Raw genomic sequence first — 115343 nt, 5'->3', positions numbered from 1 at the left:
GGTGTAAGTTGCCAATTTCAATTTGCCTCTTAGCTTGCTGAACGATCTTTGTGTATTGTTCATTTTTATCAGAGAAGTCAGCGATTATGTCATCCAAGCGCTCGATGATAGGTTGGAACTTTAGAAGATGTTCATCCATATTCAGACTACTAGCGCGGCTGTGCAAAGGTAGCCATTCCTTAATAGATAACAGCATAAGAACATCTTCTTCTGTTGCTCTAAGCGCATATGACTTGCAGAAAAAGCAGCTAAGCATTGCTGAGCAACGAGGGTTTGGGGCTTCATCTGAAAAGCCTTCGTCTTTTGTACTGCCCTGAAATGTGCAAGTGCCTGTAAGACCCTGCTCCCCCTTATCTTTACTAATAATCTTTACAGCGACCGGCTTCCCTTTGTACAGACTTACAACACTAGCTAGACCGCTGAAGAAGTCGCTTAGCTCTTTAACAGCAACTTGGTTTTCAACTGCTATGTAGTGCTTTCTCGATGTCTCAACTGTGTGCTGATGCTGATTTGCAGAGTAGCGAATATCGTTAGTTACGGTGAGAGATAAATTTACCGAGTAATCTCGCCATTCTTTTGTATTAATCCATGGGTTACCTGCATTCCAGAACTTGGTAGGGTTAGTGAGGTTCTTATTACTAATTGTGCATATGTGAGTCTGCGATTTTTTGAAGTACTGCGGCCCTGTAAGGGGAGAACCTGAAATGCCGAACTTTTGGCACAGTGCGAGGTAACGACTCCAGTATTTCTTGGCTAGGGGGCTCAGGCGAAGTGAAAACTGTTTATCCCCTTTTCTCTTGAAGGATAGAATTCTGAACTTGCCTTCTCGTTCGAGATTGGTGGGCTCTACCAGTGGAGCAGAACACAGTACTGCTAGGTTAGCACCGCTGTCTGCAAGTATCAGATGAGAGAAGTGAATGCTTGCAATATTAAAAAGATCGCGACCGTAATTAGTTTCCATTATGCTTTCATCTTGCTGCCCAATCGCAACTGCAGCACGATAATATTCATGTATTCTTGAGCGAATCTTTTTGTCATTAAATGGACCATTTTTCTCAATCTCAGCGTCTAACGCCACCATCAGTTTGTCAACGCTAATTAGATTTCCATTGCGATCATAAAGTAACTCGTATAGGCGTTTGCGCCCGAGGCTTCCAGATCTCTCATAGTATGATGAGGGAGTCTTGTTTAATCCATGTAGGTTCCAGTTGGCTGGGCTGAGGTATATTTGACCTGTGATACCAAGTTTCAGCTCTGGTTTAAGAACGAATGGCTTTGCATGATTGTCCCCAAGTAAGTACTCAGAGATTTGATTGAACAAATAGCGATGTGCATCTCTGCTGATAGCTGCGCATCGTGTACTATCCAACACTTTGAATCCACTTTCGCCTCGCCTGTATTGAATTCTCAGAGACCAGCTCTTAACTGTATCTTCATCTATGTTATTAAATGCCAGCAGGATTGTTTGGGTAGCGCCTTCTTGATACCCGCGTGCAGTGGCTCGTTTGAGTGACTTTGAAAGGTTACTCTGAGATACTCGATTCCACAGTAATAGCGAGTAGTCACAATATGCCTGTTTCATAAGATCTTTGTCGATGAAGAGTTTCTTACGGTCGAAATTGTTATCGGCATAGTCTATAAAGATTAGCTGATTGACAACTGAGCCTCGCTTTATTTTTCCATCGAGGAATGCGTCTATAAGCCTTGTTAAGTAGGCTTTCCGATGAGTGATTTGGCTTGTAAAATTTATACCCCAGCTGTCTATAAAGGCTGGAGAACACTTGTTTCTGCTTTTGACTGAGCTTATATCGCGAGAGTCAAACAGCACTCTCCCAACATAAACATGCTGGTAATTTTGGCCGCTGCGTTTGAAGTTGAGGCGAATTCTGCCTAGTTCAGATAATGTGAGTGCTGAGGACTCAAAGCAAGAATATGTTTCAGGTCTGTCGTCATACAGATCGTAGAATTCAGTCATTGAAGTTGTCCCAAGGGAAAGTTTCACCGTACATGGCTTCGTGAACTATTTCGTTTTTTTCTTTCTGCAATTGAACTAACTCGTCGTACTTCAGATACATCATCGTAGTCGCCTCTTGCTTGTGACCGAGTAGACCTTTAACATGAGTAATGATCTCCGTGTCCGACATACCTAATCTCTTCGCTTTCCGAACGAATCGCATGCCTCGTGTTGCTCTGAGGTCATGGAACCGAAAACCTTTGTACTGTTTGTCTTTGTGTTGTCTTATCCATGGAATCAGTTTCTGATTCACGAAGTCATTAATCGATCCTCCTAGTTGGAGCCCCGCTTGACCCCTTTCACTTTTTTTCAGGGTCAGTGAATAACTAGGATCGGCAGCGTCATACACGTGTCGGTTTGCGGTATAAAATGGTCGGCCAAACTTCGTCAGAAAAACATAGTTACGAGGGGAATCACCGTAGAAGCTTTTCTCACTTCGTTCTTTATATATTTTCGAATATTTTACCCAATCATATACCTGTGCAACCAAGGCGCTTGGCACCTTGAGTACGTACCTAACGTTACCCTTAGTATCAACGTCAGTCATTGGTCCAACAGCTATTCTCGCCTCTTTGGTTGTTCGTGACGACTCGTAAGCTCTTTGTATCGCTTCAATACTTAATGTGCAAATGGTCTGTTTTCTTGCCCCTGTGTATAGCGCCAACCAAACCATCAGTTGCAGCTGACGGTTACCTAGAGCTTCCAAGCCTTCAAGAATCCACTCGACCTCTTTTTCTGAAAGTGGACGTACTCCACCTTCTTCGCCCTGTATTAAATCGAAGCGCGGCTCTTCAACCGTGGCCTTTGTAATATGGATGTCTGTGGTGGTCACATGGAACTTCCTACCCCCTTTCACTACTACCTTATTCTGTTTAAGAGAGTAAAAGCGGTCCTCTATCTCTTCACCACTAGGACTGAGCTTGTGGGTGTTCAGAAACATATAGAAGGCCGCGACCTCCGCGGCTTTTTGCTTCACGGTCTTAAGCGTATTCTGCCTCTGCTCGAACAGCCTCGTGAGGTATGACTTGTAGAGATAAGTGACACGCTGGTTCTTTCGGCTGCGAGGTGGGGCGTAAAAAATATCAAGTGGTAGATCGTCGGTCTTCTGTTCTTCGATGAAGTGCAAGTACGAGAGTAGGTTCTTTGCTTTTCGATCTATCGTTACGATTGAGCGAGGGCTGGATTCAGCGAAATTTAACCACCAGCGGTAGAGGTAAAGGTTTCCAAGATTCCATGGCTCATTATTCCGATAGATGATTGGGAACCGTCCTATCATTAAGTCGCTAGTTTCTTCGAATTTATGCTTATCAGTGTTCCAGTGAAGAGTTCGGTTTGTCCACTCAACAACAGGAGTCCCATCGGCGTTGACAACTAGTCCTACTTCGAGCCTGTAAAGGCGTTGAATATATATGATCTTTGATCGAATCATAACAACGAGCACCACATCTTCATCACATTGATGTCAACATTGTTTTGTACATTGGTGTGTATGTCAATATTTCTTACATTAGTGTGTGCGCAAAAAACCAAACGCCCAAAACAGGAAGCTAAAGATACTACCGCCAATCGCCACGGCTCCAAGAGGCGTTGCGGTCCCTAGATGACCCACCACCGCAGTATCCACCAAACCGAGAAGTGGCGTAGTGATATTCGACACCATGGGCGGCCAAGCCATTCGCCAGATTTTTTTATGAAGAAGCGCATCAACTTGATAGGAATGACGCAGCTGTTGAAAAGATTTTTTGAGCACTGGGAACGGATCCTTGTGGATAATCGCTATATTGTGGATAACGGCAATACTATACACATCGTACTTTTTCAATCGCCAATGTGGAAAATAGTCCTAGTTATACATAATTAACGCACTTTTTTGCAGTAAAAAGCGCAATTTGGCGTGAAACACACTATGAAATGTTTATTTTATGAACTGATACTGTATTTATCCACAGTGTTGAGAGGAAATATCGATCAGGCCAAGTTTAGCATAGAGGGATAACCGGTTCTTTTTTCCACAATTATCTCTCAAATCAATGGAAAATTTGCTAAAATCACTGCTCATTTTTATACACAGTGAGACCTTTGCACGATGTCACGAGCGACGCTAAGACGCGGCAAAAACAGATGAGCAAGCGGAGTTTATAGCGATAAATGAGCATTTTGAGTCTGTTTTTAACAAAGTATTGGCAAGCGCAGTAGTCGAGCAAAAGTCTCATAGTGATTTCATGGAAAAGATACCGACGACAATGACAACGACTAATATACCCGTTTATGGCGAAGGCGATGGAACTTTACAAGCGGTTGGTGGTTTAACTGGGCTACAAACCCTAGTCGAAACCTTCTACCGCATCATGGGAAACACCCCTGAATTTCGCCCCTTGTTTGATATGCACCCTAGCAATCTTGAGCTAACCATCGACAAATTGGTGTCTTTTTTATCTGGTTGGATGGGCGGCGAAAAGTTATTTTCGAAAAAATATGGGCCAATCAGTTTACCCCAAGTCCATGCACATTTAATCGTCACGGATAAAGAAAAAGCCATGTGGCTCAATTGTATGGCAGCCGCATTAGATGAACTCGGCTACCCAAATGACTTAAAAGCTTACCTACTGCCTAAACTCGAATTTCCTGCTGAACGCATTCGACAAGTAAGCGCGGCGAGACATAATTAACAACCCCTCTCTAACCCTCCCCTTGAAAGACAAAAGGGGAGGGAACAAACAGCCTAAGCTTCCCCCTGTTAAAGGGGAGACAGGGAGAAGGTTTCAGGCCTTCACTTCCTTACTGACAGATACGCCCAAACGCTTCGCTAAACGAACCAAATTGGCTCTGTCCATCGATAAAAATCGTGCCGCTTGCGCCCAATTACCATCAGCATCCTGCAAAGCACGATGTATTAAATCTCGCTGATAAGCGTCTGTTTTTTCACGTAAATTTATGGGCTCTTCAAATGCGTTTGAAACGCTTTCAACTGTATCAGAAATAGCCTGTTGCTGTTTTTTAAAAGTGTTATCTATCTGTAACCCTGTTAGGTGTGCGGGTGTAATGGTGGTAATCCCTGTTGGCACCGCCGCTTTAGCATAGAGCGCGGCTCGCGAGATCACATGCTCAAGTTCACGCACATTACCAGGCCAATGATAACTCTCCAGCAATCTCATGGCTGATGCCGATAAGGTAAGCTGCTGCAAGCCCAGCTTGCGACGAAAGCGCTCAGTAAAAAAGCCAGCTAATAAAGGCACATCGCCTTGCCGTTCTCTTAAGGGCGGCACTTGAATCGGAAAAACACTTAGGCGATGGAAAAGATCGGCTCGAAAACGATGCTCCGCGACTTCCGTTTCTAAATGACGATTGGTCGCCGCAATGACACGTACATCGATTTTGCGAGTTTGATCTTTGCCCACGGCTTGAATTTCTTGGTTTTGAATCGCACGAAGTAGAGTTCCTTGCACCTCCAAAGGTAGCTCGCCAATTTCATCCAGAAATAAGGTGCCGCCATCGGCCAAAAGAAATTTGCCTTCACGATCTCGATCCGCCCCCGTAAATGCTCCTTTCACATGGCCGAATAATTCGCTTTCGATCAGATGTTGCGGAATCGCCGCACAATTCACATACACCATGGGGGCCGATGCACGACTTGAGGCTTGATGAAGAGTCCGTGCCACCAGCTCTTTGCCCACCCCAGTTTCACCTTCAATTAAGATAGCAAAGTCGGAAGGGGCAACCAGTTTGATTGCTTGGATCAAGGCTTTCATACCATCGCTTTGCCCGATCATTTCCATGTGACCATCTTTTTCATTGACCTGCTTGTTCATGGCTTGTAATACATGTTCAGCACGTTGGGATTTGTTCTCTAACTGTTCCATTAGTATTGCCGTATTAAGCGTCATCGACGCCATGCTGCCGATGATTTCTAAGGCACGAGAGTCGATGGAATCAAACACATAGGGCTCGATACTGTCCAACGTCACAACCCCGATCAGTTTGCCTTCCACATACAAAGGCACCCCCATGCAGGAATGCACAGGAAGGTTTTCATCATGGCCAAGTACCATGCCATCGTAAGGATCAGGAAGGGCAGAGTCTGCAGGAAAGCGTACCGGATAATGCCCAGCACAGATTTCATTAAGTCGCGGGTGCTCTGCAATAATAAAGCGCCGACCCATTAAATCATCCGACAAGCCCCGCTGGGCAATCGGGGTTAACACTCCATGTTGATGAACCAAGAGCACCACCGCATCGCAATTGATGGTGGCTTTTACCGCGTACACTAATTGCTCAAATCGATTGGCTTGGGTCACCGCACTGGCTAAATCCAACGCAAAACTCAATAAGGCATTATTCGACACTTGCTTCATAGCGTTCTCATTTTCTAGTCAAATCTAGGTGAATTTCAATATAGGTCATAATGACATATTTAAAGCGTTATGACTTGATATAAATCAGGTCATTATGACTCTTTTGAAAAACCAAAAAACAGTAATGATCTGAAAAATAAGGAATTAATTTATTGGCACAGCTTTCGCTATAACAAGAGTAAATCAAACCGTAACTGTCCAATAACGAGGGCTATCTGATGTTATCTCAACAGCACATCGACACAGTAAAAGCGACCATTCCACTTCTTGCATCTGCGGGTACTGCCATCACAGAGCATTTTTATAACCGTATGTTTACCCACAACCCTGAGCTGAAAAACGTCTTCAATATGACCCATCAGAAGACTGGCCGTCAGCCTGCGGCCTTATTCAATGCGATTGCCGCTTATGCCACTTACATCGACAATTTAGAAGCATTAACCAGCGCGGTAATGCGCATTGCCCACAAACACACCAGCTTCAATATTCAACCTGAACAGTACGATATTGTCGGTCATCATTTGATTGAAACTCTGCGTGAACTGGCACCCGATGCCTTCACCAAAGAGGTCGAAGAAGCATGGACTGCTGCTTACGTTCAGCTTGCGGAAATTTTTATCAAGGTGGAAGGGGATTTATACAAAGAACACGCAGCACAAACGGGTGGCTGGGAAGGCTTCCGTCGTTTCCGTGTGGCATCCAAAACACCAGAATCTGAATTGGTCACCAGTTTTGTCTTAGAGCCAGTAGATGGCCAAGCGGTGATCGACTTTCAGCCAGGCCAATACTTGGGCGTGAAGCTACATCCTAAGGGCGCAGAATTTGATGAAATTCGCCAATACTCTTTATCGACAATGTCCAACGGCAAAAGCTACCGCATCAGTGTCAAACGTGAAGGCCAAGGCGATACAGCGGGCGTCATGTCCAACTACTTACACAACCATGTTGAAGTGGGCGATGAAATCGGCGTCATGCCACCAGCAGGGGACTTCTACTTCCAAGACAAAGGCACGCCTGTGGTCTTGATCTCAGGCGGCGTGGGCTTAACACCAATGCAAGCAATGCTAGACACTCTTGCCAAACAGAACTATGGCCAGCCTGTGAGTTACTTGCACGCCTGTGCACATGAAGGACTACATTCTTTCAAAGACCATGTTAACGGCTTAAAAGGTGCTCTAGATTTGTCTGTATATACTTGGTACGAACGTGCCCATGAGTTGGCTGACAGTGAGTTTGAAGGCAATATGCAGTTAGACGATATCAAAGCGAACTTGCCTCTGAGTAATGGCGAATTCTACTTGTGTGGTCCAGTAGGCTTTATGATGTTTGTGAAGCAGCAATTGCTGACATTAGGCGTGGAAGCAGATCGTATTCATTACGAACTATTTGGCCCACATCAAGAGGTTTGATAACCCCTCCCTAACCCTCCGAACAGAAAGCCTATACACCTACCCCTAGTAAGAGAGAGGTGTATATGGTTTACAACTCATCGCTTATCTACCAACGACTCTTGGCCGAGTTTCAGTGCTTGATCTTGTTGTTCAACGCTAATGAAGGCTGGACGTGAGGTGATGCGTTCAATATAAGCGTCAACGACTGGGTTCGTCGTAATCAATCCAAACATACGACACCATTTCAAGCTTATACCCCAAAGGATATCGACAGCGTAAAGCTGTTCTCCCAGTAAATAAGGGCCTTTAGCTATTTGATCGAACACAGTTTTTAGCATTTTGCCAAAACTACCGTAGGACGAGTGGAGAGCATCAACGGGAGAACGATTAAAAGCTTGATCGATCATGGCGGGTTCAAAACTGCTGCCTTGGTAGGCCATCCAGCGTAAATAGGCACCGCGTTTAGGATCACTGAAGCCAGGAGCCAATCCTTTTTCAGGAAACAGGTCAGCCAAGTATAGGTAACAAGCCACTTGTTCGGTCACAACGGTCCCCTTATGGACAAGCGTAGGGAATTTACCCAAGGGGTTTATAGCCAAAAACTCCGGTTGCTGATTTTCTCCTGCTGTTAAATTCAGAACTTCCATCTCATAGGGTATGCCTAATTCTTCCAGCAGAACCCAAACGCCACTGCTTCGAGTTTGTGGGGCGTGATATAGAGTAATAGTGTCGTTGTTGCGAAGAATGTTGCTCATGTCAGTTGCCTCAAAATTTGTTGTAAGTAATGGTGACTACATGAGCTATGTTAGAGACTAAAGCTGCCACCTTATGTCAGGTATTTCCTTTATACTGGCAAAATAAAATTCGCTTGGCACTATAAAGGAGAATCTCATGCGAGCCAGCCGAATACTGAAACTTCTGATGATGTTACAGTCCCATGAAAAGGTTACCGCTCGCGCCTTAGCTGACGCCTGTGAAACGTCGATCCGTACTGTATATCGGGATATCGATGCACTTAGCGCAATTGGGGTTCCAGTTTACAGTGAACAAGGAGTACAAGGTGGCTATCGGCTGCTACACGGTTACCGTACTCGTTTAAACGGGCTTTCTGCCAATGAAGCCGAAATATTGTTTCTAGCAGGTTTATCTGGCCCAGCTCAAAAGATGGGGTTAGACACGACGCTTGCCGATGCGCAATTAAAACTAAAAGCCGCGCTGCCGGAAGACTTAAGACACGAGGCGGATCGCTTACAAAGCCGATTTTTATTGGATGCTCCGAACTGGTTTTCTGACGATGAAAAGGTTGCCTACTTGCCAAAGTTGATGACAGCCGTGTTGGAGCAACGGCTTATTGCCATGCAATATCAGAGTTGGAAAGGAGAAATAAAGCGTCAGCTCCAACCTCTGGGGATCGTTTTAAAGGGCGGACAGTGGTATTTGATCGCGAAAGTAGACCGTGATATTCGGACATATCGCGTATCCCGTATTGAATTGCTGACGTTACTAGATGAAAACTTTGAACGCCCCAAAGACTTCAACTTAGTCGCGTTTTGGCAAGATAGTTTACGTCGTATGGAAACACTCCAATTTCCAATTATCGCCGAGGTGCGCTTAACGGTGTTGGGTGTGAAGATCATGCAACACGTGTGCTCTTCTTATGCTGTGAATCAGGCAAAGATTGAACCTGTGGATGATTCGGGGTGGCATCGTGCTAGGTTTCCAGTGGGAGACACACCGTATGGTTGTACTGAGCTGTTGCGTTTTGGGGCGGAACTAGAAGTCCTCGGCCCACCCGAACTACGCTTGGCGATGGAGGAATTGGTATCGTCTTTGGCTACGCTTTATCGCTGACATGCATCTCTGGGCTAAGCCGCGCTCTGATAAACTAATTCCTAAATCATTAAGAATAATCAATTGGGTTAAAAAACTGCATGCTATTTTGAGTACATAAATAACTCGCTGCGATAAGCTATTTCTAATAGTCCTTCTTTTTCATATCGTGTGATCAGATCAGTAAGCTGATTAATAAAGGCTTCACCATGGGCAGTAATTGCTCGTTGCGCTTGTGTGGAGGAACGGCTCATACCAATAAATGCATCGGATGGAATCGTCATAACCCAATCATGTGTATGTAAAGTCACATTGCTTTTTGACCCAAACTTTCTTTCATCTCTTGTAAAAAGTCGAATTTCCTATAGTAACGAGAGTACCCTGGACTCATGTGCTCCAAAAGGGACTCATACTCATCCAGAAAGTCACTTCCTTCAAAATACCGATTATTTTGGATAACACCAAAAATACCTCCCACCTTCAGTCGACGGTCAATGGCAGACAGTAAGCTTGGTCGGTCCATCCACTGAAAAGATTGCGCAGCAATAATCAGGTCAATACTCTCCAGCCCAAGAAGAACGTCTTCAGCTTTACCTTTATGCCAGTTAGCATCAGGAAACTTTCTTTTCCCATGATCAATCATGTCGGAGGAGATATCGATAGCATGGTAATGATGTGCTCTCCCTAACACCTCAATCATCGACTCCAAAGCAATCCCAGTCCCCGTACCAACATCAACCAGCGTTAGATCTTTACGATGCTTCAATGACGCCAGCAACGTCTCAAATAAAACACGAGGATAGCGAGGCCGATAGCTGTCATAGTCATCGGCCAACCCATCAAATTTTTCCTTTTGTTCATGTTTTATAGCCATACTAAGAAATCTCTCTTGAAACACTAGTTGTAAATGATCGAGTTTTATATCATCAAGCAGGAACTGTTAAGCAAATAGACATTTCTCGTCTTGCATATCGTAACTTGTTACTCGTTCGAATAAGCGTTTTACAATAAGGAAAGATAACCGAATGATTCAACTAAATCAGTTACCCTTAAAAATGTGGGTATGGCTTGGCGCAAAACAGCTTTCGGATATCAGTGCATTTATAAATACAATTGTGATTAGTGTTTATGCCCTTTCATTATATGATGACCCAATAATACTCGGATTTATCCTCGCCTTAAAAATGTCAGGCTCCGTGATGGGAGCATTTTTGACACCCGTTTTATCTCGTTTTTGGTCTCATCGAATCATTCAAACAGCATCTGACTATGCAAATGGAATAATAATGCTTGCTCTAGCTTTTAGTCCAGAATCAACTCATCCAGCCCTTATTGTTGTGCTGCCTTTTTTTATGGGCCTATTTCAAGGCACATTCCATGTTTCACTCTATACACAAGTTCCTCAGTTTCTAGGTGCTAACTTTCGTCATCAGATGAATAGCCTTTTGGCCTCGATACATGGTATTGCAGTTGTGATAGGTGGTATTTTAGCAGGTATTTTATATGATTTTTTGCCTGTCCAAATGATATTTCTGATAGATGGTGGAACCTTTTTGTTATCAGGTGTTATATTTTTTGCTTTACGAATAAATAGCAATCAGCTCAAAATATCAGCTTCTGATAGACCCTCTTCTAAACCAGAAAAATTTGACATGGTTATGCTGAAGAACATCTGGATGATAGTTGGCGTTATCTTTATAGCACGTTTTATTGAGGCATTTGGCTCATCAACTCATAATGTCGGCTTTCCAATCCTATCAAGAGAATTCAGTCTAGAAAACCCAGCCTTTCTTGTCGGATGGATTATGGCTTTATGGGGCGCAGGTAAAATTTTTGCATCAGTTATTACACCAATGGCTGTAAATAAACTAAAACTATATTATTTAGACGAATCAAGCATTTTCATCTGTTTTTTAGCAATCACATTTCTTCTTTTCCTTGGCGTATTTTGGTCTAATAGTCTATGGATAATTTTGTTATTTTCATTTCTTGCTGGTATATTTGATGCCGCAACGGAAACCGTTTATTACGCCATTCTACAGCACTCTCCCGAAGGGTTAGCGACAGATCGTTTGATCAGCATATCTTATTTTATTGAACGTGCTGGTATGGGTCTCGGTATATTATTAGTTGGTTATGCATTCTCTATTGCATCTACCAGTACAGTAAGCGGTATATTCTATTTAGTCTCAATCATCTCTAGCTTATTTTGCCTGGGGATCACTATAACTAAGGCTAAAGAGAAAAACTAAATAGGCCAGTTTTGCTAGGGAAGGTAGGTGATGTTTTTAACCCATTATCGGTTCGCAGCACTTGATGAAGATGAGTCATCTTAAATGTTTCTGTCTCTCAATTCCCTTACTACACGAAGCCGATAATTATGTGGCTTGCTTAAACGGCAGCATTTCATGGGTATCTTGATGGTATTCCCGCACAGCTTGGGCTTCTTCTTCACAAAAGTTACCAATGGCTTCGCGAAAGCCTTCGTGGGCGATGTAGTGGACGCTGTAACTGAATACTGGCTCGAAACCACGGGCAATTTTGTGTTCCCCTTGAGTGCCTGGATCAAAATGCTGTAACCCTTTTTCCAAGCAAAACTCGATGCCTTGGTAGTAGCACGCTTCAAAATGCAGGCAATCCACTTCTTCCACACAGCCCCAATAGCGGCCATATAAAGAATGGTCATCGAAGAAACACCAAGAAGCGGCGATTGGCTCGTCGTTTTTATAGGCTTGTACTAAGAGAATCTGCTCGCCCATGGTTTCAGCTAACTGTGCGAAAAATTCGCGAGTCAAATAACCTTGCTGTCCACGTTTGGCGTAGGTAGATTGATAGCACAGGTAGAAAAAGTCGATTTCCGCTGGCGTTAGTTCACTGCCCAAGGTTCGCGTCAGTGTGACCCCTTGTTTAGCCACTTTATCACGCTCTTTACGAGCCGCTTTACGCTTGCGACTGGCAAAGTGCGAAAAGTAATCTTCCATGTCTTGATAGCCCCGATTGAACCAATGGAACTGGCAAGAGATACGCTGCAGCAGGTCTTCGTTATGACGAAATAAATCCGCATGTTCTGGCTTGGTAAACAACAGGTGCCAGCTGGAAAAGCCGCGTTCTTGGTTCGCTTGGGTCATAACATTCGCAAGAGCAGGGTACAGATGGGCAAACTCAGCATCATCCCCCTTTGGGTCCATATGGGAGAATAATCGAACGCCCGTCACTGGCGAAAACGGCACCGCCCAAATACGTTTCGGAAAGTAGTGCATACCATAACGCTGGTAGGCATCCGCCCACGACCAATCAAAGACAAATTCTCCTTGGGAGTGCGTTTTTAAATAGGTCGGGGCAATGGCAAGAGGCGAGTCATCCTCGTTCATCACCAGAAGATATTCAGGATACCACCCCGTACCGTCGCCAATGCTGTGACTTTGCTCCAAGGCTTTATGAAAAGCAAACTGCGCAAAAGGATAACGGGTCTCACCAATGGCCGCTTGCCATCTTGCTTCACCTATTTGATCGACCGAATTAAACCATTGCGCTTTCATACCGCTTTCCTTTTTTGCCTATGTCGCTTAACCACTTCACAGATTAACCAACTTATGTCACCGATTAGTCAGCGGCTTTCATTTGCTGACGCATTTCGTCCACCAAGCTGGCGGTTTCTGGACGTACCTGACGCCACAGGTAGAAAGACTCAGCGGCCTGTCCGACTAACATGCCAAGGCCATCGGCTCCCGTCGCGCCACGCTCATAAGCCCATTGCAAAAAGATGGTTCGCTCTTTGCCGTACATCATGTCGTAACACCAAGTCTGCTTGCCAATCAGCTCGTCTTTTAGTGGCGGTAAGTGACCCGATAGACTCGCCGATGTGCCGTTGATGATGACATCAAAGTCGCCTTGAAGCGCCTCAAAAGACGATGCCAAGCAATCGAAATGCTCCGCTAAAGTCTGGGCTTTTTCTACGGTACGATTGGCGATGGTGACAGATTCTGGCTGCTCGTTTAGCAAGGGTTCTAAAACGCCACGTACCGCGCCACCCGCACCAATCAGCAAGATGCGTTTGTCTTTTAACGACTGGCCGTGGTTTTCGGTAATATCTCGCACCATGCCCACACCATCGGTATTATCGCCAAACAAATCGCCATTTTTGCCCATTAATAACGTATTCACTGCACCAGCTTGCTTCGCGCGTTTGCTAAGAATATCGCACATGGCAAAAGCACGTTCTTTAAAGGGCACCGTAACATTAAGACCTTTTCCCCCTTTGGAAAAAAAGTCACGTACCTGCACTTCAAAATCAACCTCGTCACCAAGTAACGTCGAATAGACCATTTGTTGGCCTGTTTGCTGAGCAAAATGCGCGTGAATACTGGGTGATTTGCTGTGCGCAATGGGGTTCCCGACAACGGCGTATTGATCCAAAATAAGTTTACTCCTTTTCACAAGATGATTCAGATAGCGTCAGCCAATCCCTTGAAGTGAGATAATAATCCGTTAACTTCGCTTCTTCGCTATTCGGCTCTACCTCATAACAGTAAGTCCAACGCACTTCGGGTGGTAGTGACATCAAGATGGATTCAGTTCGCCCCACACCGCTTTGCAAACCAAAATGTGTACCACGGTCAAATACCAAGTTGAATTCCACATAACGACCACGACGGTGCAGCTGGAAATCACGCTGTTGCTCGTTGAAATCATGGTCCTTGCGACGTTTTAAAATCGGCATATAAGCCTGAGAATAGGCATCACCCACCGCACGCATCATGCCAAAGCAATGCTCAAAACTGCCTTCATTAAAATCATCATAGAAAAGACCACCGATACCACGCGGTTCTTGGCGATGCTTCAGATAGAAATACTCATCACACCATTTTTTGAGCCGTGGATATAAATCCTCACCAAAGGGAGCCAGCGCATCGTAAGCGGTTTGATGCCAATGGATACAGTCTTCGTCAAACCCATAATAAGGGGTCAGATCAAATCCACCGCCAAACCACCATACTGGTTCCATACCGTCTTTTTTTACTACAAACAAACGCACATTGGCGTGGGAGGTGGGTGCAAAAGGATTATTAGGATGGATGACCAACGAGACACCCATGGCTTCAAAACTGCCACCAGCAAGTTCCGGACGACCTGCTGTGGCGGATGGCGGCAGGTTTTCTCCCATCACGTGAGAGAAGTTCACTCCGCCTTTTTCGATCACAGTGCCACCGGCAATCGCACGGGAGCGTCCACCACCCCCTTTGGGGCGATCCCAGGTGTCTTCACGAAAACGCGCCTCGGGCTCAAACGCTTCTAACTCCTCACAAATACGATCTTGAAGGGCTAATAAGTACGCTTTTACCGCAGTGATGTCATCATGACTGATTGGGGGGTGTAACGCGTCTGACATTGAGAGCTCCATATACAACTAATACCTACTAAGCCAATTATCTGACAGGCGAACAATCGGCTGCCGAGTAAATAAGCTTAAACTTGTGAATGGAGTTTACCATTGAAAGAAGAGGAAAAAAGAGTGAAGGAGGAGAAGAGTGTGAAAAGAAACACATAGAGACCTTTACTCGACATTACGAGCAAAGGTCTCACACTGATTAATACAGCTTAGACCCATCCGGACGGCTGCGAAGCAGGTTCAAAATCCACATATATTGTTCGGGGTGTTCGGCGATCAAGGTTTCCATGGCTTGATTCATGGCGATAGCGTCTTGCTCTTCATTCCCCGTGGGAAAGTTTTCCAACGCAGGTAATATGAACAACTCATACTGGCCATTTTCCGCGTTATAAGTTGGTAACATCGGAACCACCACTGCTTTTGTTAATTTGGCAAACTTGCCAAGCCCTTTCATGGTGGCTTTTTGAGCACCGAAAAAAGGCACAAACACAGAATGCTGGGGGCCTAAATCTTCATCGGGTAAGTAATAGCCCAAATAGCCTTCCTTCACCGATTTCAAAAACGGCTTAATGCCCACTTCACGAGGGTAAATTTTACCGCCATATTGCATACGCTGTTTATGGATCAGCCAATCGAGAATCTTTTGTTTCTGCGGCTTCATCATGGTAGAAACTTGATAGCCTTTCGCCGCAATCATCACCGCAGCGTAATCAATGGCCCAGCAGTGCGGTACCAACGCGATGATTTTTTCCCCACGATCTAACAAGGGTAGCAAATGCTCCGCCCCAATCATCGATCCTTTAGACTGATTATGGCGCTTACTCCGTACTAATAAGCCAGCGTAGCTAAGGTAAAATTGCAGCGCCGTCTCACAGCAACGATTAAGAATATCCTCCCGTTCTGCAAGGGATTTTTCGGGAAAGCATTGCTCTAAATTGATTCTAGCCCGCTTGATGGTCGAGCTGCTTTTACGCGTGACAAGAAGGTGTGCCATTTTGGATGCCAGCTTATCCCGTATACGAAACGGCACAAACGCTAATGAAACGGCGAACAGCAAACCAATCCATGTCAGCCAATATTGTGGAAGTAGAAAACGCCACTCAAAAGTGGGATTGTGAACATACTTATCTTGAATACTCATATATAACCGAAGTAATTGTCTTCAAATAGTCGGCCATATTACCCTAATTCAACTGGCCCTCAAAACACTAACAGAGCAAACCAATTTTTTCGTGTAATACCGTGTAATACCCACAACGCCCCAACTATTGTAACGTTTGGTGAATCTAGACCATTTGGACAAGCGTTATGTCTATCTTCCACGAACATCAAGCACCAAGCCCACAAGAGCTGGACATTATGGTGTTTATTAACCTTAAAAAAACCCTCAAAAACAATTCGCTACAAGGCTCCGCTTTTATGATGGATAACAACCCAAACAGCGAAGGAGAGGGTTCGACGGCGTTATGCTCATTTGCAACCCTAGGACAAACCATTAATTGGTCGGTTCATCCCTTGAATATGAATGGCTCGGATCAAGCTTGGAATCAAAGCGGTGACTGTTCGGTATCCATTCACCGCATTCTCTTTGAAGACGCCCAAGTTGTGAACTTGGACGAATACGTCTCAGACCGTGACCAGCCAACTAAGACCGTTCAGGCAATCTCTAACTTATCTGGAAACATCTCGAATAAAAAACAGTTAGTAGGAAAATACCGATATCGGTTACAGTTAAAAATACAATCGAAGAGCAAACGATTTACTCCCAAATATTTTGTGATCACCTCTGCAACTTTAGCCATTGCCGAACAAAAACAACAGGCTGCCTAAGGAAGGCGCAGCCAATTATCCTAATACCCACCTTGTTTCTCCTTTCGTGTAATACCGTGTAATACCATTTTTGACAATCACGACTAGCCTTTCTTAGGTGATGTTCAACATCACAGATTTACTCTCAACTATCAGAAACTATCCCATTGCAATAAAAAAAATAAAAAAAGAAAAATGGATAATTTTCTTAATACTTAGCGAAGGAAAGGAAAGATGCAATCCATTATTGAACTCGTAAAAGGTCACACCGACATTAGGAGACAAGCAATCAATATGATTGTCAGCGAGAACCGCTTATCAGACGCTGCATCCGAGGTACTGGCCAGCGATCTTGCTTCACGCTATGCCGCCCCCTTTTATGCTGGCACCTCGATTTCTCAAGAAATCATGTCGCAAACCACGGCAAAAGCCCAACGCTTATTCAAAGTCAAACATGTGAACCTATCGCCCATTTCAGGCAGTAACAGCTTGATGGCGGTGGTCTTCGCACTCACCAATCCTGATGATAAAGTTGGCCGTGTGCCACCTTTTTTCCCTGGTGGCGGCTATCCGTTTAACTATGAAGTCTTCCATCGAGTGTCTTTACCCTTGCCTTTTTCAGACGAGAACTGGCAACTCGATGTGCCCGCAACGTTGGAATTACTCAGTAAAGAACAGCCCAAACTGGTCATTCTAGGCGCCTCAATCTACACACGTCCCATGCCCGTCAAAGAAGTCGCCGAAGTGGTTCATTCCTACGGTGGCATCTTAGCGTACGACAGCTCCCATAGCTTGGGGCTAACGGCTGGCGGACAGTATCAGGACCCATTGGGTGAGGGCGCAGACCTTATCTTTGGCTCTACGCATAAAACCTTTCCAGGCCCTCAAGGGGGCATCATTCTTACCAATAGTGATGAGCTAAACGATAGAATCGATGTGGTCTCGAACTTTACCCCATTAAATGGCCCCACCATGATCTGTAACCCACATCTGGCACGTATTGCCAGTATGGGCATCGTGATAGATGAAGTGCCTTGGGAGCAATACGCGGCACAAATCGTTGAAAACTCGCGCGCGTTTTCTGATGCCCTAATCGATAATGGCTTTGAAATGCGTGGGCAGAGCAACACAAACTTCAAACACCTCACTTATTGCCATCAAGTGCTTCCCAAACTAGAGAGAGAGCAGGGCATAGCACATCGAGATAAGCTCGCCAAACACGGTATCCATGTGGATGGCTTTATGCGCATCGGTACCGCTGAAATCACTCGCCTGGGTTACACCGCCGAAGACTGTACTCACCTTGGCAACTTGATGAGTCAAATCGTTCTTTCAGATAAAGCGATACTACCGGAGCTAAAAGAAGAAATAGGCAAAATCAATGCCGCGCACCAAACCATCATCATGTAGAGCACGGACAACTCAACCACAAACTTAATATGGAGATAAAGTAACATGACTAACCCAAACAACACCTATGACACTGTGATTATCGGCTCAGGCTTTGGCGGTAGTGTGTCAGCACTGCGCATTAGTGAGGCTTATAAGAAGAAAAACGCCTCTAAAACCAATGATAATAACAAGCCCATTCTACTGATAGAACGAGGCCAGGACTGGTGGGGAGATTTAACCGGAACCCCTGTTTCAGAACCCCCTTTTTGTACATATCGTCAGCCCGATGGACGATCTACTTGGATGAGCAAAGTAGAAGCCTTTGGCACCCCACCAGAAAACCCAAGCCTTAACGATTTGCCACTCAACTTCAACGATGGGACAACATCGAAACGCCCTGTGAGTGTATTTCCAGGATTGGTTGAAACCATTGAAACCAAAAACATGACGGTCTGGGTCGGAGCAGGTTTGGGTGGTACATCACAGGTATACAACACCTTCTTTGAAAAACCCTCACCCAATGCCTTTAACTTAGCATTTCGCGACCCAGAAAAACCTGATGCTGCAGACTCTTTGCTCACTTTTGATAAGGTGGCCCGTTTTTACGATACCGTAGAAACCGTCATGACTCCGACAGAGATGACAAAGGACATCCTCAACTCGGAGGCCTATACATCGACAAGAGTGTTTCGCGCCCAAGCAGGCAATCTGAAAACGCAAATGGATGACCCAGCGTTAATCGAAAAAACAAAGTCGCTCCCGCCTAAAATCAATAAAAACATTTTTCCTCTTAAACAAATGGATGCCCACTTAAGCACCTTATCCCTCGATTGGGGCGTTGTTGAGCACGAGATCAAAGGCGACATGCTGCCTTCGGCCATCATTGGTGAAATGTGGTACGGCATGAACAGCTTCTCTAAGTCAGACGGTAGCATGAAAGGCATTAAAAAAAGCTTGGATCAAAACTACCTCAAACAAGCGCAGGATTTAGGTTACCTTGATATCCAATGCTTAACAGAAGTGACCCAAGTCGTTTACAACGGAGACAAAAAGCACTATCGAATTTATGTCAAACAATTCCACATCGATAAAAAAACCAGTCAACTGACGGGGACAACAGAAACCTCTTACGTAGCGAAGAACGTCATCTTCTCGGCTGGCGCCATGCATACCCCTCGATTGTTGCTGGAGTCTGCCAATAAAGCCAATCCTATTAATCTTAATCAAAAGGGTTTACCCACCTTGCATAAAGATGTCGGTAAATTCTGGGGGCAAAATGGTGACCTATTTGTCACACAAAGCACCACAGAATTCACCCGACCCGCCAACGGTGGGCCGGGATCTGCCGATGCCACCTTTAGCTACCTGGATAATAATGCCACAGTAGACAAAGGCATTGATTTTATTAAAACCCATCATGCCTCTCCTTATTCCAGAATAGCGGTGTACCCTGTTTGGTATGAGGAATCCGTTAACTTACAAAATACTCTGATGATGGGCGTTTGTATGGATACCGCCCCGGGGCAGTTTACACAACAAGCAGACGGTAGCTATCAACTAGACTACCCGAGTACCCAACTTCATAATGATGGAACCAGTGAGGGCTTATATTATGAAGGCGGTATGGCGGATTCCATCAATACCGCTTGGAATACCCTGCGCCTTTGGAGTGCAGCAAATAGCGATACAAGTAATCCCCAGAAAAAGCCTCTGATCCCATTCAAAGGCTACCGTGGGGCCTTCCACTCCAATACCACAACACAGCATCATGTTAATCAGTTAAAAGAGGTAAATGCGATTACAGAACAGGATGATTACCTAGAAAACTGCCTGTTTGATATCGCCTTTGGCATGACCCCCCATCCTCTGGGAGGCTGTGTACTTGGTAAAGCCTGTGATGAGTACGGAAGAGTAAGAGACGCGGATGGAAAGAAGATACCAGGGCTTTACGTGGTTGATGGCTCATTAATTCCAGGCTCGGCCGGTGCCTGTACACCCGCATGGACCATCGCCGCCGTCGCAGAGTACTGCATGGCAAAGGTAGCCGATGAAATAGCCGCAAAAGGAGATTGATCATGAAAGCACAACCACCTAAAGATAAAGACCAACAAACAGCGAAAAAAATGGCACCGCGAGAGCCAGAAGCGAAAGTCTCTGAGCAGACACTTACGGCAAAGCCTCCAGCATCTCAACGACACAGACATGGCGTTCGCTTTGATGTCGTCTAGCGTTTGACCTGGTCAAATTAACAAACAGCAAGCCGTCTATCGCCAAATAGGCGGCTTTTTTTAAAAGCAAATTTCCTTTCGGTTACAAAACTTAGACAAGAAATAGACTATCCTTAAATTTGATTACTTTATCAGCAATAAAATTTATCAGAAAATAGGCTGATACAAGTTAATAAGACATCTGGCCCGCAGCTGTAAGCGCCCCAGTTCTGTCCTTTAGAGAACATTAGATGAAATTAATCAATCAGCGGCTTCAACAACTTCATCTTACTCAGATAGAAGAGCTTTTAGAGCATGCCCCCATCGCCATTGGTCGCTATAATATCTTGTCTGGCCGCATTAATTTTCTGAACCGAGCCTTTACGACACTATTTGGTTACACCCTCCATGACCTTCCTAATCTAGCTGTTTGGTCTCAAAAAGCCAATCCCACGAAACGGCTTATTAGTCAACTGGATCAATCAATTGATGATGTAGAAAATAAAATAACCTGTAAAGATGGCACCATACGCTATGTCTGTTTTTCTTTTACCGATTTTGGAGATGAACGCTTTTGGTATTTCTACGATCTTTCAGAACATTACATCAAAGAGCAGCGCCTTCAAGCCCGTAGTGACATGCTCGAAATGGTCGCTAAAAGCTCCGCCCTTAACAAAACACTCTCCGTCATTATCAAACAAATTGAAAAAGAAATGCCGGATGCGTTATGCAGTATCTTATTGTTTGATGCAACCAATCAAACCTTAAATTTAGGGGCTGCACCCAACCTACCAGACGATTACAACATAGCCATTAACGGTATCAAAATTGGCCCTAATATTGGCTCTTGTGGTACCACCGCCTACCTAAATGAAAGAGTGATCGTGTCTGATATCGCAACCCATCCGTACTGGGAAAACTTTACCGAACTGGCGCAACAAGTCGGCTTACGCTCTTGCTGGTCCGACCCAATCAGATCTGCTAATGGGGATTTATTAGGCACGTTTGCAATCTACAACAGTCTCAACCCCACTCCCAGTCAACATGATTTAGAACTGATTAATTTTGCCAGCAACTTAGCCAGTATCGCCATTGAGAATCATAGTGCTCATAAGGAATTGGAACGCCGTGCTTACAATGATTATTTAACCGACCTCGCCAACCGACGTTCTTTTTTCGAGTTAAGCACCCGCGCATTACAACAAGCGAAACAAGCAAAAGAAAGCTACGCTTTGCTAATGATGGATGTCGACCATTTTAAAAGAATCAACGATATCTATGGACACGATTCAGGCGACCAGGTTCTGCAGATACTCGCGAAAACAAGTCAAGTAGCCATTCCAAAGAACGCAATCTTAGGACGAATTGGTGGAGAAGAGTTCGCCATTTTCCTACCCAACAGCCACCACAAACAAGCTATTCAAGTTGCTGAGCAATTACGAACGACATTGTCACACATGGCGATAAAGAGCCAAAAGGGCGAACGAATCCACTATACCGTTTCCCTTGGCGTCTCCTCTTGCCAAAATAAATGTAACACCATAGGTGAACTGCTCAGCGAAGCAGACAAAGCCCTTTATAAAGCCAAACAAACAGGCCGTAATAAAGTCTGTGTGTTTAGTGAGGACTAGCAGCAAAAACACGTCAGCGCCAAGTGTTGTGTATCTTCAAAAGCACTTTATCTCCACAGGGATAACGCCCTCTCAAACCAATCCACCTCGCCCGTCGCTTGCACCAATACAGACGCACCATGCAAGGATGCCAACAGCTGACCAGCTTTCACTCGAGCTTGATCATCGGCAAGATGATTAAGACGAACAAAGACTTGCGTCAGCCAACTGAGCTTCACTTCATAAAACTCGGCCAACGCTACCCCAACGGATTCTGGTAACAGATGTTTGTCTGCTGTCAACATAGTACACAGACTCATATTATGCTGTTCGACAATCTTCTTTTTAAAACCATCGATAAAACCGTTGAGCATGGCTCGTGGATCAATGGACGCCAATTTAGGATCCGGCAACAGGGTACGGAACTCATCAGTAAAGCGCGTCATGACTGCGACGGCTAAATCCCCTTTGGTTGGGTAGTGATAATGCACGCTAGCACTTTTAATACCAATCTCTTCGGCAATATCGCGAAAGCTAAATGCACCATAGCCGCTTTGCACAATGGCTCGCTCGGCGCTGTCCATGATACGGGTTTTGGTGTCTTTCGCGGGTTGTTTGCTGGACGTCGTCATGATGTTACTTCTCACAATGTTTATCTATCTACTGATAGGTATTTTATTGACGAACAATGAGACTACAAGCTATATTTCACCTATCTAGTGATAGATAGATAAAATTAGCCAACTGAAAAGGAGAAAATAATGAAATACGATGTATTGGTACTGGGAAGTGGTCCTGGCGGCTACGCCGCCGCATTTCGTGCGGCAGATCTGGGGTTGTCTGTGGCATTGGTCGAACGACATAACACCTTGGGCGGTGTTTGCTTAAACGTCGGCTGCATTCCTTCCAAAGCCTTATTACACATTGCAGGCAAGATACGTATGGCCGACGAACCCAGCCATGGTGTGAGCTTCGTTAAGCCGACTATTGATTTGGATGCCATTCGTCAGCATAGACAGTCCACTGTCGATGCCCTAACAAACAACCTCGCCATTATGGCCAAAGGCCGCAATGTGGCAGTTTTTCATGGGGAAGGGCAGTTTGCTTCCCACCACAGTCTAACGCTTAGCAAAGTCGATCAAGAGACAGAAACGATTGAGTTCGAGTCGGCTATTATTGCCATTGGCTCCCATGCCATTCGCTTGCCATTTATTCCCTATGATGATCCGAGAATCCTCGATGCCACCAGCGCTTTACAACTAAAACGCATTCCCAAACACATGCTTGTCATGGGTGGCGGCATTATCGGCTTGGAAATGGCAACCGTGTATCAAGCCCTAGGTAGCCAAATTACCATAGCGGAATTGGGTGATCAGATCATGACAGGCGCGGATAAAGACTTGGTACGTGTATTTGAAAACGCCAATAAAGATCGCATGACCTTCTTAACGCAAACCCAAGTCACTAAAGTCGATGCTCACCCAGAGGCCTTGACCATCACTTTACAAGACAAAGACGGTGAACGACATCTTGATGTGGATGCCGTGTTGGTCGCTGTTGGTCGCACCCCCAATGGCCGAAACGCAGGTATTCCTGAGATGGGTGCCGACATTGATCCGCGAGGTTTTATTATGACTAATGAACAATGCCAAACATCTGTACCCAATATTTATGCCATCGGGGATGTGACACACGGCCCCATGTTGGCCCACAAAGCCTCCCATCAAGGACACACTGCAGCAGAAGTGATCGCAGGCCATAAGGTCGATTTTCAGCCGATGGCGATTCCATCCATTGCCTACACTTTTCCAGAAGTCGCTTGGGTGGGTCTAACCGAAAACCAAGCCAAACGAGATAGCATCAAAGTAAAAAGCGCCGTGTTTCCTTGGAGTGCCAGTGGTCGTGCCATCGCGTCTGGCGTGACTCAGGGTAAAACCAAACTGATTTACGATGCAGAAAGCGAACGAGTATTGGGCGCGGGCATTGTCGGCTCCCACGCAGGGGAATTGCTAGGGGAACTCACCCTCGCTATCGAATTTGGCGCCACCTTAGAAGACATCGCCCTCACCATTCATGCTCACCCAAGCTTGCATGAAAGCGTTGGCCTCGCAGCAGAGGTAGGTGCTGGAACCATTACCGATTTGCCCAATAAGAAAAAGCGTTTGGCTTAGCACGGTCATCGTAACGAACTCCCATTGAAAGGCTATAGAATTAACCGTGGAGATGTATAGAATCTAACATCGAATGAATGTACTTTGTCATATAAAAAGGAGTGGGTATGTCCCCATCTAACTCGTTCGCTAAAAAATTAACGAGATTGCTTGTCGATTTAGCCATTGAGATAGTCTTAGTAGTCGCTATCTTTTACCTCTTAAGCCTATTTGTCAGCACGCTTAGCTCAAATACTCTTTTGATGATTTCGGTTTTTGCTTCGGTGCTTCTATACAGGGTCGTCATACTGCCCTATGCAATAAAAATGAGAGCGATGAAGGACAAATAATTTTATGCTTGCATGAAGCCGTTGGTCTGGCGGAAAAGATGGCAGCTAGAACCATTACCGATTTGCAAAATATAAGAGCCTTAAAGAGATAAACATATGTTTAGTTTGTGTAAAGATACAAAATATGGATTAAAAAGGTGATATAAAAAGAACGAAGGATGACCCATCTTACAGCGACAAGGAGAAAGCATATGTTGTTATCTAAACCGTCTTCCGAATGGGGAAAGTGGCTTAAAAGTTTAACGATTCAGCTGATTTTAATCATTGCCATATCAAAGTCTCTGATTTTTCTTTTCAGTAGCTTCAGTAGTCAAAGATCAACGACAGTTACCATAATTTCTGTACTTTTAGCTTTTGAGCTATGCCAAACCGTAATCATGCCAACGGCCTCATGCAAGACATTCACTAAGTTCATGCTATTTATGGTAGATTTTATTGTCGAGATAGGGCTTTTTGTCGGTATCTCTTACCTGCTATCTATCTTTTTCAATAATATGGGGTTAGACAACAAAATCATACTCGCTTATATTATCTCGATTTTTCTGTATAAGCTGGTTATATTACCTTTTGTCTTAAAAAATAGGGCAAATAAACCTAACTACTAAAGACAATATATAGCTCTTCGTCATCGCTAAAATTAAGGAAAATTTCGCTTGCTTCAAGATAGAGCTCGAATAGAAGTCTATAAGTGATTAAAAACGACTTAGTGACCATTCAATGTAATCTGAATGGTCAGAATAACTATATGAAAATGATATTTAAACTTCCATAAGATAACTTTAGAGCCTTAAGTCAGTTTAAATATCCACATTATTATAAAAAAAGTCACTTGTTTGAAGAACTTAAATTCTAGCCATTTCTATATTGGTAAGCAGTATTGCTTTGCAGCCTAGTTTTTTCAGTTTATCGAGTATTTGATGAGCTTCATCTTTTTTAACCATAGATTTAACCGAGTACCAATGTTTATTTCTCAACGGACTAATGGTTGGAGACTCAAAGCCTGGTGTTAACTCACAAGCTAGATCTAATATTTCTTGCGGCGCATCATATTCAACTAATTGATAATCTAACGCTATAAGTCGGCCACGAATTCTACTGACAATCATATCAATAGTGTGCGGATCACGTGGGTTCGGTGCAGAATAAAGAACGGCATTTGAAGCAAAAATAGGATCAGACACGACTTTTAGCCCAGCGGATTTTAATGTTGCTCCTGTTTCCACAATATCAACCACACAATCAGCCAGACCAAGGCTAATTGATATTTCAACAGCCCCTTCCAGCTCAACGATCTCGATATTGTCATCTTGAAAGTAATCACTCACTATGTTGGGAAAAGAGGTAGCGACTCTAAGACCGGATATATCACTACGCTTGTCTATACTTGACTCTTGCATAGCAGCAATACAAAGCTTTGAATGACCAAACGGTAGATCTATTATTTCTTTAGCGTTACTCTTTTTTTCACTATGAAAATCTTTCCCGGTAATACCGATATCTATTATTCCCTTACCTAGATACATAGGGATATCATTTGCTCTAAGAAAATAAAATTCTATATCGTTCTTTTTATCAAAGAAAAACAATCCCTTGGTAGGCTTCTTAACGCTGTACCCACACGATTCAAGTAGATCGATACAAGGTTGAAACAAAACACCTTTGTTGGGTAAGGCCATTCTAATCATTATGAACTCCGTATAAAGAAACTATGTTGTTTAAGAAAAGTATAAAACTCCTGACACTCAACAATATACATGGGTATAAATAGCTTAAGTAATATAGAAAGCATCACCAATTAACATTCGATACTAGGCCTGAAAAACAGCTTTTTATCCACATGAAACTCTATTTCTGATTTTACTAAAACGTTAAGGAAGGGCTTTATCAGACTGATATTACCAAAGCGAACGAAGAGAAACACCTCTTATGAGAAAGCGATTATAAATTAGAAATCAGCTTACCAAGACAATATGCTGCTCTTCGTCATAGCTAAAATTAAGACGAATCTCGATTTGGCTTGCTTCGATATGCAGCTTAGCCACAAGGCTGGACGTACCACGTTCAGCCATCTCGGCCTTGGCTTTTAATTGTTTTTCCAACATCATCCAAGCAAGCGAGTCTCTTGACTCGTCCAAATGATCATTGGTGTTAGAAATCGTCCGTAGGCAACGAAAATACGCCAAGGAATTGGTTTTAACATCCACCTCATCCCCATCTTCCGTTGCGATAAAACGTAACCCGCAGTCCGCAAGTTCGCTTATTAAATGGGCTTTCCACTGCTTCATAAACTGCTTTAAATACGACAAAAACGGCGCTCCAATCCAATCACTCGACTTTAATGCTAAATACTACGTATTTTATTGATTACCCAGTCGGGTGTAATCTGTTATCTTGCAGGAAGACGATAACAGGATGTTCAATGATGACTGAGCAAACAAATCAGCCTTTTGAAAATTGCGCGTCAGGCGGAAAACGTAAACAACTTGCCGAGCGCTTCACGGCTTATCTTGACACCCGTGATACCGATAAGCATGCTTTCGTTGCAAACCTAAACGGCAGTTGGGGTACAGGGAAAACCTACTTTGTAGAAGAATGGCAAAAGCTTCTTCAGGAACAAAGCTATATCGCCATTAAGATTGATGCTTGGGAATCAGATTATCTTAATGATCCCTTGTCTATTCTGGTAGCAGAAATACTGGAGCAAGTAAAAGAGCAAGATCCAAGAGATGATTTCACTGAGTCCGAGAAGAAAATTGGTCGCTATGTCGTTGGTCTTACCAAGGCAGTTGGCCCGACTATTTTAAAAGGAGTTCTCTCAAAGTGGGTTTGGGATAAAAATACCAGCAAAGAGCTGATCGATATCGTAGGCACAACAATAGATTCATTAAAAGAAATTGATTCATCAGAAGTGGTAAGTAACAAGCTAGGTGACTTTGGTGTTGAAGTAATGGAGCAACATCAGCGCCATAAAAGCTTTTCTAGAGAGTTCAAAACGGAGATCAGAACTCTGCTAAATATCGTCAACGACATTAAAGGTATGACAAAAGAAAAAACCTACATCTTTGTTGATGAGCTAGATCGCTGCCGTCCAACCTACGCGATTGAAATGCTGGAAACGGTTAAACATTTATTCGATATTCCCAACCTTGTCTTTGTACTTTCAACCGATACAGAACAACTAGAACATTCCATAAAAGCGGTTTACGGCCAAAATTTTGATTCTAGGGAATACCTAAGCCGATTTTTTAATCAAAGAATGGTGCTACCAGAGCCGGATTTATTAGCCTTTATAAAAACTGAAAAAGCGTTTGAAGGGTTGGATCTCAGTGATCTAAAAAGCTTTCCTCAAATATCCCACACCGATCAGTTACAGGATGCCTTTTGTATTTTCTGCGAATTAAATAAACACAATCTTAATCTACGAAAAATTAAGCACTTGATTTCGATAACTGAGGGTTTATTGATTGACCCAAAGGTCACTCAAAAACAGTTTTGTATATACTTACTTCTCGCCGCTGTTTTTGGGGATAACCTTTACAGCAATTCAAAAATCCAGGATAACTACGCAGTTTTATGTGCATATAAGCACTCAACAAGCACTAACTCTGCAAAGGACTCTTTAGATCCTGCTGTTCAATCCCAGAAAATGTCAGATTTTATAGTGAATAGCATCTCTCACTTCCACAATTTCCAGCAGAATTCGATAGTGGCGGAGCAAATAAGAAACTGGCCAATTTTCAAAGACTCTAACCCGACAAGACATCCACTCATATCTAAGATATTTATGAGCATAGATGATTGTGAAACTCAATTTAAAAATATTCGTACAAATAAAAATTCGGGAGTCGAAAGTATATGCACACCTGAAGAGATGATCAGTCTAATCCGAAGAACCTCCACTTCCTTCGAAGAAGGCTAGCCCGCACTAGTCTTCTTCCATTTCCTTAGAGAATACATTCCACCAGCAATTCTCAGCTTTTTTCCTAAACTTCTCCTTCAAGCGTTGACTATTTTTCATTCCAAGCCTATTTTGTATCCAATATCCATTTATACAATAACATTCCTAATGCATTCGAAATCAGGTAGGTAACAGCGATGAATAAAGCCGTGTTTAATGGTGTGATGCCGGCCCTAATGACACCTTGTAAAGCAGACCGTACGCCGGATTTCGATGCCTTGGTGAAGAAGGGCAAGGAGATGATCGCGGCAGGTATGTCGGCGGTGGTCTATTGCGGTTCTATGGGCGATTGGCCTTTGTTAACCGATGCTGAGCGTATGGAAGGTGTGGAGCGCTTGGTGAATGCGGGGGTGCCTGTGGTGGTGGGAACAGGCGCTATTAATACAAAATCTGCAGTGGCGCTTGCCGCCCATGCGGAAAAAGTGGGAGCTGCGGGGTTGATGGTGATTCCCCGAGTATTGTCCCGTGGTTCGGTGATGGCCGCCCAGAGACACCATTTTAAGGCAATCCTATCAGCCGCCCCGTCAATTCCTGCGATTATCTATAACAGTCCTGTCTATGGCTTTGAAACCCGTGCCGATTTGTTTTTTGCCCTGCGAGACGAGCATAAGAATCTGGTCGGCTTTAAAGAGTTTGGTAGTAAAGAGGCCCTACGTTACGCCGCAGAAAATATTACCTCCCAAGACGATGAAGTATTGCTAATGGTGGGCGTCGATACAGCGGTTTACCATGGTTTCGTCAAATGTGGTGCGGTCGGTGCGATTACGGGCATTGGTACGGCGCTACCAAAAGAAGTCTTATTACTCGCCAACTTATGCAAACTTGCCGCCCAAGGCAACGCCGAAGCCCGCGTTCGCGCCCAAGAATTAGAAGAAGCCTTTTCTGTCCTAGCGAGTTTCGATGAAGGACCAGAACTGGTGTTGTTCTTTAAATATTTACTTGTGTTGAACGGCGAAGAAGAGTATCGATTACATTTCAACGAAACGGATGAACTTAATGCCGCACAACGTCGTTATTGTGAAGAGCAATATGCGCTCTTTAAAGACTGGTTTGCGGATTGGGTTAAACAAGGGGGAGTAATAGAGACATGCAAGTAATCGACAGTCATACGGAAGGTGAGCCAACCCGCGTTATTATTTCTGGCGGACCCGATTTAGGGTCTGGCTCCTTAGCCGAACGAGCGAAAATATTGGCGACAGAACATCAAGCATTTTATCGTGGGGTAGTGTCCGAGCCTTATGGGCAAGAAGCCATGGTTGGCGTAATGCTGGTCGAGCCAGTGGACCCAGAATGCGTGGCAGGGGTGATTTATTTTGACGCGGCGGCCGTTATTGGCATGTGCGGTCATGGCACCATTGGCGTCGCCGCAACGCTGGCTCATATGGGAAAAATAGGCGTGGGGACGCACAAAATAGAAACGCCTGTGGGCGTCGTCGAGGTGACACTGTCTGATGCTAACACCATTACAGTACAAAACGTGGCTAGCCACCGTCTCTATAAAAATATTCGTCTTGAGATAGACGGAGTAGGTACCGTCTATGGCGATGTATCCTACGGGGGGAACTGGTTCTTTATTGTCGACCAAAGCCCCATTCCCGTGACACCGGATAACATTCGCGATTTGACTGACGTCGCCATTAAAATTCGTGAGGCCATTCAAGCGTCATCCTTAACGGGTACCGATGGTGGCATCATTGATCACATTATTCTTTACGGTCCACCATTGACGGAGCACGGCCACAGTCGAAACTTTGTACTTTGCCCAGACAATGCCTATGACCGATCACCTTGTGGCACTGGAAGCTCTGCACGTTTAGCTTGTCTTGCCGACGATGATCGTCTCGCCCCTAATGAAGAAATCATTCAGGAAAGCACGATTGGCAGCCACTATCGTTTAAGCTATCAACCCGCCAACGACGAAGCGATGCCTGCAGCGATTATTCCACGTATTACCGGACAAGCCTTTGTGACCAAGGAAGCAAAACTGATCATCAATCCGACGGATCCACTACGACACGGCATCTAAAAGAGAAACAACCCATGTCTTCAACAGATCACGACATCATTGTGATTGGCGCAGGGATTATCGGCATCAGTATTGCCCTTCAGCTGCAGTCTCAAGGTCGTCAGGTCTTAGTCTTAGACAGCAAAGGCATTGCTGCCGAAACCTCGGCCGGTAACGCAGGAGCCTTTGCGTTCGCAGATGTGATGCCTCTCGCCACCCCTGGTATTATGAAAAAAGCGCCCCTGTGGTTGATGGATCCCCTCGGCCCATTATCGCTACGTCCTGCTTATGCCTTGAAAATTCTCCCCTGGATGTTGAAATTCTGGCGAGCGAGCTGGTCAGACCGTTATCAGGCATCGCTCTTCGCCCAAGCGAATTTAATGGCCCTCTCCAAAGCCGCTCTTGAGCGACAAATTACAGCGGTGAATGGCGAAGCCATGATTCGACGTGAAGGCCAGTTGCAACTTTATGAAGGGGAAGCGGAGTTCAACGCGAGTTTATCCGGCTGGCAGACACGTAAAGAACATGGCGTGGTCTTTGAATTCCTAACCCACCCCGAGGCCATCGCTGAGATTCAACCGGGCATCCATCCAAGATTTACCCACGCAGGCTTTACACCAGAATGGAAGAATGTGTGTGACCCTGCCTTATGGACTCAGCATCTCGCCGATGAGTTCCAAAAGCGTGGCGGCAAAATCGCCATTGCGACGGTTCATGCGATTGCAGTACACGACAGTAGCGTGACGTTAAAAAGCGGAGCAGCCGATTATCAAGCAAGTCAGGTGGTACTTGCGGCAGGGGCTTGGTCTAAAAAATTAGCGCAATCTATTGGTGACAGTTTGCCACTGGATACAGAACGAGGGTACAACACCACTTTACCAGCAGGTGCCTTCGATTTAAAAACCCATATCACTTTTAGCAATCATGGTTTTGTGGTGACCAAAATAGGTGAGGGTGTTCGCATTGGCGGCGCCGTGGAACTAGGTGGGTTAAATCTACAACCCAATTATAAACGTGCGGATACCTTGCTCGACAAAGCCGCCTCTTTCTTACCAAGTTTAAAAACCACAGGCGGCAAACAGTGGATGGGCTTTCGCCCCTCCATACCAGACAGCCTACCGGTAATCAGCCACTCAAGTCGATCAAAGCGGGTAATATACGCCTTTGGACACGGACATTTAGGGCTTACCCAATCGGCTGGGACAGCAGAACTCGTGACCGCTCTTATTAATAACAAGACGCCAGATATCGATCTGGCGCCATTTTCAGCAAGTCGGTTTTAGTAGATGAAACATAACGAATAACCCCTCCCTAACCCTCCCCTTCGAAGAAATAAGGGGAGGGAACTGTCGGCTCCTCCCCCTTGCCAAGGGGGAGGTTGGGAGGGGGTTAGAAAAGGGTTAACAACGGGATGCGGCAATCCATGCCAAAACTTGTTGTTTGGTGTTGGCAATATGAGAGCGTAATTTTTCAATGGCGCCTTCGACATTGCCTTGGCGAGCCAGTCTTAATAAGTCACTATGATCTTGCTGGGCATGTTGGGATTGATTCAATTGATCGATGTGCATGCTCACATAACGGTTGGATTGTAAGCTGGCGCGTTCCAATAGCTGATTGGTCAGTTTTCTCCCTGCGGCCGCGTATAGAGCGCCATGAAAGGCAGCGTTTAATGGCCCCCAAGCGGCGATATCGCCCGATGCGTAAGACGCTTCCATTTCTTTCAGGATACGCTCACATTCAGCAACGTTTTCCTCTTTCATTAAAGGAATGGCACGGCTAAAAAGATCCACTTCCAGCATCATTCGGACATCAAAAATTTCCGCAATTTCATCCAGAGAATGCTGAGTCACGGTGGCTCCACGGTGATTGGTAAATACCACCAGCCCTTCGGCATCAAGGCGTTTTAGCGCTTCACGAACGGGCATACGGGACACATCGTACTCTTCTGCCAACAGTTCTTGACGAATCAGTTCCCCTTCGGCCAGTTCCCCTGACAAAATACGCTGACGCAGATCCGCCACTATTACATCGGGCAAACTTTGACGCACTACCGCTCTTTTCGACGCCAATTTACAACTCCTTCACAGCCAACGATCATTAACATCAGCTTAATTATACGCAAAAGCGCCACTCACGTGAGATGAGCGGCGCTTTTTTATTAACGATTTATCGAACCGTCAGGAGAACCCTTCGTTAGAAGGTTAAACTAGCGGTTAAACTATATGAGCGCCCCACTGAAGGGTAGCGGCCTACTGGGCTTGTATCAATTCCACGGAAGTAATAATCACGATCAAATAGATTGTTCACAGCAGCATCAATATTCAGTTTGGTTTTACCGGATTGGTAAACCTCTTTGCTAACGTTTAAGTTCCATACCGTATAGGAAGGCACTTTACCAACCGAGCCACTGGCATCCTCATCTGTGGTATTCGCCTCATCCGAAAAAGCATCGCTATAGTAGTAACCGGACACAGTGGATTGATAGCCTGCCAAGTTGTAGCTCGCATCCCAAGAGAATTGATTTTTAGAAGCATCGGGCAATTGATTCCCTTTGTGCGTCCCTTCTTGATATGTTGCATCCAAGTAGGTATAGGCTAGACCAAAGCTTAAATCAGGTACAGACAATGGGGCATAACGGCCGGAAACCTCAACGCCTTGGTGTAGGGTTTTCCCAACATTTTTAAAGGTTTGTTCACTCGCCTGCCATTGCAGCTGATTTTTATAATCAATGCGGTATAACGCCACATTAAAGGTGTTCTGACCGTGGGTGTAACGAGTTCCTAATTCGTAATTCCAGGCGGTTTCCCCTTCTTTGTTCCCCGCCCCTCGAATGGATGAAATCTGCGGCGCACGTAGGGATTTTTGGGTGTTGGTATAAGCAACCCAATCATTGGTCAGGTTATAAGCCACCGTCAACCCTGGCAAAGATTCATTAATTTGATTGCTTTGTTGTTCGGATTTACCAATGTCTTTGTAAATCATGTGCACCGATTCAAAACGCAGCCCAGGGGTGATTTTCAAGCGGTTATTCATTAAGCCAATTTCGTTACTGGCATAGCCCGCCACTGCATCGGTGGTCATGTGCCAGTTTCTTGGTACTGTCACCACACCAGTAGATAAGCTCCTTTGACGCAATTTATAGTCAATGTCCTCATTGACATAACGCATGCCTATGATCCAGTTCTGGGTAACGTTATCTGGCGAACCAAAGGATATAGATAGCTTAGGTTCGATGCCATATACTTTGAAATCTCGAGGCGAGTTACGAACGGCAGTCGATGGCAGACTGGGATCTGACCATTTCACCCCTGGGGTTCCATTGTAGCCCCAAACAAAATTACGCGTATCATGATGACCAAAAGCCAACACTTCAAATTGCGCAGCCTTCCCCCAATCTAGGTCTTGCAAAAATTTCAGATGCCAACGAGTCGCTTCGCCTGCAAAGGTATCATAAGGACGCTGTGATTGTGTACGATCTTGACGATAAGCATCGGGGGACAGGGCGCCTGGCATCTGTGTATCCGCTTTGTATCTTTGTACAAACGCCTTTAACTCTTGGGTATCATTGATTAACCAATCTGTTTTTATTTGGAAATTTTTAACATCCGTATCCGAGTGGTCTCTCTCACTGTCACCATTAAGACTGTTTGCCTCTATCTGTATTCCAAAGTTATCCGATAACCAGCCGCCTGAACGTAAATACAAGTTATTAAGCATATGATCGCTGTGATCATAAGCTGTAATTCGATTACTAATTTGCGATTCCCAAGTGGCGGGAATCGGCTTCGTCACCAAGTTAATCACTCCCCCAACGTTATTTGGGCCATATTGGACTGCGGCGCCACCACGCACTACGTCAATGCGCTCTAGGGTCGATAAAGTCGCTGGAAAGATAGATTGGCCTGTATGTCCGTAGGGTGCCAAGGTAAGCGGTACACCGTCCATCAAAAACTGTGCCTGACCACTACGACTGGCACTTAGTCCTCGCACAGAGACATTAGGTAATACTCCTGTGCCAGTTTCATCTTGAATTTTTACACCAGGTACTTGTTGCAAGGCGTTATCTATAGATGTGGCCGCGTCTTGTGTCATTTGTTTTGACGTTATCACCGTACGATTGCCAGGGTATTCTTTTACGTCTGATGCTTTTGAATCGCCAATCACACTCGCGGTTACAGGGAGTGTTTTCAATTCATGAGTGTCACTGGCCGCTTGTGCCGATAGACCAAACATCATGGAGCAAGCCAACACAGAATAACGACAGGTAACAAAAAGTATGGGGGGAGTTTGTTGAGTTTTCATTATTTTCTTTTTTCCTTACAGCAAAATTATCAGGAAAGCTCCTTACTATCAGATGATCTAGGAGCCTTTTTTATAGCGAGTCTGTGGTTTGGCTAAGCCACTATCAAAAATGGGGTGGATACTTAAAAGTCATAGCCATAGGAGACCATGTAAGAGACGGGAGCTCCGTAGCCAATAGAATTAATGCCGGATGTCCCATCCGTAGAACCTAGATAGTATTTTTCATCGAAGAGGTTATAGGCATTAAATTGCACACGGTGTTTACCCATTTGATAAGACACCATGGCGTTAACTGTGGTGTAATCACCTAATGCCACAGCCTCATTATTGCCAGCGTAGCGGTCACCAACATATTTCACACTCCCCCCCAAGCGCCAAGCATCATCAAGTTGATAAGTGGTTCCTAAAGAAATCAGGTGATTCGGTACATCGTTTGGTTTTTTACCCGTATTGAGATCTTTGGCATCGAGATAGGTGTAACTGGCGGTGGCACTCAACTGTTTGGTTAACTGTCCACGCATTTCCAACTCTAAGCCATTATGGCGTTCACGGTTTTTACTGGTGATGAAACCATTAGCATCCGTTTGTGGTTGCTCCTGATCAATTTGGAAAACGGCGGCATTGAACATCAAGGCGTCATCAAGCAGGTAAGCTTTTAGTCCGATTTCTTTTAATTTAGAGGAGAAGAGTGCCGCCAGCTTAGGGTTCAAAAAGCTCCCGCCATAAGGCAACTGCCAGGATTTGGCTAACGTGGTGTACGCGGAAAGGTTATTGGTTATACGATAAACGGCCCCCACACGATAACTGGTTTTGTCATCGCTGTTGCTTGACGACACATCCGTTGCCATGACTTTCTGATCCAAAGCCATATGGTCTTGACGAACATTCCCAGTGAACGACCAATCCCCTAGCGTGATAATATCTTGCACATACACACCAAAGGTTTTGGTGGTATTCTCGCGAAAGGCCGGAAAGCCTGGACTTACCACGCTCTGGGCGACAGGGTTATCGATACTTTTAGCGGGTAGACTTTGACTACGTAAATTCAAGTCAATGTCTATTTGATTATAATCTGCACCAAACAAAAATTGCTGGTTGCCCACATTCCATTTCAATTCCGATTGTAAGGTCATAGTGGTACGCGGATCGTAGCCAAAATCGTTTACCGTTTGTGCCACCGTGTTAGTACTGCTAACGGGCGCCGTGGTTTGTCGGGTACCTTGTTGTTTTAGCGTTACACGGTTATAGGCAACGCGGTTGTTCCATACCACATCAGACCCAAATCGAAGCTCATCGTCTATCGCAAGACGGACGCTATCGGATTTCTGATAGTCGTTCGAGCTACCAAAAAACGTATGGCGAGGCACATCAACAGGCTTCCCATTGCGTGAAGGAATGCCTCGATAGGGAACCAGGTTTTGGTGAGTAATTTCCACATCCATATTGATGGTATGGTCGTCGGAAGGGTGGAATTGAAAGGTTGGAGCGATAAAGTAGTCTTTCAAATCCACGTTATCAACGAAGCTGTTCGCACGACGTACTTCCACATTGATACGAGCATTCACGGTATCAGTAAGCTTGGTAGAACGGTCAACCGAACCAACCACTTTGTCATGGCTGCCATACCCTAGATTTAGATGGGTAAAGTCTTTCCCATTGGCGCGTTTCGTGACTAAGTTGATAATGCCACCCGCCGAACCTCGCCCATAAAGGGCACCTGCTGGGCCTTTTACCACCTCAACTCGCTCTACATTGGCTAAGCTGCGATACGACTGTAAGTTGCCATCATCGCGTAAGCCATCGCGATATATATCACGAATGGCATCAAAGCCTCGAATCACGAATTGATCTCGGCTTCCTTCTCCCAGAGTGTTGTTCACTCCAGCAATGCCATCCAGCGCATCAACCAACTTCAGCGCACCACGATCCTTCATTTCGGTGTCTGTCACAACAGATACAGATTGTGGAACATCCAACCATTCAGCATCAGATTTACTGCCAGAGGTGGGTAATTCTTGGGCATAACCCTTATAAGCTTGAACCGTTATAGGAATAACTGCAGAGGAAGCCGACTTCTTATCTTCAACAGGAGGATCATCCTGAGCAAATGCAGTAAGAGGCACGCAGGAAATAGACAGAGCAAGTGAAGTCATAAGACAGGGGGTTATCTTCATTTATACTTTCCATCCATAGTCATTAAAAAATTAACGCGAATGAGAACACATATCATTAATATTTTCAAATAAGAAACATTCCCGAAAACTGATACCTCTTAGCCCCTATTCAAGAGAAGACATCAATAGAGATGCGGTGAAATGAAGACAAAAACTTTACATGAAAATGATTATCAATACTATTTACAACACAAAAAGATTCTGTAGCATGCCCCTTGGTAGGAGAGAGCCAAAGTAAACAGTTCCCTGTTTTAGATATTCATCAAAAAGAAAGGAATCAGCTCAAATGAAAGCGAAAATAATCATCAGCCATGTCGTTAACGATGCTGCTACCCACGGTTTTGTGCCAGCAGCCAATGCTCTTAATGGCATGACAGTACTCATTACCGATCACAAGTTTGATCACCTGCAATTGGCAGCCACAGACAACCGTTTCACCCCCGATTTAATTTTAGAGTGCGATGTGTTTAATCCTCTCGACATCATTGACACGATTGTTAATCAGGGTCTCAATCCACAACTTGTTTTTAGTAATAGTGACCACTTACAAACTTCAACAGCCATTGTTGCCGAGTTTTTTCATTTACCAGCAAAATCTTGGCAAACCTGCCTAAAGGCCAAAAACAAACATCTCACACGACAGCACCTCAGTGTTCTTGGCTTACCCAGTGTCGCTAGTTGGCTGCTCACCACAGACAGTGCATTGCCTGCGGATCTTACTTTTCCCTTGGTCGCCAAGCCGAAGGAAGGCGTGGCCAGTATGGATGTGACACGCTGTAATAACGAAGAGGAGCTAAATCAATATTGCAAACAGTATTGGCAGAAACATGCTAATACCGCCATTTTGTTAGAAAGCTATATTGAAGGCCCATTAATCACCATTGAAACCTTGGGGGACGGTAAACAGCTGATTCCCATTGGAGGGTTTGATGTGTCATTAAGCCAACCACCTCATTTTATTGAAACCGCTGCTACCTGGAATGGTCCACTCAGTCAGCGTTATCAAGCTCAGTGTTTAACCCAGCTAGCCGCTTTTGGCATTGGCTTCGGGGTCTGCCACAGTGAATTTATCATTAGTAATGAGGGGCCCATTTTAGTCGAAATTAATTATCGCAGTATTGGTGATGGTCGCGAGTTCTTACTCGACCGCTTAGCGCCATACTCTTGGTTCGAAACCATTCTTAAACTGCATCAAGGGCATCCGCTTCCTGAGCACGCCACCATTAATGGCTCTGCCCACATTCATTATGTGGTGGCCGAGCAAGATGGCATAGTGTCAGAACTGCCAGAATCGTTCCAACGCCAACAAGACGATATTCAAATACACTATCAAGTTTTAAAAAAGGCGGGAGAGAAGCTGACATTAAGCCATTCCAACAAAGACTATCTAGCACGTTTATCCCTTTACTCTCCATCCGGTCAATCTCTGTCCGCAGCCCTTGAAAAAACATTGGATAACGTTCATGTCAGTTTAGAAAAGGAGGCTGTGGCATGAAACCCAACGCCAGCAATGCGTATTTCACCCAGCGGCTCATTGATACTTGCTTAAGAGAAAATCTATTTTCGCTGGTCTCTTCAGGGCGGCTGGTTAATCAGTTACCAAGTCAGCTGCTAAATGCCTCCCTGGAAGGTACAGAATGTCAAGCATGGCTTGTCATGGGTACTGCTCAAAGTAAGGTATATTTACCGGTTGCATCTACGAACTATATGCAAGTTTGGCGCTATGTCGGTAACGCTTGGCTAGAGCAAACAGATGAAGCTATCAGTATCAAGCATTCCTACCAAGATTGGATTCAATGGTTAAAACAAGGTCAAAACGAAGACTCAAAAGCCCTGTTAGAGCATTATTTACAGGAGCTGGACTGCGCCTCGTCACAAAGTGTTCTTTGTCAAAAAGCCTTTGAATCACAGCAAAACCGTCTGATGCAACCCATTGCTAGCTTGTCCTCTTGGCATGAGAAGGCCCTGTTAGCCGACCAAATCGCCTCCTATTTAGACCACCCTTATTATCCAAGTGCCCGGGCTAAGTTTGGCTTTAGCGAACAAGATCTACAAACCTATGCACCGGAGTTTGCTCCACATTTTTCACTGAATTGGCTTGCTATAGATCGCCAGATAGCAACGCTTACCAGTGAACCTCCAGCGTGCTGGCCCAGCATGACAGACGTGGGTCTAACGGGGTTAGAGGATTGTGTATTGTTTCCAGTGCATCCGATGACTTTTGCTAACTTGGGCGACCTACCGGATGGCGTGATCAAAGCCCCTAAGACCTTCCTGGACGTGACACCCACGCTATCCGTCAGAACGGTCAGCGTTGATCACATGCCAGACGTACATATCAAAATGCCACTTATGATGCGTACTCTGGGCAGTAAAAACCTTCGCTTAGTCAAACCATCTACCCTTTACGATGGCCATTGGTTTGCCACACTGCTAACACATTTGGCTAAGATCGACACGGATCTGTCTGGAACCTATACCCATTGCCAAGAAAAACATGGTGGGCACTTGGGAAACAACGCACTGTTTACCTATATTGTTCGTCAGTATCCGGCTCAGGAAGTGACAGACAAAACACTCGTTCCGGTCGCAGCACTGGCCTCACCCATGCCAGATAAACGCTTATTTTTAGAGCATTTAGTGGATCAATATTATCAATCCGATAGTCTGGCTTGGTTCACCGACTATGTTGCGTTGCTTAATCGAATTCATCTTACTCTCTGGTTACGATATGGCATTGCTTTGGAGAGTAATCAGCAAAATGCCATTTTAGCCTTCGATCGCAACGGCACCATGACCATGGTAATGAAGGATAACGATGCAGCAAGAATCTGGCCCCAGCGTTTTCAAGCCTTCGCCAGCAGTGTGCCTGTTTCCTGTGATGCGTTATTAGATAAACGTATTCTTGTCGACAATGAACTCGCTTTAGGGCAGATGTACAGCACTATTACCTTACAGCTGGACATTGCCGCCATTGTTGAAGCCATGGGGCAGGCTGGTCTTGCTGAAACTGCCGATTTATATCAAATCGTACAACAATCGGTTGACCATCGGATAAAGGTGTTAGAGCAGAGCGGTTGCCCTAGCCTGTTTGCTAGACAATTGTTATTGGAAGACGAAACGCTCTATGCCAAATACCTACTTAGCTCTGGCAGCTTACTCTCTAAGCAAACCTCAGGGGCAACGGATATCAATAAATTCTATGGTAAAACGGCGCCTAACTTTCTTAAACAATACCATCGACTCTCGGAGTCATTAGAGCATCCTAAGACAGAAATCCAGTCGGTCCACAAAAAGGGAACAGAATGTCTGTCAATCGACTGATCTATAGCGTTTTATTCTGTCACTTTATTGCGGCAATGGCCGCCCTAGGCATGCCGTTGTTTCTACCTTATGTGTTACCAACACTAAGCGGCCATACACTAAACGACCATAGTGGCATCGAGTGGGCAGGGGTACTCTTTATCCTCCCCACCTTGTGTACAGCATTGGCCGCTCGTTTTTGGGGACACTTTGCCGATCGACATGGACGACGCCTGTCTCTATTAAGAGCACAGCTTGGCTTGGCATGTGGTTTTTTACTCTGTGGCCTGGCAGACAGTGTTACCACCTTTATCGTTGGGCTGATGGTTCAAGGAACCTTTGGCGGCGCCATGGCCGCATCCAATGGTTATCTGGCAACACAAGTTAAAGAACGGGCATTATTGGCTAAAACGCTCAACAAAACCCAATTATCCGCCCGCCTTGCCCTTGTGGTGGCACCGATCAGTTTGGGCGGCATACTCGTGTATATTCGCCCCTTAGATGCTTATCTCTATCTGACGGTGCTACCACTCATAGCATTGGTCATAACACTTATGCTGCCTAATGACACAGCCAAGGCGATAACCAACAGCCCTCAGTCATTGTCATCCATGTCTAAAATCCCAGCCAAACGCTGTGCGAAGGAACAGACAAACCTTCCTCTTCAACCAACGTCTCTATGGCCGCTGTATGTATTACAGTTCTTATTTGCTTTCTCGATGGTCGTCACATTTCCCTATTTTTCAGTCTTTGCCCATTCTCATGGTTTCACCAGTCAAATATGGATCGGCTTGCTATATGCGTTGCCACATATGGTGTATTTACTGATCGCAGGGCAAGCCCATCGGCTCAAGCAAGCGTCAAAACAGACAATTACTCTAGGCTTTGCCATCTTGTCTTTAGCTTGCTTGCTGCATTTGGTTCCAAGTGTGACGGTATTTGTCTTCGCCAGAGTGCTATTTGGCCTTGCCATGGTATTTTGCTTTCAAGGCCTACATAAAACACTCGCTGAAAGCTTCGATCCCAACGCCAGCGGAAAAGTCTTTTCTACTTTTGATGCCATGGCTAAGTGGGGTGGGGTATTGGCAGGGTTAAGTGCGGCGTATGTGGCGAGTCATGACACAATGACAAGTATTTTCATCCTCGCCACCAGTGCAAGCGGGGCTGCTTTAGTGTTATCGCAGGCTCGTTTACAAATGTCATCCCCACAGCCTGTCAAGGCAAAACAAACAGATTCACCACACACAACTATTTCACCTTCTTCTGAAAAAGGAGCAAGCACACGATGAGCTTATCCATAAAAGCCGCTCAGGCATTAAATCACGAACAGGTACAGCGTCAATCCATTACGGGAATCTTAAATTGTTATTTACGAGAATACGCTATTCCCCATCATCAGGTCACTTGGCAAGCCAAGGAAGCAAGATTGCCATTAACCCTTCGCCGTTTTTCCGCATACCCAGTTCTGGTTATTCACTTTCCAGAACTACGTGCCGAAATAGCCATCAAAGTGGCTTATCTTAGTGCTATCGGTAAAGCTCAATTTGTCGGCCGTCCCTGGCTGAAATGCGAGGGAAGTGGCTGGAAAGGGCTTAATGCGCAAAGCACGTTACAATGGCTGCTACATTCTTTGAGTATCGCCCTGCATATCGACTTTAATCAGGAACTGATGGCGCAACTAAAAAACAGCTTAGCCATCACTGAACGCTTTATTGGAGCAAATTTACCCAATGAAAACCAACCCTTGGTCGATATGGGGCCGCCACGCAATGCCTTTATTGATTCAGAACAGTCGTTATTGTGGGGACATGCTTTTCATCCCACACCCAAAAGTCGAACAGGGGTCCCTATGGATCAAATGCAAGCCTGTTCACCAGAAGTCGGCGCAAAGGTTGCATTGTTTTGGTTTAAAGTACGACAGGACTTGTTTGTCACACAAGGCACCATTAGCAAAGACAAGCACCCACTAATGGCCCTCAAGCCACTTCAACCATCCCAAAATACAAACAGTTACCCTCCACAGTATCAACACGGTCATAATACCGCCGATGGTTACCTTCTGTACCCATGCCATCCTTGGGAAGCGCATACTCTGCTAAAAAACCCATTAGTTAAGCAAGCCATTGAGAGTGAACATATTATTGTATTGGGGCAGGGAGGTAAAACGCTCCTTCCCACCTCATCCGTCAGAACCCTTTACCATCCCAAGCTTCCTTGGTTTACCAAGTTTTCCATCAATGTGCGGCTAACCAATTGCATCCGTAAAAATGCTTGGTATGAGTTAGACAGTGCCGTGCAATTGACTCAGATACTCAAACCCATTCGAGATAAAGAACAGCTTTGCAATCCGCTGTTTAAAGTCATGGTGGAACCTTTCGCCACCACTCTCGACCTCTCCTCGCTTGCGTCGCCAGAACAAGATAACTACGTCATCCAAGCAAAAGAATCCTTTGGTATTTTATACCGCGAGAATTTCCATTCAGATGAGATCGACATTGTTGAACCCACCCTTGCTGCGGCTCTATTTACCTACGATAAACAGGGTAACAGTCAAATCAGCAAGCGTATTAAAGAAAAAGCACAGCAAGCTAACCAGCCTTATCAAGGCATTGCTCGTCTCTGGTTTGAACGCTATACCACCTGTTTATTACCCGGCGTATTTAACTACTTTTTCAAACACGGAGTAGCGTTTGAGCCTCACTTACAGAACACCTTGATCGGTTTTGATGAAGGTTTGCCTTGCTGTGTCTATGTTCGTGACCTAGAAGGGACTAAATTATTACCGAATTATTGGCCCATGGAAAAACTGTCATCATTATCTGAGCGAGCACAGCAATCTGTCTATTACTCTCGAGAGGCTGGATGGCGCCGTATTGGCTATTGCACACTCATCAATAACCTCAGCGAAGCCATTTTCCATCTCGCCGATGGTGACAATGCGCTTGAGATGCTGTTGTGGGAAGAACTTCTCAATCAGCTAAAAAAATGGCAAACCATCAATGGAGAGCAACCAGAAATCAATGCCCTAATTTCGGGTGGCAGCCTCCCCAGCAAGAACAACTTCACTACACGCTTAATGAAAAAAGCGGATAGAGAATCAGACTACACCCAAATTCTTTCCCCTTGGCGTCACCAACGAGCAGAGACAAGAGGCAGTGTTGCACCATGACGAGCTATTCTATTTCTTCTAACCTGGAATCCCACATCCATCGACTCGCAACTCAGCAGCCAGATGATCCGCTGTGTGCTTATTTATATGACTTGGGCTCACTCAGCACACGCATCCAAGAAATGGTGGCGACACTGCCGCCTAATGTATCTTTGTTTTACGCTGCCAAGGCGAATCCCATGCCAGAAATACTGACGACACTCGCACCTTTTGTCGCAGGCTTCGAAGCCGCCTCAGGTGGCGAGTTAATGCATTTAGCACAACAAAATACACACAAGCCTTTGATCTTTGGCGGACCTGGCAAGCTTAATAGCGAACTGAAAACCGCCCTTGAACACAATGTCGATGCCATCCATGTGGAAAGCATTACGGAGCTAAAACGGCTTGAAGCACTCGCAAATGCTCTAGATCTGGTCGCTCCAGTCTATCTGCGGATGAACATTGATATTGGCGACATCACCTTGAGTAAATTGGCCATGGGTGGCAAACCTACACCTTTCGGCTTAGACGAGGAAGATCTAAACGATGCCCTGACGCTTATCAAACGCACAGATCGCATTCGTCTAAACGGCTTCCATTTTCATTTAATGTCGCATCAATTGGAGACAGAGCGTCACATTGCCTTGATACAAGGTTACTTTAATAAAGTGAAACAATGGCAAGCTGTCTACCAACTGGATGCGATGGGTATCAATCTAGGTGGTGGTATGGGAATCAACTACCTTGAGCCAGGAAAAGACTTTGATTGGCCTACCTTTTGCCAGCAACTGCAGCACTTAATTGTTAACGAGGGAATGGAAAGCGTACCATTGCGTTTTGAGTGTGGCCGCTTTATTAGCGCTCCTTGTGGTTATTATGCAATGGAAGTTATTGATATTAAAAAGAACTTAGGCGAGTACTTCGCTATATGTCGGGGCGGTACTCATCACTTTCGAACCCCAGCCGCACAAGGGCATGATCACCCATTCATTGTTGTCCCTCACCAGAAGGCAACCGACAGCACACACGCAGAGCATGCTATCAATAACTCACTGGTGAACGAGCGGATTAGCATTGTTGGGCAGCTCTGTACGCCAAAAGACATTCTCGCTAGGCAACAGCTTGTACAAGAGTTAAAAATCGGCGATTACGTTGTTTTCACATTAGCCGGTGCTTACGCTTGGAACATTTCTCATCAAGCTTTCTTAATGCATCCTGAGCCAAGCTTTTACTTTTTTAATCATCCGTCACCATAACAAACTTGCGCCCTTATTATTCCCAAATGAAAGCGAACAAATAAGGGCACAATACCCATGCTAAGCGAATAGTGGTTAGTCGAATTTAGTGGTTGTTTTGAAGGATCTCTTGCAAATTCTGAGCAATGCTTTCAGCGGCGAAGATGCCTCGATTCAATGACCATATTTGAGGTGAAACAGCAATAACATGATGATGCTTCACCGCTTTGAGCAAAGCGTATAATGGTTGACTGCGCCAGTCATCTAACACCGTGTGATCCCCATAAGCACCGACCAACAACCACTCAGGATTGATTTTTAGTAACAGTTCTAGGCTTGCTGGTAAGTAAGGAGAACGCGTTTCATCGTCGATGGCACTGGTAATACCTAGTTTTTTTAGTACGCCGCCAGCATATGAGGTTGGACCATGCAGCCATACGCCTCGGGAGCTAGCAATGGCAAATTGCACCGTTCCAATTGTACCCATTTTTTTAAATATTTCTCGATATGTATCCATAAGTGCTTCATGCTTATGGAGACTTTGCTGCATTTCCTGGCGCTTATTGACGACTATGCCAATTTTTTCAGCTGATTCTAAGTTTTCTTGGTAGCTTTCCCCACGGCTTTTTAGTAATAAAGTCGGAGCAATGTTACTAAGACTGTCGTAAATAGAGGCATGCCGTTCAGAATCGGCAATGATCAAGTCCGGCTTTAACGCAGCGATTTCTTCCAAACTGGGTTGAGAACGCATACCAAGAGAAACCCAAGGTTTTAGATGGTTCCTGACTCGGGGTAGCAAATCATCCGGGTGGTTATCATCCGCAATCCCCACAGGCGAAAGCCCTACATTGACGAGGGCATCCACAAAAGAAAATTCCAATACCACGATACGCTTAGGTGTGCCTTGAATGGTAAAAGTCCCCCGTTCGTCTTGTACGCTTCGCTCAGCCCATACAGGCAAAGCAAAACCAATGCTTAACAAGGTAAAGAAAGACAGGCAACGACGAAACAACATGTTTGCTACTCTTATTTTATGGCCACTTCCGATTTTAGAACGGCTGTTTTCGGTAGCTCACATCATAATAACAAAGAGAATGACAATCAATTTCAAATGAGAAGATAAGAGTACTCGGTTTTTCATCTCCTCTTTCTTTAAGTGAGTCAGTTAAGTCACCTTGCTCGAATAGGCTCATTGTTTGAAACACATCAAACATTGAATTGATAGCTTGCCCTTTTTTCTCTTCTTGCCTTTACCTACTATCGAAACATGCGATTGAGTTCTAGTACTCAGTAAAACCACCAGCATGTGACCAAATTTGGAGTTCATGATGCAAGTAGAGTTAACCCAAGCTTCATTGCTTAAAAGCCATTCCTACATCAATGGCGAGTGGGTTGCCGCACAATCAGGCAATACCTTTGCAATTACCAATCCATCAAATGGTCAGCATCTTATCGATGTTGCCGACCTAGGTGCCGATGAAACAAATGCTGCAGTAGAAGCGGCCAATAAAGCATTGAAAGGTTGGCAAGCACTTACTGCAAAGGAACGCGCCACACTATTGCGTCGCTGGAACCAACTGATTCTAGACAACCAAGATGACCTCGCCAAACTGATGACCTTAGAGCAGGGAAAACCCTTAGCGGAAGCAAAAGGAGAAGTGGCGTATGGTGCCTCTTTTATTGATTGGTTTGCTGATGAAGCGCGCCGTTTAAATGGTGATGTGATTCCCACCTATGCCAAAGACAAGCGTGTTTTAACCATTAAGCAAGGCATTGGTGTGGTCGCGGCGATTACGCCTTGGAACTTCCCCATCGCCATGATCACCCGTAAAGCCGGCCCAGCGTTGGCGGCTGGTTGTACCATTGTCATTAAACCTTCTGACGAAACACCTCTGTGCGCTTTGGCGCTAGCGGAACTGGCCCATCAAGCAGGCATCCCCGCTGGTGTATTAAATGTGGTGGTCGGCAAAGATGCGAAAGCCATCGGTGGTGTCTTAACAAGCCATCCTACGGTGCGGAAATTGTCTTTCACAGGCTCAACCCCTGTTGGCAAATTGCTGTTATCTCAGTGCGCTCAAACGGTGAAGCGTACTTCAATGGAATTGGGTGGTAACGCGCCTTTTATCGTCTTTGACGATGCCGATCTGGATGCAGCGGTAGAAGGAGCCATTGCCTCTAAATACCGTAACGCCGGACAAACCTGCGTTTGTGCCAACCGCATCTTGGTGCAAGAAGGCGTGTACGAGGCGTTTGCCGACAAACTGGCCAAACGTGTTGCTAGCTTTAAAACTGGAGATGGTTTTGGCGAGGGCGTGAATATTGGTCCTTTGATCAACGCCGCTGCCATTGAAAAAGTGGAAGCCTTAGTCAGTAACGCCATTGAAAAAGGCGCAAAAACGCTGATTGGCGGTTCAAAAGCCAGCACGATCGGTACACAGTTCTTTGAGCCCACCATTTTAACTGACGTAACCGAAGACATGGACATCTTCTCCAATGAGATCTTTGGTCCAGTGGCACCATTGTTTAAATTTAAAACCGAAGAAGAAGCCGTTGCCATGGCAAACAATACCCCATTTGGCTTGGCATCTTACTTCTATTCTCAAAATATCGGTCGTATTTGGCGTGTGTCTGAAGCTTTGGAATACGGCATGGTTGGCATCAACGAAGGCATTATCTCGACGGAAGTAGCGCCATTTGGTGGGGTTAAAGAGTCCGGTAGTGGCCGCGAAGGGTCCCAATACGGTATCGACGAATACGTTGAAATCAAATACTTGTGCATGGGCGGCTTGGCGTAAGGGATTCCTTAACTCAACTAGGCTTATCTCAACTCACTTGTATCTCAATTAAGAACAAGCGGTGCGATGACGCTACCGCTTTATGTACATAACGTAGAGCATGCTCTAAAGGTGAAGACAAAATGAAAAACGCAGATTTACAAAAACGCAAAGAAAGTGCGATTGCTCGTGGTCAAGGCAACATGGCCCCTTTGTATGTTGACCGAGCTTTAAACGCAGAAATCTGGGACGTAGAAGGCAAACGCCATATTGATTTCGGCGCAGGTATTGCGGTAGTAAACACAGGCCACAATCACCCGAAAGTGAAAGCTGCGGTCCAAGCCCAGCTAGAACGCTTCACCCACACTTGTGTGATGGTCAGCCCGTATGAATCCGCAGTTGCCTTGGCCGAAAAACTCAATGCAGCGGCACCTGGTAATACACCGAAAAAATCCATCTTCGTTACCACTGGTGCCGAAGCGGTCGAGAACTGCGTGAAAATCGCTCGTGCTTATACAGGGCGTCCTGGCATCATTGCGTTCAACGGTGGCTTCCATGGTCGTACTAACATGACCATGGGATTAACAGGCAAGGTCAACCCATATAAAATTGGTTTTGGTCCTTTCCCAAGCGATATTTACCATATTCCTTTCCCAAATGAGTATTTGGGCATTACTGAAGAGCAAGCACTTGCTGACCTTCAAATGCGCTTTACATGCGATATTGAACCTTCTCGAGTGGCGGCGATTATCATCGAGCCTGTACAAGGTGAAGGGGGCTTCTACCCAGCATCAGCCAGTTTCCTACAATCACTACGTAAGCTGTGTGATGACCACGGTATTTTGCTGATCCTTGATGAAATTCAAGCAGGCTTTGCCCGTACTGGTACCATGTTCTGCCACGAACAAGCAGGCATCGAAGCTGACCTTATGACTACTGCAAAAGGCATCGCAGGTGGCTTCCCACTGGCGGCCGTTGTCGGTAAAGCAGACATTATGGATGCACCGATCCCTGGCGGCCTAGGCGGTACATACGGTGGTTCTCCTGTGGGTTGTGCCGCAGGTCTTGCCGTATTTGAAGCAATCGAAGAAGAAAACCTCTGTGACCGCGCAAAACAAATCGGAGCACACTTTGCAGAGCATCTAACCGCTCTGCAAGCAGAATATCCACAAATCATCGGCGACGTTCGTCATGTTGGTGCCATGATCGCCGTGGAATTCGTACAAGATGGGGATGTGAACAAACCTTACCCTGAGCTTGCTAAAAAACTCTCTGCTAAAGCAGGAGAAAACGGTTTGATACTGCTTTCTTGTGGTATTCGCGGTAACGTGATTCGCTTCCTACCAGCGTTAACGATTGAAACCAGCATCATTGACGAAGGCATGGAAATCTTCAAACGCTGCTTTAAAGAGCTGGTTTAACAACCCATAAGATCACCCTTCAAAACGCTGTTCTGAACCATCGGAGCAGCGTTTTTTTATGCTCGACATAATGCTCACTCCATCAATAACGTACAAATAGAATGAGCTCATCTATTTGTGCGAATTTCTAGGACTAAGTGTGTCCTTATAAGTCACGACTTTTTGCTCTGTCATCAATGTTTCACCGTCGTGACTTCATTCTGTCACTTACATTTTATTACATTGTTCGTCTATTCCTTACTACTCTTACGCCATTTGGAGATCAAAACGCTTATGAAAAAGCTGATGTTTGCCGCCAGCGCTATTGCTGTGCTCAGTAGCCAACTAACCTTTGCCTCATCGTCCATTCCAGCCGAATTGATAAAAAAAGCCCAGCAAGAAGGCGAGGTAGTCAGTGTGGGGATGCCTGATAGCTGGGCTAACTGGAAAGAAACGTGGCAAGACTTAAAAACTAAATATGGTATCCAACATCAAGATACTGACATGAGTTCAGCACAAGAAATCGCGCGTTTTGCCTCTGAAAAAAACCATGCAACGGCAGATATTGGTGACATTGGTTTTGGCTTTGCCAAAATTGCCAAGCAGAAAAACATTCTGCTGCCTTATAAACCCACCACTTGGAACGATATTCCAAACTGGGCGAAAGATCCCGACGGTTATTGGGCAATGGGGTACACAGGTACGATTGCCTTCATTATTAATAACAAATTAGTCAAAAACATTCCCCATAGTTGGCATGATCTATTAAAAGGCCACTACCGTGTTTCCCTTGGGGATGTGGGTTCGGCAGCACAAGCCAATAACGCCATCCTAGCCTGTGCCTACGCGAATGGAGGCAGTGAAAGAAACATCGAACCCGCCTTAAAATTCTTCGCAGAATTAGCAAAACAAGGTCGTCTATCACCGAGTGAACCAAGCCTTGCCAATTTGGAAAAAGGCGAAGTAGAAGTGGGCGTCATGTGGGATTTTAACGCCTTGAATTACCGCGACAAAATTGATCGCAGCAAATTTACTGTGTTGATTCCTTCTGATGGTTCGGTGACCTCAGGCTATGTTTCTATCATTAACAAATACGCTCCCCATCCATGGGCAGCAAAATTAACACGGGAATATATCTTCTCAGATGCTGGGCAAATTAACCTAGCCCGTGGCTATGCTCGACCCATCCGTACCGATGTCAAGCTACCAGCGGATGCGAAGAATAAGCTGTTGCCTAACTCTGAGTATAAAAATGCCCACCCCATTCGTGATTTCAAAGCATGGCGCTATGTCTCTAGCCGTTTACCACAAGAGTGGCAAAGCCAAGTTATGATTTACCAACACTGAGGTTAGTATGTCCAGACGCGTCATATATATTGTACTGGACGGTTTAAGTGATCTGGTAGCCCGTGAGCACATGGGCTACCTACTTGCTTTGACCGAAGCCAATATCGCCACTCACTATACCATTGCCTGTGAGCTGCCAGGGATTTCACGCCCCCTCTACGAGTGCCTATTAACAGGAGCCACACCGGTTGAAAGTGGCGTGCTGCACAATCAAGTGGTTCGCCTTAGTAATCAGACCAGCTTATTCGATCTGGCCCGTTCACAGGGGAAAACCACCGCAGCAGCGGCCTATCATTGGGTCAGTGAACTCTATAATAATGCCCCTTATGATCCCGTAAGAGATCGCATCACGTGTGCACCTGCGCTGCCGATCCAGTACGGGATGTTTTATCACAAAGATCATTATCCAGATGATCACTTATTTTTGGACGCCGAGTATCTGCGCCGTACTTATAACCCAGATTTACTCCTGATCCACCCGATGAACATTGACGATGCAGGCCACAAGTTCGCTTTTGATTCCAAGCAATATCGCAATCAAGCGCGTATGACGGATGGCATCTTGTCAAACTGGCTACCCAGCTGGTTAGAGCAGGGCTATCAGATCGTCATCACCGCCGATCATGGTATGAATAACGATTTTAGCCATGGCGGTGTCCTGCCAGAAGAACGCCAAGTGCCCTTGTTTGTAATGGGGGAGGTGTTTAGCCATGATAAGTTTGCCAGCCCTAAACAGACGCAATTGTGTGGCTTGGTCGCCGATATTCTCAAGCTACCTCATGACAAGCCGAACTGCCGAACCATGCTTAAGGACGTCCCGTGAACAATCGATTATGTCGTCCGTTTTTGGTGTTCATTCCTTTTTTCATCATCCTCGGTCTGTTTCAACTGGCCCCTTTGGTGTGGGTTGTTATCAACAGTTTCATCAATAACGATGGCCATTGGTCGCTGGCCAATTATCAGCAAGTGGTGAGTTCGCCATTCTACCGGCAGGCCTTTACCCATAGCTTTTTGGTATCGATTTTTTCTGCAGTGGCGGGTTTGCTTATCGCGACCATAGGCTGTGCCTCGCTCCGCCATATGCAGGGAAAAATACGCAATATCATGATTGCCTTTACCAATATGACCAGTAACTTCGCGGGTGTGCCGCTGGCGTTTGCTTTCATTATTGTCTTGGGCTTTAACGGGGCAATCACCTTGATTCTGCGCAAATGGGGATGGATAAACAGTTTTGATCTGTATGGTACCCAAGGCTTGTCCGTCGTCTATACCTATTTTCAGATTCCGCTTGCCATGTTGTTACTCTATCCCGCGTTTGATGCCTTAAAAGTTGATTGGGAGGAGGCAGCCAGTTTATTAGGCGCTTCTCACCGCTATTATTGGCAACATATTGCACTACCAGTTCTTAGCCCTGCGTTATTAGGCACCTTTATTATTTTGCTGGCCAATGGCTTAGGTACCTATGCAACGGCTTATACCCTGACCTCAGGTAACTACAATTTGGTTACGGTGCGTATTGCTAACTTGGTCGCAGGGGATTTATTTCTGCAACCCAATCTCGCCGCTGCGATTTCGGTCATCTTGATGTCCCTGTTAATTCTTATTACTTGTGTTAATCAATGGCTCGTTAAAAGGAGCTATCATGTCTACTAAACGTGCGATGGCTTATCACTATTCGGTTACCTGTTTTATCTATTTTCTGTTGCTCATTCCGTTGCTCGCCACCTTAGTCTATTCCCTATGTGATCAATGGGGTGCCACCATTTTGCCCTCTGGTTTTACTTTTAAATGGTACATTCAGCTTTGGACGGATCCACGCTTTCTCACGGCACTCTATCATTCCATGGCACTGGCCGTTGGCACGCTGATTCTCAGTGCCGTGTTAATAGTTCCTTGCGTGTTTGTGGTGTTTTACTACTATCCTAAACTCGATACTGGGCTGAACATTTTAACTCTGCTGCCATTTGCCATCCCCCCGGTGGTGTCATCCGTTGGCTTGTTGCAGCTTTATTCTGATTACCCATTACTGTTAACGGGTACTCCTTGGATTCTCGTCGGTTGTTATGTGGGCATTGCACTACCTTTTATCTACCGTGCCGTGAACAACAACCTACGCGCCCTAAACGTACATGACCTTATGGATGCCGCACGCTTGTTAGGCGCCAGCAGTACTCAAGCTTTTTTTAAATTGATTTTACCCAACATTCGTAAAGGCTTGATGGCGTCTTTATTTCTGTCCTTCTCTTTCCTAATTGGTGAGTTTGTCTTTGCTAACCTGCTGGCTGGCGCCAATTTTGAGACATTACAGGTCTATCTCTACAACATGCAGCAAAACAGCAGCCATTTTACTTCAGCATTGGTGATTTCCTATTTCTCCATCACCTTGATACTGACACTGCTAGCCACTCGATTTAACCGTTAGGACGTCATCCATGAATTCAGTTGCCATTTCCCAGTTAACAAAACGCTTTACTGAAAAAACGGTCTTCTCTGATATTAATTTAACCATTCAAGACGGCGAGTTTTTCACGCTATTAGGCCCCTCTGGCTGTGGTAAATCCACACTATTACGCTGTTTGGCAGGACTCACCCAAGTCGACAACGGAACCATACAATTAGGAGAACGGGACATCACTCACCTTGCTCCACAAAAACGAGATATTGGCATGGTGTTCCAAAGCTACGCGCTGTTTCCCAACCTCACGGTAAGAGAAAATGTCGCCTTCGGTTTACGCATTCAAAAGCTGGATACTAAGCAAATCAAACAGCGTGTCGATGACATCCTCGCACTGGTTGAGCTAGGAGAGTTTGCCGAGCGTTATCCTCATTCTTTATCAGGCGGTCAGCGCCAACGGGTAGCGTTAGCCCGCAGCTTAGTGGTACGCCCCAAAATGCTCTTACTAGATGAGCCCCTATCGGCACTTGATGCGCGTATTCGCAAGCATTTACGCCAGCAAATCTGTGCCATTCAAAGGGAGTTAAAACTCACAACGGTCTTCGTCACCCACGATCAAGAAGAAGCCTTGACCATGTCGGACCGTATTGCTTTGATGAACGAAGGTAAAATCATACAATGTGACCCACCGGAAAAGCTCTATATCGAACCAAGCTCCGACTTTACTGCTCGCTTTATGGGGCAATATAACGTGCTGGATGCCGATCAAGCGCAACAACTGTTTAAAGAAGCCTATCAAGGTTCGCTCGCGATTCGCCCTGAGTCGATTTATGTCTTTGAGGATAACCGACAATACGATGAGCGATTTTCAGAGAAAATTGCCGCCACCGTCAAAAGTCACCAATTACTGGGCTCCATCATCCGTTATCAACTGATCGCCAATAATGTTGAACTCACTGTCGATCTACTCAATCGTCACGCGGAACGACTATTTGATGTGGGAAGCGAACTCTCTATCTTGATTGATAAGTCGGCCATGCGTCATCTCTAATCTATAGCGAGTAGGAACAAATAGCCGAACGTTCTGAAGAACGGATACAGCTATATCACCCTCTATCAAGTCGCTGGATTCGCTGCAGCGGCTTGAATAGGAGTTGAGAAGCTCTTAGGGAAGGTCGTGACGATTCGAATTATAAGGAGGTAACCCCATATCTCGTTTAACAAAATCCGGGAGATGACGGGATGACTGCTGTATATTCTGCTCTTTACGATAGATTTCCTTATCTTTTCTTTTTTTCTTTTGGTCTTTATACCATTTGATTATTTTTTGGTTTAACCATAACAATAATGTCCACATAGCCTTCTCTCCTTGTCTGTAGGCTTGTATTATTAAAAAGAAATGCATAAAAAACGAACGTTGTATTCTTACGATATACATTAGAAAATCTTATATAACGCTGTTTTCGACCACCCCACATGGACGCCACCCATGAACACACGAGTCTCCCACCTTAAAGCCACACATTATTTCTGTATTGCCAGCCAAACCTTGAGTTACACCAAGGCAGCCCAGCAACTCCACGTTTCCCAAGCCGCCGTCAGCCAACAAATTCGCTTATTGGAAGACTATTTAGGGGTACCTTTGTTTTATCGTCATGGCCGGGAAATGCGCTTAACGCGCCAAGGGCAACACTTGTCATCCCACCTGACTCAAGCGTTTGATCATATTCAAAAAGGCTTAGACAGTGTCAAGCTCGAACCCTTAGAAGGGGTCCTGGAAGTATCGGGGTTACAGAGTTTCGTATCCTTATGGTTGATGCCCAGATTGTGGCGTTTCTCGGACCTGCACCAAGAAATTACAGTAAAGCTTTTTTCATCCGATGAACGAGAAGACATTCACTCCGGTAAAATAGACGTCATTATTGATAACAAGCTAACCAACGACAAAGAAGACATTGTTCAACAACGCTTATTATCTTCTGAGGTAATTCCTATTTGCTCGCCCTTATTAGAAGCTCGAATTGGTTTTTATCATGCGTCAGATCTATTGAAATGCTGGATGATTCAAGTTGATGATCCAGCCTATCAATGGAAGGTGTGGTTTGCTGAGCAGTCAATCTGTCCGATACGTACAGGCAATATTCCTTGGGCCGAAGTGAACTCTTGGTACATGGGCATCAGCGCAGTGAAAGCAGGGCACGGAGTGTTCCTATGCCCACGCTTTTTGGTGGAAGAAGAATTACAAGAAGGGACATTGGTAGAGGCCTTTCCTAAAGCCATTAATCAACCAATAGAATTCTACGCCACCTACGCAAAAAGCTCCCCGAAAAAAGCACGCATTGAAGCCTTTGTTGATTGGACACTCCTAGAAACCGAACGAAAAAATAAAAAGCCCTCGGCAGATCAACCCCATCAAGCTCTGCCTTGGCCCTAATGCAGTTTAGTCAGTGAATAAATCTAACGGAATAATCGCACCACGCTGCTGGATCACTTGCGCCGCTAAAGTATGTGCCTTGATAGCCGCTTCTTTAGGGTTAGCCCCCTGAAGAAGCCCTGCGATATAGCCACCATTGAATGAATCTCCAGCACCAGTGGTATCAATCGGTGTAATACCTGATAGGGCAGGCACGAGCGTTTTCTCTGACGCAATAAAGCAACCTTTTGCCCCCATTTTGACAATCACATCACCAGCTCCCTGTGCTAACCAGAAAGCCGTCACCGTATCGGCGCTATTTAGGTCCTGCAGTGCCTCTTCGTCTTCTAGGGTCGTGATGACAATCGCTCCCGTTTTCGCTAGGGCTTGGAAGCTTGCTAATGCGTCGCGTTTTGATTCCCATAAAGCGGGGCGATAATTCGGATCAAAAATCACCTGACGACCCTGTTCTTTCAACGTATCGATTAACAACGCTCGATCATTAGGCGGTAAGATCGCCAACGAAATACCCGATAGATAAACCGTTGAGAAGGATTCTAACGACGCCAACAAACGATGACCCTCTTGCCCTTGGAACAGGCTTTTCGCCGCCGATTGTGAACGCCAATAGGTAAAATAGCGCTCCCCGTGGACATCGTTTTCGACTAAATAAAGCCCCACAGTGCGATCATCCATCTGACGGATGTATTGTGTATCAAGGCCCGCGTTTTCTAAGGTTTGCACAAGTTCCTGACTCAACGCATCCTTACCAACAGCGGTCATATAACTAACACGTTCACCTGTACCTAAAATATGCTTCAAATAGTAAGCTGTATTGAAAGTGTCCCCAGCGAAGCCTTTTTTTAATTGGTCAGGCTGATCCGATGCCATCAGTTCCACCATGCATTCACCAATGCAGACCACAGAACAATGTGTCATTGTGTGTTTTCCTCTTGCAAAACATATCGCTTTAACGCGAACTCCACACCGCGAATTTCTGCCAAGCCCTTCATTCGACCTAGCGCAGAATACCCAGGCTTCGATTCTCGACGTAAATCGTCCATGATTTGATGGCCGTGGTCAGGGCGTAAGGGAATAGGGTGATGCAATCCCAATGATCGACGACGTTGCTCCTCTTTTAACAACACCAGCATCACATCCGCAATATCAGCGTTGCCTTCTAAATGGGCCGCTTCATGGAAGCTGCCCCAAGTGTCTTCTCGTTGCGTGGAACGTAGGTGGGTAAAGTAAATCCGCTCAGCGAAACTGGTGGCCATATCACATAATGCATTATCTTCACGGACGCCATAAGACCCAGTGCAAAAGGTTAAACCATTGGTCATGGAAGGCACCCGTTGAATCAACCATTCAATATCGTCTTTTGTCGACACAATGCGCGGCAACCCAAACAAAGGGCGCGGTGGGTCATCCGGATGAACCGCCAAATGCACACCACAGCGTTCGGCAATGGGGACAATCTCATCTAAAAAGAGGCCAAAATTTTCTCTTAATGTGGCTTTATCAATGCCATCGTAAGCGGCTAAGGCCTCGCGGAAGTTGTCCAAAGTATAGCTTTCTTCTGCCCCAGGTAAGCCCGCTAGGATAGTGCCAATTAAAACGTCCTTTTGCTCTTGCGTTAATTGCTCAACATACTGCTTGGCGGCGTGTATTTCCACGTCCGTATAGGTGTTTTCACTACCAGATCGCTGCAAGATAAATAGGTCAAACGCGGCAAAAGCAGTTTGATCAAAACGCAGCGCGCGGGAGCCATCTGGTAGGGAATAGGTTAAATCAGTACGTGTCCAATCCAAGACGGGCATAAAGTTATAGCACACCGTGGTTACACCACACTCCGCCAAGTTTTGAACACTCTGGGCATAATTCTGAATGTAGGTTTGGTAATGACCAGTGCGTTGTTTAATATCCTCATGCACAGGAATACTTTCAACCACAGACCAGCGCATGCCGGCCTGCTCAATCGTGTTTTTAACCTTTTGGATAGCCTCAGTAGGCCACACTTCCCCATTAGGAATATGGTGCAATGCAGTGACAATGCCCGTTACACCCGCTTGTCGAATATCCTGTAATGAGATGGGATCCTGCTCCCCAAACCAGCGCCATGTATGTTCCATAGTAAACTCTCTTGTTTTTATTGAGACATTCCAGCAATTAGTCAAATACTTTTAATAGCTTGAATGGATAAGTTCTTGAACACGCGTTTTGTTGATCAGTGCGCTAAAATAATGAACCATTCGACTCACACAGTCGCTATCGGAACGAATCTCAACTGGAAAAATATCGTCACGCGATAAGCACGCAGTCACTAACTCAGATGCGGTAGCGTTGGGCTGTTTCATAATGTTAAATAGGTCACTTTCTAACGGATCATTAATGGATCGTTGAGCTTTTTCCGCTAAGTAGATAAATGCCATCCAACCAGCAATGCCAAGCTCGATGGCGGGGGTTTTATGGAATAACCCCCGCTGTTCGACAAGCGTGCCTAACCAGCGCTGAGGCAGCTTTTGACTGCCATCCATCGCGATTTGAATTAGCTGATGTTGCAGACTGTCATTTTTGAAACGAGCAATTAGCCGCTGATAATAATCAGTCAACATAGATTCAGGGAAACCGGACAGCGTCGGCGCCACTTCCTTAAGCATAAAGCCCTCAAGCAAGCGACCAATCGCCTCGTCCTGCATAGCTTGTGCCACGGTTTTATAGCCAGCTAGAGAGCCAAGATAAGCCAGCAATGAATGGCTACCGTTGAGCATGCGTAACTTCATCATTTCATACTGGGCAACATCATCGACCATTTCTACACCAACGTCTTCCCATTTAGGTCGGCCAGCAGGAAAATGGTCTTCTACTACCCATTGGCTAAATTGCTCACACTTCACTACTGTTGGTTCGCTAATGCCAGTGTCCCGTTCAATGTCGGCTAAGTCTTCTGGGGTGACCGCTGGCACAATGCGATCGACCATCGAACTTGGAAACGCCACATGGCTCTCAATCCATTGCGCTAAGGCTGGATTCTGAGCATGCGCCAAGGCCACCACCGCATTTTTGGTTCGCTTACCGTTATGGGGCATATTATCGCAAGATAAGACGGTAAACGGCGGCATACCTTTCTCACGACGTAGCTTTAACGCCACCACGATAAAGCCTAAAGCGGTTTTTGGGGTATCGGGTGAAGCAATATCATGCTGAATATCCGGGTTGTCCACTAGCAATGCTCCAGTTGACGGTGCTAAGTAGTAGCCTTTTTCCGTCACCGTTAACGTCACTATCTTGATATGCGGTGCCACCAGAGTATTGATCAGGTCGAGGCCGCCTTCCTTCGTGCCACTAAACAGCGTCTGTTTTATCGCTTTAATGGAACGGATGGTAAGATGTTGGCTGTCAGCGTATTCAATCACTTGGTATTGATTATTCGCTTTGTTCAGTTGCTCCACCAGCTGATAATTGGAGCGAATATTCGCACTGGCAATCATCCAATCACCACCGTGTAATGCCAATACTTGCTCTCCATACACCGCTTGATGGGCACGATGAAATGCCCCAAGCCCAATATGGACAATGCCTACTTGATGTTTTGATGGATCAAGAGAACTCGGAATCGTATTAATTTGCATAGTAAAAGCGCTCTTAATGAATGAGTGACGGCAACCATAAAGACACTGCAGGGATATAAGACACAAGCAGTAAAACAATTAGGTTACAGATTAGAAAAGGCCAAATGGCTTTCACCACTTTGGTCATGGGCAATTCACCAATGCCAGCGGCAACAAAGAGACACACACCAACGGGTGGCGTCGTCAGGCCAATAATCAAGTTCAGTACGGCCATCACACCGAAGTGAATAGGGTCCATTCCAACCCCTTCCGCAACTTTTAACAAGGCAGGAAAGAGAATGATCAACGCTGCAATGGTTTCCATAAAGCCGCCCACTATCAGCAGCACAATATTGATAATGAGAATAACGACATAAGGGTTTTTGCTGATATCAAAGATGGCATTGGCCAACATTTGTGGAAGCTGCTCACTGGTCAAAATCCAGCCAAACAAATTGGCCATGCCAACTAAAAGCAACAAGCTTGCCGAGCTCATAGCCGTATCCACAAGCAACTTAGGCAGATTTTTCCAAGTAATGCCCTTATAAACAAACATACCAACGACAAAGGCATACAAACTGGCCATGATCGAGGCTTCGGTTGGCGTAAAAAGTCCACCGATAATCCCATAGAGGATGATAAAGGTCATCAATAGGGCCCAAAAAGCTCCTTTACCAACCGACAGAACCTCACGAAAGGTCGCTTTTTTCTCACGGGGGTACTGACGTTTCACGGCGATAATGTAGGCCGTTATCATCATCGCAAGCCCCAATAAAAAGCCAGGAACAACACCTGCGAGAAACATTTTGCCAACCGATATACCGCTTAAAGAACCAACAATGATCATTGGCACACTAGGAGGAATGATCGGTCCAACCGTCGAGGAAGCCGCCGTTACAGCCGCCGCGAAGGATTTGTCATAACCGCTGCGTGTCATCCCCGGAATCATCACGGCACCAATACTGGCAGTATCTGCCACGGCAGTTCCAGAGATACCACCAAAGATCATCGAACCACCCACATTGGCCAAGCCTAAACCACCACGAATATGGCCCAACAAGGCATTACTAAAGCGAATAATATAGTCCGTTATATTCCCCACATTCATTAAATTCCCTGCAAGGATAAAACCGGGAATACACAGCAATACAAAGGAATCCATTCCCGCATACAAACGCTGAGGAACGATGGTCAGCGAAATCCCAGCCAGCATTAAGTAACTCAATGAAGAGATACCCAAGCAAAAAACGATGGGCACACCAATCAATAATAAAGAAAAGAACACAGCAAAAAGAACGAATGTATCCATTATGACTCTGCTCCTTGGTTATCGCGATCAAGCAGCAAAAATAGTGCGCAGACCACACTGTAAAAGACGGTTACACAGAAAAACACGTACACAGACATAAAGATCCACGACATAGGGATTTCTAGAGTAGGGGAGGTTTGCCAGCGACCTATCATCACGTACTTCAAGGCAAACGGTAAAATATAATAGGCAAAACCGCCGATCAGAACATGGCAAAAAATCTGATAAGCTTTATGCCATGCAGGAGGTAACGCCCAATGGAACAGCTCTAAACGAACATGGCGATTATGTCGAATCACCAACCCCGAACTAAACACAATTAGATAAAGAAACAGATAGCGAGACAGCTCTTCTGTCCAAATAGGAGAGGAAGGAAGCATAAAACGTGATACGACTTGAATAATCACGACCACCACTATGCCCAATAAAGCAGACACAGCAAGGGTTGCAAAAACCCAATCCGTTATTCTGACCAGCCACCTTAACCCTTGCACAAGCTTCATAAGCCTTATTCTCAACGTCGAATGATTACCAACAATGTCACAGCACTTTCCTCACAAAAAGCCCCCATTACTCAGGTAATAGGGACACCACTTTTTGAGATTAGATTTTGTTATAAAGTGCAAGTTGCTCAGGTGTTAAAGACTCTTTTACTGCTTCTTTCGCCTTGGCTTTAAAAGCTGCCACATCCGATTTCACAAAGATCATTCCATGTTTTTCAAGGGTCTTTCTTAAATTGGCTTCATCAGAGGCAAACATACTATGCTCGTAGTTTTGCATCTTTTTCGCCGCATCTAACACCACCGCCTGCAGATCCTTCGGCATGCTGTTAAACTTATCTTGGCCAATAACCACATAGATCCAGCTACGCACATGGCCCGTTAGGTCGACGTATTTTTGCACCTCATAAAAACTCGCACTGTTAATCAAGCTCAGAGGGTTTTCTTGCGCATCAATCGTGTGTTGCTGAAGTGCTGTAAACACCTCGCTGAATGCCATAGGTATTGGTTTTGCCCCCAATTTTTGCCATACCTTCACAAACAAAGGTACGTTCGGTACTCGAAGTTTCAAGCCATCTAAGTCGCTCGGTTCAATGATTTTGCGGTTTGAGGTAAGGTAGCGAGGACCACGTTCAAACCAAGCAATCGGCTTAAGACCAGTACGCTGTTCAATTTGTTGCTTAATTTCTTTACCTACTTCGCCATCGACCACCTGTTTCATCTGTTTAGAACTGGTAATAGCATAGGGAACGGCCAGTAACGCGGCTTTAGGTGCCCAGTTTTGCAAGGATTCCCCGGTGATGGTCATATCCGCCGTACCCAGTTGAATGCTATTGATCACATCCATTTCTTTACCCAACTGCTCATTAGGGTAAAGTTTTACTTTGATACGCCCATGTGATTCTTGCTCGGCGACTTGTTTGAACTTAATCGCTGCTTTCCCCCAAATGTTTTGGTTATTAACTGGGTAGCCAAATTTCAATGTGAAATCCGCTGCATGAGCAAAGCCAGTTAGCAAAACGGAAGACACTAAAACGGCGTTAAATATAGGTCTGATCATCGGTAGCTCCATTTTTATTATTAGATTTTATTGGTTTATTTACTCATCTCCACAAGCACTTTGCGAGTCAGTTCAGGGTGGTTTTCCATTAGCTGAATCCCTTCAGAGATACTGTCTAATGAGATGCGGTGGCTAATAAGCGCGAGTGGATCCAAACGGCCAGTTGAAATCATTTCCAGCACATAAGGAAAACGTTTGTTATTCAGACGAGAGCCCACAATGGTTAGCTCTTTTTTAATCACTTCAATTTGTGCCAGATCACTCGGCGTCGCACTAAAACCTAACAAGCCAACACGGCCAGCAGGGCAAGCAATGCGTAGAATTTCAGGCAATAAGGCGGGGATGCAAGCCGCATCAGCAATCAAAGGTACACCTTCTCCGTTCATCCATTCTTGGATACAGTCCTCTACCTTTTGCTCTTTGCTGTTAATGGTGTCAGTCGCGCCCAAGGACTTGGCGGCGGCTAATCGCTCCTCAACAATGTCAGTGACAATAATGCGCTCAATGCCCATGGCCTTAGCCACTTGCACAATAGTCAAACCGATCACTCCTGCACCATAGACCAGCAAGGTATCCCCAGGAATGGGCGCCATACGAGAGAGCACATTCGCAGCAATAGAGTAAGGCTCCACTAATGCGGCCTGTTCAAGGCTCACATTGTCAGGCAGCTTTATAACATTGCTGGCAGGGGCACTGGTAAACTCACCAAAACCACCATTACGGTGCACGCCAAATACTTGTAAGTTAGCGCACACATTCGAACGGCCAGCTCGACAGGCATAACATTTCCCGCAACCAATAACCGGATCGACACAGACATGATCGCCAACCGATACATGGTCAACGCCGTCTCCTACCGCCGCTACGACACCGGAAAACTCATGACCCGTAATGCGAGGAAACTGCACAAAGGGGTTCTGTCCATGAATGATATGGAGATCAGACCCACAGATCCCAGCAAAAGAGGTTTTGATTAACACTTCTCCCGCTTCAACAACAGGTCTATCTATATCGATCAGAGCATAGTCATTAACGTTTGCAACTTGGAAAGCTTTCATAATCGGTTACCAATTCCAGATGGTGCCATCTTCCAAGCGATTTACCGGAAGATAAGCAGGTTGATAGGGATATTTCGCTGCTAACACTTCATCAATATCAACGCCGTGGCCCGGCACTTCCCCAGGCGTAAAGAAGCCGTCGTTAAATTGATAGGCATGCGGAAATACAAGATCGGTTTCTTCTGTGTGGGGCATGTGCTCTTGAATACCAAAATTTGGTACCCAAGAATCAAAGTGCAATGCGGCCCCCATCGTGATCGGCGACAAATCCGTCGCACCATGAAAACCAGTTTTGACATGAAAATTAGCGGCAAAATCGGCAATACGACGCACATTGGTGATACCACCCGCGTGACTAATGGTAGCTCGAAGATAATCGATCAATTGCCTTTGGATCAGCTCCTGACAGTCAGACAGGCTGTTAAATACCTCGCCGATCGCCAATGGCGTAGTCGTATGCTGACGAATCCATTCATAAGAAGACTGATTTTCTACTGGTGTACAGTCTTCTAGCCAGAATAGGTGATAAGGCTCGACGTCTTTACCTAATCGGCCTGCTTGAATTGGCGTCAGGCGATGATGAACATCATGAAGAATATGTAGATCCTCACCAAATTCTTTGCGAACGGCGGCAAATAAAGAAGGGACGTGATTTAGGTATTTCTCAGTCGACCAAACATGTTCGGCAGGTAAGGAAGAGTCCGCTGGTTCATATGGCTGACCAGGGGTTTTCGATACACCATAGGTGGTTGGTATACCAGGAATCCCGCATTGAACTCGTACTGCTTTGTAACCTCTATCAACATGCTTTTGGACTTCTTCAAGACAAGAATCAATATCTAGCCCTGTCGCGTGCCCATACACCATGACTTTATCGCGACTTTTCCCACCGAGTAGTTGGTACAGTGGCATACCAGCCACTTTGGCTTTAATGTCCCATAAGGCCACATCAACAGCCGCGATAGATGTCATCCCAACAGGGCCACGGCGCCAATAAGCGCCTCTATATAAGTATTGCCAGATATCTTCTATACGATGGGGATCTTTGCCAATAAGGGTAGGAATGACATGATCTTCAAGGTAAGCAACGACGGACTTTTCACGGCCATTTAACGTAGCATCACCGATTCCGTATACGCCCTCGTCCGTCTCAATTTTTATAGTAACCAGATTACGACCAGGGCAGGTTACAATCACTTTTGCAGAACAAATTTTCATAAAAGGTACCTGATTATTTTTTTTGGTATACCAAAATAAGAAATTGCACTAAACTTAACGGAATAAAAAGCAAAAAACAAGACCAAAATTCAAATTTGGCATACCAATATAATCAATAAGCCCTTGATATTTTGTAGTCTTATTGATTTTATTAACAAAATTAGAAAATTGGCATACCAAAACAACTAAACAAAAGACAGTACTATGGCAGAACGACTTTATAGAGAGATCGGCGAAAAAATAAAATTGGAAATCATAAAATCCAAACTAAAAGTAGGGGATAAACTGCCGACAGAGCGCATCTACGCAGAACTGTTTGGTGTGAGCAGAACCCTAGTAAGGGAAGCCTTCATTATGCTGGAGATAGAAAAGCTAATTGAGGTAAAAAAAGGCTCTGGCAGCTATTTAAAAAGCCAGATATCCAACCAGCAAAGCAGTAAAATCTCGGATGTGGGTCCCTTTGAGTTACTGCAAGCCAGACAAGTACTGGAAAGCTCCATTGCAGCCTGTGCCGCACACTCCATTACCAAAGCAGACTTGAACGCACTACAGGTAACATTGGATTTAGAAAGCTCGGAGCTTAACTCAGTCGAAAAAGCCAATGCGGCAGACCGAGATTTCCATCTTTTAATTGCCAAAGCAACGCAAAACACCTTATTGCTGGATACCGCTACCCGCTTGTGGGATATGCGGGATGAAAACTCCATGTGGCAACAGCTACATGAGCGTATAAAAGATTCGTCATACCATGGCAAATGGTTGGATGATCATCAGCAAGTATTTGATCAACTCAGAAAACGCAATGCTGAGGGTGCAAGACAGGCTATGTGGCAACATTTAGAGAACGTGAAACAAACCTTGTTTGAACTATCTGATACAGATGCTCCCAATTTTGATGGGTATTTATTTGCCACTCCACAGCATTAATTCGTACGGGATCTCTGATCAGTAAGGTGCTTCGTCTATCTGTTCGAGATCGAAGACACTACGAATTTGATTAATAAACAATTCGCGCGGTTTATTCGGTTGGGCGGTTTTTTTAGTCGTCACGGCGACCCCCAGGTTGTAGTGGCGTGTCTGAGTCGCAACGGCGACAATCTGCCCAGCGTCCACATATGGTTTGGCGTATAACTCAGGTAAAAAGCCAATATAACGACCTGATAAAATCAAGGCTAAACGGCTGTCATAAAAATAACTGATAGCCGCCAATTTCACATGGGATATTTGTTCGCTGGCTTGTTCATGGTGCTTCAAGCCTGCGTGGGAAGCGGGGAAATGGTCTATCTCTTGTTCTTGCTTTTTCTTCGACATAGCCACGAGCGGATGATCTTTTGCCGCATACACAAAGCAGTTGTCGCTGTATAAATGGATGTAGTCCAAGCCATCTAGCTTACGATGATAGGGAATAAAACCCACATCCGCCTCATCATTGAGAATCATCCTTTCGATATTCGTCATAGACGCCACATTCGTGGTAATAAATACTTCTGGTGCCGCTTGGGAAAAAGCGCGAATCAGCTCAGGGAAGCGGCTGCGCGAATCCAAACTCACTTTATCCGATAAGGCAATGCGCAACTGCCCAGTCAAACTGGCATTCAGGTTATTCACTGTGGTACGAAAAGCGTCCAGCGACTCCAATAATTGTTCCGTCATTTGGTAAATAATGACACCTTCTTCCGTTAGGGAAAAACCGCCTCGACCACGCTTACAAAGCACTAGGTTCAAACGGGACTCTAAATTTGAAATATGCAAACTGATGGTTGAACGGCCAATATTAAGAGCGGTTTCTGCCGCCGAAAAACCACCGCAATCCACCACGGTTTTAAATACCTTTAATTGCTTGATTTCGTAGTCACCAACCTGACCCAACGAATAATTCTTTGTGCTCATGGCTCCCCCTGATAACGACATCGCACTTTTTGTAAGTCATTATTTTCCTAGTGCAATCCACAGCAAAGTCTACCAGAAGCCCTGATAGAAAGGGGATAGCATGAAGACGAATAGCAGACAAATATCACCACAAATGGATACAGATAATAAGCAGTACTAAATAAGACAACACAAACACACTCAGACCAATCAGAAAACAAAGGCTGTGATATATAGCAAAGCCACTTTCAATAAGATGGTTACCAGAGGAAGGGGAGCACTAATAGAGTGCATTGATGATTGTAACGCTTACACTTCTTGTTTGATTTTGCTGTACAAGTGCTGGCAAGCAGTAAACTGATACCGCATCTTACTGTATGAAATCAGTCATATTTGTCAATTTATTGTCATTATATTGATATTGATTAAAAGTCGATCTTTCAACTAATTTTGCACCATATTGAGTCGGTTTTTATCCAAGATAGTGCATAAAAAGTAACGCCATTTATTTGATTTATTTGTATTTTTTATAGTTTTACTTTGTTTGGTGAAAACAAAACTTTAGGTGGATAAGGCACGATTTAACCTTTTAATGGTTTTTGAAAACATCGAAATAAGGACGAGATGTTATATTTTTGTCACATTTCTTTGCAAAATCCAATAATAAGGAAGTCATTTCATGCTTAAGACCGTAAAAAAACTAAAACAGCACCTAGTAGCAAGCTCTCTCGCCGTCGCTCTTAGCGTCGGAGCGATCGCTTCAAGCGCCGTTCATGCCGCTGAGTACAACTGGCGTTTTGCCAACCTGTACAGCCGAGGCACCGCTTTTGGCGCCGTCTACGAAGATTTGGCAAAAAACATCGAAGTAATGTCGAATGGCCGAATTAAAGTACAAGTACTTTACTCTGGTGAAGGTGTCGGCTCTTCCGGCATTTTTGGTGCGGTGAAAACCGGTCTCATCACCATGGGAGCACCATTCCAGTCACTCAATGCAGGGGAGCTGCCTGCCGGTATCGTCGAAATCGGTCTGCCTGGTGGCACCAATGATGTGGGCGATCTAAGCACGTTGTTCTACGAAAAAGGCTGGGCACCCATTCTGAAAAAAGCCTATGGCGAGCAAGGCCTAGTTTGGCTTGATCCTTACATTCAGCCTGCAGTGTACGTCATCACTAAAAAGCCAATTAACTCCATTGCCGATTTCAAAGGCTTGAAAATCCGTGCACCAGGGGCTTACGGTAAATTCCTCCGTAACTTAGGAGCTTCTCCAGTGTCTCTAGCTTGGTCTGAGATCTATACCAGTCTTTCCACTGGCGTGATTGACGGCTCTATCGGCTCAAACATGATTGACCACCGCGATGGCAACCACGTTGAAGTGGCAAAATACATGTACCCATTACCGCTTGCTGGCGCTCAAGTCTTACCGATCATCGTCAACCAAAGTGCCTGGAATAAGTTGCCTACGGACCTCAAAGCCATTGTGAAAGCAGCAACGGCCGTTCACGCCCAAGAACAAATGACGAAGTCTCGTTTATGGGAATCTCAAGCGGTTGCCGATATGGAAGCCAAAGGTTTGCAATGGAGCCCTGAACCAAGTGCTGCCGATAAAGCCGCTTGGAAAGCAGCGGGTGCCAAACTGATGGACGAATACGCAGCCCAAGATGAGTACAGCAAAGAGCTGATCGATATTCTGCGTAAAGATCAAGCTAATGACTAATTAGGTTCACTCACTTTATCAAGCAGGCAGCCATTAGTTTGAGGGTAAACAATGGCTGCCTTTCGCTTTTTTCGTTCCACCCCGATCTAACTATGTTGATAACGGCCCGCCATTCGCCATGTAGTGGCAGGGCAAAGCGCTCAACCTAACAGGTATAAAACCATGATAATGACTGCGATTAGGTATTACTGCCTAGGAGTCCACGCATTGGTGGCTTTCATCGGAAAATCTGTTTCCTATTTAATGCCCATTTTGGCATTTGTCGTCGCGTTTGAAGTCTTTTGCCGCTATGTACTCAGCCATCCAACCGTCTGGGCCCACGATACCGCTTTATTCCTTTTTGGCTACATAGCCGCCCTTGGCGGTGCTTATGTGCAGCAACAACGGGCTCATATTAACGTCGACATTTTATATAACAAAGTATCGCCACGTATGCGCAGTCTATTCAATATGATCTCTTTTATATTGGCGCTCTTCTTTGTCTTATTGGTTTGCAAAATGAGCATTGGCAAATTCGAAGAAGCGCTGAAATTTAACTACCGTCGTCAAAGTGAATGGGCACCGCACATGCACCATTACTGGCTCATGATGTCCGTCGCCAGTGGACTACTGGCCTTACAACTCGTTAGCGACTGGGTAGAAGAGTGTTACCACGTGTTGACGGGTAAACAACTGCTTCCCGAGAACATCCGCCATACCGAGGAACACGCCTAATGATCAGTATCGAAGTGTTAACTGGCATACTCTTTGTCTGTGTTATCGCCGCATTCGCTTTAGGGGCCCCCGTTGGCCTCGCCTTAGGCGGTATTGCCATGGGCATCGGCTATGCAACCTGGGGGGAGGCTCTTTTTAACGTTATTCCAACCACACTGGAAGACACCTATTTCAGTTTTATCTTGCTTGCCATTCCTTTATACATTTACATGGGGCAACTGCTCACCCGTTCAGGCATTGGCGATGCAATGTTCAACGCCAGTCAGATGCTAATTGGCCGGGTTCGAGGTTCGTTAGCCATCAGTGTCATTGTTGTCTGCTCGATGATTGGCGCAATGGTAGGCATTATTGGGGCCGGCATTATGACCTCCGGCAGTATTGCGCTGAAACCCATGCTGGACCGAGGCTATGACAAGCGTTTAGCCCTTGGCGTGATTATGGCGGGCGGCGGCTTGGGGATTTTGATTCCTCCCAGCATCCCCATGATCATGTTTGCTTCATCCACACAGAACTCAGTAGGGCGCATGTTCATAGGTGCTCTAATTCCTGCGTTGATCACCATCGTCCTATTAATCGCTTATGTGGTGATCTCCTGCAAATTAAATCCGCAACGTGCGCCACTAGATGTTGCTCCTGACAACCCACCCACACCAAAAGAAAAGTTCCTTACTGCCCGTGATGGCTTGTTGTCTTTGCTGCTGATTATTGCCGTATTGGGTAGCATTATTATGGGGATCGCCACACCAACAGAGTCCGGTGCGACTGGCGTCGTCGGGGCGATGATTTTAGCCATCCTCTTTAAACGTTTTAAACCTCGCATGGTACAAAAGGCGGGCATGCAAGCTGCACTGTTGGTCAGTGTCGCCATGTGGATCATCTTTGGTGCCTCCGTGTTCAGTAACTTCCATTTATTGATGGGGGTACAAAGCATGGTAGCAGGTTTTACTCAGGATTTAGGTTGGCCGCCCATTGTCGTCATCATGATGTTCCAAGTGATTATGTTGCTGCTGGGGTTTATTATCGATGAATTTATCATCGTTTTGATGTGTGCACCTATCTTCACCCCCATTGCGGTGTCTCTTGGCTACGATCCCATTTGGTTTGGTATCTTGATGATTTTAAACATTGAGATTGCCGTACAAACCCCACCTTATGGCTTTGCCTTGTTCTATTTAAAAGGCATTGCCCCTCCGGGGATTACCATGCTGGATATCTACAAGTCCATCACACCGTTTGTTCTGATCAAACTCTTGGTGCTTATCATTGTGATGTTGATGCCAGAGCTCGTGACTTGGCTACCGAATAAATTGATGAGCTAATCTTTGCTAAGGTGGCGTTTTTACAAATAAAAACGCCACTATATGACAGTCCCTAGTTGGGGCTAACAATGCCTAAACAAACACGCTGGGCGGTTTTGTTCGGAGATGGCTGAAAGGTGACCTCTTCTTGGACCGTGGGTTTAAAGCCTTTCCATTCATTAGTAAAGTCTGAGAAGGCTCCCTTTTGGCATCCTTCACCCAGCTTGCCTAACACGAGTACCCCCTGACGTTCGATCGCTTGAGCGCTAATATGGGGGTTATAAATACTATCTTGTGCCTCCTCACTCCATTTATTCGTCACCTGAGGGTGGGAGCCTATATAAAACGTTAACCACTGGGCTAATTGCGCGCCGCCCACCAGTGTTAATGGCTTTTCGGTATTCAGTTCCCAAAAAGTAATCGCCTCATCACTAAAGGTTTTGATGCCACTGAAATGCTTACCAGCATTTTTTATGTTCAAAGACATCACCAAGATATAACCCGAAATCAGAATCAGCGCGAAGGCCATTAAAGTATTAAAAGGGCGACGTAGATGCCGCCCAACGTCTTTTGAAAGAAAGCCGACTAAAACCGCTGGTGCAGACATAAAAAAGGGCTGTAACCATTCCGTTAAGCGATCCCCTTGATGAAAGCTAAACCATCCCATAATCACAGCTAAAGGAGCCAACAAAATTCCCGCACTCAGGTACACTTTTTCAGGAACATGCCAAGTCAAGTGGCCCATTTTTCGTCCTAATAATGCTGCGACAAACAGCAAAGGATAAAAAACAGATAAAAAAGGTAACCAGTTTTCCATACTCAAATGGGGAGACATTTCACTGCCAACCCACTTAACTGCGGCAAAGTTGTGATCGATCAACCAGAAAACATTTGGTAACACGAGCGCTAAAAAGCATACGACACCAATGTAGAAGTAGGGGCTTTGCCAACAACGGCGCACCGAAGGAACGATAAGGGCAAAGAAAAAGATCATCCCCACAAGACAAATAGAGGTGTATTTTGACATGGTCGCCAGACCGAGCAGCACCCCTAATAATACCCACCACTTAGGTGAGTCATACACGGCCTTAATAAACAACAATCCGATCCAAGGCCAAGAGCCAAATAGCAGGAAGTTATCGTTATATGGAATCACATCGACGTTAATCACAGTCGATAAATTCAACGTCAGCATAGCGAGCCAAGCCAACGGCCGAGAATCCGTCAACTTATAAGCAAGACAATAGCAGCCTAGCATACCAATGCCAGTAACAAAGAAATGGCTAGCGTACCAATAAAAAGCCGACAATGAAGCCGAATGCAGACTGTATAACGGCTTGAAAAACGTCCCGATCATCCAAGGATTTTTTGGACTACCCCATTCATTATTCACAGCCCAGTTTAATGCCTCTATAGCATCATAGGGGACCGCTGGATCCAGCGAAAAAGACGCCAATGCCCAAGCTGTAGCGTAAATAAAACACCAAACACACGCCGCTCGATAAGCATATACCTTTGTGGCAGCAGGAGCGGACGAGGGAAAATACACAGTGGAGAAACGCATAAAGAAATCTTCCCTAAAAGAGTTAGTCAGATCATCATGACTAAATACGGTAAAACAAAGGATCTCAATATCATTACAACGCCATATCCATGTATTGTAATGTTGGATAAAGGTGTTAGGGTCTTACAATTTGACCGATGATGAGGGCAATATAATCATTAATTAAGAGAGGAAAAAGATATCAGGAGAAAAATAACTTTTCTTTGCTACATAGAAGATATTTGGGACATTTACTTGCATTAATGCATAAAAAAAAGCATTAAATAGCAAAAAAAAGACGACCTCATTGGATCGCCTTTTTTTAAATTTGATGAAATGGAATTTACGCTCGTATAATGAATAAAAAAGTGAATACTCACTTACGATCAATACATTAGTACGAAAGTTTAAGTTAAGCCGTATAACGCTTCAATAACAAAGCCGCGTTGACGCCACCAAAGCCAAAGCCGTTAGACAACACGTATTCCACCTCTTTTTGGCGCGCCACAAGCGGTACAAAATCCAAATCTTCCATACCCTCGTCAGCATGATGCATATTCAAGGTAGGTGGTAACATAGAGGTCATAATGGCTTGGGCACTAAAAATACTTTCAATACCACCAGCCGCCCCCAGTAAATGCCCTGTCGCAGACTTGGTGGAAGAAATAGCAACCTTGGTTACATAGTCGCCAAATACACGGCGCAATGCATTAACCTCACCACGATCACCCACCGGAGTTGAAGTGGCGTGGGCATTAACATAGCCAATTTGCGACACATCAATGCCTGCCATCTTAATTGCCGCTTTCATCGCACGAGCCGCACCATCGCCATCTTCAGGGCCGGAAGTTAGATGATAAGCATCACCACTGGTACCGTAGCCAACAATCTCAACCAAAGGTTTGGCCCCACGAGCCAAGGCATGTTCTAAGGTTTCGATCACAATCAACCCAGAACCTTCCCCGATAACAAAGCCTTCACGGTCTTTATCGAACGGACGAGACGCTTCTGCAGGTGCATCATTACGTGTTGATAAGGCTTTTAGAGCACCAAATCCGCCGATGGACAAAGGGTCAATACAGCCCTCGGCACCACCAGCAAGTGCTACTTTCGCTTCGCCAGTCAGAATCATACGCACCGCATCACCGATGGCTTGCACACCAGCGGCACAGGCTGTCACAGGAGCCCCCAATGGGCCTTTAAAGCCATATTTGATGGAGACATTACCTGCGGCTAAATTTGCTAAGAAACTGGGTACTGTGAAAGGTGAAAGACGACGGGCGCCTTGCTCATTTAAAATATTGTGGGCATTGGTTAGCGCAGGCAAACCACCGATTCCAGTACCGATGACTGTTGCGGTTGATTCCTTTTCTTCATCTGTTTCAGGAAACCAGTTAGCCTGTTTTAGTGCTTCTTCTGCGGCGGCTAAAGCATACAGAGTAAACAAATCGATACGTTTGCGTTCTTTGGGCGTCATGTAATCGTCTTCGTTTAAGCCATTTTCTTGCTCTGTATGGCTTGGAACCTGGCCCGCGATTTTTGTCCCTAAGTTTTCGACCATTTCAGCTGGTAAAGGACGAATACCAGATTCTCCCTTAATTAAACGGTCCCAAACGGCGCTGACGCCTAAGCCTAAAGGAGAGACGATCCCCATTCCAGTAATGACAATACGCTCTTTAATCGACATAATGACCTCTTAGCAATAGATACACTTATTGATATTCATTCTGTCGTGATGAATATCAAAGAAAACAAATAACAATCTCGCAAATGATTTCGACGAGAAGAAAGTCTTCATGCTAAAGTAGCGTTATATATGATCAAGATAATATTTAGGAGACTAAATATGCCATACAGCCCAAAGCATAAAGAAAAGACACGACAGAGAATTCTCCAATCGGCGGCAAAGCTGTTTTGCGCCCACGGATTTGATCGCGTCACACTGCATCAGATCATGAAGCAAGCCAACATGACCCATGGCGCTTTTTACGCGCATTTTTCTGGAAAGAGCAGTCTCTATGAAGCGGCCATGCAATTCGCTGCCTCACACGCCTTTTGGGCTCGGGATGACAAGCAAACCGAAGGCAAAGAAACCCATCTAAAAGCCATGGTCACCCGCTATCTTAGCTGGAGCCGAAATGACAAGGAGCATCCATCACCACTGGAGTTTCTTGTTACTGATGCTGCCCACACGGAAGAAAAGGTACGCCAAGCCTATCAAGCCTGTTTCGATAGTCTTGTTGAGCGCCTTGCTGGCATTCTCAAAAAACGCGGCAGCCAAGACGCGGAAACACTGGCAGAAGAAACTGTGGTATCACTGGTGGGTACCGTTGCGATTGCGCGTTCGTTTACCCAACCACTGCAAAATGACTTTTTAAAACGCGCCCAAGAGCGCATCGTCAATCGCCTCAACAGCGGCTTCCAAAAAGAAGACGACAGCGACCTAGTGAAAGGCTAGGTCTCTTCTCCTTTCTTCCTACCTAATTCCTGACGATAACATCATGACAGATCGCTGGCGGTCTGAAATAGCATTTATTTCTCTTAGTGTAACACCGTGTAATCGACGGCGGCGTCTCTAGAGATTACTTTGTTCCAAGGTTAAACCGACATAGCCCTATGACAAAGGAAACAGAGATTATGCTTTCTAAATTTTTAGCCTCACAGCCAACCGAGGTCACCCCTGAGAATTTTTCTGAAGCAATGCAACAAGCCATTGAGATTGAGATCGCCACCATCCCTGTCTATCTCTTTACCTATTACTCCATAAACCGAACCCCCGACCAAAACCATATTGGTCAAATCATTAAGACGCAGTTGCTAAGTAAAGAGAAGAAACCAGGAGTGCTCTATACGCAGCAAGAAGTCGACACCATCGCCAAGGAACTTTCTGCAAAAATAATGGTTTTTGCCAATAAAGCGGGCGCCTCCATCCTGAGCGTCGTTATTGAAGAGATGCTACACATGTCTCTTTCTTCCAACGTGAAACAAGCACTCGCCGGCAAACCTCAATTAGTCAATAAAGTCCCTCCCGTTTGGCCCGCTTATTTACCAGGCCACGAACCCAGCTTTCCTATTAATCGCGCGAAATTGAGCTTTGACCAACTGTATACCTTTATGCAAATAGAAAGCCCTAACAAGCTATTAGAGGCGGATAAAAAGGGCAGCCCTCTTCCTTACACGACGATTGGACAGTTTTACGGTTTTATCGAAGATTGTATTAAAAAATACTTTAAAGGGGCAGAAAGCTATGATTCTAGACGCCCACAATTGGTTCCCAAAATGGGCTACTACGCCCAAAACGATATTGATACTCTGTATTACAATAAAGAGCACAAGCCAAAATTTGAAAATGCCGAGGACAGTGGCGACCTCATTCACGTTATCGATCAAGCATCGGCATTAAAGGCATTAAATGAAATTGTAGAACAAGGCGAGGGGCATCATGGTCCTGGCTTCCAAGTCGTCGGAGGCAAAGATTGCGTGGATTGTCAGCGCTTTGGTGAAGGTGCTTATGATGATAAGAAACGCAGTGAGTTGGCCCACTTCGATAAATTCAATCAACTTTGGTGTGAAATGCAGCAACTCGATGATGAGTTCAAACGCTATCTTGGTGACGACCTCGACCCAAAAACGCTCTTCATCAATAATTTCGAAACCAACCCCAACACTGCAGATTACCCAGACATCATTCAAAAAGTTTCCGACTTGACCAATGCTGTCAGTAGCTACCTCTATGTCATGACTGAGGCTTGTTATAGTGCTGAGCAAAACACCCAATATGAGATTTTCATGTTTGGTATTCACAAATCCATGATGTGGATTTTGGGCTCTCTGTGTGGCGAGCTGCCCAATATGAATTATATTGGCAAAGATGGCCTGCAATACCAAGCAGCCCCCACCTTTGAAAACTACGTTTTCAGTGCGTCCAGCTCTCCAAAGGCACAGATTATTGACTTGTTTAATATTGCCGCTAGCGCCTATCCCAATATTTCGTACCTGAAAGATCGCATCTACGATCTACCCAATGTTCCCTTAGAAGGCTACTTAGCCAAGTCTGAACAGGCCATTTTAGCTTAACCAAATCGATTAAATAGATTGAGGAGAAAATTACATGTCAGCAAATCAAAATGGCTGTGGCAGCACACCAAGCAACGGCTGTGGCTCAGCACCCAACCCTACAAAACCAACCGATCAAACACCAGCCCCAAAGGAGCTTCATGCTTGTATGGGATTAAACGCCTGCAAAGGACACGATCGATTTGGCACCAATGATTGTGCCGGAATGGGCTATTGTGCGACTCAGCAGCATGTTTGCCATACGCTCAATAACTGTCGCGGGCAGGGCGGATGCGGACTCTATGGCGATGCCGCAGAACAATGTCGTCCAGGGGAAAATGACTGCGCCTTCCAAGGTAGCTGTGCAACACCGATTCAAGCCGAACGCATTAGCACAATGGGAGCAAACACTGGCAAAAGTGTTTGGCTTTTAGCAAGAGAACTGTTTGAACAACGTATGGAAAAAGCCAAACGCAACGTCAGCCCATCCCCATACAAAAATGGTCCTCCACAAAAGTGGTTACAAACTCTCGATGGGGGTTATGACTCTTGCGGAAACTCTGGGGACAAATATTGCTCTTTTGGCTTTAACGATCCAGCAGCCAATGCCCAAGAAATGATCAACAAAAGCCGAGCCGAATTAAAGCATACCCTAGAAGAGTGTCATTGCGAAAAGGACAAGGATTAAAACGACATGACCAATCATCCGCTTATGAAAAATGTAAGCTTAGCGGGTTCTGGAGCTCACCCTCAAAGTGAGCTCGACATCCAAAACCTGTTGGGGTTAGGCTTACGCAGCCAACATTTCCATGAGATCTTGCAACACCAACCCGATGTGGCTTGGTTTGAAATCATATCAGAGAACTTTATGGATTCTGGCGGCCGACCTCGCCATATTCTCAATCAAATAGCGCAGCACTATCCGATCGTGATGCATGGCGTGTCCTTATCCATTGGCAGCACGGATCCTCTTGACTGGCAATATTTGCAGCATCTAAAGAAACTCGCGGACGATATCCAACCATTGTGGATTAGCGATCACTTGTGCTGGACAGGTGTATTAAATATCAACTCACACGACTTGCTACCCTTACCCTTAACAGAAGAGTCATTACAGCATGTGTGTGAGCGAATCCTGCAAGTCCAAGATTTTCTAAAACGCCCCCTTGTCGTGGAAAATCCCAGTACCTATATGCATTTTAAACATTCGGTCATCCCAGAATGGGAGTTTTTTAACGAGCTGTTTCGTCGTACCCAATGCGAAATGCTACTTGATGTGAATAACGTTTACGTCTCAGCATTTAATAATCAGTTTGACCCTATGACGTATCTTAGAGGGTTGGAATTTTCTGCAGTCCGGCAAATGCATCTGGCAGGGCATCAACATTGTGGAAACTACATTATTGATACCCATGACAGACAAGTCTCGGAAGAGGTTTGGCCGCTGTTTCAATATGCTTGGCAACAAACAGGGGGCGTGGCAACCTGTCTAGAATGGGATGGCAATATTCCCCATTTTTCAGACTATCTTGAAGAGCTCCACCAAGCCAAACACGTTCTCGTGGACGGTCATGTTAAACGCAGCAACACAACCGTCCCTCATTTAGTCGACCAACCAGTTGCTACTCCAATCGACTTTTTAGTCAGTAATACTAGAAAATAAGTAGAGTGACCGATGCAAGATGATACGCTTAAAACCTTTCAAAATGCCTTCTTGAAGGCTCTACTCGACCCTGCTCAGTCCTCTCAGGCCTTTACTCATTTCATTGAAGCTTCCCCCGCTTTAACAGCCTCACAGCATCTTGCCATCTATCAACACAGCTATACGGCAAGATTAGAGCAATGTATGGCGGCCCAGTTTGGGGGATTAAAACTCGCTCTTGGCGCACCGCTATTTCATCTATTTTGTTCGGAATACCTACGAACCTATCCCTCAAATAGCTACACATTAAACAACCTAGGTGAACGATTTGCCGAATACTTATTAACCACTAGACCGACCGACATAGAAGAAGAGGAGGATTGGCCTTCTTTTATTATCGAGTTAGCACAATTTGAATATCTACTGACAGTGTTATTTGATCAGCCTATTACTGACGACTACACAGAAGCCACTGTCCACTTGCCTGAAGAACAACTCGTCATCAACCCCGTTAGCCACTTATGCAAACACCAATATCCTATTAATCAATTCTTTAACAATCTAAAACATAACCCCAAAGTCGATATACCTTTACCGCAACCAGAAACCTGTCTTGTCTACCGACACCGCTATAAAATAGGAGTCCTCGATCTTCACAACCCCATCGAAATCGCATTAGTAAAAACGCTAAATGACGGATATAGCTGGAAGGAAGCCGTCAAGGAAGTAGAAACAACGTCTCTCTCCACTATCAAGGCGTCCTGGATCGAGTTAGGCATATTAGCAACCAGACAGGATAAACTTTGAAAAATATTTTAAGTGAAACATGGAGATAAGAAGAGTAAAACTGACTATTCTTATCTCCTAGACACTGTATTCCACAGCGCACCAATGACCTTGATCGTTCGATTGTAAACACGCCTCTACAAACTCCATATCCTTAACTGCCTGGTCAATATTAGGATAATATGAAAGTTCCTTCTCCAATAAAGCCATCCGTATATTCTGATAGACATTTGCAAAGGCTTCTAAATATCCTTCTGGATGGCCTGCGGGGACATAGCACACAGCATTTAACGATTCAGGATAACCTGCACCATTTCGAGTCATACGTTGAGCCGGTGCGCCAAGTGGTTTAAACCAAAGCTCATTAGGTGTTTCTTGCCGCCACTCAAGGGTTGCTTTACGCCCAGTCAAACGAAAGCCCAGATCATTTTCATGGCCCGTCATCACCTGTGAAGCCAATATCCGACCTTGCAGAATATTGTCCTTGTAGCCTAGTTGAATATCCGCATGGTCATCCACACGTCTACCCGCCACAAAACTAGTCAAACTTGCATTAACCCTTGATGCAGAATAACCAAGCAAGTAACTCAGCAAGTTATAAGCATGTATGCCAATATCTCCTAAGCATCCAGCACGTCCGGCCTTAGCAGGATCAGTACGCCAAGCCGCTTGTTTTTGACCGGCACTTTCAATATCTAATGCCAACCAATCTTGTAGGTAGTAAGCATCGACCATTAACAACTCACCTAACTCTCCCTTTTTGACCAATTCTCGTGCCACCTTAACCATCGGGTTTTCAACATAGTTATAGGTTACAGCAAGAAAGGTATTTTGCTTCTTTGCCAAAGTCTGTAATTCTTGAGCTTGGAGCAATGAAACTGTAAGTGGTTTTTCACAAATCACAGCAATTCTGCGGTCTAAAAAAGCCTTAACATTGTCATAATGCAAAAAATTAGGTGTAACAATACTCACCACTTGAATGCCATCTTCTCGCTGGCTTTCCACCTCAGCCATGGTATTAAAGTCAGAGTAGGCGCGGTCTACTTCCACTCCTAGCGCTTTCGCCGATAAATTTGTTTTTTCAGGACTGGAAGAAAAGCAACCAGCGACAAGCTGGTAGCCTCCATCCAAACGGGCGGCCATACGGTGAACATCACCAATAAAGGCTCCCTCTCCACCGCCCACCATTCCCCATCGTAATATCGCCATCCCACTGTCTCCTAAAGTGACTCAATCTAAAGCAGTACCGTCTGACCTGACTGATCTGATTGTTCGCAGGCATCCAGCACGCGTTGTACCTGCAATCCTGCTTCGAAGTCAGGCTGGTCCTGTACGCCAGACAGAATACTTTGAATAAAACGCTGATATATATTCGGTGTGTGGTCACATTTAAGTTCTTTCCACACACAATCAATAACGTCATCATCTAAGCACACTTCCAAACGATCCCATTCTTGGTCTAATTTTAGCGAGACTTTCACTGCGCCTTTGTCACCATGAATCACTAAGCGCAAATCATTAAGGTGCCCAGTTGCCCAGCGGGAGGCATGAATGGACGCCATGGCTCCATTGTTCATTCGAGCCGTGATCAAAGCACTGTCGTTGGCGTCAAGGTGATATTCAGCAATCTGATTATTTTCAGCTTTATCGAATGTGGTTAAGCTGCAATTCACACTAGCAAAATCACCGACAGGGAAACGGACAAAGTCGAGGATGTGAACACCAACATCTCCTAGAACCCCTTTACTGCCATGTGCACTTGATAATCGCCATAGCCAAGCGTCCTCCGTTTTCCAATCACCCCATTTTGGAGAAACCAACCAACTCTGTAGATAGCTGGCTTCTACGTGGCGGATATTACCAATGCGTCCTGCGGCAATAAGTTCTCGTGCTTTTTGTAAGGAATGCGCATTTCGATAACTCAAATTGACCATATTAATGCGCTTAGCACGGTGCGCAACATCCGTCATTTCTTGGGCATCCAATGCATTAAGTGCTAACGGCTTTTCACATAGCACATGCACGCCCGCTTCTAGGGCCTGTATTGAGATACTTTTATGAAATGGATCCGGTGTCACAATAGAGACTGCGTCCACCTGGCCGCTGCTTAGTAGCGCTTCTACCGACCCAAAAGCATAAGGAATATTATGAGCTTCAACAAAGCTTGTAAGGCGCGAATCATTTAGATCGCACGCGGCGACCACTTCGCAACTGGCAATTTTAGAAAACTCTTCTACGTGAACTCGCGCCATACCGCCAGTCCCAATAATGCCGATGCGAATCATTATTTGAAGCCCTCTTCACCAGGTTTATGCAAACCTTCTCCTTTCACTTCAATAGGGTTTGGAGCTTGATCAGCAGGGACACAAGGACATGAGTCGATCCAACGGCTACCCTCAGGCTGTGACCATTTCACCGCATTTTTTAGAACGCGTTTCACCTTCTCATCATAGTAAATTGGATAGGTTTCATGGCCCGGACGGAAATAGAAGATTTTTCCATTACCACGACGATAGAGAAGACCTGAACGGAATACTTCTCCTCCTTCAAACGCACTGATAAAAATCACTTCATCAGGGTTAGGAACAGCGAAGGGTTCGCCATACATTTCTGTGTGAGGTAATTCAATACAATCACCTACACCTTGAACAATCGGGTGCCCCGGATTAACCACCCAGAGTCGTTCACGTTCACCAGCTTCACGCCATTTTAGGGAGCAGGTTGTCCCCATTAAACGTTTAAAAATTTTGGCATAATGACCAGAGTGTAGAACTAATAAGCCCATCCCTTCTAGCACTCGCTTCTGAACACGATCCACAATCTTATCGGCAACGTCACCATGGGCAGCATGCCCCCACCAAATCAAAACATCTGTGTTTTCTAATTTTTCTTCGCTAAGACCATGCTCTTTATCCTGCAAAGTAACACTCGATGCTTCAATATCCCGATCTTCATTCAAGCCTGCCGCGATACAGTTATGCATACCATCTGGGTAAATACGGGTGACCACTTCATTGGTTTTTTCATGGACGTTTTCACCCCATACAGTCACTTTGATTGCCATTTTTTTCTCCTCGATATTATTTTTTTTGATAATGGAAAACAAACATAGTAAACGTTTACTTTATAGAAGTTAAACGTTTACTCAAAAAAATAAAAGCTCTTTTAGCAAAAAATTTACGAAGAGCACCAAGGGAAGATTAGAAAGGAAGGAGAGGGGCTACAAGAAAGCTAAGCACTTTCTCGGCTAATGAGACGCGTCATTACTTCAACGACACGCGGAGGCAACCCATCTAATTGCTCTGATAGCAAATCGACAGCCGCCTCTGCAATTTTGGGAATATCTTGATGGATCGTTGTAATCTTGTTTGAGAATCGTGGAAGGTCATCAAAGCCCGTTACAGAAATATCCTCAGGAACTTTGTACCCAGCATCCTCTGCAGCTTGAATAACACCAACCGCTAATTCATCATTTGCGCAAATAACAGTGTCATAAGGGAAAGGCTCAGATGATTGAAAATGCGCAATCATCTGACGGTAAGCACTTAAAGAAGAGCTAACTTGACGAGACACATTATCAAAGTTTTCTTCAAGCCCTAATTCTCCAATCGCTTTTCGGTAGCCACGTAATCGCGCTTGGCTTGTCGAAATATCGATATTTTCCCCTAAAAAAAGCATCTTTTTCCGACCTTTTTTAAACAAATAGTGTGTCAACTTATACACGCCATTTGCCTCATCAGTCACAACAGAAGCACCCACCCCGGTTTCTAGCGTCACATAGGGGAACTTTTGGCGTTCAAAAATTTCAGGACGATCATCCTCAGTAGCACCCAATAAAATCGCAGAACTTGCCTGAGAAAACACGTCCTCAATATTTTCGTAAGCAAATAAAACTGGCACTAAACCCTTTCGATGCAGATATAAGGTTAGTGCTTGATAAAGATGAACAAAATAAGGCCTATCAGAAAATTCATAAGGAGAAGAGGGCATACATAATGCCACAACTGGCGTTTTTCCAGAGATCAGCTGACGAGCCATAACATTCGGTTTGTAATTAATCTCTTCACTCAGAGATAGAATTCGCGAACGAAGTGCTTCACTAATGCCAGGTTTTCCATTTAATGCTCGACTTACCGATGCTATAGAAACACCAGCTAAACTGGCTAATTCATGAATCGTAACAGATTTATTACTCATGCGAATTGGGCCTCTTCTGAATGATTTAAAAATGTCGATAAGAATATCGCAAATCCATCCTGCAAGCGACTAGAGCAAAATACGCTTCTTTCAAACGCACTGGCTTAAAAAAATTAAAAAAACGGATATTTTGTTGACTAGAGTAAACGTTTACGTTAGTTTTAAAAAAAAGAGTAAACGTTTACGCTCTGTTTTAGTATAAAACTCGAAAAACAAAAATTAAAATAGGAGTATAACCATGAAAAAAGCGTGGCAGTTAATAAACTCGTCTTTGCTATGCCTTTCGATAATGGCATCGACTACCGGTAGCGCACACGCAGCTAAAGTCGTGCTAGCGTCTGGGGCCGTTGGTAAAGATATTGAGGTACTGAAAAAACTCGTAAAACCGTGGGAGCAACGCACGGGAAATACACTGTCCGTCCTGCCGATGCCATCGTCGACGACAGACCAATTTAGCCAATATCGCCTATGGTTAGCAGCAGGGAACCCAGATATTGATGTGTATCAAACGGATGTGACTTGGGCCCCGCAACTGGCCGATAACTTCGTTGATCTAACACCTTATACAAAAGATATTGTCGCGCAGAACTTTCCTTCGATCATTGCATCACAAACAACTAATGGGCGACTGGTCGCTCTTCCTATCTTTACTGACGCTCCCGCCCTTTATTATCGTAAAGATCTTCTCGAAAAATACCATAAAGCAGTACCAAAAACCTGGCAAGAACTCACTGCGACGGCCAAATACATACAAACCAAGGAGCGTGAGACAGGCCACCCTGATATGTGGGGATTTGTGTGGCAAGGTAGCGCTTATGAAGGCTTGACTTGCAATGCGTTAGAATGGATTAAATCATATGGTGGCGGTCAGATAGTGGAAGCGGACGGTACGATTTCAATCAATAATCCAAAAGCAGTAGCCGCTCTTAACATGGCAAAATCTTGGATAGGTAATATTTCTCCAGAAGGTGTTTTAGCTTATAAAGAAGAGGAATCTCGAGGCGTCTGGCAAACAGGTAATGCCGTTTTTATGCGCAATTGGCCTTATGCCTATGCTCTAGGTAACGGGGATGACAGTGCTATTAAAAATAAATTTGGAATTGCGCCTTTGCCAAGCGGTGGGGGAAACAATAAGTCAGCAGCAACACTAGGTGGATGGAATCTGGCTGTTTCGAAATACTCTAAACATAAAGAGGCCGCCATTTCATTGGTGAAATTTCTCGCTTCGAAAGAAGTACAAAAGTATCGAGCTCTCCATTCATCGAATTTACCAACCATTATTTCCCTTTATGATGATCAAGACATAAAGCAACAGGAACCTTTTATTGCCCAATGGAAAAACGTGTTTTTACACGCCGTTCCCCGTCCTTCCGCGCCCACAAAAATTAAATACAACGAGGTCTCCTCTAAGTTTTTCTACGCCGTTCACGACACACTTGCGGGCAGTGGATCAGCAAAAGACAACCTCGAATTACTCGAATACGAACTTCAAACATTAAAAGGCAATCACTGGTAATTCGGACTATTGACGGGACTCAAAGACTTATCATCGTTTGATCCCTTCCTTTCGACATAGGAAGCCCTTGTATGTTTAACAAAGCTATCTTAACCACCCCAGGAACCTCCAGTTTACAGCGCCAAAAGCTACGTGCGGCATTCTGGTTCCTGGCTCCCATGCTAATTGTCTTGTTTTGTGTTGCAGCTTGGCCATTACTACGCTCAATTTATTTTTCATTTACCAATACTTCTTTGACCAACCTTTATGGCGGAGAGTGGGTTGGTTTTAAAAACTATTTGACGTGGAAAACCCTTTCGTCAGGACGCACCATTTATTCAGGAACCTTGGCCGACCCAGCTTGGTGGAATGCTGTATGGAATACCGTGAAATTTGCACTGGTTTCAGTCTCTTTAGAAACCATTTTCGGTCTAATGGTCGCCCTAGTATTAAATGCAGAGTTTAAAGGCCGAGGCCTAGTACGTGCAGCGATCTTAATACCATGGGCTATTCCCACGATTGTATCAGCAAAGATATGGGCATGGATGTTCAACGATCAGTTCGGCATCATCAATAACATGTTATTAAGCATTGGTTTGATTGACCATAAAATGGCTTGGACTGCCAACCTTGATACCGCTATGTTATCGGTAATCATTGTCGATATTTGGAAGACGACTCCTTTCATGGCTCTGCTGTGCCTCGCAGGCTTACAAATGATCCCTAGAGACATGTATGAGTCAGCCAAAATAGACGGTATACATCCTATAAAAGTGTTCTTCCAAGTCACTTTACCCTTGGTAAAACCCGCACTTATGGTTGCCGTTATATTTCGAACGCTTGATGCTTTACGCATGTTTGATTTGGTCTATGTACTGACACCTAACTCAAACGCTACAAAAACCATGTCAATCCTCTCCCGAGAGAACCTCATTGACTTTGACAAGTTTGCCTATGGCTCAGCCCAATCCACCTTACTCTTTGCCATTATTGCCCTGTTTGTCGTGCTCTATATCTGGCTGGGCAAGATTGACCTAAGTGGAGACAAATCATGACAAGAAAAATGCTACTCAAAAAGACTGCTTTTTATGCTGTGGTGGTGGTCATCGTCCTTATTTCGGTTTTCCCATTTTACTATGCGATTTTAACCAGCCTAAAAACGGGCACAGACCTATTTAAGGTGAACTACTTTCCCTCTTCGTTCAATTTCAGTAACTACATAGACATATTGCATAACGGCGAGTTTATCAGGAGCACGTTGAACTCAGTCTTCATCGCAAGCACTACAGTTGCATGCGCGTTGCTACTGGCAGTTACTGCATCATATGCCTTAGCTCGAGTACGCTTTAGGGGGCGAGGGTTATTGCTTATGAGCATCTTAGCCATTTCGATGTTTCCGCAAATTGCAGTTCTAGCAGGTCTATTTGAACTGATCCGATTTATTGGCATCTACAACACACCTTGGGCCATGATTCTGTCCTATACCATTTTTACCTTGCCCTTTACCGTTTGGGTGTTAACCACCTTTATGCGAGATTTACCCGTAGAAATAGAAGAAGCAGCTATTGTTGATGGTGCCACACCTTGGACCATTATCACGCAAATTTTTATGCCCTTACTGTGGCCAGCCCTAGTCACCACAGGGTTGCTGGCGTTTATCGGGGCTTGGAACGAATTTCTATTCGCGTTGACATTCACCGCCTCAGAGAGCATGCGTACGGTCCCCGTGGCCATCGCCATGTTATCAGGCTCATCTCAATACGAAACACCTTGGGGGCTCATTATGGCAGCTTCTGTACTGGTCACCGTTCCGTTGGTGGTCTTGGTGCTGATTTTCCAGCGAAAAATTGTCTCCGGCCTAACCGCTGGTGGCGTGAAAGGCTAAGGAGTCTTCATTATGGCTAAAATTGAACTTAAAAATCTAAGAAAAACCTTTGGCAGTACAGACGTTATCCGAGGTGTCGACCTCACCATCAACGCAGGTGAATTTATGGTTTTTGTCGGCCCTTCCGGTTGCGGCAAATCAACATTATTACGTCTTATTTGTGGATTAGAAGACATTACATCTGGAGAGCTACTATTTGATAGCGTATCCATGAATCACAAGGTGCCATCAGAACGAGGCATCGCCATGGTTTTCCAATCCTATGCTCTATATCCACACATGCCTGTGTACAAAAATATGGCGTTTGGATTAAAACTCGCCAATACGTCACCTCAAGAAATGAAAAATAGAGTGCTTGAGGCAGCGAAGATGTTGCAAATAGAGCATTTACTAGATCGTTTGCCAAAGCAGTTATCAGGCGGACAGCGTCAACGCGTTGCGATTGGACGTGCGATCGTCCGTGACCCAAGGGTTTTTCTCTTTGACGAACCTTTATCTAACCTAGATGCATCATTGCGAGTAGATACGCGACTAGAAATAGCTAAGCTACATCACAAAATGAAAGACACAACCATGATTTACGTTACCCATGATCAGGTGGAAGCCATGACATTAGCGGATCGTATTTGTGTTCTCAGAGACGGCAACATTGAGCAAGTCGGTACACCAGAAGAACTCTACAATCAACCTAAATCTCTTTTTGTTGCCAGCTTTATTGGTTCACCAAAGATGAACTTCCTCACTGGTAACATCGCAGAACAACACCATTGCCACACCCTCGGCATTCGCCCCGAGCATCTTGTTGTCGATCAGCATAATGGGATATGGAGCGGGGAGGTCGTGCATACAGAGAACCTAGGCTCAGATTTTTTTGTATTCATAGATTTAGGTACAAGTGATCATTTAGTTGTACGTCTGGATGGACAAGAACGCATTAAATTGGGGACTCGCCTAAGTGTTCGCCCGTTAGAAAAACATCTCCATCGATTTGACAATAATGGCTTACCAAACCCTTCAAAATCTTACCAAGAGGCTATTTAAAATGAATTTAACTGAACAAGAATGGTGGCGTGGCAGTGTTACCTATCAAATTTATCCGCGCTCTTTTATGGATAGTAATGGTGACGGTATAGGCGATATCCCAGGCATTACAAGCCGCTTGGATCATATAGCGGACTTGGGTGTTGATGCTATTTGGCTATCGCCATTCTTTACATCACCAATGAAAGACATGGGTTACGACGTTTCAAATTATACGGATATAGATCCGTCTTTTGGAACACTCGCAGATTTTGATGAAATGATCGCCAAGGCCCACCGCTTGGGTCTTAAAGTTATCATAGATCAAGTGCTCTCACACACCAGTGATCAACACCCTCATTTCTTGGAAAGCCGCCAAGATCAAACCAATGATAAAGCAGACTGGTATGTTTGGGCGGACGCCAAACCTGATGGTTCACCACCAAATAATTGGTTGTCTATTTTTGGCGGTAGCGGCTGGCAATGGGACACACGTCGTAAACAATACTATTTTCATAATTTCTTACGCCAACAACCGGATCTCAATTTCCATAACCCTGATGTCCAAGAATGGATTCTCAGTACTGTAAGATTTTGGTTAGAGCGGAGCGTGGATGGTTTTCGTCTCGATACGGTGAATTATTATTTTCATGATAAATTACTGCGGGATAATGCTGCAGACTTTCGTCAAAAGTCTGTAACGGATTGGAATCCTTACAACATGCAGTACCATTTGTTTTCAAAAAACCAACCCGAAAACTTGGTTTTTCTTAAAAAGTTTAGAGCGTTACTCGATGAATATGAAGCCACGACATCCGTTGGAGAGATCGGTGAAAGCCACCATCCGATAGAGATGATGGGGGAATATACCTCAGACCAACGATTACACATGGCATACTCATTTGAAATGTTAAGCCCTTCATTTTCGCCTAAACATTTTTCAAAACAAGTAACCGAATTTTTCCGACTCGCCCCAAATGGGTGGCCTTGTTGGGCCTTTTCTAATCACGATGTGGTTCGACATATTAGTCGCTGGAAAAAACACACTGAAGATCCAACCGCTTTAGCTAAACAGGCTTGTGCCTTGTTACTCAGTTTAGAAGGCTCTGTCTGCTTGTATCAAGGTGAAGAGCTTGGCCAACAGGAAGCAGATCTAAACTATGACGAACTGGTTGACCCGCAAGGCATTGAGTTTTGGCCTGAAGACAAAGGAAGAGACGGTTGTCGAACCCCTATGAACTGGGATAGCTCAGAGTTCTCGGACTTCTCCTCTTCCCCCCCATGGCTTCCCGTCAAAGACGCTCAGCGACAATTAAATGTTGCGGATCAACAAAATGATCCATTCTCCGTACTCAATTTTTATCGTGACATGCTTGCATTTCGCAAAAAAATCCCAGCGCTGCGCAATGGTAAGACTCAGTTTATCAAGGATGATGACTCGTTGTTAGCATATGTTCGGGGTGACACCATCTTATGTATCTTTAACCTAAGTAATACATTTGCCACCTATCAAAATACCACTGAATTTAGTCAGTGTATTAAGTTTGGTAACGCTAATATAGAAGAACAACAGGTGGTATTGGAGGCAAACGGTTTTATTTTTCTATCAAGGTAAAATAGCCCCTATGTTTGTACCAGGGCTTTTTCAACTCAAAAATATTTCACGTGAAACAATGAGATAAGCCAAAGCCAGGAGAGCACAATTGATTCTTCTGGCTAAAGCTCGTCCGAAATAGTGGGTCATTGATCTATCTAGGGTTCACTCAAATGCGTTCAGGATAAGTAAACACTTACTTATCCTGAAAACTCCAATAAAGAATCTATTTAATCAACAAGCTTTGAGGGTATTGAGTGGGCAAGGTAACGTCATTAGTCTTCTTCTTTATCATGGCGCTGATACCAATCCAGCACATGAGGAGCGAGCTCGCGGCCTGAGACGAAGAAATGCCCATTAAGGAGAGTTTCTCTTTGGTTATAGCGAAAGGGTTTGCCCTCTGGTGTCACCAGCATGCCGCCAGCCGCTTCGATGATAGCTTGTTGTGCTGCTGTATCCCATTCGCTAGTGGGACCACGACGAAGATGAAGGTCCGCAATACCTTCGGCAATTCGACAGCCTTTTATCGAGCTGCCTTTAGGGAGCTCACGCACTTGATCATAAGCGCCTTTAAGGGTTTCTTTTAAATCGGCTGGTAAAGCAGGACCATGACTACGACTGGTCATTACAACGATCGGATCCCGAGGCTCTCGCATTTTAATGCTTTCAAAGTCCTTGCCATGCCATTTCACCGCCCCGATGGGCAAGCCTTGATACGGTTGCGTCACCCCAAAGTAACCCTCGGAAGTCGTCGGTAGATACACCATACCAAGAATCGGTTGTCCATTTTCAACCAACGCGATGTTAATGCTGAACTCACCATTACGTTTGATAAATTCTTTGGTACCGTCTAACGGATCAACGATCCATAGTAACGTCCATTTAGAACGTTCGGAATAGGGAGCGACACCTTCTTCAGACAGCACAGGTATCGCTGGTGTCAATGTTTGCAAACCGGCAAGTATGACATTGTGCGCAGCCAAATCCGCTGCGGTAACAGGGCTGTCGTCGGACTTTTGCTCGACACCAAGATCCGCACGTTGATAAATTTGCATGATCACATCGGCGGCATCGTGTATTATTTTTTGCAGAGCTTGGAAAAAAGGGTGATGATTTACATCCTGCATAACAGCCTCTAACATAAACTACAAACTGGATCGATATTGTCTCATATGAGTAAAGCAGAAAAGCAGTCAACACCACAAGCAGTTAGATTGGATAAATGGCTTTGGGCCGCGCGTTTTTATAAAACTCGCTCACTTTGTAAAGATGCTATTGATGGCGGCAAGGTGACTTACAATGGGGCCAAGGGTAAAGCAAGTCGTAACGTGGAAGTAGGGGCGTTAATTGGCTTGCGCTTAGGCTGGGATGAAAAGGTCGTCAAAGTGCTTGCCATCAGTGAGCAACGTCGCGGGGCTCCAGAGGCACAAATGCTTTATGAAGAAACACCTGAGTCCATTGAAAAAAGAGAAAAGCGTGCGATTCAAAACAAATCCTTCGGTGGTCGAATTATGTCAGACCATAAACCAAACAAGAAAGAACGCCGTGATATTAGACAATTGAAAAAAGACATTTTCAGCGATCAAGGTTAGCGTACTTTTCTCTCGTACGCTTTTCTCTTCCTGTCTCCTGTCCCATACTAATTCCAACGCCCACAATAACATTCTAACAACGTTCGTACCTGCCATTATAATTTACAATGCAGGTACTCAATTCTAACTCCATCAAGGCTTGCATGAGAGCTTGTGCTGTCAACTGAGAGTGACGAATCAGTGCATCAAAATCCAAAGCTTGAGTGTCTTCTTCTAATATTGTCGCAACCTTTTTTGCCTCCTTTGAAAGAAGTTCAGGCAAGGAGGTTAACGAGCGTTTCATATCACTGCCAAGTTTGTTTTGATCCACATTAAGGTCAGCAAGATCAGCGACTTTGGCTTTGCTATGGGAATCTGATTTTTTAGCCAATGTTCCATGTGAAACATTCAGCAGCTTTTCTTCAGAGGCAATTTGCTGCAGTGCAGGGCACTCGCTAAGAATGTCGTTAACATGGCGAACCAAAATCGCCCCTTGACGAATAAGCTGATGACAACCTTCCGACTGAGCGTCCACCACTCGACCAGGTAAAGCAAAGACTTCTCTATTTTGTTGCATGGCGTAATTTGCACTGATCAATGAACCACTTTTAGGCGAGGCCTCAGCCACTAAAACACCGGAACTCAACCCACTAATAATACGGTTTCTAGGCGGGAAGAGGTGCGCGCGGACGTCTGTCATTAAAGGGTATTCACTCAATAACGCACCGCCTTGGGTTAAAATCGACTCAAACAGTTTGGCATTTTGCTTAGGATAGCGGTGAAGTAACCCGGTTCCCATTACCGCTATGGTCGGCGTCGCTCTAGCATTAAGCGCCCCTTGATGGCCAGCTGTATCAATGCCACGAGCCCCACCACTGACCACACAAACACCACGTTTCGCCAGTTGTTCAGAAATTTGCAAAGTCGCTTCTCGACCATAGCCGGTACAATGACGCGCTCCAACAATGCCAACTTTTGGCTCAGACAAAACTTCTAATGAACCTTCCACATACAAAAAAGTTGGTGCCACCGATATCTGTTTTAATGCATCAGGGTAAGCTGGATGATGTTGAAAAAGCATATGATGATCAGCTTTCTCCAGCCAGTCTAAACTTATCTCACGTTTTTGATTTTGTTCCTCTGTCAACTGCCCATACTCTAGATAGGACATAGCTTCACGTGCGGTTATTTCTGGCCACTTTAACGAGCGCAATAACTCATAGGTAATCGGATGATTAGAGTCTTGTTTGGGCAGCTCAGCCTCAGTTGGTAAATCACTTTCAAATAGATCACCTGAAACGGGCGAGTGAGTTGACTCAGGCAACTCAGACGTATCTGTCACTAAGTGCTCTAGGTAGGTATATAAACGAGAGAGACGAGACGGACCAATGCCAGTAAGAAAACTCAGACAGAGCCAATCTTCTTCACTCAGTAAGGAGCAAGGGTTACTCACTAAGTCTGCATCACTCGAATGAGAACCCTTCGAATCTGAAAGGGAAGATGATAAAGCGGATAAATTAGAGGTGGTCATACTGTGGCGATCCTTGCGCTGTATAAAATTAAAGATAAAACTGAAATATGCCATCCTATAGCATGGCCTTGAAAATCGCATTTTTCAGATGATATGTCTAGAAATAGACAACCCCTATTGGAGCAATTCTTTTTTATTGACCAAAAAACCGCCATCATAGCGCTGCCCAATAGGGCAAGTTGCGTTACAATAGACACATATCAAACCGTGTATAAGCACGCAAAAAACGAATACGCAGTGAGCACTTGCGTATTTAGAGACTTAGAATAGACAAAGAAGATACTGGACAAGATCATGGCTGTGTTACCCGTACTAGAATACCCTGATCCGCGTTTGCGCAAAGTCGCAGAGCCGATTACAGAATTTACAGATGCATTGCAAAAACAAATCGATGACATGTTTGACACCATGTACGAAGAAAAAGGTTTAGGCCTTGCGGCAACGCAAGTAGACTATCACTACCGCTTAGTCGTAATGGACTTCTCAGAAGATCATACGGATCCTTTGGTGTTTATTAACCCAGAATTTGAGATAGTCGACGATGAACCAAATGAGTGCCAAGAAGGGTGCTTGTCGGTTCCAGGCTACTACGAGCATATTTACCGTGCGGCAAAAGTGAAAGTAAAAGCGTTAGACCGACATGGCAAACCTTTTGAAATGGAAGTCGATAAGTTACTTGCAGTATGCGTTCAACATGAAGTCGATCACTTAGACGGCAAGCTGATGGTGGATTACCTATCACCACTTAAGCGTAATCGCATTAAGACCAAGCTGCAAAAAGCGGCCAAAAAACGCGACTAATTGCTATCTATCGCTTCATCTTTCAAGATTTAAAAGCGGTTAGACGAAACACTTAACTTCGATTTTACCGTTCTCAAAATCAGGCCTTGGCCTGATTTTTTTGTTAAGGAACCCAAAACATCATGACTCAAAACACTAAAAAATTGTCGCCACTTCGCATCGTCTTTGCTGGCACGCCCGATTTTGCGGCTGCCAGCCTACAAGCGCTGTTAGACAACCAAGATGCAAACCATTACCACATCGTTGGTGTCTACACACAGCCGGACCGTCCGGCTGGACGCGGTCAAAAACTCCTTGCTAGCCCAGTGAAACAATTAGCTTTGTCCCACCATCTTCCCGTCTTTCAGCCACTCAATTTTAAAGCAGACAAAGACAAAGCAGAATTAGCGGCTTTAAATGCCGACATCATGATCGTTGCGGCCTATGGCATCATTCTTCCTAAGGCAGTGCTAGACATTCCTAAAATGGGTTGCATAAATGTACATGGTTCTATTTTGCCTCGTTGGCGTGGTGCTGCCCCAATACATCGTGCCGTCATCGCTGGGGATGATGAGACGGGGATAACCATCATGCAAATGGATGAAGGCTTGGATACGGGAGACATGTTATTAAAGACCTACTGCGATATCAAAATTACCGATACTTCTGGTAGCCTTCATGACAAACTGGCCAAACTCGGCGGCAGTGCCCTGATTGATGCTTTGGAAAAAATCAAAGTAGGGGAACTAACACCAGAAAAACAAGAGGATTCATTAAGTTGCTATGCAGCTAAATTGACCAAGCAAGAAGCGGAAATCAACTGGGATGAACCAGCAACATTAATCGAACGTAAAATACGGGGGTTATCCCCTTGGCCTGTCGCCTATACTCAAAGTAGCCAAGGCGTCATGAAGATCCACCAAGCGGAGCTTGCCGATGTGAGTGCTGATACCTCATCTCCAGGGGATATTTTGGTGGTCAGTAAGCAGGGGGTGATTGTAGCAACGGGCAATGGCACCATTCGCCTTACCGAGATTCAGTTTCCAGGAGGTAAGCGTATGAAAGTCCAAGACGCATTAAATGGTAAACACAAAGAAGCCATTCAAATAGGCCAATGTTTAGGTCTCAGTTCAGAAGAGTAAATAACATGACATTTCCTGATAAGAAGATCGTAGACAACACTACCAATGGGGCACCGTCCATCCAACACAGTGCTCGTCTAGTCGCCATACAGGTGATCACCGGTGTACTAAGCCAACAAGGGTCCTTAAGTACGCAATTAGCTCGTCACCAACAGGATGTCTCTAGCGAGCATATTCCACTGCTTAAAGAGCTGTGCTTTGGTGTTTGCCGTCAGTATCCTCTTCTAAATAGCATCGCCTTACACTTGCTTAGTCATCCCTTTGAGGAAAAAGACACGGACTTGTATGCCACCTTATTACTTGGCTTGTATCAATTAGGCTACATGAATACCCCAGACCATGCAGCGGTGCATGAAACCGTTGAAGCTTGTCGTTCGCTAAAAAAAGACTGGGCGACCAAGTTAATGAATGCTGTTTTGCGTCGTTATCAACGTGAGGCGGATGAGATTATAGGTCAATTAGAGGCTATGCCTTCTGTTGAATATAATCATCCAAAATGGTTAGTCAAACGCTTTGTTAAACATTGGCCTGAACACTTTGAACAAATCATCGAGGCAAGTAACAGCCATCCGCCCATGTGTATTCGAGTTAACACAAGTGTCGTTTCACGTGAAACATATCTTGAAAACTTAATCGAAAAGGGAATAGATGCGACCATTGGTCAAGCATCGCCATCAGCTCTGTATCTAAGATCAGCCATAAAAGTGACAGAGTTACCTGATTTCGAAAAAGGCTTTTCCAGTGTTCAAGATGAATCTGCACAACTCGCAGCCCACATTCTAGCCCCTCGAAGCGGAGAGAAAGTGCTCGATGCATGCGCTGCTCCAGGAGGGAAAACGGGACACTTGCTTGAGTTTGCCGCTAGCCATCAAAATGCAAATGCCATCCTCGATCTCACCGCCGTCGAGTTAGAACCTTGGCGGTTAGAAAAAATCGAAGCGAATTTAGAGCGCATTGGTCTTATGGCAAACCTGCAATGTGCGGACGCCAGCGAACTATCAACTTGGTGGGACGGCAAAGCATTTGACAAAATCCTACTTGATGCACCTTGCTCCGCGACAGGGGTGATTCGTCGTAATCCCGATATTAAAATTAACCGTAAACCCGCCGATATTGATGAATTATCAGCTATTCAAAAACACATAATCGATCAAGTATGGCAAACCCTGAAGCCTAGTGGTTATCTTTTGTATGCAACTTGTTCCTTAATGCCAGAAGAAAACGAACAACAAATCGCCGGATTTTTAGCGACCCATGATGACGCCATTGAAGTACCACTGAACACATTGAATCCCGATTTACAAACGGAGTGGGGGGTTCCTGCCCAGCATGGTCGCCAGCTTTTCCCTACCCTAAAAGGTCACGATGGTTTCTACTATTGTTTACTAAAAAAGCAATGATTGTTTGCTGACGTTGTATTGTTTGCTGACGTTGTATTGTTTGCTGACGTTGTAAAGGGGTAAAGGGCGTTTTGTATTTTTGCAAAAGCGTCTTTTGGACAAACTAAAAGGCTGATATACACTTAGAAATTTGGGTGTTAAGAAAGGAAAAGTCCTAAGCCTAAAATAGAGACGTTCCATGTGAAACATCTCTATCTTAGTACTGACACTCGATCAAAACCAGCACACTCGCTCTAGGCTAAGGATCATGAAATTTTTTGTGTTTTTCTAGGTTATAGCGCTAATTATTATTTTGATGTAAAGAGCATTAAGCCTAACATATAGGCAGCATGAGTTTAGGGACTATTCTATATCCCTAATACCATGGACCATTAAGTTAAATAATATAAATAAGACATGCTTTAAGGCAGACTATGAAAATCATCATTATCGGAGCAGGCCAGGTTGGTGCAACGCTCGCAGAAAATCTCGCGAATGAAGACAACGATATTACGGTTATTGATACGGACTTAGTGCGCCTTAGAGAATTACAAGATCGACTCGATATCCAGACAGTCGAAGGCAGTGGCTCACATCCAGATGTACTAGAACAGGCAGGGTGCAATGACGCCGACATGCTTATTGCAGTCAGTAACCAAGACGAGACCAATATGGTGGCTTGCCAAGTAGCCCACACTTTGTTTAAAACCCCCACCAAAATTGGTCGAGTGCGGTCCAGTGCTTATGCAAAATACCCCGAGCTATTCAGCGATCAAGCACTGCCAATCGATGTCAGAATCAGTCCAGAAAAGGAAGTCACCAAACATTTAAGCCGTTTGATCCGTTACCCAGGCGCACTACAAGTGATGGAATTTGCCAATGGTAAAGTTCAGCTAGTGGTCGTCAAAGCCGAAAAAGGCGGCCCATTAATCGATCAACCCATCAGCTATTTACGAGAGCACATGCCGTCTATTCAAACGCGCATTGCGGCGATTTATCGCGATGGAGCATCGATCAAGCCGGATGGTAATACACGTATTCATGCCAACGACGAAGTGTTCTTTCTAACGGCGCAGCGAGACGTATTGGATGTCATGAGTGAGTTACGTCCCCTTGATACACCATACCGCCGAATCATTATTGCCGGTGGCGGAAACATTGGTGAGCGTTTGGCCCACAGCCTTGAAAAAGAATATCGCGTAAAAATCATTGAACGCGATCCAGAACGTTGTCGCTATCTGTCTGAAACGCTTGATAAGACCATTGTGCTAAATGGCGATGCCTCTAAAAAAGAACTTTTACAGGAAGAGAACATTGAGTCTACGGACGTATTTTGTGCCCTGACTAACAATGATGAAGCGAACATTATGTCGTCCATGTTGGCTAAGGTGTTGGGGGTGCGTACCGTTATGACCATCATTAATAACCCAGCTTATGTGGATATTGTCCAAGAGGGCATGATAGATATCGCCATTTCGCCCCAACAAACAACAATCAGTTCCTTATTGACTTACATTCGTCGAGGCGATGTGGTCAACGTACACTCTATGAGAAAAGGAGCAGCCGAGGCGTTAGAAGCGGTGGCTCACGGGGATTATCGCTCTTCCAAAGTGGTAGGCCGAAGTATTGCCAAAGTGAATTTACCGGAAGGTGCGACCATTGCCGCAATTGTACGTGAGGACGATGTGATTTTGGCAACAGGGGATGTGATCATCCAAGCAGAAGACCATGTCATTATCTTTGTATCCAACAAAAAACAAATCCCTGCGGTTGAGCAGTTATTCCAAGTCGGACTGTCTTTCTTTTAATGGAATCATGGCGAGTAATGGAATCATGGCGAGTCTTCTCTAAAAAACTCACCCAAAATAGGACCTTAAAGCAAGACCTTCAAGACAGTCAGGTGCCAGGAAGCTAGTATGCATTTTCGAGTGATTTTACGCGTCATTGGGTTATTGGTCATGGTGTTCAGCCTATCGATCTTGCCGCCCATTATTGTCTCCCTGATTTATCACGATGGCGAGCTAGACTCTTTTTTGTATGCCATGGCCATCAATCTGCTATGCGGCTTTGTGCTGTGGTTTCCGGTACGAAAAAATCGTGGTGAGTTGAAAATCCGTGATGGCTTTTTGATTACAGTATTATTCTGGACGGTTTTAGGCTTGTTCGGTTCTGTACCTTTCTTTCTTGCCTCACAACCCGATCTAAGCTTTACCGACGCTCTGTTTGAGTCGGTTTCTGGCCTCACCACCACAGGGGCCACTATCCTAACGGGCATAGACAATTTGCCTAAATCCATCCTATTGTATCGCCAATTGCTGACCTGGTTAGGAGGCATGGGGATTATTGTCTTGGCGGTTGCCATCATGCCGATGTTAGGAATAGGAGGTATGCAACTGTATCGAGCCGAAACACCTGGGCCAGTCAAAGACTCGAAATTGACCCCTCGTATTGCCGAAACCGCCAAGGCACTTTGGTACATCTATGCCACATTAACAATCCTCTGCGCCCTTGGGTATTGGTTGGCTGGCATGAGTGTATTCGATGCCATTTGTCATAGCTTCTCCACAGTGGCAATTGGTGGCTTTTCGACACACGACGATAGCATTGGCTATTTTAATAGCATTAGCATCGAGATGATTGCCACCTTTTTTATGATTGTCTCTGCTTTTAACTTTGCATTACATTTTCATGCGTGGCGCCATAAAAGCGTTTGGCACTATCTCGCGGATCCCGAAGCGCGCTTCTTCTTGTTTATTTTGACCTGTACCATCACTTTATCGGTGATCGTATTAGGGATGACCTCAACCTACGACTGGGGCACCTCATTACGCTACGCCGTCTTTGAGTCGGTTTCCATTGCTACCACCTCTGGCTTTAGCACAGCAAATTTCGCCACTTGGCCACACTTTTTACCTTTCCTATTAATCGTCACTTCCTTTGCGGGCGGTTGTGCCAGTTCGACAGGGGGAGGTATGAAGGTCATCCGTATTCTCTTAATCCTTAAGCAGGGCCTACGAGAGATTCAGCGTTTAATCCACCCCAACGCTATCATTCCTGTGAAAGTCGGCGGTAAAGCCATTCCAGAACGAGTCGTCTCCGCAGTATGGGGATTCTTTTCTGCCTATCTATTGGTGTATGTCATACTGATGATCGGTTTAATGGCAACAGGGGTTGATCAAGTAACCGCATGGTCTGCTGTGGCGGCAACCCTCAATAACTTAGGGCCCGGTTTAGGCAGTGTCTCCAGCACCTTTGCTGGGATCAATGATTCAGCAAAATGGATGCTATGCTTTGCCATGTTGCTTGGACGCTTAGAAGTCTTCACTTTACTGGTATTATTCACGCCAATGTTTTGGCAAAAGTAACGGTTACACAGATAAGCGTGACAAGAGAAAAGATAGAAAAAGAATAGGAAAGCAAATGACACCAGCCATCAATCAATTAAAGAAGCTTAAAATCGACTTCTCTATACACGAATATGAACATGATCCAAGTTGCACAAACTTTGGAGAGGAAGCCTCCGAGAAACTCAACATCGCTGCCAGCAGTGTATTTAAAACCTTATTGGTGAGCGATGACAAACAATTTTTTGTTGCGATTGTTCCCGTCACTGGTACCTTAAACCTAAAACGTGCAGCGGCGGCCTTCAAAGTGAAAAAGCTTCGTATGGCGGATCCCAAAGAAGCAGAACGACTCACGGGGTACCTGGTGGGTGGTATTAGTCCGATAGGGCAAAAGAAAAGCCTAACCACCTGCATTGACGACAGCGCCCAAGCACTAGAAAAAATATACATAAGTGGCGGTAAACGCGGTTTAGACATAGGCTTAACGCCCGATGATTTAAGCTTGGCATGCCGCAAAGCCAGCTTCGCAAACATTCGCGATAGCAAATAACCTACTCTTAATAAGAGCTTATTCATTTTACTCAACAGCGAAAGGACATAACATGGCGCAAGTTAAGCCGATCATTCTACTAGACCGAGATGGTGTCATTAACCAAGACTCCGATGCGTATGTGAAGTCTGTGGATGAGTGGATTCCACTGCCTGGCAGTATCAAGTCCATTGCCGCTTTATCCAAAGCCGGATTTCAGGTCTTTGTGGTCACCAACCAATCAGGCATTGCACGTGGCTATTATGACGAAGCAACATTGCAGGCCATGCACGACAAAATGATTCAATTAGTGGAAGCAGAGGGCGGCACGATCGCTGGCATCGAATATTGTCCGCATGGTCCTGATGACAACTGTAATTGCCGCAAACCAAAGAGCGGCATGATTGAAGCCATTGAAACCAAACTGGGGCTATCCTTCGAAACCACCCCAGCCATCATGGTCGGTGACTCACTACGCGACTTGGAAGCGGGCAAAGCGCGCGGCTGTTCCCCTGTACTGGTACTTACAGGGAATGGACGTGAAACCCAATACAAAGACATCGATTTTTATTTCGACGTTTATACAGACCTATCGGCATTCGCTATCGCAACCTTGCATAAATACCAGTAAATAAAGAGAAGTAGGGTAAGTAAGTATTTACTCTACTTCTATTGAATCGACCTTATGTAGTCATTTTGTCAAAACGACGCCAACTTATCCCTATTAACAGCACCAGCACAGTCAACACCACAGGAAACGCAGAGACACTAAACTCACCAATAATCGGTCCTGTCAAAGAAGGAGCGACTAATGCCCCTAAGCCGCAGCAAACAAACACCAGCCCCGCTCTCTTACCGTTTAACGACATAATACTACTGGCATAAGCAAACAACATTGGGAAGATCGCCGAACATCCCAAACCAAGTAGCAACGCAATCACCACAAGAGAAATATTAGTAGCCGTATACATCAACACACTGCCAATGAAACTAATAAAGATCAGCCCATACAGACAATGACGCAATGCCATCCACCGTAACAAAGGCACAGAGAGCAAACGACCAGCAGACAAACCGACATAAAACCAAGAGACCAATACAGCTGCTTGGTTTTGGTCTTTCCCCATCAGAACACCATAAGTACTAATCCAACCACCAATGGTGATTTCAAAACCAACGTAAAGGAAAATGATGATAAGAAACGCAATAAACGTTGTTTTCTGCTTGGTAGCAGGCACCATCTCACTCTCACGAGCCTGAAAACGGGGACTAGGTTGACACCATAATAAAAACGGAAAAATCAGCGCATATAATGCTAGTAACCAATAACCCATGCCATAATCTTGGCCTAACCACTCGCTAAAGACCAAAACCAACGGAACGATCATACAACCCAAGCTATAGCATAAATGAAGAACCGTTACATAGGATCCGACTTTTTCCTTATGTAGCCATAACATCATCATGTTGCCACCCGCATTGACCGATACTTCGGTCGCCCCCAGCAAAAAGAACAAGGCAACCAGCATGGTTAAACTCACAGCAAAGGGCACCAACACCAAGCCAATAATCACCAAGATCAACATCAATATAAGATAATGATGACCTTGCCAGCGATCAAACATACGACTTGCGATCAATGCACCTACAATGTTGCCAATAGCGCGTGCACCAAACACCACCGATATCTCAGCTACCGAGGCATGAATCAGGTGAGCCAAATAAATCAAACTTGGTCCAAGTATTCCACTTACTGCACCCGAAGCCACAAACATCGAACAGTAAGTGGCGGTCCGCGCTAATTCCTTCATAGCAGCATCCATCTTCTTTTTATGATAGGGGGAAACAACCTTAAGGCAGGTATCTGCATGAATCATCTGAATAGATAATCACCCCTTGGATTTAATCATGCCCATAAGCCAGTGAATAGCCCAACAATGGCAGGTTATAGAACTTTCTTTCTCACTGTACTTGAGATTTCCCTTCTAAAATAAGCAAGATGTTATCTTCTAGCCAATTCACTAAGGCCGCGACACGCTCACTGACCTCAAAACCCAAAGTGGTCAAACTGTATTCCACATGGGGTGGAACAACAGGGTAAGATGTCCGCAGAACAAAGCCATCTTGCTCTAATGTCTGCAATGTCTGGGCGAGCATTTTTTCACTCACTCCGTTAATCGCACGGCGCAATTCACTAAAACGATGAACTTGACCATCTTTTAATGCTACCAATACCAATACCCCCCAACGGCTGGTCACATGGTTGAGTACTACACGAGAGGGGCACTTATCGGAAAACACATCCCCCCGTTCAAACGAATGGGCAATATCTGATTTTTTCTCTACTACTTTGTTTTTCTCTATGGAATGAGAGATCGAATTATTTTTCATACTTACCTTTTTGTATGTACTTACCAAAAGTTTGTTAGTGATATATTCTATCCTTAACAGATTCAAACGAAAAGGAGAAAAACTCATGATGCTAATTACAGGTGCTTCAGGCCAATTAGGCCGCTTGGTGATTGATAACTTGTTAAAAACCACCCCAGCAAATCAAATCATTGCAGCGGTTCGACACCCAGAGAAAAACGCGGATTTAGCAGAGAAGGGCATTCAGGTTCGTCAGGCCGATTACAACGACCTTGATTCACTTGTCGCCGCCATGGAAGGGGTAGATAAAGTACTATTGATTTCTTCTAGCGAAGTCGGACAACGCACACCTCAACACGGCAATGTCATCAATGCCGCCAAACAAACAGGGGTATCACTCATTGCTTACACCAGTATTTTGAATGCCGACACATCTACGCTTATTTTGGCAGAAGAACATGTTGCAACCGAAAAACTGTTAGCGGACTCTAGCGTGCCTTATGTATTGCTTCGCAATGGTTGGTATTCAGAAAACTACACCATGGGCGTCGCGACAGCCTTAGAATACGGTGTGGTTGGCTGTGCTGGAGATGGAAAACTGTCTACCGCAGCACGTGCAGACTACGCGGCCGCAGCGGCAGCCGTATTGGTTAAAGAAGGCCAAGCAGGCAAAGTATATGAATTGGCTGGTGATAACGCCTTTACGCTCAGCGAGTACGCCGCAGCCATTACCAAGGTATCAGGTAAAACCGTCGCTTACCAAAATGTCCCAGAAGCCGAATACGCTAAAATTCTGGTTGGTGCTGGTTTACCAGAGGGCTTCGCTGCCATTCTAGCGAACTCAGAAACAGGTGCTTCTCAAGGCGGATTATTTAGCGACAGCAAAGATCTATCTACTCTCATCGGCCACCCGACAACCCCCATCGAAGACAGTATCAAAGCCGCACTTTAAGCGCTTCCTACCACTAACAACAAAAAGAGCCACGCCTTAACACAAAGTGGCTCTTTTACTGTTCCTATTTTCTTAAGACAAATAAAACTATCACCTAATTACTCGTTGTAAACACAACAAACTAAAGTAAAAACAGCGATACCGATATAGCTGACCGAGTAAAGGACAAACCAGCAGGCACAAGGAGCTGAGAACGATCCCTATCAGGGCTTTGTTATTCACTAAACTATAAAGTAACTTAGGCAGACTAAACTTAGTGGTAATTTTTTCAACCTTCACCCGCTCAATCGAGAGCCGATAACAGGTGAGGTACGCGACAATCATCAATTCGCCGCAGACCATAGAAGAGATAGTGAGATTCAGACTGGACAGAATCAACAGCTCCCATCGAAGACAGTATCAAGACAACTTTATAGACCCACCGCTATAACTAATAGCTAACAATACACGCTATTTAAAAAATTTCTTGGGAGACACCTTTCATATCCCCTTCTTCTTAATATTTTTTCTCAATATAAATCAATTGATTAGCTATCTGAAATTGGATTTTTCCTACATTTTCTAATACCTACCCAAAGGGGGGATACAAAAATAAAGCTTGCCAAATATTATATTTGTGTATTATTGGATAAATGTATCCAATTTATAAAATGATAGGAAAATCGTGAGCATGCTATTTACAACTCAAGCTGCAACAGCAGAAGAAGAAGCTTACCGCTACATTCAAAATAAGTTGCGGATGGGACATTACCCGCCCAACTCCAGATTGATCGCGGATGATATAGCCACTCAAATAGGTGTCAGCCGGATGCCAGTAAGAGAAGCTTTAAGACGCTTAGCGGGAGATGGTTTGGTCATTTTACGATCCAATCGCAGCTGTATTGTGGCTGGACTGACACTTGATGAACTCTACGAAAACTTTGAAATCCGTTCAGTACTGGAAGGATTAGCCATTCGATTGGCAATGCCGCGCATAGATCAAGATGTGATTACTGAATTAGAGTTTTTGCTCGACAGAATGGAGTTTGCCGGATCAAAAAGCGGCACTGATTGGGTCGTTCAACATCAAGAGTTTCACAATTACATAGTGCGTCTATCAGGCCGACCAAAACTTATCCGGCAAATTGCGGCACAGCACATCATTATCGAACCCTATATGCGCATTTGGTTTGATTCAATCGAAAAACCCATCAGTTCACGACAAGAACATCAAGAGCTAATCAACGCCTTCAAATCTGGTGATGCTAATTTGGCTGAAAACGTTATTAAAGAACACATACTCGAAACAGCACCTTTGCTGGCCGAGTATGCAACCCCCAATCCTCGCCCTTCGGCGTAGATTGATTCTCGATACTGACGAATAACTCCGCAGTATTAATCTCCTAAAAGACTGTAAAAAAGCAGCTAGGAACAAAAGGAACTCAAGTTATGAAAAAAACGTTTAACCTGATCGCGACACTACTCGCTTTAAGTGTTTATCAAGGTGCTCATGCAGCATCAAACTCCATTACTATTGCTACCGAGGGCGCTTACCCTCCTTGGAACTTCACCACATCAGACGGTCAATTGGCAGGCTTCGAAGTAGATTTAGCCAAGGTGCTGTGTAAAAAAATGGCGATGGATTGCACGATTATTGCCCAGGACTGGAGTGGTATGATTCCAGCACTTAAGGCGGGTAAATTCGATGTCATCATGGCAGGCATGTTCATCACCGACAAACGACTACAAGTGATGAGCTTTAGCCAGCCCTATGCAATTGATCCTTCAAGCTTTGCTGTTGAAAAAGACAGTGAGTTGGCGAAATCAACCGATTCAGAGAAAGTTTCTTTAAACGACACAGAAAAAGCCAAAGCGGCAATAGAAAAATTACGTCCTTTGCTCAAAGGAAAAACCGTCGGTGTACAAGCCTCCACTACGCTATATGAATTTCTAAAAAAATACTTCGGCGATGATATTAAAATCCGTACCTACAAAACCACAGAACAGCGAGATCTTGATCTAGAAGCAGGCCGTGTGGACGCCATTTATGGACAACGCACCGTACTAGCGGCAACGTTAAAAAATGATGGTTTCCAGGACTTTATGATTGCAGGTCCCGGTTTTTATGGCGGTATATTTGGCCGAGGTGTCGGAGCAGGAGTTCGTAAAGATGACGACAAACTTCGAGAGAAACTAAACAACGCCATTCAATCTGCAATTGCTGACGGAACAATTAAACAACTTTCTGAAAAATGGATGGGAGTAGACATTACACCTGGCAGCTAAATCACGCATATAGCGGTGAAATCATTGCTCTTTCTCTTCCAAAGCAAATTATCTTTGGAAGAGATTAGTACAAAAACTGCAACAATGCCGCTAGTGTCATTTTTAGTCATCCGCTATAGCGCTTCATCTCGAAGCCTATTTATCAAATTTCAGAAAGGCTCGTAATATGATTGATGTATTACATCTTCTTGGCTTTGGAGACGGAGGCTGGGGGAAATCTCTATTGGCTGCCACCTTAGTCACGCTTCTTCTTTCCTTTTCTAGCTTCTCAGTTGGCATCCTATTTGGTGGTGTCATTGCAACATTTCGTGTTGGGAAGTATCGAATTTTAAATCTCTTTGGTCGCAGCTACTGCACTTTATTCCGAGGTATTCCAGATCTTCTCACCATCTACTTGCTTTATTACGGCGGTAGTATGTTACTGACATCAACAGGTAAATTATTAGGTTGGGATGGCTTTATCGGTTTACCGACCTTTGCCACAGGCATGTTGGCATTAGCCATTATCTCAGGAGCTTATCTAGCGGAGATTTTTCGTGGCGCTTACTTAGCCCTAGATAAAGGCCAATTGGAAGCCGCGCAAGCCCTAGGCTTGCCAAAATGGCCAACGCTGCGATTCGTCATAATGCCACAGATAATGCGCTTAGCCTTACCGGGGGTTTCCAATGTTTGGCAATTAATTCTCAAAGACTCAGCGTTAATTTCAGTGATTGGCTTAGTGGAGCTAATGCGACAAGCGCAGATTGGCGCTGGCTCAACCCGAGAGCCGTTTATCTTTTATACCGCAGCGGCTTGCCTCTATCTGGTAATAACCGTCCTGACGGGGTTCTTTTTTAAATACGTAGAAAATCGAACCTCTTCTTATTGAATAGGACAATCATATGGATTTTTCATTTTATCTCATCATTATTCCCAAGCTCTTGTCCGGACTGCCAATGACCTTGCAGCTAACAGCAATTTCAGTCAGTTTAGGTTTTATTTTGGCACTAACTTTGGCGCTGCTCCTACAAACTAAACAACGTCTAGTGACTCTGCCAATCCGCACCTTTGTCGCTATTTTTCGTGGAACGCCGTTATTACTGCAAATTTTCCTTATCTATTATGGCTTAGGTCAGTTTCGTAAAGATCTGCAGTTTGTTGGATTATGGGGTTTTTTCCGTGAGCCTTATTGGTGTGCCATTCTGGCATTAAGCCTAAACACGGCCGCCTATGGTAGTGAAATTCTTCGCGGAGCAATTAAATCTGTTCCGAAAGGATTAGTCGAAGCGGCGCGCGCCTCGGGCTTATCTTATTACTTAACCATGCGTCTTGTCGTTCTTCCCATAGCCTTACGACAGGCGATTCCTAGCTACGGCAACGAAATTATTCTGATGGTAAAAGGCACATCCCTAGCATCCGTAGTCACCTTGATGGAAGTCACTGGTATTGCCCATGGCTTAATTTCTGAAACCTATCGAGCAATTGAGGTTTTCGTCTGTGCAGGAGCTATTTATCTAACCATCAATTTTTTAATCATTCGCGGACTCGCCGCTTTGGAGCATCGATTATCGCCACCTTATTTACGAAAACGAACTTAACCAGATCATCAATCACCGTTATCACAATGATTCTTTAACATGATGAAAGACACTTATTATGAGAAATTTTGAGAGCCCAACTCGTTCAACGATTGTTACCACTCAAGCTATGGCTGCAACCTCTCACCCCACAGCCACGCTCATTGCTATACAAATATTAAACGCTGGAGGAAATGCTATTGATGCAGCGATCGCCGCTTGCGCAGCACAATGCGTTGTCGAGCCTTGTTCAACTGGAATAGGAGGCGACTGTTTCGCTTTACTCTCTTTAAGAGGCAGTGACAATATTCTGGCCTATAACGGCTCGGGTAAAACACCAGCTGGTTTGGATTTTAAAGAATTTCAACAAGGCCCTGACAGTAAAGTAGAACGCCAGTCCCATTGGGCCATTACCATTCCTGGTGCAATTGACGCTTGGACTCAGTTACATAAAGACCATGGTAAGTTGCCTTTTAAAGACTTACTTGCTCCTGCCATCAAACTGGCTGAAAACGGTTATGCCATTGCACCTAGAGTCCACAATGACTGGGCATTAGAAGAACCCTTGCTCTCTAGAAACGACACGGCAAAACGAATCTTTCTTCCCAAAGGGCATGCACCAAAAGTAGGGGAAATACACAAGCAACCAGAGTTAGGCGCAACCTTAAGACAAATTGCAGAGCAGGGCAGAGAAGGCTTTTACAACGGCCCAGTTGCAGAGGACATGGTGGAATACTTACAAAGCATCGGCGGATCTCATACTCTAGAGGACTTTGCCAACGCTCGAGGAGAGTACGTTACGCCAATAAAAACTCGCTTTTTAGATCACGATGTTTTCGAATGCCCGCCCAATGGACAAGGCATCATTGCCTTGATGATTTTAAATATTTTAGCGCGATTTAAAGATACAGAAGATGCATTATCTGCAAATAGGCTACACCGAGAAATTGAAGCCACAAGGCTCGCTTATGCGGCTCGCGACGCATTATTGGCCGATCCTAACGTTTCCAAAGTGCCCACAGATTACCTTTTGTCAGACGAGTTAGCCGACGAGCTTGCCGCTAAGATCAATCTTGAGCATGCTATTCAAGACTTACCTGAGTTTGCCAGCCCAGTTCATCGGGATACAGTCTATATTTCTATTGTTGATAAAGACCGCAACTGTGTGAGCTTTATTAACTCGGTATTTGACAGTTTTGGTACTGGGTTTGTCGCGCCGAAATCTGGTGTCTTATTTCATAATCGTGGTGAAAGCTTTTCTGTTGACCCAACACATCCAAATTGCCTTGCCCCCAATAAGCGACCACTGCACACAATAATTCCCGGCATGTTAGTCAAAGATGGCAAAGCCGTCATGCCTTTTGGTGTCATGGGGGGATATTACCAAGCCATGGGGCATGCACACTTATTGTCTAAGATATTGGACTGTAAAATGGACATACAAGAAGCGATCAACTTACCAAGAGTCATGCCTGTTTCTGGCTCAACAGATGTCGAAGCCGAACACACTTTACCCGCAGAGATTACTCATGAACTGGAGCGAAGAGGCTTTCATATAGTACCAGCAGAAACACCTATCGGTGGTGCTCAGGCCATCTTTATTGACTGGGAGAAAGGCACCTTACTCGGTGGTTCCGAACCGCGTAAGGATGGTTGCGCTCTCGGCCTTTAAGGTCATCAAATTCAATAAAACGTATATTTGAACAATATAAGAAATAGGAAATCAAAATGGATCAACTTATGGCGATATGGCCTATAGGTCTAGCTCTTATGGCTACTGGGGTGCTAGCGGGAATTTTAGCGGGCTTATTTGGTGTGGGCGGCGGAATTGTCATTGTGCCTGTATTGTATTTTTTATTACAACACTTTGGCGTCAGCCCCAACTCCGCCATGGCGATAGCAACCGCAACCAGTCTGGCAACCATTGTTCCAACGGCCGTTTCATCCATTCGATCGCATCATAAAAAAGGCAATGTTGATGTCACATTATTAAAATTCTGGGGCGGATTCATACTAATAGCCTCCATTGTAGGAAGTTATGTTGCCACTCGAGTTTCTGGTGACTTCTTGACTTGGATGTTCAGTATCATCGCCATTTTTATCAGTCTAAACATGCTTTTTCGAGCTAAATCATCCGCACTGGTTCAATCGTTACCAGGGAGAATAGGGCAAATGATTATGGCCCTTATGGTGGGGGGATTGTCCGTCATGATTGGCATCGGTGGTGGGACCATAGGCGTTCCTTTACTCACCAGCTGCAATGTTTCAGCTCATAAAGCTGTCGGCACCGCCGCTGCCTTTGGTTTACTGATCGCCTTACCTGGTGTTATAACCTTGCTGGCAATAGGGCAAACACCCGCAGACGCACCGATAGGTACTTGGCGATTAGTTAACATCCCGGCCTTCGTATTCATCATTCCACTAACCATATTATTCGCTCCCGTTGGTGCGAAAATCGCCGCTAGGCTGAATCAACAATCCCTCAAACGCGCCTTCGCCGTGGTGTTATTTATCACTGGAGCACGCATGTTAATTCAAGTTTCAGGAATACTTTAAGTGAAGATTTACCTAAATCGATTCCAATGACTTTAATAGTAAACACAATGGTTATCCTCTCCCCAAAGGCTATCCTAAGCATAGCTTTGGGAAGAGACAGACCATCTAATTAAGCCATTCAAAACAATCGAATGGCTTATTAATGATGTGTGATGTCAGCGACTTAAATCGTGATGCACTGCAAGGAGATCAGAATGTCTTTTATAACGTATCCATCACCCCACCATCGACACGAAGGCTAGCGCCCGTTGTGGCAGACGATAGATCAGAACACACATAAACAATCATATTCGCAACTTCTTCCACCGATGCCATGCGTTGAATAATCGAACTGGGGCGAGCTTGCATGACGAAATCAGCCGCCACTTCATCAATGGATTTACCACTTTCTTTTGCTGGACCCGATAACATGTTTTCGACCCCGTCCGACATAGTCGGGCCAGGTAAAACAGAGTTTACCGTCACCCCCGTACCCGCCAAGCGCTTCGCCAAACCACGGGCAAAGGACACATCAGCTATTTTGGTGACGCCATAATGGATCATGTCATAAGGAATATTAAAGGCCGATTCAGAGGCCAATATCACAATGCGCCCCCAGCCTTTTTTCATCATAGCGGGAGCAAACGCACGGGACAGACGCACAGCGCTCATCACATTGACTTGCCAGTATTCGTCCCAAACCTCATCATCGGTTTCGAAAAAGTCTTTCATCCCAAAAATACCGGCATTATTGACCAGAATATCCACATCACCCGCAGCCTCGACCAAAGCTTGGCAGCCTTCACTGGAACCAAGATCCGCCGCAATACCTCGGGTATTTCCACCCAAGCGCTGTGCCGCTTGCTGTGTTTTCTCTTCGGACCGTCCATTAACGATCACCGTCGCGCCAGATTCCAGTAATAACTTAGCCGTTGCAAACCCAATCCCTTGAGTCGATCCCGTTACCAATGCCGTTTTACCTGTAAAATCAATCTTCATTATACTCTCCTTTGAATCTTTCCTTTGAATGGACCGGACTGAATACTCAGTCCTAAAAGACTCGCGCAACACCAGAGTGGAAGCAAGACATGCTCACGTAAGTGCACAGAAGATTCATTTTAATAGAATATAATAACTAGATGAGTATTTTATCGGTCGTAATGTTTAAAGAAGAGCAGCATGAGGAGAAATGACATCAAGACAGAATTGCCTTGGAAATTTGATACCCCTGACACACCTGGCTTATATTTTGTTGCATTCAAATTAGGGCCAGCAGCAGGCGTTTATGACTTTCTTCTATGGAATGGGGATTCTTGGGAAACTGACCTGCAAGGTCAAGTCATCGCCCATGTTAGCGCGTACACATTGAAAGATGCACTCGATATTCAATGGCCTGAAACACTTAAACTTGAGTATAAACGGAAAAACCTTCCAGAGCCTGGTGATGAGTTATGGAGTGAAGCATGACCGTTTCTAGAATAATACATCCATTACAAGACAACCAGAACTGAGAAAATTCATAAAAAAAGCCCCAATTTCACGTGAAACAGGGGCTTTGCTTTTACTAATGGATTAAACCTTAAACATCCAAGTTAGCAACACTTAAGGCGTTGTCTTGGATAAAGTTACGACGTGGTTCCACTTCATCACCCATTAGGGTAGTGAACATTTGGTCAGCAGCGACGGCGTCGTCGATGGTAACACGCAACATACGACGGGCATCTGGGTCCATGGTGGTTTCCCAAAGCTGATCGGCGTTCATCTCACCCAATCCTTTATAGCGCTGTGTGGTTAAACCACGAGACGCTTCTTTCATCAGCCACGCCTTCATATCACTGATGGTGGATACTTTTTCGCGACGCTCACCCCGTTGAATGAAGGATTCTTCACCAAACAATTCCGCCACAGTTTCAGACATGGCGACAATACGTTTGTATTCTGGTGAGCTGAAGAAAGGCGCTTCAAAACGGTAACGGTTAGACACACCATGGGACATGATATCCACCACAGGCAAGAACAAGTTACGTTCAGTGTCCTTCTCAACGGAGAAGTCAAAACGGAAGCCAGTACGAGCATCCAATGGCATTTGGTTACGAATGGCTTCAACCCATTCCATCACTATTTCTTCGTTGGTGAGATCCTCTTGAGTGAGAGCTTTACAGTACAGAAGCTTACCCATCACATCTTTTGGATACACACGAGCCAAGCGATCAATATCGGCTTCGATTTTAATGTAATCACGCACCAGTTTAGTCAGGTGTTCACCTTGAATCCCTGGCGCTTCTTCATTCACGTGCATGTGTGCGCCATCTAACGCCACTTCAATCAAGTATTGTTCCATGGCCGCTTCATCTTTGATGTATTGCTCTTGCTTACCACGTTTGATCTTAAACAAAGGTGGCTGGGCAATAAAGATATGACCACGTTCGATGATTTCAGGCATTTGACGGAAAAAGAAGGTCAACAGCAGGGTTCGAATGTGCGAACCATCCACGTCGGCATCGGTCATGATGACGATGCTGTGATAGCGTAATTTATCAGCGTTAAATTCGTCGCGCCCAATACCACAACCCAAGGCGGTAATCAGGGTGCCTACTTCGGCAGAGGACAACATTTTGTCAAAACGGGCTTTCTCAACGTTCAGAATTTTCCCTTTCAGCGGCAAAATCGCTTGAGTACGACGATCACGCCCTTGCTTGGCAGACCCCCCCGCAGAATCACCCTCCACTAGGTAGATTTCAGAAAGCGCTGGGTCTTTCTCCTGACAGTCTGCCAATTTACCTGGCAAACCAGCAATGTCTAGGGCGCCTTTACGACGGGTCATGTCACGAGCACGACGTGCCGCTTCACGGGCACGGGCGGCATCAATCATCTTGTTGACGATGATTTTTGCTTCGTTTGGCTTCTCTAAAAGGTATTCAGAAAAGCGCTTACTCATTTCCTGTTCAACAGCGGTTTTTACTTCGGACGAAACAAGCTTGTCTTTGGTCTGAGAGGAGAATTTCGGATCAGGTACTTTTACCGATACAATGGCCGTTAAGCCTTCACGGCAGTCATCCCCCGTAGTGGCGACTTTTTGTTTCTTCGCCAGACCTTCAGATTCGATAAAGTTGTTCAAGGTACGCGTCAAGGCGCCACGGAAGCCCGCTAAGTGAGTACCACCATCACGTTGTGGGATGTTGTTGGTGTAACAGTAGATGTTTTCTTGGAAACCTTCGTTCCACTGTAGCGCCACCTCTACGGCGATGCCGTCTTCTAGATCATCACGCTGGCAGATAAAGTGGAAGATGTCGTTGATCGGTGTTTTATTGGTGTTCAAATGTTCAACAAAAGAGCGTAGTCCACCTTCGTAGTTGAAGAATTCTTCTTTACCAGAGCGCTCATCTTTCAATTTGATGGCCACACCAGAGTTTAAGAAGGACAATTCACGTAGGCGTTTTGCCAAGATGTCATAGTGGAACAGGATATTAGTAAAGGTGTCAGCAGAAGGCTTAAAGTGAACCGTCGTACCCTTGCCATCCGAGTCTCCAATGATCGCAAGAGGCGCTTGTGGTACACCATGTTTGTAATGTTGCTCGTAGACTTTTCCGTTTTTACGAATGGTTAACGTCAGCTCTTCGGATAGGGCATTTACAACCGAAACCCCCACGCCGTGAAGACCACCAGACACTTTGTATGAGTTATCGTCAAACTTACCACCAGCATGGAGAACCGTCATGATGACTTCGGCAGCCGAGACACCTTCTTCTTCGTGCATATCAACCGGAATACCACGACCATTATCCGACACAGAAATCGATTCGTCGGGATGAATCAGTACTGTGATGGTGTCACAATGGCCCGCCAAGGCTTCATCGATGGAGTTATCAACCACTTCGAACACCATGTGGTGCAGACCCGTACCATCGTCCGTGTCACCGATGTACATACCGGGACGTTTACGAACGGCATCAAGCCCTTTGAGCACCTTGATACTGGACGAATCGTAATTATTTTCACTCATTTAACTCTCCTGAAAACCTTTGCTCGATAAGGACAATTCGCCGTTATTCATAGAAAAGTGACGAACGTCTGTGGTGTCGGCCCACGTAAAATCCGTGGTATCTGGTCCGACACTGGTAATAAAAATTTGACTGTTTAACGATTCCAACAAACGGCACAATTTCTGTCGATGGTTGGCATCCAACTCTGCGGGTAAATCATCCACTAAAAACACCAGTGGCCGACCCATTTCGATCAGCAATTGCCCTTGAGCAATTTTCAACGCTGAAACAACCAGCTTTTGCTGGCCACGGGAGAGTGTATCGACAGCGTCTCCGCTGGCACTCTTCACTCGTAAATCCGCTCTTTGTGGGCCTGTGTGGGTATACCCCAACTCAATGTCGCGCTCACGCCCCGACTCCACAGCCATTTGCAGCGTCTTTTGTGAGTCCCAGCCTTGGTAGAACTGCAAACTCACGGCCAACTCGGCATTTAATACCGACAATACCTGCAAAAAGTATGGCGTTAAGCGCTCGACATAAGCTTTACGAGCCCCATTCACTTGCTCACCAAGACGGATTAATTCCTGATCGAAAGCCGCCAGTAAACTTGGTGAGATTTTACCACGTCTGAGCAAGGTATTCCGCTGTTTTAATGCTTTTTGCCAACCTCGCCACGCACGGATAAAACCTGCATCAAAATGGAACACGCCCCAGTCAATAAATTGGCGTCGAACACTGGGAGATCCCTCTAATAATCGAAAAGCATCAGGGTTAATCAGCTGTACAGGAAGACGCTCAGCCAGTTCGATGACCGACTGCGCCCGTTCTCCTTGAATACGCACCTCGATTTGACCATCGCGATGGCGCTGTAAACCAATGGGCGTAGGGCGGCCATGCTCATTGTGAAGTTGCGCAAACACGAGGCAAGAATCTTGTTCATGCTGAATGTAGGTTTTGTGTTTGTGGCTACGGAAAGAGCGCCCAAACGAGAGTAGATGGATGGCTTCTAAGACAGAAGTTTTGCCGCTACCATTCTCACCGAGAATAATATTCACTTGAGAAGAGGGCTCAAAACGCACACTCGCGAGGTTACGAACATGGGAGATGTCCAAACGAACCAGCGGCATAGGACTACTAACCTAACGTTAAGAAAAGACAACCTGCTTGCCAAGGCAAGCAGGTTTCAGTGCGAGGAATCACGGGGTGAATTACAAACGCATAGGCATCACAACGTATTGTGCTGCATGGCTTTGGGCTTCCTCGATCAAAGCACTGCTGGTGTTGGAATCACTGAGTGACAAACGCACTTCTTGCGAATCTAACACGCCCAAAACGTCTAGCAAGTAACCCACATTGAAGCCGACTTCCAGTTTATCGCCCTGATATTGCACCAAAACGGACTCTTCCGCCTCTTCCTGCTCAGGGTTGTTTGCATACACTTGCAACATGCCATTCGATAAAATCAAACGCACACCACGGTATTTTTCATTCGACAAAATCGAGGCTCGCAAGAAGACTTGGCGCAATTCCGAACGATCAGCAATGACAATTTTTTCGTTCTTTTGTGGAATAACCCGATGATAATCTGGAAACTTGCCATCAACCAATTTCGAAGTGAAAACGTATTCCGCCACACGAGCGCGAATGTGGTTGGTACCAATTGTTAATTCAACCGTGTCATCGCTGTCGTTTAGCAAACGGTTCAATTCCAACACGCCTTTACGAGGTACAATCACTTGAGTGAGATCGCCACTGACTTGAGCGTCTTCCACCGCCGTTGCCAAACGGTGACCATCGGTTGAGACCGCACGAAGCTGACCATCTGCAACTTCAAACAACATGCCGTTTAAGTAATAACGTACATCTTGGTTGGCCATGGCAAACCCTGTGCGCTCAATCAAACGACGTACTTTATTTTGCGCCACAGAAACGGTCAATTCACCTTGCATGTCTTTAATGTTCGGGAATTCATCGGCGGGTAAGGTGGACAAGCTAAAACGAGAACGGCCCGAACGAATGACAGCTTTTTGGTCATCCAAAGTAAATTCAATCACCGCACTGTCTGGCAAGCTCTTACAAATGTCCATTAGCTTACGAGCTGGTACGGTAATGCGACCTTCTTCGCATTCGTCCAAGGTCACATGACCAATCAATTCTACTTCCGAGTCAGAGCCAGTCAGCGTCAAGGTTTGGTCTTTGACTTCGACCAACACATTGGCCAAAACAGGCATAGTCTGTTTGCGCTCTACAACGCCTGCCACCAGTTGGAGTGGCTTAAGAAGTGTCTCTCGGACAACTGAAAATTTCATTATTTTCCCCGTTAAATCAAAGTCTTAGACCATCAGGTCGTCAAAATTCGCATCAATTGTTTGTAGTCTTCACGGATATCCGAATCCGTGTCTTGAAGTTCTTTGATCTTACGAATCGCGTGCAGTGCTGTCGTATGATCGCGACCACCAAAGGCATCGCCAATTTCTGGCAGACTATGGTTTGTCAGTTCTTTCGCTAAAGACATGGCCACCTGACGAGGACGGGCCACAGACCGGCTGCGACGTTTTGACAACAAATCGCTGATTTTGATCTTGTAGTACTCAGCCACGATGCGTTGGATATTATCAATGTTCACCAACTTGTCTTGCAAGGCCAAAAGATCTTTTAATGACTCTCTTACGAAATCGGGTGTGATCGCTCGACCCGTAAAATGCGAGTTGGCAATAACACGTTTTAATGCGCCTTCTAATTCTCGAACATTAGAACGAATCTTCTGAGCAATAAAGAAAGCCGATTCGTAAGATAACTTCACGCCGCTTTCGTCCGCTTTACGCATCAAAATCGCCACACGTGTTTCTAATTCCGGCGGCTCAATCGCCACCGTCAATCCCCAGCCAAAGCGTGACTTAAGACGATCTTCTAGCCCTTGAATCTCTTTTGGATAACGGTCACAGGTGAGAATCATCTGTTGACCTCCTTCCAATAAGGCATTGAAGGTGTGAAAAAACTCTTCTTGAGTACGATCTTTACCCGCAAAAAACTGAATATCGTCAATCAGTAACGCATCGACTGAGCGGTAATAGCGTTTAAAGTCATTAATAGCGTTCAGCTGTAATGCCTTGACCATATCCGCCACAAACCGCTCTGAATGCAGATACACAACCTTCGCATTCGGATTGTGGTGCATTAGCTTGGTTCCCACCGCTTGCATTAAGTGGGTTTTACCCAAACCAACGCCACCGTATATAAAGAGGGGGTTGTACGCACCGCCAGGGTTTTCAGCGACTTGTAACGCGGCCGCATGAGCCAATTGGTTAGATTTCCCTTCAACGAAGTTGTCAAAGGTAAAAGAGTTATTCAGATTCGCCCCATGATTGATACCGCCTTCCACTTCCACTTTACGATTAGGAGGAGTAAGGGGTAACTGACCTTGCTCGTACGGCTCTAAATCGCTTTCGCGTAAGCCTGTATCCGATAAGGTTAGTGGCGCTTCAAATTCCAAATCCGCATGTTGGCTCTGTTCACCATCCATCAAACCAAAACCTGGACGATAGCCAGACTCATTCGCCACATCATTATTTAATGGACTGGATACAGGTTCAACGGGAGTAGGAGGGGGCGGTGGTGCTTGATTCACCTGAGCGAAGTTCTGTTCTTTTACCGCAAAGCGTAAGGTGGCCGCAGGATCACTCCCAGCAAACTCAGATAAGAGTTCTTTAATACGCGTTTGATATTTGTTACTCACCCAATCCAACACAAAGCGATTCGGCGCGCGAAGGCATAATTCCCCATTGGGCGTTATTTCTGCCTGCAATGGACGAATCCAAGTATTGAACTGCGATGTGGAAAACTCCTCCTGCAAGCGCTGCAGACAAAGATTCCAATGCTCCAAAGACAC

98 protein-coding genes and 1 pseudogene (1 of these 99 running past the window's edge) are annotated in these 115343 nt (G+C 45.1%); 57 read left to right on the top strand and 42 right to left on the bottom strand.

The genetic code is table 11. From position 1 onward, the window contains the following. From AC0VYI_RS00495 to AC0VYI_RS00485, 3 genes and pseudogenes are all read right to left on the bottom strand, one after another. Positions 1–1975, bottom strand: partial view of a hypothetical protein gene (locus AC0VYI_RS00495; RefSeq protein ID WP_475446539.1) — the 5' portion only. The gene continues 62 nt to the left of window position 1, outside the view; only the first 1975 of its 2037 coding nucleotides appear in the window; it begins with the start codon at positions 1973–1975; its stop codon lies beyond the left edge, outside the window. Further along, on the bottom strand, positions 1968–3443 hold the full coding sequence (locus tag AC0VYI_RS00490) for a hypothetical protein (protein WP_475446537.1): 1476 nt from the start codon (positions 3441–3443) through the stop codon (positions 1968–1970). Before AC0VYI_RS00490 ends, AC0VYI_RS00495 begins: the two co-directional genes overlap by 8 nt. 87 nt (positions 3444–3530) lie before the next feature. Next, positions 3531–3689 (bottom strand): annotated as a pseudogene (locus tag AC0VYI_RS00485) (MATE family efflux transporter); the annotation flags it as partial. A gap of 568 nt (positions 3690–4257) precedes the next feature. Between AC0VYI_RS00485 and AC0VYI_RS00480 the strand changes: the two are divergent. Next, a complete protein-coding gene (locus AC0VYI_RS00480) occupies positions 4258–4683 on the top strand; it encodes a group II truncated hemoglobin (protein WP_199475676.1) in 426 nt (141 codons plus the stop codon). A 93-nt stretch (positions 4684–4776) separates the two neighbouring features. Here the strand turns inward: AC0VYI_RS00480 and norR are convergent, their stop codons facing one another. Next, positions 4777–6366 carry a nitric oxide reductase transcriptional regulator NorR gene (gene norR / locus AC0VYI_RS00475; protein WP_475446535.1) on the bottom strand — a complete coding sequence of 530 codons (1590 nt, stop codon included), beginning with the start codon at positions 6364–6366 and terminating at the stop codon, positions 4777–4779. A gap of 218 nt (positions 6367–6584) precedes the next feature. Between norR and hmpA the strand changes: the two genes are divergently transcribed. Continuing rightward, a complete protein-coding gene (gene hmpA / locus AC0VYI_RS00470; protein WP_475446533.1) occupies positions 6585–7775 on the top strand; it encodes an NO-inducible flavohemoprotein in 1191 nt (396 codons plus the stop codon). Positions 7776–7852: 77 nt separating this feature from the next. On the opposite strand, the gene AC0VYI_RS00465 is transcribed toward hmpA, so the two are convergent. Then, positions 7853–8512, bottom strand: a complete 660-nt coding sequence (locus tag AC0VYI_RS00465) for a glutathione S-transferase family protein (protein WP_475446531.1) — start codon at positions 8510–8512, stop codon at positions 7853–7855. Between the two features lie 136 nt (positions 8513–8648). On the opposite strand from AC0VYI_RS00465, the gene AC0VYI_RS00460 reads away from it, so the two are divergent. Continuing rightward, positions 8649–9608 (top strand): helix-turn-helix transcriptional regulator, encoded by a 960-nt coding sequence (locus AC0VYI_RS00460; protein ID WP_475446529.1) that lies wholly within the window; start codon positions 8649–8651, stop codon positions 9606–9608. A gap of 83 nt (positions 9609–9691) precedes the next feature. Here AC0VYI_RS00460 and AC0VYI_RS00455 read toward each other — a convergent pair whose 3' ends face one another. After that, positions 9692–9871: a hypothetical protein gene (locus AC0VYI_RS00455; RefSeq protein ID WP_475446527.1), complete on the bottom strand. Its 180-nt coding sequence runs from the start codon at positions 9869–9871 to the stop codon at positions 9692–9694. A 23-nt stretch (positions 9872–9894) separates the two neighbouring features. After that, entirely contained in the window at positions 9895–10461 is a 567-nt protein-coding gene (locus AC0VYI_RS00450; RefSeq protein ID WP_475446525.1) for a class I SAM-dependent methyltransferase, read from the bottom strand. 151 nt (positions 10462–10612) lie between these two features. Between AC0VYI_RS00450 and AC0VYI_RS00445 the strand changes: the two genes are divergently transcribed. After that, positions 10613–11839, top strand: a complete 1227-nt coding sequence (locus AC0VYI_RS00445; RefSeq protein WP_475446523.1) for an MFS transporter — start codon at positions 10613–10615, stop codon at positions 11837–11839. A gap of 126 nt (positions 11840–11965) precedes the next feature. On the opposite strand, the gene AC0VYI_RS00440 is transcribed toward AC0VYI_RS00445, so the two are convergent. The 4 genes from AC0VYI_RS00440 to lpxM form a co-directional block, all read right to left on the bottom strand. Further along, positions 11966–13126 (bottom strand): GNAT family N-acetyltransferase, encoded by a 1161-nt coding sequence (locus AC0VYI_RS00440; RefSeq protein WP_475446521.1) that lies wholly within the window; start codon positions 13124–13126, stop codon positions 11966–11968. Between the two features lie 64 nt (positions 13127–13190). Further along, a complete protein-coding gene (gene aroE, locus AC0VYI_RS00435; protein ID WP_475446519.1) occupies positions 13191–14003 on the bottom strand; it encodes a shikimate dehydrogenase in 813 nt (270 codons plus the stop codon). A gap of 7 nt (positions 14004–14010) precedes the next feature. Next, positions 14011–14976 (bottom strand): oxygen-dependent coproporphyrinogen oxidase, encoded by a 966-nt coding sequence (gene hemF / locus AC0VYI_RS00430; RefSeq protein WP_475446517.1) that lies wholly within the window; start codon positions 14974–14976, stop codon positions 14011–14013. Positions 14977–15175: 199 nt separating this feature from the next. After that, a complete protein-coding gene (gene lpxM / locus AC0VYI_RS00425; RefSeq protein ID WP_475446516.1) occupies positions 15176–16117 on the bottom strand; it encodes a lauroyl-Kdo(2)-lipid IV(A) myristoyltransferase in 942 nt (313 codons plus the stop codon). 167 nt (positions 16118–16284) lie between these two features. Here lpxM and AC0VYI_RS00420 point away from each other — a divergent pair, with 167 nt between their 5' ends. The 5 genes from AC0VYI_RS00420 to AC0VYI_RS00400 all read left to right on the top strand — a co-directional run bounded on the left by AC0VYI_RS00420 (position 16285) and on the right by AC0VYI_RS00400 (position 22015). Beyond that, positions 16285–16806, top strand: a complete 522-nt coding sequence (locus AC0VYI_RS00420) for a hypothetical protein (protein ID WP_199475686.1) — start codon at positions 16285–16287, stop codon at positions 16804–16806. Between the two features lie 213 nt (positions 16807–17019). Beyond that, positions 17020–18195 carry an aminotransferase class I/II-fold pyridoxal phosphate-dependent enzyme gene (locus tag AC0VYI_RS00415; RefSeq protein WP_475446514.1) on the top strand — a complete coding sequence of 392 codons (1176 nt, stop codon included), beginning with the start codon at positions 17020–17022 and terminating at the stop codon, positions 18193–18195. Between the two features lie 45 nt (positions 18196–18240). Further along, complete coding sequence (locus AC0VYI_RS00410) at positions 18241–20250, top strand: GMC family oxidoreductase N-terminal domain-containing protein (RefSeq protein ID WP_475446512.1); 2010 nt, start codon at positions 18241–18243, stop codon at positions 20248–20250. 2 nt (positions 20251–20252) lie between these two features. After that, entirely contained in the window at positions 20253–20405 is a 153-nt protein-coding gene (locus tag AC0VYI_RS00405) for a hypothetical protein (protein WP_475446510.1), read from the top strand. A gap of 230 nt (positions 20406–20635) precedes the next feature. Further along, entirely contained in the window at positions 20636–22015 is a 1380-nt protein-coding gene (locus tag AC0VYI_RS00400) for a sensor domain-containing diguanylate cyclase (RefSeq protein WP_475446508.1), read from the top strand. A 47-nt stretch (positions 22016–22062) separates the two neighbouring features. Here AC0VYI_RS00400 and AC0VYI_RS00395 read toward each other — a convergent pair whose 3' ends face one another. After that, the gene (locus AC0VYI_RS00395; RefSeq protein WP_475446506.1) at positions 22063–22626 is read right to left on the bottom strand and encodes a TetR/AcrR family transcriptional regulator; all 564 of its coding nucleotides are present in this window, start codon (positions 22624–22626) and stop codon (positions 22063–22065) included. Positions 22627–22755: 129 nt separating this feature from the next. On the opposite strand from AC0VYI_RS00395, the gene lpdA reads away from it, so the two are divergent. Continuing rightward, complete coding sequence (gene lpdA, locus AC0VYI_RS00390; protein WP_475446505.1) at positions 22756–24165, top strand: dihydrolipoyl dehydrogenase; 1410 nt, start codon at positions 22756–22758, stop codon at positions 24163–24165. A 1171-nt stretch (positions 24166–25336) separates the two neighbouring features. Here the strand turns inward: lpdA and hisG are convergent. After that, positions 25337–26179: an ATP phosphoribosyltransferase gene (gene hisG, locus AC0VYI_RS00385; protein ID WP_475446503.1), complete on the bottom strand. Its 843-nt coding sequence runs from the start codon at positions 26177–26179 to the stop codon at positions 25337–25339. A 267-nt stretch (positions 26180–26446) separates the two neighbouring features. Beyond that, entirely contained in the window at positions 26447–26800 is a 354-nt protein-coding gene (locus AC0VYI_RS00380; RefSeq protein WP_475446501.1) for a hypothetical protein, read from the bottom strand. Between the two features lie 113 nt (positions 26801–26913). Between AC0VYI_RS00380 and AC0VYI_RS00375 the strand changes: the two genes are divergently transcribed. The 4 genes from AC0VYI_RS00375 (at position 26914) to AC0VYI_RS00360 (ending at position 31740) form a co-directional block, all read left to right on the top strand. Continuing rightward, the gene (locus AC0VYI_RS00375) at positions 26914–28413 is read left to right on the top strand and encodes a KAP family P-loop NTPase fold protein (RefSeq protein WP_475446499.1); all 1500 of its coding nucleotides are present in this window, start codon (positions 26914–26916) and stop codon (positions 28411–28413) included. A 176-nt stretch (positions 28414–28589) separates the two neighbouring features. Continuing rightward, positions 28590–29549, top strand: coding sequence for a dihydrodipicolinate synthase family protein (locus AC0VYI_RS00370; RefSeq protein WP_475446498.1), 960 nt, complete (start codon positions 28590–28592; stop codon positions 29547–29549). Continuing rightward, entirely contained in the window at positions 29540–30478 is a 939-nt protein-coding gene (locus AC0VYI_RS00365; protein WP_475446496.1) for a 4-hydroxyproline epimerase, read from the top strand. The genes AC0VYI_RS00370 and AC0VYI_RS00365 overlap by 10 nt, the downstream gene beginning before the upstream one ends. 14 nt (positions 30479–30492) lie before the next feature. Then, positions 30493–31740 carry an NAD(P)/FAD-dependent oxidoreductase gene (locus tag AC0VYI_RS00360; protein ID WP_475446494.1) on the top strand — a complete coding sequence of 416 codons (1248 nt, stop codon included), beginning with the start codon at positions 30493–30495 and terminating at the stop codon, positions 31738–31740. 117 nt (positions 31741–31857) lie between these two features. Here AC0VYI_RS00360 and AC0VYI_RS00355 read toward each other — a convergent pair whose 3' ends face one another. The 3 genes from AC0VYI_RS00355 to AC0VYI_RS00345 all read right to left on the bottom strand — a co-directional run bounded on the left by AC0VYI_RS00355 (position 31858) and on the right by AC0VYI_RS00345 (position 36933). After that, entirely contained in the window at positions 31858–32526 is a 669-nt protein-coding gene (locus AC0VYI_RS00355; RefSeq protein ID WP_475446492.1) for a GntR family transcriptional regulator, read from the bottom strand. Positions 32527–32650: 124 nt separating this feature from the next. Continuing rightward, a complete protein-coding gene (locus tag AC0VYI_RS00350) occupies positions 32651–34759 on the bottom strand; it encodes a TonB-dependent receptor family protein (RefSeq protein WP_199475697.1) in 2109 nt (702 codons plus the stop codon). Positions 34760–34881: 122 nt separating this feature from the next. Further along, positions 34882–36933: a TonB-dependent receptor gene (locus tag AC0VYI_RS00345; RefSeq protein WP_475446490.1), complete on the bottom strand. Its 2052-nt coding sequence runs from the start codon at positions 36931–36933 to the stop codon at positions 34882–34884. 286 nt (positions 36934–37219) lie between these two features. Between AC0VYI_RS00345 and AC0VYI_RS00340 the strand changes: the two genes are divergently transcribed. From AC0VYI_RS00340 to AC0VYI_RS00320, 5 genes are read left to right on the top strand one after another with little or no spacing between them, the layout of a single operon-like run. Then, positions 37220–38428 (top strand): ATP-grasp domain-containing protein, encoded by a 1209-nt coding sequence (locus AC0VYI_RS00340; RefSeq protein WP_475446488.1) that lies wholly within the window; start codon positions 37220–37222, stop codon positions 38426–38428. Further along, complete coding sequence (locus AC0VYI_RS00335; RefSeq protein WP_475446486.1) at positions 38425–40257, top strand: IucA/IucC family protein; 1833 nt, start codon at positions 38425–38427, stop codon at positions 40255–40257. Before AC0VYI_RS00340 ends, AC0VYI_RS00335 begins: the two co-directional genes overlap by 4 nt. Then, on the top strand, positions 40239–41525 hold the full coding sequence (locus AC0VYI_RS00330) for an MFS transporter (RefSeq protein WP_475446484.1): 1287 nt from the start codon (positions 40239–40241) through the stop codon (positions 41523–41525). The genes AC0VYI_RS00335 and AC0VYI_RS00330 overlap by 19 nt, the downstream gene beginning before the upstream one ends. After that, positions 41522–43405: an IucA/IucC family protein gene (locus AC0VYI_RS00325; RefSeq protein WP_475446481.1), complete on the top strand. Its 1884-nt coding sequence runs from the start codon at positions 41522–41524 to the stop codon at positions 43403–43405. The genes AC0VYI_RS00330 and AC0VYI_RS00325 overlap by 4 nt, the downstream gene beginning before the upstream one ends. After that, on the top strand, positions 43402–44640 hold the full coding sequence (locus tag AC0VYI_RS00320) for a type III PLP-dependent enzyme (RefSeq protein ID WP_475446480.1): 1239 nt from the start codon (positions 43402–43404) through the stop codon (positions 44638–44640). The genes AC0VYI_RS00325 and AC0VYI_RS00320 overlap by 4 nt, the downstream gene beginning before the upstream one ends. A gap of 85 nt (positions 44641–44725) precedes the next feature. Here AC0VYI_RS00320 and AC0VYI_RS00315 read toward each other — a convergent pair whose 3' ends face one another. Then, positions 44726–45634 (bottom strand): Fe(3+) dicitrate ABC transporter substrate-binding protein, encoded by a 909-nt coding sequence (locus AC0VYI_RS00315; protein WP_475446478.1) that lies wholly within the window; start codon positions 45632–45634, stop codon positions 44726–44728. Positions 45635–45947: 313 nt separating this feature from the next. Between AC0VYI_RS00315 and AC0VYI_RS00310 the strand changes: the two genes are divergently transcribed. The 8 genes from AC0VYI_RS00310 (at position 45948) to AC0VYI_RS00275 (ending at position 54969) form a co-directional block, all read left to right on the top strand. Further along, positions 45948–47414 carry an NAD-dependent succinate-semialdehyde dehydrogenase gene (locus AC0VYI_RS00310; protein ID WP_475449849.1) on the top strand — a complete coding sequence of 489 codons (1467 nt, stop codon included), beginning with the start codon at positions 45948–45950 and terminating at the stop codon, positions 47412–47414. A gap of 122 nt (positions 47415–47536) precedes the next feature. Further along, positions 47537–48814 carry a 4-aminobutyrate--2-oxoglutarate transaminase gene (gene gabT / locus AC0VYI_RS00305; RefSeq protein WP_475446476.1) on the top strand — a complete coding sequence of 426 codons (1278 nt, stop codon included), beginning with the start codon at positions 47537–47539 and terminating at the stop codon, positions 48812–48814. Between the two features lie 273 nt (positions 48815–49087). After that, on the top strand, positions 49088–50140 hold the full coding sequence (locus AC0VYI_RS00300) for an ABC transporter substrate-binding protein (RefSeq protein ID WP_475446475.1): 1053 nt from the start codon (positions 49088–49090) through the stop codon (positions 50138–50140). A 7-nt stretch (positions 50141–50147) separates the two neighbouring features. After that, entirely contained in the window at positions 50148–50963 is an 816-nt protein-coding gene (locus tag AC0VYI_RS00295) for an alkaline phosphatase family protein (protein ID WP_475446474.1), read from the top strand. Next, positions 50960–51793: an ABC transporter permease gene (locus tag AC0VYI_RS00290; protein WP_475446472.1), complete on the top strand. Its 834-nt coding sequence runs from the start codon at positions 50960–50962 to the stop codon at positions 51791–51793. The genes AC0VYI_RS00295 and AC0VYI_RS00290 overlap by 4 nt, the downstream gene beginning before the upstream one ends. Continuing rightward, positions 51783–52562, top strand: a complete 780-nt coding sequence (locus tag AC0VYI_RS00285; RefSeq protein ID WP_475446470.1) for an ABC transporter permease — start codon at positions 51783–51785, stop codon at positions 52560–52562. The genes AC0VYI_RS00290 and AC0VYI_RS00285 overlap by 11 nt, the downstream gene beginning before the upstream one ends. Positions 52563–52572: 10 nt before the next feature. Further along, a complete protein-coding gene (locus AC0VYI_RS00280; protein WP_475446468.1) occupies positions 52573–53586 on the top strand; it encodes an ABC transporter ATP-binding protein in 1014 nt (337 codons plus the stop codon). Positions 53587–54024: 438 nt separating this feature from the next. Next, entirely contained in the window at positions 54025–54969 is a 945-nt protein-coding gene (locus AC0VYI_RS00275; protein WP_475446466.1) for a LysR substrate-binding domain-containing protein, read from the top strand. A gap of 6 nt (positions 54970–54975) precedes the next feature. Here the strand turns inward: AC0VYI_RS00275 and AC0VYI_RS00270 are convergent, their stop codons facing one another. The 8 genes from AC0VYI_RS00270 to manD all read right to left on the bottom strand — a co-directional run bounded on the left by AC0VYI_RS00270 (position 54976) and on the right by manD (position 63704). Then, positions 54976–55887: a sugar kinase gene (locus AC0VYI_RS00270; protein ID WP_475446464.1), complete on the bottom strand. Its 912-nt coding sequence runs from the start codon at positions 55885–55887 to the stop codon at positions 54976–54978. After that, complete coding sequence (gene uxuA / locus AC0VYI_RS00265) at positions 55884–57080, bottom strand: mannonate dehydratase (protein WP_475446462.1); 1197 nt, start codon at positions 57078–57080, stop codon at positions 55884–55886. The genes AC0VYI_RS00270 and uxuA overlap by 4 nt, the downstream gene beginning before the upstream one ends. A gap of 51 nt (positions 57081–57131) precedes the next feature. Continuing rightward, complete coding sequence (locus AC0VYI_RS00260; protein ID WP_475446460.1) at positions 57132–58580, bottom strand: mannitol dehydrogenase family protein; 1449 nt, start codon at positions 58578–58580, stop codon at positions 57132–57134. 13 nt (positions 58581–58593) lie between these two features. Continuing rightward, on the bottom strand, positions 58594–59868 hold the full coding sequence (locus AC0VYI_RS00255) for a TRAP transporter large permease (RefSeq protein ID WP_067011863.1): 1275 nt from the start codon (positions 59866–59868) through the stop codon (positions 58594–58596). Further along, a complete protein-coding gene (locus tag AC0VYI_RS00250; protein WP_067011861.1) occupies positions 59868–60371 on the bottom strand; it encodes a TRAP transporter small permease in 504 nt (167 codons plus the stop codon). The genes AC0VYI_RS00255 and AC0VYI_RS00250 overlap by 1 nt, the downstream gene beginning before the upstream one ends. Positions 60372–60471: 100 nt before the next feature. Beyond that, complete coding sequence (locus tag AC0VYI_RS00245) at positions 60472–61428, bottom strand: TRAP transporter substrate-binding protein (protein WP_475446459.1); 957 nt, start codon at positions 61426–61428, stop codon at positions 60472–60474. A 35-nt stretch (positions 61429–61463) separates the two neighbouring features. Beyond that, positions 61464–62486 (bottom strand): Zn-dependent oxidoreductase, encoded by a 1023-nt coding sequence (locus AC0VYI_RS00240; protein ID WP_475446458.1) that lies wholly within the window; start codon positions 62484–62486, stop codon positions 61464–61466. A 6-nt stretch (positions 62487–62492) separates the two neighbouring features. Continuing rightward, positions 62493–63704, bottom strand: a complete 1212-nt coding sequence (gene manD, locus AC0VYI_RS00235; RefSeq protein ID WP_067011846.1) for a D-mannonate dehydratase ManD — start codon at positions 63702–63704, stop codon at positions 62493–62495. Positions 63705–63908: 204 nt separating this feature from the next. Here manD and AC0VYI_RS00230 point away from each other — a divergent pair, with 204 nt between their 5' ends. After that, positions 63909–64631, top strand: a complete 723-nt coding sequence (locus AC0VYI_RS00230) for an FCD domain-containing protein (RefSeq protein WP_475446456.1) — start codon at positions 63909–63911, stop codon at positions 64629–64631. Between the two features lie 18 nt (positions 64632–64649). On the opposite strand, the gene AC0VYI_RS00225 is transcribed toward AC0VYI_RS00230, so the two are convergent. Then, positions 64650–65594, bottom strand: coding sequence for a LysR family transcriptional regulator (locus AC0VYI_RS00225; protein ID WP_067011842.1), 945 nt, complete (start codon positions 65592–65594; stop codon positions 64650–64652). Between the two features lie 658 nt (positions 65595–66252). On the opposite strand from AC0VYI_RS00225, the gene AC0VYI_RS00220 reads away from it, so the two are divergent. The 3 genes from AC0VYI_RS00220 (at position 66253) to AC0VYI_RS00210 (ending at position 69320) form a co-directional block, all read left to right on the top strand. After that, positions 66253–67287, top strand: coding sequence for a TRAP transporter substrate-binding protein (locus tag AC0VYI_RS00220; protein ID WP_475446454.1), 1035 nt, complete (start codon positions 66253–66255; stop codon positions 67285–67287). Between the two features lie 210 nt (positions 67288–67497). Beyond that, the gene (locus AC0VYI_RS00215; RefSeq protein ID WP_475449848.1) at positions 67498–68001 is read left to right on the top strand and encodes a TRAP transporter small permease subunit; all 504 of its coding nucleotides are present in this window, start codon (positions 67498–67500) and stop codon (positions 67999–68001) included. After that, on the top strand, positions 68001–69320 hold the full coding sequence (locus AC0VYI_RS00210; protein ID WP_475446452.1) for a TRAP transporter large permease: 1320 nt from the start codon (positions 68001–68003) through the stop codon (positions 69318–69320). The genes AC0VYI_RS00215 and AC0VYI_RS00210 overlap by 1 nt, the downstream gene beginning before the upstream one ends. 52 nt (positions 69321–69372) lie before the next feature. On the opposite strand, the gene AC0VYI_RS00205 is transcribed toward AC0VYI_RS00210, so the two are convergent. Further along, entirely contained in the window at positions 69373–70863 is a 1491-nt protein-coding gene (locus AC0VYI_RS00205) for a glycosyltransferase family 39 protein (RefSeq protein ID WP_199476612.1), read from the bottom strand. A 391-nt stretch (positions 70864–71254) separates the two neighbouring features. Further along, positions 71255–72529 carry a beta-ketoacyl-ACP synthase II gene (gene fabF / locus AC0VYI_RS00200; RefSeq protein ID WP_199476611.1) on the bottom strand — a complete coding sequence of 425 codons (1275 nt, stop codon included), beginning with the start codon at positions 72527–72529 and terminating at the stop codon, positions 71255–71257. Positions 72530–72688: 159 nt separating this feature from the next. Between fabF and AC0VYI_RS00195 the strand changes: the two genes are divergently transcribed. The 5 genes from AC0VYI_RS00195 (at position 72689) to AC0VYI_RS00175 (ending at position 77347) form a co-directional block, all read left to right on the top strand. Further along, positions 72689–73300 carry a TetR/AcrR family transcriptional regulator gene (locus AC0VYI_RS00195; RefSeq protein WP_067011832.1) on the top strand — a complete coding sequence of 204 codons (612 nt, stop codon included), beginning with the start codon at positions 72689–72691 and terminating at the stop codon, positions 73298–73300. Between the two features lie 179 nt (positions 73301–73479). After that, on the top strand, positions 73480–74919 hold the full coding sequence (locus tag AC0VYI_RS00190; protein ID WP_475446449.1) for a ferritin-like domain-containing protein: 1440 nt from the start codon (positions 73480–73482) through the stop codon (positions 74917–74919). A gap of 34 nt (positions 74920–74953) precedes the next feature. Further along, positions 74954–75586: a hypothetical protein gene (locus AC0VYI_RS00185; RefSeq protein WP_475446447.1), complete on the top strand. Its 633-nt coding sequence runs from the start codon at positions 74954–74956 to the stop codon at positions 75584–75586. A gap of 6 nt (positions 75587–75592) precedes the next feature. Next, positions 75593–76561 carry an MNIO family bufferin maturase gene (bufB, locus tag AC0VYI_RS00180; RefSeq protein WP_475446445.1) on the top strand — a complete coding sequence of 323 codons (969 nt, stop codon included), beginning with the start codon at positions 75593–75595 and terminating at the stop codon, positions 76559–76561. A gap of 12 nt (positions 76562–76573) precedes the next feature. Beyond that, positions 76574–77347, top strand: coding sequence for an HvfC/BufC family peptide modification chaperone (locus tag AC0VYI_RS00175; RefSeq protein WP_475446443.1), 774 nt, complete (start codon positions 76574–76576; stop codon positions 77345–77347). A gap of 57 nt (positions 77348–77404) precedes the next feature. Here the strand turns inward: AC0VYI_RS00175 and AC0VYI_RS00170 are convergent, their stop codons facing one another. From AC0VYI_RS00170 to AC0VYI_RS00155, 4 genes are all read right to left on the bottom strand, one after another. After that, positions 77405–78535 (bottom strand): Gfo/Idh/MocA family protein, encoded by a 1131-nt coding sequence (locus AC0VYI_RS00170; RefSeq protein WP_475446441.1) that lies wholly within the window; start codon positions 78533–78535, stop codon positions 77405–77407. 26 nt (positions 78536–78561) lie between these two features. Further along, positions 78562–79611, bottom strand: coding sequence for a Gfo/Idh/MocA family protein (locus AC0VYI_RS00165; RefSeq protein WP_475446439.1), 1050 nt, complete (start codon positions 79609–79611; stop codon positions 78562–78564). Then, positions 79611–80390, bottom strand: a complete 780-nt coding sequence (locus AC0VYI_RS00160) for a ThuA domain-containing protein (protein WP_475446437.1) — start codon at positions 80388–80390, stop codon at positions 79611–79613. Before AC0VYI_RS00160 ends, AC0VYI_RS00165 begins: the two co-directional genes overlap by 1 nt. 167 nt (positions 80391–80557) lie before the next feature. After that, positions 80558–81523: a LacI family DNA-binding transcriptional regulator gene (locus tag AC0VYI_RS00155; RefSeq protein ID WP_475446435.1), complete on the bottom strand. Its 966-nt coding sequence runs from the start codon at positions 81521–81523 to the stop codon at positions 80558–80560. Between the two features lie 238 nt (positions 81524–81761). Between AC0VYI_RS00155 and AC0VYI_RS00150 the strand changes: the two genes are divergently transcribed. From AC0VYI_RS00150 to AC0VYI_RS00130, 5 genes are all read left to right on the top strand, one after another. Next, positions 81762–83039, top strand: coding sequence for an ABC transporter substrate-binding protein (locus AC0VYI_RS00150; RefSeq protein ID WP_475446433.1), 1278 nt, complete (start codon positions 81762–81764; stop codon positions 83037–83039). A gap of 71 nt (positions 83040–83110) precedes the next feature. Continuing rightward, entirely contained in the window at positions 83111–84073 is a 963-nt protein-coding gene (locus tag AC0VYI_RS00145) for a carbohydrate ABC transporter permease (protein WP_475446431.1), read from the top strand. Continuing rightward, positions 84070–84903 carry a carbohydrate ABC transporter permease gene (locus AC0VYI_RS00140; RefSeq protein WP_199476600.1) on the top strand — a complete coding sequence of 278 codons (834 nt, stop codon included), beginning with the start codon at positions 84070–84072 and terminating at the stop codon, positions 84901–84903. Before AC0VYI_RS00145 ends, AC0VYI_RS00140 begins: the two co-directional genes overlap by 4 nt. A 12-nt stretch (positions 84904–84915) precedes the next feature. Continuing rightward, on the top strand, positions 84916–85944 hold the full coding sequence (locus tag AC0VYI_RS00135) for an ABC transporter ATP-binding protein (RefSeq protein WP_475446429.1): 1029 nt from the start codon (positions 84916–84918) through the stop codon (positions 85942–85944). 1 nt (position 85945) lies between these two features. Then, a complete protein-coding gene (locus AC0VYI_RS00130) occupies positions 85946–87538 on the top strand; it encodes an alpha-amylase family glycosyl hydrolase (RefSeq protein WP_475446427.1) in 1593 nt (530 codons plus the stop codon). Between the two features lie 254 nt (positions 87539–87792). Here the strand turns inward: AC0VYI_RS00130 and cysQ are convergent, their stop codons facing one another. Further along, entirely contained in the window at positions 87793–88644 is an 852-nt protein-coding gene (cysQ, locus tag AC0VYI_RS00125) for a 3'(2'),5'-bisphosphate nucleotidase CysQ (RefSeq protein WP_475446425.1), read from the bottom strand. A gap of 45 nt (positions 88645–88689) precedes the next feature. On the opposite strand from cysQ, the gene AC0VYI_RS00120 reads away from it, so the two are divergent. Then, entirely contained in the window at positions 88690–89109 is a 420-nt protein-coding gene (locus AC0VYI_RS00120) for an RNA-binding S4 domain-containing protein (RefSeq protein WP_199476596.1), read from the top strand. Between the two features lie 73 nt (positions 89110–89182). Here the strand turns inward: AC0VYI_RS00120 and dprA are convergent, their stop codons facing one another. Continuing rightward, positions 89183–90619 carry a DNA-processing protein DprA gene (gene dprA, locus AC0VYI_RS00115; RefSeq protein ID WP_475446422.1) on the bottom strand — a complete coding sequence of 479 codons (1437 nt, stop codon included), beginning with the start codon at positions 90617–90619 and terminating at the stop codon, positions 89183–89185. A gap of 294 nt (positions 90620–90913) precedes the next feature. Here dprA and def point away from each other — a divergent pair, with 294 nt between their 5' ends. The 7 genes from def (at position 90914) to gmhB (ending at position 98424) form a co-directional block, all read left to right on the top strand. Beyond that, positions 90914–91420, top strand: coding sequence for a peptide deformylase (def, locus tag AC0VYI_RS00110; RefSeq protein WP_199476594.1), 507 nt, complete (start codon positions 90914–90916; stop codon positions 91418–91420). A 122-nt stretch (positions 91421–91542) separates the two neighbouring features. After that, positions 91543–92541: a methionyl-tRNA formyltransferase gene (gene fmt / locus AC0VYI_RS00105; RefSeq protein ID WP_475446420.1), complete on the top strand. Its 999-nt coding sequence runs from the start codon at positions 91543–91545 to the stop codon at positions 92539–92541. Between the two features lie 5 nt (positions 92542–92546). After that, positions 92547–93941, top strand: a complete 1395-nt coding sequence (gene rsmB / locus AC0VYI_RS00100; RefSeq protein WP_475446418.1) for a 16S rRNA (cytosine(967)-C(5))-methyltransferase RsmB — start codon at positions 92547–92549, stop codon at positions 93939–93941. A 413-nt stretch (positions 93942–94354) separates the two neighbouring features. Continuing rightward, positions 94355–95728 (top strand): Trk system potassium transporter TrkA, encoded by a 1374-nt coding sequence (gene trkA / locus AC0VYI_RS00095; RefSeq protein WP_199476591.1) that lies wholly within the window; start codon positions 94355–94357, stop codon positions 95726–95728. A 108-nt stretch (positions 95729–95836) separates the two neighbouring features. Beyond that, entirely contained in the window at positions 95837–97285 is a 1449-nt protein-coding gene (locus AC0VYI_RS00090; RefSeq protein WP_199476590.1) for a TrkH family potassium uptake protein, read from the top strand. Between the two features lie 55 nt (positions 97286–97340). Next, positions 97341–97814 (top strand): Cys-tRNA(Pro) deacylase, encoded by a 474-nt coding sequence (ybaK, locus tag AC0VYI_RS00085; protein ID WP_475446416.1) that lies wholly within the window; start codon positions 97341–97343, stop codon positions 97812–97814. Positions 97815–97866: 52 nt separating this feature from the next. Continuing rightward, positions 97867–98424, top strand: a complete 558-nt coding sequence (gene gmhB, locus AC0VYI_RS00080; protein WP_199476588.1) for a D-glycero-beta-D-manno-heptose 1,7-bisphosphate 7-phosphatase — start codon at positions 97867–97869, stop codon at positions 98422–98424. A 52-nt stretch (positions 98425–98476) separates the two neighbouring features. Here gmhB and AC0VYI_RS00075 read toward each other — a convergent pair whose 3' ends face one another. Then, positions 98477–99604: an MFS transporter gene (locus AC0VYI_RS00075; RefSeq protein WP_475446414.1), complete on the bottom strand. Its 1128-nt coding sequence runs from the start codon at positions 99602–99604 to the stop codon at positions 98477–98479. 151 nt (positions 99605–99755) lie between these two features. Then, entirely contained in the window at positions 99756–100184 is a 429-nt protein-coding gene (locus AC0VYI_RS00070) for a winged helix-turn-helix transcriptional regulator (protein WP_475446412.1), read from the bottom strand. A gap of 85 nt (positions 100185–100269) precedes the next feature. Here AC0VYI_RS00070 and AC0VYI_RS00065 point away from each other — a divergent pair, with 85 nt between their 5' ends. From AC0VYI_RS00065 to AC0VYI_RS00035, 7 genes are all read left to right on the top strand, one after another. Next, positions 100270–101115, top strand: a complete 846-nt coding sequence (locus AC0VYI_RS00065) for an SDR family oxidoreductase (protein WP_475446410.1) — start codon at positions 100270–100272, stop codon at positions 101113–101115. Between the two features lie 670 nt (positions 101116–101785). Next, the gene (locus AC0VYI_RS00060; protein ID WP_475446409.1) at positions 101786–102454 is read left to right on the top strand and encodes a GntR family transcriptional regulator; all 669 of its coding nucleotides are present in this window, start codon (positions 101786–101788) and stop codon (positions 102452–102454) included. 89 nt (positions 102455–102543) lie between these two features. Next, positions 102544–103380 carry a transporter substrate-binding domain-containing protein gene (locus AC0VYI_RS00055; protein WP_475446407.1) on the top strand — a complete coding sequence of 279 codons (837 nt, stop codon included), beginning with the start codon at positions 102544–102546 and terminating at the stop codon, positions 103378–103380. Between the two features lie 166 nt (positions 103381–103546). After that, the gene (locus AC0VYI_RS00050) at positions 103547–104248 is read left to right on the top strand and encodes an ABC transporter permease (RefSeq protein ID WP_199476582.1); all 702 of its coding nucleotides are present in this window, start codon (positions 103547–103549) and stop codon (positions 104246–104248) included. A 13-nt stretch (positions 104249–104261) separates the two neighbouring features. Then, positions 104262–104957 (top strand): ABC transporter permease, encoded by a 696-nt coding sequence (locus AC0VYI_RS00045; protein ID WP_199476581.1) that lies wholly within the window; start codon positions 104262–104264, stop codon positions 104955–104957. 58 nt (positions 104958–105015) lie between these two features. Continuing rightward, positions 105016–106608 carry a gamma-glutamyltransferase gene (ggt, locus tag AC0VYI_RS00040; RefSeq protein ID WP_475446405.1) on the top strand — a complete coding sequence of 531 codons (1593 nt, stop codon included), beginning with the start codon at positions 105016–105018 and terminating at the stop codon, positions 106606–106608. A gap of 56 nt (positions 106609–106664) precedes the next feature. Next, positions 106665–107492, top strand: coding sequence for a sulfite exporter TauE/SafE family protein (locus tag AC0VYI_RS00035; protein WP_475446403.1), 828 nt, complete (start codon positions 106665–106667; stop codon positions 107490–107492). Positions 107493–107693: 201 nt separating this feature from the next. On the opposite strand, the gene AC0VYI_RS00030 is transcribed toward AC0VYI_RS00035, so the two are convergent. After that, complete coding sequence (locus AC0VYI_RS00030) at positions 107694–108470, bottom strand: SDR family NAD(P)-dependent oxidoreductase (protein ID WP_475446401.1); 777 nt, start codon at positions 108468–108470, stop codon at positions 107694–107696. Between the two features lie 180 nt (positions 108471–108650). Here AC0VYI_RS00030 and AC0VYI_RS00025 point away from each other — a divergent pair, with 180 nt between their 5' ends. Then, complete coding sequence (locus AC0VYI_RS00025) at positions 108651–108938, top strand: hypothetical protein (protein ID WP_475446399.1); 288 nt, start codon at positions 108651–108653, stop codon at positions 108936–108938. 112 nt (positions 108939–109050) lie between these two features. On the opposite strand, the gene gyrB is transcribed toward AC0VYI_RS00025, so the two are convergent. The 4 genes from gyrB to dnaA all read right to left on the bottom strand — a co-directional run bounded on the left by gyrB (position 109051) and on the right by dnaA (position 115343). Next, complete coding sequence (gene gyrB, locus AC0VYI_RS00020; RefSeq protein ID WP_475446397.1) at positions 109051–111474, bottom strand: DNA topoisomerase (ATP-hydrolyzing) subunit B; 2424 nt, start codon at positions 111472–111474, stop codon at positions 109051–109053. Continuing rightward, positions 111475–112581, bottom strand: coding sequence for a DNA replication/repair protein RecF (gene recF, locus AC0VYI_RS00015; protein WP_475446395.1), 1107 nt, complete (start codon positions 112579–112581; stop codon positions 111475–111477). An 81-nt stretch (positions 112582–112662) separates the two neighbouring features. Further along, a complete protein-coding gene (dnaN, locus tag AC0VYI_RS00010; protein ID WP_067011793.1) occupies positions 112663–113763 on the bottom strand; it encodes a DNA polymerase III subunit beta in 1101 nt (366 codons plus the stop codon). A 32-nt stretch (positions 113764–113795) separates the two neighbouring features. Continuing rightward, positions 113796–115343: a chromosomal replication initiator protein DnaA gene (gene dnaA, locus AC0VYI_RS00005; RefSeq protein ID WP_199476575.1), complete on the bottom strand. Its 1548-nt coding sequence runs from the start codon at positions 115341–115343 to the stop codon at positions 113796–113798.

The sequence above is a fragment of the Marinomonas sp. 63XJN7_9_ISO-PGPR-S23-217 genome (assembly GCF_056173515.1).
The sequence above is the reverse complement of the archived record's forward strand: the minus strand, read 5'-3'. Positions and strand labels throughout refer to the sequence as shown.

What these genes read in the sequence shown, in the direction of transcription:
- AC0VYI_RS00490 (WP_475446537.1), bottom strand. Translation starts at nt 3,443, where the DNA reads ATGATTCGATCAAAGATCATATATATTCAACGCCTTTACAGGCTCGAA.
- AC0VYI_RS00480 (WP_199475676.1), top strand. Translation starts at nt 4,258, where the DNA reads ATGACAACGACTAATATACCCGTTTATGGCGAAGGCGATGGAACTTTA.
- norR (WP_475446535.1), bottom strand. Translation starts at nt 6,366, where the DNA reads ATGAAGCAAGTGTCGAATAATGCCTTATTGAGTTTTGCGTTGGATTTA.
- hmpA (WP_475446533.1), top strand. Translation starts at nt 6,585, where the DNA reads ATGTTATCTCAACAGCACATCGACACAGTAAAAGCGACCATTCCACTT.
- AC0VYI_RS00465 (WP_475446531.1), bottom strand. Translation starts at nt 8,512, where the DNA reads ATGAGCAACATTCTTCGCAACAACGACACTATTACTCTATATCACGCC.
- AC0VYI_RS00460 (WP_475446529.1), top strand. Translation starts at nt 8,649, where the DNA reads ATGCGAGCCAGCCGAATACTGAAACTTCTGATGATGTTACAGTCCCAT.
- AC0VYI_RS00455 (WP_475446527.1), bottom strand. Translation starts at nt 9,871, where the DNA reads ATGACGATTCCATCCGATGCATTTATTGGTATGAGCCGTTCCTCCACA.
- AC0VYI_RS00450 (WP_475446525.1), bottom strand. Translation starts at nt 10,461, where the DNA reads ATGGCTATAAAACATGAACAAAAGGAAAAATTTGATGGGTTGGCCGAT.
- AC0VYI_RS00445 (WP_475446523.1), top strand. Translation starts at nt 10,613, where the DNA reads ATGATTCAACTAAATCAGTTACCCTTAAAAATGTGGGTATGGCTTGGC.
- AC0VYI_RS00440 (WP_475446521.1), bottom strand. Translation starts at nt 13,126, where the DNA reads ATGAAAGCGCAATGGTTTAATTCGGTCGATCAAATAGGTGAAGCAAGA.
- hemF (WP_475446517.1), bottom strand. Translation starts at nt 14,976, where the DNA reads ATGTCAGACGCGTTACACCCCCCAATCAGTCATGATGACATCACTGCG.
- lpxM (WP_475446516.1), bottom strand. Translation starts at nt 16,117, where the DNA reads ATGAGTATTCAAGATAAGTATGTTCACAATCCCACTTTTGAGTGGCGT.
- AC0VYI_RS00420 (WP_199475686.1), top strand. Translation starts at nt 16,285, where the DNA reads ATGTCTATCTTCCACGAACATCAAGCACCAAGCCCACAAGAGCTGGAC.
- AC0VYI_RS00415 (WP_475446514.1), top strand. Translation starts at nt 17,020, where the DNA reads ATGCAATCCATTATTGAACTCGTAAAAGGTCACACCGACATTAGGAGA.
- AC0VYI_RS00410 (WP_475446512.1), top strand. Translation starts at nt 18,241, where the DNA reads ATGACTAACCCAAACAACACCTATGACACTGTGATTATCGGCTCAGGC.
- AC0VYI_RS00405 (WP_475446510.1), top strand. Translation starts at nt 20,253, where the DNA reads ATGAAAGCACAACCACCTAAAGATAAAGACCAACAAACAGCGAAAAAA.
- AC0VYI_RS00400 (WP_475446508.1), top strand. Translation starts at nt 20,636, where the DNA reads ATGAAATTAATCAATCAGCGGCTTCAACAACTTCATCTTACTCAGATA.
- AC0VYI_RS00395 (WP_475446506.1), bottom strand. Translation starts at nt 22,626, where the DNA reads ATGACGACGTCCAGCAAACAACCCGCGAAAGACACCAAAACCCGTATC.
- lpdA (WP_475446505.1), top strand. Translation starts at nt 22,756, where the DNA reads ATGAAATACGATGTATTGGTACTGGGAAGTGGTCCTGGCGGCTACGCC.
- hisG (WP_475446503.1), bottom strand. Translation starts at nt 26,179, where the DNA reads ATGATTAGAATGGCCTTACCCAACAAAGGTGTTTTGTTTCAACCTTGT.
- AC0VYI_RS00375 (WP_475446499.1), top strand. Translation starts at nt 26,914, where the DNA reads ATGATGACTGAGCAAACAAATCAGCCTTTTGAAAATTGCGCGTCAGGC.
- AC0VYI_RS00370 (WP_475446498.1), top strand. Translation starts at nt 28,590, where the DNA reads ATGAATAAAGCCGTGTTTAATGGTGTGATGCCGGCCCTAATGACACCT.
- AC0VYI_RS00365 (WP_475446496.1), top strand. Translation starts at nt 29,540, where the DNA reads ATGCAAGTAATCGACAGTCATACGGAAGGTGAGCCAACCCGCGTTATT.
- AC0VYI_RS00360 (WP_475446494.1), top strand. Translation starts at nt 30,493, where the DNA reads ATGTCTTCAACAGATCACGACATCATTGTGATTGGCGCAGGGATTATC.
- AC0VYI_RS00350 (WP_199475697.1), bottom strand. Translation starts at nt 34,759, where the DNA reads ATGAAAACTCAACAAACTCCCCCCATACTTTTTGTTACCTGTCGTTAT.
- AC0VYI_RS00345 (WP_475446490.1), bottom strand. Translation starts at nt 36,933, where the DNA reads ATGAAGATAACCCCCTGTCTTATGACTTCACTTGCTCTGTCTATTTCC.
- AC0VYI_RS00340 (WP_475446488.1), top strand. Translation starts at nt 37,220, where the DNA reads ATGAAAGCGAAAATAATCATCAGCCATGTCGTTAACGATGCTGCTACC.
- AC0VYI_RS00335 (WP_475446486.1), top strand. Translation starts at nt 38,425, where the DNA reads ATGAAACCCAACGCCAGCAATGCGTATTTCACCCAGCGGCTCATTGAT.
- AC0VYI_RS00330 (WP_475446484.1), top strand. Translation starts at nt 40,239, where the DNA reads ATGTCTGTCAATCGACTGATCTATAGCGTTTTATTCTGTCACTTTATT.
- AC0VYI_RS00325 (WP_475446481.1), top strand. Translation starts at nt 41,522, where the DNA reads ATGAGCTTATCCATAAAAGCCGCTCAGGCATTAAATCACGAACAGGTA.
- AC0VYI_RS00320 (WP_475446480.1), top strand. Translation starts at nt 43,402, where the DNA reads ATGACGAGCTATTCTATTTCTTCTAACCTGGAATCCCACATCCATCGA.
- AC0VYI_RS00315 (WP_475446478.1), bottom strand. Translation starts at nt 45,634, where the DNA reads ATGTTGTTTCGTCGTTGCCTGTCTTTCTTTACCTTGTTAAGCATTGGT.
- AC0VYI_RS00310 (WP_475449849.1), top strand. Translation starts at nt 45,948, where the DNA reads ATGCAAGTAGAGTTAACCCAAGCTTCATTGCTTAAAAGCCATTCCTAC.
- gabT (WP_475446476.1), top strand. Translation starts at nt 47,537, where the DNA reads ATGAAAAACGCAGATTTACAAAAACGCAAAGAAAGTGCGATTGCTCGT.
- AC0VYI_RS00300 (WP_475446475.1), top strand. Translation starts at nt 49,088, where the DNA reads ATGAAAAAGCTGATGTTTGCCGCCAGCGCTATTGCTGTGCTCAGTAGC.
- AC0VYI_RS00295 (WP_475446474.1), top strand. Translation starts at nt 50,148, where the DNA reads ATGTCCAGACGCGTCATATATATTGTACTGGACGGTTTAAGTGATCTG.
- AC0VYI_RS00285 (WP_475446470.1), top strand. Translation starts at nt 51,783, where the DNA reads ATGTCTACTAAACGTGCGATGGCTTATCACTATTCGGTTACCTGTTTT.
- AC0VYI_RS00280 (WP_475446468.1), top strand. Translation starts at nt 52,573, where the DNA reads ATGAATTCAGTTGCCATTTCCCAGTTAACAAAACGCTTTACTGAAAAA.
- AC0VYI_RS00275 (WP_475446466.1), top strand. Translation starts at nt 54,025, where the DNA reads ATGAACACACGAGTCTCCCACCTTAAAGCCACACATTATTTCTGTATT.
- AC0VYI_RS00270 (WP_475446464.1), bottom strand. Translation starts at nt 55,887, where the DNA reads ATGACACATTGTTCTGTGGTCTGCATTGGTGAATGCATGGTGGAACTG.
- uxuA (WP_475446462.1), bottom strand. Translation starts at nt 57,080, where the DNA reads ATGGAACATACATGGCGCTGGTTTGGGGAGCAGGATCCCATCTCATTA.
- AC0VYI_RS00260 (WP_475446460.1), bottom strand. Translation starts at nt 58,580, where the DNA reads ATGCAAATTAATACGATTCCGAGTTCTCTTGATCCATCAAAACATCAA.
- AC0VYI_RS00255 (WP_067011863.1), bottom strand. Translation starts at nt 59,868, where the DNA reads ATGGATACATTCGTTCTTTTTGCTGTGTTCTTTTCTTTATTATTGATT.
- AC0VYI_RS00250 (WP_067011861.1), bottom strand. Translation starts at nt 60,371, where the DNA reads ATGAAGCTTGTGCAAGGGTTAAGGTGGCTGGTCAGAATAACGGATTGG.
- AC0VYI_RS00245 (WP_475446459.1), bottom strand. Translation starts at nt 61,428, where the DNA reads ATGATCAGACCTATATTTAACGCCGTTTTAGTGTCTTCCGTTTTGCTA.
- AC0VYI_RS00240 (WP_475446458.1), bottom strand. Translation starts at nt 62,486, where the DNA reads ATGAAAGCTTTCCAAGTTGCAAACGTTAATGACTATGCTCTGATCGAT.
- manD (WP_067011846.1), bottom strand. Translation starts at nt 63,704, where the DNA reads ATGAAAATTTGTTCTGCAAAAGTGATTGTAACCTGCCCTGGTCGTAAT.
- AC0VYI_RS00230 (WP_475446456.1), top strand. Translation starts at nt 63,909, where the DNA reads ATGGCAGAACGACTTTATAGAGAGATCGGCGAAAAAATAAAATTGGAA.
- AC0VYI_RS00225 (WP_067011842.1), bottom strand. Translation starts at nt 65,594, where the DNA reads ATGAGCACAAAGAATTATTCGTTGGGTCAGGTTGGTGACTACGAAATC.
- AC0VYI_RS00220 (WP_475446454.1), top strand. Translation starts at nt 66,253, where the DNA reads ATGCTTAAGACCGTAAAAAAACTAAAACAGCACCTAGTAGCAAGCTCT.
- AC0VYI_RS00210 (WP_475446452.1), top strand. Translation starts at nt 68,001, where the DNA reads ATGATCAGTATCGAAGTGTTAACTGGCATACTCTTTGTCTGTGTTATC.
- AC0VYI_RS00205 (WP_199476612.1), bottom strand. Translation starts at nt 70,863, where the DNA reads ATGCGTTTCTCCACTGTGTATTTTCCCTCGTCCGCTCCTGCTGCCACA.
- fabF (WP_199476611.1), bottom strand. Translation starts at nt 72,529, where the DNA reads ATGTCGATTAAAGAGCGTATTGTCATTACTGGAATGGGGATCGTCTCT.
- AC0VYI_RS00195 (WP_067011832.1), top strand. Translation starts at nt 72,689, where the DNA reads ATGCCATACAGCCCAAAGCATAAAGAAAAGACACGACAGAGAATTCTC.
- AC0VYI_RS00190 (WP_475446449.1), top strand. Translation starts at nt 73,480, where the DNA reads ATGCTTTCTAAATTTTTAGCCTCACAGCCAACCGAGGTCACCCCTGAG.
- AC0VYI_RS00185 (WP_475446447.1), top strand. Translation starts at nt 74,954, where the DNA reads ATGTCAGCAAATCAAAATGGCTGTGGCAGCACACCAAGCAACGGCTGT.
- bufB (WP_475446445.1), top strand. Translation starts at nt 75,593, where the DNA reads ATGACCAATCATCCGCTTATGAAAAATGTAAGCTTAGCGGGTTCTGGA.
- AC0VYI_RS00175 (WP_475446443.1), top strand. Translation starts at nt 76,574, where the DNA reads ATGCAAGATGATACGCTTAAAACCTTTCAAAATGCCTTCTTGAAGGCT.
- AC0VYI_RS00170 (WP_475446441.1), bottom strand. Translation starts at nt 78,535, where the DNA reads ATGGCGATATTACGATGGGGAATGGTGGGCGGTGGAGAGGGAGCCTTT.
- AC0VYI_RS00165 (WP_475446439.1), bottom strand. Translation starts at nt 79,611, where the DNA reads ATGATTCGCATCGGCATTATTGGGACTGGCGGTATGGCGCGAGTTCAC.
- AC0VYI_RS00160 (WP_475446437.1), bottom strand. Translation starts at nt 80,390, where the DNA reads ATGGCAATCAAAGTGACTGTATGGGGTGAAAACGTCCATGAAAAAACC.
- AC0VYI_RS00155 (WP_475446435.1), bottom strand. Translation starts at nt 81,523, where the DNA reads ATGAGTAATAAATCTGTTACGATTCATGAATTAGCCAGTTTAGCTGGT.
- AC0VYI_RS00150 (WP_475446433.1), top strand. Translation starts at nt 81,762, where the DNA reads ATGAAAAAAGCGTGGCAGTTAATAAACTCGTCTTTGCTATGCCTTTCG.
- AC0VYI_RS00145 (WP_475446431.1), top strand. Translation starts at nt 83,111, where the DNA reads ATGTTTAACAAAGCTATCTTAACCACCCCAGGAACCTCCAGTTTACAG.
- AC0VYI_RS00140 (WP_199476600.1), top strand. Translation starts at nt 84,070, where the DNA reads ATGACAAGAAAAATGCTACTCAAAAAGACTGCTTTTTATGCTGTGGTG.
- AC0VYI_RS00135 (WP_475446429.1), top strand. Translation starts at nt 84,916, where the DNA reads ATGGCTAAAATTGAACTTAAAAATCTAAGAAAAACCTTTGGCAGTACA.
- AC0VYI_RS00130 (WP_475446427.1), top strand. Translation starts at nt 85,946, where the DNA reads ATGAATTTAACTGAACAAGAATGGTGGCGTGGCAGTGTTACCTATCAA.
- cysQ (WP_475446425.1), bottom strand. Translation starts at nt 88,644, where the DNA reads ATGCAGGATGTAAATCATCACCCTTTTTTCCAAGCTCTGCAAAAAATA.
- AC0VYI_RS00120 (WP_199476596.1), top strand. Translation starts at nt 88,690, where the DNA reads ATGAGTAAAGCAGAAAAGCAGTCAACACCACAAGCAGTTAGATTGGAT.
- dprA (WP_475446422.1), bottom strand. Translation starts at nt 90,619, where the DNA reads ATGACCACCTCTAATTTATCCGCTTTATCATCTTCCCTTTCAGATTCG.
- def (WP_199476594.1), top strand. Translation starts at nt 90,914, where the DNA reads ATGGCTGTGTTACCCGTACTAGAATACCCTGATCCGCGTTTGCGCAAA.
- fmt (WP_475446420.1), top strand. Translation starts at nt 91,543, where the DNA reads ATGACTCAAAACACTAAAAAATTGTCGCCACTTCGCATCGTCTTTGCT.
- rsmB (WP_475446418.1), top strand. Translation starts at nt 92,547, where the DNA reads ATGACATTTCCTGATAAGAAGATCGTAGACAACACTACCAATGGGGCA.
- trkA (WP_199476591.1), top strand. Translation starts at nt 94,355, where the DNA reads ATGAAAATCATCATTATCGGAGCAGGCCAGGTTGGTGCAACGCTCGCA.
- AC0VYI_RS00090 (WP_199476590.1), top strand. Translation starts at nt 95,837, where the DNA reads ATGCATTTTCGAGTGATTTTACGCGTCATTGGGTTATTGGTCATGGTG.
- ybaK (WP_475446416.1), top strand. Translation starts at nt 97,341, where the DNA reads ATGACACCAGCCATCAATCAATTAAAGAAGCTTAAAATCGACTTCTCT.
- gmhB (WP_199476588.1), top strand. Translation starts at nt 97,867, where the DNA reads ATGGCGCAAGTTAAGCCGATCATTCTACTAGACCGAGATGGTGTCATT.
- AC0VYI_RS00075 (WP_475446414.1), bottom strand. Translation starts at nt 99,604, where the DNA reads ATGAAGGAATTAGCGCGGACCGCCACTTACTGTTCGATGTTTGTGGCT.
- AC0VYI_RS00070 (WP_475446412.1), bottom strand. Translation starts at nt 100,184, where the DNA reads ATGAAAAATAATTCGATCTCTCATTCCATAGAGAAAAACAAAGTAGTA.
- AC0VYI_RS00065 (WP_475446410.1), top strand. Translation starts at nt 100,270, where the DNA reads ATGATGCTAATTACAGGTGCTTCAGGCCAATTAGGCCGCTTGGTGATT.
- AC0VYI_RS00060 (WP_475446409.1), top strand. Translation starts at nt 101,786, where the DNA reads ATGCTATTTACAACTCAAGCTGCAACAGCAGAAGAAGAAGCTTACCGC.
- AC0VYI_RS00055 (WP_475446407.1), top strand. Translation starts at nt 102,544, where the DNA reads ATGAAAAAAACGTTTAACCTGATCGCGACACTACTCGCTTTAAGTGTT.
- AC0VYI_RS00050 (WP_199476582.1), top strand. Translation starts at nt 103,547, where the DNA reads ATGATTGATGTATTACATCTTCTTGGCTTTGGAGACGGAGGCTGGGGG.
- AC0VYI_RS00045 (WP_199476581.1), top strand. Translation starts at nt 104,262, where the DNA reads ATGGATTTTTCATTTTATCTCATCATTATTCCCAAGCTCTTGTCCGGA.
- ggt (WP_475446405.1), top strand. Translation starts at nt 105,016, where the DNA reads ATGAGAAATTTTGAGAGCCCAACTCGTTCAACGATTGTTACCACTCAA.
- AC0VYI_RS00035 (WP_475446403.1), top strand. Translation starts at nt 106,665, where the DNA reads ATGGATCAACTTATGGCGATATGGCCTATAGGTCTAGCTCTTATGGCT.
- AC0VYI_RS00030 (WP_475446401.1), bottom strand. Translation starts at nt 108,470, where the DNA reads ATGAAGATTGATTTTACAGGTAAAACGGCATTGGTAACGGGATCGACT.
- AC0VYI_RS00025 (WP_475446399.1), top strand. Translation starts at nt 108,651, where the DNA reads ATGAGGAGAAATGACATCAAGACAGAATTGCCTTGGAAATTTGATACC.
- gyrB (WP_475446397.1), bottom strand. Translation starts at nt 111,474, where the DNA reads ATGAGTGAAAATAATTACGATTCGTCCAGTATCAAGGTGCTCAAAGGG.
- recF (WP_475446395.1), bottom strand. Translation starts at nt 112,581, where the DNA reads ATGCCGCTGGTTCGTTTGGACATCTCCCATGTTCGTAACCTCGCGAGT.
- dnaN (WP_067011793.1), bottom strand. Translation starts at nt 113,763, where the DNA reads ATGAAATTTTCAGTTGTCCGAGAGACACTTCTTAAGCCACTCCAACTG.